The organism is Streptomyces sp. NPDC046379 (genome assembly GCF_055587785.1).
Genome location: NZ_JBVJFP010000016.1, coordinates 1 through 110,621 on the forward strand (window position 1 = coordinate 1; position 110,621 = coordinate 110,621).

Annotated in this window: 105 protein-coding genes, 2 pseudogenes and 1 riboswitch (1 of these 108 running past the window's edge); of the genes and pseudogenes, 63 read left to right on the plus strand and 44 right to left on the minus strand. The window is 74.3% G+C overall.

The features are described 5' to 3' along the window. The coding region (locus ACZ6KF_RS25720; protein WP_469240541.1) for a TIM barrel protein at window positions 1-607 on the minus strand (607 nt) is incomplete at its 3' end. A gap of 136 nt (window positions 608-743) precedes the next feature. Here ACZ6KF_RS25720 and xylB point away from each other — a divergent pair. The 3 genes from xylB to ACZ6KF_RS25735 all read left to right on the plus strand — a co-directional run bounded on the left by xylB (window position 744) and on the right by ACZ6KF_RS25735 (window position 4,241). Continuing rightward, the gene (gene xylB / locus ACZ6KF_RS25725) at window positions 744-2,189 is read left to right on the plus strand and encodes a xylulokinase (protein WP_469178156.1); all 1,446 of its coding nucleotides are present in this window, start codon (window positions 744-746) and stop codon (window positions 2,187-2,189) included. Window positions 2,190-2,199: 10 nt separating this feature from the next. Then, entirely contained in the window at window positions 2,200-3,426 is a 1,227-nt protein-coding gene (locus ACZ6KF_RS25730) for an ROK family protein (RefSeq protein WP_469159992.1), read from the plus strand. A gap of 203 nt (window positions 3,427-3,629) precedes the next feature. Next, a complete protein-coding gene (locus ACZ6KF_RS25735; RefSeq protein ID WP_356631026.1) occupies window positions 3,630-4,241 on the plus strand; it encodes an N-acetylmuramoyl-L-alanine amidase in 612 nt (203 codons plus the stop codon). 295 nt (window positions 4,242-4,536) lie between these two features. Here the strand turns inward: ACZ6KF_RS25735 and ACZ6KF_RS25740 are convergent, their stop codons facing one another. Together ACZ6KF_RS25740 and ACZ6KF_RS25745 are read right to left on the minus strand one after the other, a co-directional pair. After that, window positions 4,537-5,982, minus strand: a complete 1,446-nt coding sequence (locus tag ACZ6KF_RS25740; protein WP_469240543.1) for an FAD-dependent oxidoreductase — start codon at window positions 5,980-5,982, stop codon at window positions 4,537-4,539. Between the two features lie 87 nt (window positions 5,983-6,069). Beyond that, window positions 6,070-7,290, minus strand: a complete 1,221-nt coding sequence (locus tag ACZ6KF_RS25745; RefSeq protein ID WP_356630733.1) for a polysaccharide pyruvyl transferase family protein — start codon at window positions 7,288-7,290, stop codon at window positions 6,070-6,072. A 500-nt stretch (window positions 7,291-7,790) separates the two neighbouring features. Between ACZ6KF_RS25745 and ACZ6KF_RS25750 the strand changes: the two genes are divergently transcribed. The 10 genes from ACZ6KF_RS25750 to ACZ6KF_RS25795 all read left to right on the plus strand — a co-directional run bounded on the left by ACZ6KF_RS25750 (window position 7,791) and on the right by ACZ6KF_RS25795 (window position 19,018). Continuing rightward, window positions 7,791-8,795, plus strand: a complete 1,005-nt coding sequence (locus tag ACZ6KF_RS25750; RefSeq protein WP_356630735.1) for a UDP-glucuronic acid decarboxylase family protein — start codon at window positions 7,791-7,793, stop codon at window positions 8,793-8,795. A gap of 63 nt (window positions 8,796-8,858) precedes the next feature. Further along, window positions 8,859-10,520 (plus strand): carbamoyltransferase family protein, encoded by a 1,662-nt coding sequence (locus ACZ6KF_RS25755; RefSeq protein ID WP_469240545.1) that lies wholly within the window; start codon window positions 8,859-8,861, stop codon window positions 10,518-10,520. Continuing rightward, window positions 10,520-11,590, plus strand: coding sequence for a glycosyltransferase family 2 protein (locus tag ACZ6KF_RS25760; protein WP_469240547.1), 1,071 nt, complete (start codon window positions 10,520-10,522; stop codon window positions 11,588-11,590). The genes ACZ6KF_RS25755 and ACZ6KF_RS25760 overlap by 1 nt, the downstream gene beginning before the upstream one ends. Continuing rightward, a complete protein-coding gene (locus tag ACZ6KF_RS25765; protein ID WP_469159987.1) occupies window positions 11,587-12,360 on the plus strand; it encodes a D-glycero-alpha-D-manno-heptose-1,7-bisphosphate 7-phosphatase in 774 nt (257 codons plus the stop codon). Before ACZ6KF_RS25760 ends, ACZ6KF_RS25765 begins: the two co-directional genes overlap by 4 nt. Beyond that, window positions 12,357-13,490, plus strand: coding sequence for a glycosyltransferase family 9 protein (locus ACZ6KF_RS25770; RefSeq protein WP_356630743.1), 1,134 nt, complete (start codon window positions 12,357-12,359; stop codon window positions 13,488-13,490). Before ACZ6KF_RS25765 ends, ACZ6KF_RS25770 begins: the two co-directional genes overlap by 4 nt. Further along, a complete protein-coding gene (locus tag ACZ6KF_RS25775; protein ID WP_356630745.1) occupies window positions 13,487-14,452 on the plus strand; it encodes a glycosyltransferase in 966 nt (321 codons plus the stop codon). Before ACZ6KF_RS25770 ends, ACZ6KF_RS25775 begins: the two co-directional genes overlap by 4 nt. Then, window positions 14,449-15,717, plus strand: coding sequence for a glycosyltransferase (locus ACZ6KF_RS25780; protein WP_469159986.1), 1,269 nt, complete (start codon window positions 14,449-14,451; stop codon window positions 15,715-15,717). Before ACZ6KF_RS25775 ends, ACZ6KF_RS25780 begins: the two co-directional genes overlap by 4 nt. Before the next feature lie 222 nt (window positions 15,718-15,939). Continuing rightward, window positions 15,940-16,608: a D-sedoheptulose-7-phosphate isomerase gene (locus ACZ6KF_RS25785; protein ID WP_469159985.1), complete on the plus strand. Its 669-nt coding sequence runs from the start codon at window positions 15,940-15,942 to the stop codon at window positions 16,606-16,608. Next, window positions 16,605-17,999, plus strand: a complete 1,395-nt coding sequence (rfaE2, locus tag ACZ6KF_RS25790; protein ID WP_469159984.1) for a D-glycero-beta-D-manno-heptose 1-phosphate adenylyltransferase — start codon at window positions 16,605-16,607, stop codon at window positions 17,997-17,999. The genes ACZ6KF_RS25785 and rfaE2 overlap by 4 nt, the downstream gene beginning before the upstream one ends. Then, window positions 17,996-19,018, plus strand: a complete 1,023-nt coding sequence (locus tag ACZ6KF_RS25795) for a glycosyltransferase family 9 protein (RefSeq protein ID WP_356630753.1) — start codon at window positions 17,996-17,998, stop codon at window positions 19,016-19,018. The genes rfaE2 and ACZ6KF_RS25795 overlap by 4 nt, the downstream gene beginning before the upstream one ends. A gap of 4 nt (window positions 19,019-19,022) precedes the next feature. On the opposite strand, the gene ACZ6KF_RS25800 is transcribed toward ACZ6KF_RS25795, so the two are convergent. Continuing rightward, window positions 19,023-20,468: an MFS transporter gene (locus ACZ6KF_RS25800; protein WP_469240625.1), complete on the minus strand. Its 1,446-nt coding sequence runs from the start codon at window positions 20,466-20,468 to the stop codon at window positions 19,023-19,025. Between the two features lie 495 nt (window positions 20,469-20,963). Here ACZ6KF_RS25800 and ACZ6KF_RS25805 point away from each other — a divergent pair, with 495 nt between their 5' ends. Further along, window positions 20,964-21,158 carry a DUF2795 domain-containing protein gene (locus ACZ6KF_RS25805; RefSeq protein ID WP_356630755.1) on the plus strand — a complete coding sequence of 65 codons (195 nt, stop codon included), beginning with the start codon at window positions 20,964-20,966 and terminating at the stop codon, window positions 21,156-21,158. Between the two features lie 102 nt (window positions 21,159-21,260). Here ACZ6KF_RS25805 and ACZ6KF_RS25810 read toward each other — a convergent pair whose 3' ends face one another. The 10 genes from ACZ6KF_RS25810 to ACZ6KF_RS25855 form a co-directional block, all read right to left on the minus strand. After that, window positions 21,261-22,223, minus strand: a complete 963-nt coding sequence (locus ACZ6KF_RS25810) for a glycosyltransferase family 2 protein (protein ID WP_356630757.1) — start codon at window positions 22,221-22,223, stop codon at window positions 21,261-21,263. Continuing rightward, window positions 22,220-23,134, minus strand: a complete 915-nt coding sequence (locus ACZ6KF_RS25815; RefSeq protein ID WP_469159982.1) for a glycosyltransferase family 2 protein — start codon at window positions 23,132-23,134, stop codon at window positions 22,220-22,222. Before ACZ6KF_RS25815 ends, ACZ6KF_RS25810 begins: the two co-directional genes overlap by 4 nt. 54 nt (window positions 23,135-23,188) lie before the next feature. Beyond that, window positions 23,189-24,145 carry a glycosyltransferase family 9 protein gene (locus ACZ6KF_RS25820; protein ID WP_469240549.1) on the minus strand — a complete coding sequence of 319 codons (957 nt, stop codon included), beginning with the start codon at window positions 24,143-24,145 and terminating at the stop codon, window positions 23,189-23,191. Next, a complete protein-coding gene (locus ACZ6KF_RS25825; RefSeq protein ID WP_469159980.1) occupies window positions 24,142-25,155 on the minus strand; it encodes an NAD-dependent epimerase/dehydratase family protein in 1,014 nt (337 codons plus the stop codon). The genes ACZ6KF_RS25820 and ACZ6KF_RS25825 overlap by 4 nt, the downstream gene beginning before the upstream one ends. Before the next feature lie 876 nt (window positions 25,156-26,031). Then, on the minus strand, window positions 26,032-26,226 hold the full coding sequence (locus ACZ6KF_RS25830; protein ID WP_356630765.1) for a hypothetical protein: 195 nt from the start codon (window positions 26,224-26,226) through the stop codon (window positions 26,032-26,034). Between the two features lie 110 nt (window positions 26,227-26,336). Continuing rightward, on the minus strand, window positions 26,337-27,203 hold the full coding sequence (locus ACZ6KF_RS25835; protein ID WP_469240551.1) for a phosphatidylinositol-specific phospholipase C/glycerophosphodiester phosphodiesterase family protein: 867 nt from the start codon (window positions 27,201-27,203) through the stop codon (window positions 26,337-26,339). A 185-nt stretch (window positions 27,204-27,388) separates the two neighbouring features. Next, on the minus strand, window positions 27,389-28,480 hold the full coding sequence (locus ACZ6KF_RS25840; protein ID WP_356630769.1) for an acyl-CoA dehydrogenase family protein: 1,092 nt from the start codon (window positions 28,478-28,480) through the stop codon (window positions 27,389-27,391). Beyond that, window positions 28,477-29,658 (minus strand): acyl-CoA dehydrogenase family protein, encoded by a 1,182-nt coding sequence (locus tag ACZ6KF_RS25845; protein WP_469240553.1) that lies wholly within the window; start codon window positions 29,656-29,658, stop codon window positions 28,477-28,479. Before ACZ6KF_RS25845 ends, ACZ6KF_RS25840 begins: the two co-directional genes overlap by 4 nt. Then, the gene (locus ACZ6KF_RS25850; protein ID WP_469240555.1) at window positions 29,655-30,665 is read right to left on the minus strand and encodes an NADPH:quinone oxidoreductase family protein; all 1,011 of its coding nucleotides are present in this window, start codon (window positions 30,663-30,665) and stop codon (window positions 29,655-29,657) included. Before ACZ6KF_RS25850 ends, ACZ6KF_RS25845 begins: the two co-directional genes overlap by 4 nt. 180 nt (window positions 30,666-30,845) lie before the next feature. Next, a complete protein-coding gene (locus ACZ6KF_RS25855) occupies window positions 30,846-31,418 on the minus strand; it encodes a helix-turn-helix domain-containing protein (RefSeq protein WP_469240557.1) in 573 nt (190 codons plus the stop codon). A gap of 78 nt (window positions 31,419-31,496) precedes the next feature. Between ACZ6KF_RS25855 and ACZ6KF_RS25860 the strand changes: the two genes are divergently transcribed. The 8 genes from ACZ6KF_RS25860 (at window position 31,497) to ACZ6KF_RS25895 (ending at window position 39,121) form a co-directional block, all read left to right on the plus strand. Continuing rightward, entirely contained in the window at window positions 31,497-32,435 is a 939-nt protein-coding gene (locus ACZ6KF_RS25860) for an NAD(P)/FAD-dependent oxidoreductase (RefSeq protein WP_469240559.1), read from the plus strand. A 29-nt stretch (window positions 32,436-32,464) separates the two neighbouring features. Further along, a complete protein-coding gene (locus ACZ6KF_RS25865; RefSeq protein WP_469159974.1) occupies window positions 32,465-34,003 on the plus strand; it encodes an ATP-dependent DNA ligase in 1,539 nt (512 codons plus the stop codon). Continuing rightward, a complete protein-coding gene (locus ACZ6KF_RS25870) occupies window positions 34,000-34,467 on the plus strand; it encodes an NUDIX hydrolase (protein WP_469240561.1) in 468 nt (155 codons plus the stop codon). Before ACZ6KF_RS25865 ends, ACZ6KF_RS25870 begins: the two co-directional genes overlap by 4 nt. A gap of 70 nt (window positions 34,468-34,537) precedes the next feature. Beyond that, a complete protein-coding gene (locus ACZ6KF_RS25875; RefSeq protein ID WP_469159973.1) occupies window positions 34,538-35,923 on the plus strand; it encodes an NADP-dependent succinic semialdehyde dehydrogenase in 1,386 nt (461 codons plus the stop codon). Window positions 35,924-35,948: 25 nt separating this feature from the next. After that, a complete protein-coding gene (locus tag ACZ6KF_RS25880) occupies window positions 35,949-36,185 on the plus strand; it encodes a DUF6213 family protein (RefSeq protein WP_356630784.1) in 237 nt (78 codons plus the stop codon). Window positions 36,186-36,283: 98 nt separating this feature from the next. Further along, window positions 36,284-37,372 (plus strand): type III polyketide synthase, encoded by a 1,089-nt coding sequence (locus tag ACZ6KF_RS25885; RefSeq protein WP_356630786.1) that lies wholly within the window; start codon window positions 36,284-36,286, stop codon window positions 37,370-37,372. Window position 37,373: 1 nt separating this feature from the next. Then, window positions 37,374-38,591 carry a cytochrome P450 gene (locus tag ACZ6KF_RS25890; RefSeq protein WP_356630788.1) on the plus strand — a complete coding sequence of 406 codons (1,218 nt, stop codon included), beginning with the start codon at window positions 37,374-37,376 and terminating at the stop codon, window positions 38,589-38,591. An 8-nt stretch (window positions 38,592-38,599) separates the two neighbouring features. After that, on the plus strand, window positions 38,600-39,121 hold the full coding sequence (locus ACZ6KF_RS25895; RefSeq protein WP_469240563.1) for a cupin domain-containing protein: 522 nt from the start codon (window positions 38,600-38,602) through the stop codon (window positions 39,119-39,121). Between the two features lie 22 nt (window positions 39,122-39,143). On the opposite strand, the gene ACZ6KF_RS25900 is transcribed toward ACZ6KF_RS25895, so the two are convergent. Continuing rightward, window positions 39,144-40,370 (minus strand): acyl-CoA dehydrogenase family protein, encoded by a 1,227-nt coding sequence (locus ACZ6KF_RS25900; RefSeq protein WP_469159971.1) that lies wholly within the window; start codon window positions 40,368-40,370, stop codon window positions 39,144-39,146. A 167-nt stretch (window positions 40,371-40,537) separates the two neighbouring features. Here ACZ6KF_RS25900 and ACZ6KF_RS25905 point away from each other — a divergent pair, with 167 nt between their 5' ends. Next, complete coding sequence (locus ACZ6KF_RS25905) at window positions 40,538-41,179, plus strand: TetR/AcrR family transcriptional regulator (protein ID WP_356630794.1); 642 nt, start codon at window positions 40,538-40,540, stop codon at window positions 41,177-41,179. A gap of 14 nt (window positions 41,180-41,193) precedes the next feature. On the opposite strand, the gene def is transcribed toward ACZ6KF_RS25905, so the two are convergent. Continuing rightward, window positions 41,194-41,733, minus strand: coding sequence for a peptide deformylase (gene def / locus ACZ6KF_RS25910; protein ID WP_356630796.1), 540 nt, complete (start codon window positions 41,731-41,733; stop codon window positions 41,194-41,196). Window positions 41,734-41,886: 153 nt separating this feature from the next. On the opposite strand from def, the gene ACZ6KF_RS25915 reads away from it, so the two are divergent. The 5 genes from ACZ6KF_RS25915 to ACZ6KF_RS25935 all read left to right on the plus strand — a co-directional run bounded on the left by ACZ6KF_RS25915 (window position 41,887) and on the right by ACZ6KF_RS25935 (window position 46,408). Further along, complete coding sequence (locus tag ACZ6KF_RS25915) at window positions 41,887-43,125, plus strand: MurT ligase domain-containing protein (protein ID WP_356630798.1); 1,239 nt, start codon at window positions 41,887-41,889, stop codon at window positions 43,123-43,125. 20 nt (window positions 43,126-43,145) lie between these two features. Further along, on the plus strand, window positions 43,146-43,874 hold the full coding sequence (locus ACZ6KF_RS25920; protein WP_469159970.1) for a type 1 glutamine amidotransferase: 729 nt from the start codon (window positions 43,146-43,148) through the stop codon (window positions 43,872-43,874). Between the two features lie 165 nt (window positions 43,875-44,039). Continuing rightward, entirely contained in the window at window positions 44,040-45,065 is a 1,026-nt protein-coding gene (locus ACZ6KF_RS25925) for a 6-phosphofructokinase (RefSeq protein ID WP_356630802.1), read from the plus strand. Between the two features lie 117 nt (window positions 45,066-45,182). After that, the gene (locus ACZ6KF_RS25930) at window positions 45,183-46,133 is read left to right on the plus strand and encodes a cytochrome c oxidase assembly protein (protein WP_356630804.1); all 951 of its coding nucleotides are present in this window, start codon (window positions 45,183-45,185) and stop codon (window positions 46,131-46,133) included. Between the two features lie 101 nt (window positions 46,134-46,234). Then, on the plus strand, window positions 46,235-46,408 hold the full coding sequence (locus ACZ6KF_RS25935) for a hypothetical protein (RefSeq protein WP_356630806.1): 174 nt from the start codon (window positions 46,235-46,237) through the stop codon (window positions 46,406-46,408). Between the two features lie 18 nt (window positions 46,409-46,426). Here ACZ6KF_RS25935 and ACZ6KF_RS25940 read toward each other — a convergent pair whose 3' ends face one another. Genes ACZ6KF_RS25940 through ACZ6KF_RS25955 form a run of 4 tightly spaced genes read right to left on the minus strand, consistent with a single transcriptional unit; the run spans window position 46,427 to window position 50,496 of the window. Further along, window positions 46,427-47,635, minus strand: a complete 1,209-nt coding sequence (locus ACZ6KF_RS25940; protein WP_356630808.1) for a sensor histidine kinase — start codon at window positions 47,633-47,635, stop codon at window positions 46,427-46,429. Beyond that, the gene (locus ACZ6KF_RS25945) at window positions 47,632-49,341 is read right to left on the minus strand and encodes a sodium/solute symporter (protein ID WP_356630810.1); all 1,710 of its coding nucleotides are present in this window, start codon (window positions 49,339-49,341) and stop codon (window positions 47,632-47,634) included. Before ACZ6KF_RS25945 ends, ACZ6KF_RS25940 begins: the two co-directional genes overlap by 4 nt. Window positions 49,342-49,369: 28 nt before the next feature. After that, a complete protein-coding gene (locus tag ACZ6KF_RS25950; protein WP_356630812.1) occupies window positions 49,370-49,729 on the minus strand; it encodes a hypothetical protein in 360 nt (119 codons plus the stop codon). A gap of 11 nt (window positions 49,730-49,740) precedes the next feature. Continuing rightward, window positions 49,741-50,496: a LytR/AlgR family response regulator transcription factor gene (locus tag ACZ6KF_RS25955; RefSeq protein WP_356630814.1), complete on the minus strand. Its 756-nt coding sequence runs from the start codon at window positions 50,494-50,496 to the stop codon at window positions 49,741-49,743. A gap of 77 nt (window positions 50,497-50,573) precedes the next feature. Here ACZ6KF_RS25955 and ACZ6KF_RS25960 point away from each other — a divergent pair, with 77 nt between their 5' ends. The 5 genes from ACZ6KF_RS25960 to ACZ6KF_RS25980 all read left to right on the plus strand — a co-directional run bounded on the left by ACZ6KF_RS25960 (window position 50,574) and on the right by ACZ6KF_RS25980 (window position 56,991). After that, window positions 50,574-51,089: an Lrp/AsnC family transcriptional regulator gene (locus ACZ6KF_RS25960; protein ID WP_356630816.1), complete on the plus strand. Its 516-nt coding sequence runs from the start codon at window positions 50,574-50,576 to the stop codon at window positions 51,087-51,089. A gap of 124 nt (window positions 51,090-51,213) precedes the next feature. Continuing rightward, window positions 51,214-52,035, plus strand: coding sequence for a dimethylargininase (ddaH, locus tag ACZ6KF_RS25965; RefSeq protein WP_356630818.1), 822 nt, complete (start codon window positions 51,214-51,216; stop codon window positions 52,033-52,035). Continuing rightward, the gene (gene rocD / locus ACZ6KF_RS25970; RefSeq protein ID WP_469240565.1) at window positions 52,032-53,258 is read left to right on the plus strand and encodes an ornithine--oxo-acid transaminase; all 1,227 of its coding nucleotides are present in this window, start codon (window positions 52,032-52,034) and stop codon (window positions 53,256-53,258) included. Before ddaH ends, rocD begins: the two co-directional genes overlap by 4 nt. Before the next feature lie 440 nt (window positions 53,259-53,698). Then, a complete protein-coding gene (locus ACZ6KF_RS25975; RefSeq protein WP_469240567.1) occupies window positions 53,699-56,173 on the plus strand; it encodes a SpoIIE family protein phosphatase in 2,475 nt (824 codons plus the stop codon). Between the two features lie 92 nt (window positions 56,174-56,265). Further along, entirely contained in the window at window positions 56,266-56,991 is a 726-nt protein-coding gene (locus ACZ6KF_RS25980; RefSeq protein WP_356630824.1) for a lysophospholipid acyltransferase family protein, read from the plus strand. Window positions 56,992-57,085: 94 nt separating this feature from the next. Here the strand turns inward: ACZ6KF_RS25980 and ACZ6KF_RS25985 are convergent, their stop codons facing one another. The 6 genes from ACZ6KF_RS25985 to ACZ6KF_RS26010 are packed head-to-tail and all read right to left on the minus strand — an operon-like array spanning window position 57,086 to window position 61,626. After that, on the minus strand, window positions 57,086-57,868 hold the full coding sequence (locus tag ACZ6KF_RS25985; RefSeq protein ID WP_469240627.1) for an urease accessory protein UreD: 783 nt from the start codon (window positions 57,866-57,868) through the stop codon (window positions 57,086-57,088). 17 nt (window positions 57,869-57,885) lie between these two features. Then, a complete protein-coding gene (gene ureG / locus ACZ6KF_RS25990) occupies window positions 57,886-58,563 on the minus strand; it encodes an urease accessory protein UreG (protein ID WP_469159968.1) in 678 nt (225 codons plus the stop codon). Window positions 58,564-58,598: 35 nt separating this feature from the next. Next, window positions 58,599-59,273 (minus strand): urease accessory protein UreF, encoded by a 675-nt coding sequence (locus ACZ6KF_RS25995; RefSeq protein ID WP_469159967.1) that lies wholly within the window; start codon window positions 59,271-59,273, stop codon window positions 58,599-58,601. An 11-nt stretch (window positions 59,274-59,284) separates the two neighbouring features. After that, complete coding sequence (locus ACZ6KF_RS26000; RefSeq protein WP_356630830.1) at window positions 59,285-61,006, minus strand: urease subunit alpha; 1,722 nt, start codon at window positions 61,004-61,006, stop codon at window positions 59,285-59,287. After that, on the minus strand, window positions 60,999-61,310 hold the full coding sequence (locus tag ACZ6KF_RS26005; RefSeq protein WP_356630832.1) for an urease subunit beta: 312 nt from the start codon (window positions 61,308-61,310) through the stop codon (window positions 60,999-61,001). Before ACZ6KF_RS26005 ends, ACZ6KF_RS26000 begins: the two co-directional genes overlap by 8 nt. 13 nt (window positions 61,311-61,323) lie before the next feature. Continuing rightward, window positions 61,324-61,626, minus strand: coding sequence for an urease subunit gamma (locus tag ACZ6KF_RS26010; RefSeq protein WP_356630834.1), 303 nt, complete (start codon window positions 61,624-61,626; stop codon window positions 61,324-61,326). Window positions 61,627-62,266: 640 nt separating this feature from the next. After that, a riboswitch (cyclic di-AMP (ydaO/yuaA leader) is annotated at window positions 62,267-62,351 on the plus strand. 29 nt (window positions 62,352-62,380) lie between these two features. Here ACZ6KF_RS26010 and ACZ6KF_RS26015 point away from each other — a divergent pair. Next, window positions 62,381-62,854, plus strand: a complete 474-nt coding sequence (locus ACZ6KF_RS26015) for a C40 family peptidase (RefSeq protein ID WP_356630836.1) — start codon at window positions 62,381-62,383, stop codon at window positions 62,852-62,854. A gap of 554 nt (window positions 62,855-63,408) precedes the next feature. Here ACZ6KF_RS26015 and ACZ6KF_RS26020 read toward each other — a convergent pair. After that, window positions 63,409-63,870, minus strand: coding sequence for an ATP-binding protein (locus tag ACZ6KF_RS26020; protein ID WP_356630838.1), 462 nt, complete (start codon window positions 63,868-63,870; stop codon window positions 63,409-63,411). Between the two features lie 212 nt (window positions 63,871-64,082). Here ACZ6KF_RS26020 and ACZ6KF_RS26025 point away from each other — a divergent pair, with 212 nt between their 5' ends. Both ACZ6KF_RS26025 and ACZ6KF_RS26030 read left to right on the plus strand, forming a co-directional pair. Then, complete coding sequence (locus tag ACZ6KF_RS26025; RefSeq protein ID WP_469178109.1) at window positions 64,083-64,955, plus strand: helix-turn-helix domain-containing protein; 873 nt, start codon at window positions 64,083-64,085, stop codon at window positions 64,953-64,955. After that, window positions 64,952-65,173: a DUF397 domain-containing protein gene (locus ACZ6KF_RS26030; protein ID WP_469159965.1), complete on the plus strand. Its 222-nt coding sequence runs from the start codon at window positions 64,952-64,954 to the stop codon at window positions 65,171-65,173. Before ACZ6KF_RS26025 ends, ACZ6KF_RS26030 begins: the two co-directional genes overlap by 4 nt. A 48-nt stretch (window positions 65,174-65,221) precedes the next feature. On the opposite strand, the gene ACZ6KF_RS26035 is transcribed toward ACZ6KF_RS26030, so the two are convergent. Further along, a complete protein-coding gene (locus ACZ6KF_RS26035; protein ID WP_469240569.1) occupies window positions 65,222-66,349 on the minus strand; it encodes an 8-amino-7-oxononanoate synthase in 1,128 nt (375 codons plus the stop codon). A gap of 146 nt (window positions 66,350-66,495) precedes the next feature. Between ACZ6KF_RS26035 and bioB the strand changes: the two genes are divergently transcribed. The 4 genes from bioB to ACZ6KF_RS26055 all read left to right on the plus strand — a co-directional run bounded on the left by bioB (window position 66,496) and on the right by ACZ6KF_RS26055 (window position 70,689). Then, a complete protein-coding gene (gene bioB / locus ACZ6KF_RS26040; protein ID WP_469159963.1) occupies window positions 66,496-67,692 on the plus strand; it encodes a biotin synthase BioB in 1,197 nt (398 codons plus the stop codon). After that, window positions 67,685-68,965: an adenosylmethionine--8-amino-7-oxononanoate transaminase gene (locus tag ACZ6KF_RS26045; RefSeq protein WP_469240571.1), complete on the plus strand. Its 1,281-nt coding sequence runs from the start codon at window positions 67,685-67,687 to the stop codon at window positions 68,963-68,965. Before bioB ends, ACZ6KF_RS26045 begins: the two co-directional genes overlap by 8 nt. A 1-nt stretch (window position 68,966) precedes the next feature. After that, complete coding sequence (gene bioD / locus ACZ6KF_RS26050; protein WP_356630850.1) at window positions 68,967-69,686, plus strand: dethiobiotin synthase; 720 nt, start codon at window positions 68,967-68,969, stop codon at window positions 69,684-69,686. A 322-nt stretch (window positions 69,687-70,008) separates the two neighbouring features. Further along, on the plus strand, window positions 70,009-70,689 hold the full coding sequence (locus ACZ6KF_RS26055) for a class I SAM-dependent methyltransferase (RefSeq protein ID WP_469240573.1): 681 nt from the start codon (window positions 70,009-70,011) through the stop codon (window positions 70,687-70,689). On the opposite strand, the gene ACZ6KF_RS26060 is transcribed toward ACZ6KF_RS26055, so the two are convergent. Beyond that, window positions 70,686-71,075 (minus strand): fic family toxin-antitoxin system, toxin component, encoded by a 390-nt coding sequence (locus tag ACZ6KF_RS26060; RefSeq protein WP_469159960.1) that lies wholly within the window; start codon window positions 71,073-71,075, stop codon window positions 70,686-70,688. The two genes, ACZ6KF_RS26055 and ACZ6KF_RS26060, sit on opposite strands and share 4 nt — an antisense overlap. A gap of 3 nt (window positions 71,076-71,078) precedes the next feature. Further along, the gene (locus tag ACZ6KF_RS26065; protein ID WP_356630856.1) at window positions 71,079-71,297 is read right to left on the minus strand and encodes a toxin-antitoxin system HicB family antitoxin; all 219 of its coding nucleotides are present in this window, start codon (window positions 71,295-71,297) and stop codon (window positions 71,079-71,081) included. Window positions 71,298-71,526: 229 nt separating this feature from the next. On the opposite strand from ACZ6KF_RS26065, the gene ACZ6KF_RS26070 reads away from it, so the two are divergent. The 8 genes from ACZ6KF_RS26070 (at window position 71,527) to mug (ending at window position 81,242) form a co-directional block, all read left to right on the plus strand. After that, window positions 71,527-72,414: an ABC transporter ATP-binding protein gene (locus ACZ6KF_RS26070; RefSeq protein ID WP_356630858.1), complete on the plus strand. Its 888-nt coding sequence runs from the start codon at window positions 71,527-71,529 to the stop codon at window positions 72,412-72,414. A 5-nt stretch (window positions 72,415-72,419) separates the two neighbouring features. Beyond that, window positions 72,420-74,990: an ABC transporter permease gene (locus ACZ6KF_RS26075; RefSeq protein WP_469178098.1), complete on the plus strand. Its 2,571-nt coding sequence runs from the start codon at window positions 72,420-72,422 to the stop codon at window positions 74,988-74,990. A 278-nt stretch (window positions 74,991-75,268) separates the two neighbouring features. Beyond that, window positions 75,269-75,706 (plus strand): GNAT family N-acetyltransferase, encoded by a 438-nt coding sequence (locus tag ACZ6KF_RS26080; RefSeq protein ID WP_356630862.1) that lies wholly within the window; start codon window positions 75,269-75,271, stop codon window positions 75,704-75,706. A 154-nt stretch (window positions 75,707-75,860) separates the two neighbouring features. After that, window positions 75,861-77,189, plus strand: a complete 1,329-nt coding sequence (locus ACZ6KF_RS26085) for a hemolysin family protein (RefSeq protein ID WP_356630864.1) — start codon at window positions 75,861-75,863, stop codon at window positions 77,187-77,189. Then, window positions 77,186-78,199 carry a hemolysin family protein gene (locus ACZ6KF_RS26090; protein WP_356630866.1) on the plus strand — a complete coding sequence of 338 codons (1,014 nt, stop codon included), beginning with the start codon at window positions 77,186-77,188 and terminating at the stop codon, window positions 78,197-78,199. Before ACZ6KF_RS26085 ends, ACZ6KF_RS26090 begins: the two co-directional genes overlap by 4 nt. Before the next feature lie 69 nt (window positions 78,200-78,268). Then, entirely contained in the window at window positions 78,269-79,075 is an 807-nt protein-coding gene (locus ACZ6KF_RS26095; RefSeq protein ID WP_469178094.1) for an SGNH/GDSL hydrolase family protein, read from the plus strand. 158 nt (window positions 79,076-79,233) lie between these two features. After that, entirely contained in the window at window positions 79,234-80,676 is a 1,443-nt protein-coding gene (purB, locus tag ACZ6KF_RS26100) for an adenylosuccinate lyase (RefSeq protein ID WP_356630870.1), read from the plus strand. Next, entirely contained in the window at window positions 80,673-81,242 is a 570-nt protein-coding gene (gene mug, locus ACZ6KF_RS26105) for a G/U mismatch-specific DNA glycosylase (RefSeq protein WP_469178162.1), read from the plus strand. Before purB ends, mug begins: the two co-directional genes overlap by 4 nt. A gap of 4 nt (window positions 81,243-81,246) precedes the next feature. Here mug and ACZ6KF_RS26110 read toward each other — a convergent pair whose 3' ends face one another. Further along, window positions 81,247-81,663 carry a hypothetical protein gene (locus tag ACZ6KF_RS26110; protein ID WP_356630872.1) on the minus strand — a complete coding sequence of 139 codons (417 nt, stop codon included), beginning with the start codon at window positions 81,661-81,663 and terminating at the stop codon, window positions 81,247-81,249. A gap of 194 nt (window positions 81,664-81,857) precedes the next feature. Next, window positions 81,858-82,094: a hypothetical protein gene (locus ACZ6KF_RS26115; protein WP_469240576.1), complete on the minus strand. Its 237-nt coding sequence runs from the start codon at window positions 82,092-82,094 to the stop codon at window positions 81,858-81,860. Between ACZ6KF_RS26115 and ACZ6KF_RS26120 the strand changes: the two are divergent. Further along, window positions 82,093-82,519: pseudogene (locus ACZ6KF_RS26120) on the plus strand (response regulator transcription factor); the annotation flags it as partial. The gene ACZ6KF_RS26115 and the pseudogene ACZ6KF_RS26120 overlap by 2 nt on opposite strands. A gap of 82 nt (window positions 82,520-82,601) precedes the next feature. After that, a complete protein-coding gene (locus ACZ6KF_RS26125; RefSeq protein WP_356630876.1) occupies window positions 82,602-83,756 on the plus strand; it encodes an ROK family transcriptional regulator in 1,155 nt (384 codons plus the stop codon). Window positions 83,757-83,810: 54 nt separating this feature from the next. On the opposite strand, the gene ACZ6KF_RS26130 is transcribed toward ACZ6KF_RS26125, so the two are convergent. Continuing rightward, window positions 83,811-84,572: a GntR family transcriptional regulator gene (locus ACZ6KF_RS26130; RefSeq protein ID WP_469159954.1), complete on the minus strand. Its 762-nt coding sequence runs from the start codon at window positions 84,570-84,572 to the stop codon at window positions 83,811-83,813. A 702-nt stretch (window positions 84,573-85,274) separates the two neighbouring features. On the opposite strand from ACZ6KF_RS26130, the gene ACZ6KF_RS26135 reads away from it, so the two are divergent. The 4 genes from ACZ6KF_RS26135 (at window position 85,275) to ACZ6KF_RS26150 (ending at window position 92,629) form a co-directional block, all read left to right on the plus strand. Next, complete coding sequence (locus ACZ6KF_RS26135) at window positions 85,275-86,861, plus strand: alkaline phosphatase D family protein (RefSeq protein WP_469240578.1); 1,587 nt, start codon at window positions 85,275-85,277, stop codon at window positions 86,859-86,861. A 141-nt stretch (window positions 86,862-87,002) separates the two neighbouring features. Beyond that, on the plus strand, window positions 87,003-88,409 hold the full coding sequence (locus tag ACZ6KF_RS26140) for an SWIM zinc finger family protein (RefSeq protein WP_469240580.1): 1,407 nt from the start codon (window positions 87,003-87,005) through the stop codon (window positions 88,407-88,409). Beyond that, window positions 88,406-91,060: a DUF7824 domain-containing protein gene (locus tag ACZ6KF_RS26145; protein WP_469240582.1), complete on the plus strand. Its 2,655-nt coding sequence runs from the start codon at window positions 88,406-88,408 to the stop codon at window positions 91,058-91,060. The genes ACZ6KF_RS26140 and ACZ6KF_RS26145 overlap by 4 nt, the downstream gene beginning before the upstream one ends. A gap of 189 nt (window positions 91,061-91,249) precedes the next feature. Beyond that, complete coding sequence (locus tag ACZ6KF_RS26150; RefSeq protein WP_469240584.1) at window positions 91,250-92,629, plus strand: GNAT family N-acetyltransferase; 1,380 nt, start codon at window positions 91,250-91,252, stop codon at window positions 92,627-92,629. Window positions 92,630-92,994: 365 nt separating this feature from the next. Here ACZ6KF_RS26150 and ACZ6KF_RS26155 read toward each other — a convergent pair whose 3' ends face one another. Beyond that, entirely contained in the window at window positions 92,995-94,200 is a 1,206-nt protein-coding gene (locus ACZ6KF_RS26155; protein ID WP_469240586.1) for a trans-sulfuration enzyme family protein, read from the minus strand. Between the two features lie 60 nt (window positions 94,201-94,260). Here ACZ6KF_RS26155 and ACZ6KF_RS26160 point away from each other — a divergent pair, with 60 nt between their 5' ends. Together ACZ6KF_RS26160 and ACZ6KF_RS26165 are read left to right on the plus strand one after the other, a co-directional pair. Next, entirely contained in the window at window positions 94,261-94,764 is a 504-nt protein-coding gene (locus ACZ6KF_RS26160) for an Lrp/AsnC family transcriptional regulator (protein ID WP_356630890.1), read from the plus strand. 33 nt (window positions 94,765-94,797) lie between these two features. Further along, complete coding sequence (locus ACZ6KF_RS26165) at window positions 94,798-96,489, plus strand: DUF885 domain-containing protein (RefSeq protein ID WP_469240588.1); 1,692 nt, start codon at window positions 94,798-94,800, stop codon at window positions 96,487-96,489. Window positions 96,490-96,543: 54 nt separating this feature from the next. Here ACZ6KF_RS26165 and ACZ6KF_RS26170 read toward each other — a convergent pair whose 3' ends face one another. Continuing rightward, window positions 96,544-97,020: a rhodanese-like domain-containing protein gene (locus tag ACZ6KF_RS26170; RefSeq protein WP_356630894.1), complete on the minus strand. Its 477-nt coding sequence runs from the start codon at window positions 97,018-97,020 to the stop codon at window positions 96,544-96,546. A gap of 93 nt (window positions 97,021-97,113) precedes the next feature. Here ACZ6KF_RS26170 and ACZ6KF_RS26175 point away from each other — a divergent pair, with 93 nt between their 5' ends. Next, window positions 97,114-97,560 (plus strand): Lrp/AsnC family transcriptional regulator, encoded by a 447-nt coding sequence (locus ACZ6KF_RS26175; protein ID WP_356630896.1) that lies wholly within the window; start codon window positions 97,114-97,116, stop codon window positions 97,558-97,560. Here ACZ6KF_RS26175 and ACZ6KF_RS26180 read toward each other — a convergent pair. From ACZ6KF_RS26180 to ACZ6KF_RS26200, 5 genes are all read right to left on the minus strand, one after another. Continuing rightward, window positions 97,521-100,550, minus strand: a complete 3,030-nt coding sequence (locus tag ACZ6KF_RS26180; RefSeq protein WP_469240590.1) for an AAA family ATPase — start codon at window positions 100,548-100,550, stop codon at window positions 97,521-97,523. The two genes, ACZ6KF_RS26175 and ACZ6KF_RS26180, sit on opposite strands and share 40 nt — an antisense overlap. Beyond that, window positions 100,547-101,710 (minus strand): exonuclease SbcCD subunit D, encoded by a 1,164-nt coding sequence (locus ACZ6KF_RS26185; RefSeq protein ID WP_469159947.1) that lies wholly within the window; start codon window positions 101,708-101,710, stop codon window positions 100,547-100,549. Before ACZ6KF_RS26185 ends, ACZ6KF_RS26180 begins: the two co-directional genes overlap by 4 nt. Window positions 101,711-101,858: 148 nt before the next feature. Next, window positions 101,859-102,485, minus strand: coding sequence for a YigZ family protein (locus tag ACZ6KF_RS26190; RefSeq protein WP_356630902.1), 627 nt, complete (start codon window positions 102,483-102,485; stop codon window positions 101,859-101,861). Window positions 102,486-102,667: 182 nt separating this feature from the next. Then, complete coding sequence (locus ACZ6KF_RS26195) at window positions 102,668-103,213, minus strand: SixA phosphatase family protein (protein WP_356630904.1); 546 nt, start codon at window positions 103,211-103,213, stop codon at window positions 102,668-102,670. Next, window positions 103,210-103,929, minus strand: coding sequence for a hypothetical protein (locus ACZ6KF_RS26200; protein ID WP_356630906.1), 720 nt, complete (start codon window positions 103,927-103,929; stop codon window positions 103,210-103,212). The genes ACZ6KF_RS26195 and ACZ6KF_RS26200 overlap by 4 nt, the downstream gene beginning before the upstream one ends. 238 nt (window positions 103,930-104,167) lie before the next feature. Between ACZ6KF_RS26200 and ACZ6KF_RS26205 the strand changes: the two genes are divergently transcribed. From ACZ6KF_RS26205 to ACZ6KF_RS26215, 3 genes and pseudogenes are all read left to right on the plus strand, one after another. After that, window positions 104,168-104,575 (plus strand): CoA-binding protein, encoded by a 408-nt coding sequence (locus ACZ6KF_RS26205; protein WP_356631034.1) that lies wholly within the window; start codon window positions 104,168-104,170, stop codon window positions 104,573-104,575. A gap of 107 nt (window positions 104,576-104,682) precedes the next feature. Further along, entirely contained in the window at window positions 104,683-105,249 is a 567-nt protein-coding gene (locus tag ACZ6KF_RS26210) for a DinB family protein (protein ID WP_356630908.1), read from the plus strand. Between the two features lie 250 nt (window positions 105,250-105,499). Then, window positions 105,500-105,694 (plus strand): annotated as a pseudogene (locus tag ACZ6KF_RS26215) (4-hydroxybenzoate 3-monooxygenase); the annotation flags it as partial. A gap of 7 nt (window positions 105,695-105,701) precedes the next feature. On the opposite strand, the gene ACZ6KF_RS26220 reads toward ACZ6KF_RS26215, so the two are convergent. Next, window positions 105,702-106,064, minus strand: coding sequence for an ArsR/SmtB family transcription factor (locus ACZ6KF_RS26220; RefSeq protein WP_469178074.1), 363 nt, complete (start codon window positions 106,062-106,064; stop codon window positions 105,702-105,704). Between the two features lie 65 nt (window positions 106,065-106,129). On the opposite strand from ACZ6KF_RS26220, the gene ACZ6KF_RS26225 reads away from it, so the two are divergent. Further along, entirely contained in the window at window positions 106,130-107,203 is a 1,074-nt protein-coding gene (locus ACZ6KF_RS26225) for a cation diffusion facilitator family transporter (RefSeq protein WP_469240592.1), read from the plus strand. Window positions 107,204-107,207: 4 nt separating this feature from the next. On the opposite strand, the gene ACZ6KF_RS26230 is transcribed toward ACZ6KF_RS26225, so the two are convergent. Continuing rightward, window positions 107,208-107,765, minus strand: a complete 558-nt coding sequence (locus ACZ6KF_RS26230) for a YbaK/EbsC family protein (RefSeq protein WP_469159943.1) — start codon at window positions 107,763-107,765, stop codon at window positions 107,208-107,210. A 170-nt stretch (window positions 107,766-107,935) separates the two neighbouring features. Further along, on the minus strand, window positions 107,936-108,706 hold the full coding sequence (locus tag ACZ6KF_RS26235) for an acyltransferase (RefSeq protein WP_469240594.1): 771 nt from the start codon (window positions 108,704-108,706) through the stop codon (window positions 107,936-107,938). Between the two features lie 107 nt (window positions 108,707-108,813). Between ACZ6KF_RS26235 and ACZ6KF_RS26240 the strand changes: the two genes are divergently transcribed. Continuing rightward, window positions 108,814-109,344, plus strand: a complete 531-nt coding sequence (locus ACZ6KF_RS26240) for a gamma carbonic anhydrase family protein (RefSeq protein WP_356630918.1) — start codon at window positions 108,814-108,816, stop codon at window positions 109,342-109,344. 181 nt (window positions 109,345-109,525) lie between these two features. On the opposite strand, the gene ACZ6KF_RS26245 is transcribed toward ACZ6KF_RS26240, so the two are convergent. After that, window positions 109,526-109,963 (minus strand): DUF4442 domain-containing protein, encoded by a 438-nt coding sequence (locus tag ACZ6KF_RS26245; RefSeq protein ID WP_356631036.1) that lies wholly within the window; start codon window positions 109,961-109,963, stop codon window positions 109,526-109,528. Between the two features lie 153 nt (window positions 109,964-110,116). Between ACZ6KF_RS26245 and ACZ6KF_RS26250 the strand changes: the two genes are divergently transcribed. After that, a protein-coding gene (locus tag ACZ6KF_RS26250) for a DUF8017 domain-containing protein (RefSeq protein WP_469240597.1) crosses the window boundary here: on the plus strand, window positions 110,117-110,621 show its 5' portion. The gene runs 542 nt beyond the window's last position; 505 of the gene's 1,047 nt are visible here — the first part of the coding sequence; it begins with the start codon at window positions 110,117-110,119; its stop codon lies off the right edge, out of view.

Genomic DNA, 110,621 nt, shown 5'->3' on the forward strand with positions numbered 1-110,621 from the left:
TGAACGCCAGCGCGTGGCCGACCGTCGGCAGCAGGATGTCGCCGCGCGGCTCGTTGGGCTTGGGCTCGATGGCGAAGCGGATGTCGTAGCCCTGCCCGGTGACGTACTCGCCCAGCAGGTCGAACGCCTCCTTCATCCGGTCCAGGGCGGCCCGCACGTCCTTGGCGCCCCCCGACTCCGCGCCCTCGCGCCCGCCCCAGGCGACGTAGGTCTTCGCGCCCAGCTCGACCGCGAGGTCGATGTTGCGGATCGTCTTGCGCAGCGCGTAACGGCGCACGTCACGGTCGTTCGCCGTGAACCCGCCGTCCTTGAAGACGGGGTGCGTGAACAGGTTGGTGGTGGCCATCGGCACGGTCATGCCGGCGGCGTCCAGGGCCTGCCGGAAACGCTTGACGTGCGACTCGCGCTCGGTGTCCGAGGACCCGAACGGGATCAGGTCGTCGTCGTGGAAGGTCACGCCGTGGGCGCCGAGAGCGGCCAGGCGCTGCACCGTCTCGACCGGGTCCAGGGCGCCGCGCGTCGCGTCGCCGAACGGGTCCCGTCCCTGCCAGCCGACGGTCCACAGACCGAAGGTGAACTTGTCATCGGGGGTGGGCTGGTACGTCATGCCACGGCTCCTTGCTCGCTGACTATTTCGTCATGGCGGTTTACAAATTAGTATGCCAACGCAGCTCTGGGAAGAGACATCGTGTCTCCGACCGCCATCACATCCCCGCCGAGCAGCGGAAAAGGGAGAAAATCCGATGTCAGCAGCCGAGGGTCCGCTCGTCGTCGGTGTGGACTCGTCCACCCAGTCCACGAAGGCGCTGGTCGTCGACGCCGCCACCGGGCGGGTGGTGGCGAGCGGCCAGGCACGGCACACCGTGTCCTCCGGAGCCGGCCGCGAGAGCGACCCGCGCCAGTGGTGGGACGCCCTGTGCCAGGCCCTGGAGCAGTGCGGCGACGCCGCCCGCGAGGCCGCCGCGGTGTCCATCGGCGGCCAGCAGCACGGCCTCGTCACGCTGGACGAGCACGGAGAACCGGTGCGCCCCGCCCTGCTGTGGAACGACGTGCGCTCCGCCCCGCAGGCCCGTCGGCTGATCGAGGAGCTGGGCGGCGCGAAGGTCTGGGCGGAGCGCGCGGGCAGCGTGCCGGCCGCGTCCTTCACCGTCACCAAGTGGGCCTGGCTCGCCGAGCACGAGCCGGAGGCGGTACGCGCGACGAAGGCGGTGCGCCTGCCGCACGACTACCTCACCGAACGTCTCACCGGCCAGGGCACGACCGACCGCGGCGACGCCTCGGGCACCGGCTGGTGGGCGTCCGGGACCGAGTCGTACGACGCGGAGATCCTCGCGCACGTGGGTCTCGACCCGGCGCTGCTGCCGCGTGTGGTGCGTCCCGGCGAGGTCGCGGGCACCGTGCGCGACGGCCACGACCTGCCGTTCTCCAAGGGAACCCTGGTCGCGCCGGGAACCGGCGACAACGCCGCCGCCGCGCTCGGCCTCGGTCTGCGGCCCGGTACTCCGGTGCTGAGCCTCGGCACCTCGGGCACGGTGTACGCCGTCACGCGGCAGCGGCCGGCCGACCCGACCGGCACCGTGGCGGGCTTCGCCGACGCACGCGGCGACTGGCTGCCGCTGGCGTGCACCCTGAACTGCACGCTCGCCGTCGACCGCGTCGCCGCCCTGCTGGGCCTGGAGCGGGAGGCCGTCGAGCCCGGCACGAGCGTCACCCTGCTGCCGTACCTGGACGGCGAGCGAACCCCCGCCCTGCCCAACGCCTCGGGACTGCTGCACGGCCTGCGCCACGACACCACGCCCGGTCAGCTTCTGCAGGCCGCCTACGACGGCGCCGTCCACTCGCTGCTGGGCGCGCTGGACCTGGTCCTCGACGAGGACGCGGACCGCTCGACGCCGCTGCTGCTGATCGGCGGCGGCGCCCGGGGCACGGCCTGGCAGCAGACGGTACGACGGCTCTCCGGACGGCCCGTGCAGGTGCCCGAGGCCAAGGAACTGGTCGCCCTCGGCGCGGCGGCGCAGGCGGCCGGGCTGCTCACCGGTGAGGACCCGGCGGCGGTCGCCCGGCGCTGGGACACCGCCCGGGGACCGGTGCTGGAGGCCGTGGAGCGGGACGACGAGACGCTGGCGAGGATCTCCGGGGTACTCTCCGACGCGGCCCCGCTGCTGGAGCGCGGGACGGAGAGCCACTGAGGACGGGGGCATGACCGCACCGCTGCACAAGGACCACCCGGCCGGCCCGGGGCGTGCCCTGCCGGACACCCAGCAGGGCATGCGCCGCCGCAACCTGGCCCGGGTGATGCACACGGTCAGCGCCGAGGGTCCGTTGTCGCGGGCCGCGGTCGCCTCGCGCATAGGTCTGACCCGTGCCGCGGTCTCGACCCTGGTCGACGAGCTGATCCGGGCCGGCCTGATCGAGGAACTGGGCCCCGAGCGGCCCGGCCGCGTCGGCCGGGGCCGTCCCGGATCGGCCCTCGCCGTCAGCGGCAGCGGCCCTGCGGGGATCGGCGCGGAGATCGGCGTCGACCACCTGGCGGCGTGCGCGGTCGACCTGCGCGGACAGGTACGGGTGCGAGTGGTACGGCCCGGCACCAACCGCGGTCGTGCCCCCGAGCCGGTCGTCGGCGACCTCACCGCGCTGATCCGCCAGGTCGTCGCCGAGGCGGAGCGCGAAGGGCTGTGGCCCGCGGGTCTCGCCGTGGCCGTGCCCGGTCTGGTGGCCGGCGACGCCCGCACCGTCGTCCGCGCCCCGAACCTCGACTGGCACGACACGGACCTCGGCGCCCTGCTGCCCCCGGAGCTGCCGCCCACCGTGGACAACGAGGCCAACTTCGGCGCCCTTGCCGAACTGTGGCTCGGTGAAGGCACGCCGCGGGACTTCCTGCACGTGTCGGCGGAGATCGGTATCGGTGCGGGTGTCGTCGTGGACGGGCGACTGCTGCGCGGAACCCGCGGTTTCGCGGGCGAGCTGGGCCATGTCCCGGTCCGGCCGGACGGTCCGGAGTGCGGCTGCGGCGGGCGCGGGTGCCTGGAGCAGTACGCGGGTGAGGAGGCGGTGCTGCGGGCGGCCGGTCTGGAACCCGGCGAGGACCGGGTCGGCTTGCTGGCAGGCCGCGCCACCGATGGCGACGAGGAGGTACGACGGGCCCTGCGCGTGGCGGGCGAGGCGCTCGGCATCGCGCTGACCGGCGCGGTCAATCTGCTGGACCCAGAGAGCGTGGTGCTGGGCGGCGCGCTTTCCGGGCTGGCGCCCTGGCTGCTGCCGTCGCTGCGGACCGAGCTGGCCCGGCGGACCGCGGGTCCGGCCTGTCCCGTGACCGTGTCCGGGCTGGGCCCCGAGGGGCCGCTGCTCGGGGCCGCGCACTCGGTGGTGCGGGCGGTGCTCGACGATCCGGCGGGGGTGGCGGGACGGGACCGGCCCGCCGTGTGAAGTAGTCCCCACTCGTGTGGGGGAGCGAGTTCTCCACAACCGGATGGCTGTCCACCACGCCTCTCGGCCCGGTCGGCGAGCCCCGTACCGTGATTTCACACGTGACGCCCCAGGCTCACGTCCCAGGGAAATCACTGTCGAACGGGGGACGGCTCATGCCGAAGGAGACGCGCAGCGGAACGGCGATTCCCGCACCGCTGCAGATGCAGCGGCAGGCGGGACGGGCCGTGGCGCTCCCCGGGCGCCGCCGGATTCTGCGGGGAGTCGCGCTCGCCGCAGTGCCCTACGCGCTGCTGCCGAGGCCGACGGCGGACGCACGCACGCCGGCCCCCGACCACCCGTCCGCCCAGTGGCAACCCGCGAACAGCGCCAACTACACGGTGGCGGACAGCTCCGTCGTCCGCCCGATCGACCTCGTGGTCGTCCATGTCACCCAGACCTCGTACGCCAACGCGCTGGCCGTCTTCCACAATCCGAAGAAGGCGGTGTCCTCCCACTACCTGGTGCGATCGGCCGACGGTCATGTGGCGCAGTGCGTCCGCGAGTCCGACATCGCCTGGCACGCGGGGAACTGGGACCGCAACGTCCGCAGCATCGGCATCGAGCACGAGGGCTGGGTGGACCGGCCCGGTCACTTCACCGACGTGCTCTACGAGCGGTCGGCGCGGCTGACCGCGGCTATCTGCACGCGGCACGGCATCCCGAAGGACCGCGCGCACATCATCGGGCACTACGAGATACCGGGCACGGACCACACCGATCCCGGGCCGCACTGGGACTGGCGGCGCTACCTGCGGCTCGTCGACTCCTTCTGAGCCGCCCGACCGGTCACCGGTACGCGGGGCCGCCTGGGGCGCAGCCGGCCACTCCGGGTCCTCCCGGCGACAGGGCCCGGGGGCCGTCGGCGTCGTCGCCCCGGACGCATGGCAAGGCGTCACGACCGAGGGACGGTGGACCGGGGAACGCGTTGCCCACAACGAGTCCGCCCGCAACGCGACAACCACCACCCACCGAGTCAGCACAGCGCCCGGCGGCGGCAGGCGGCAGGCGACAAGGGCGCGACGCGCGGAACGACACGCGAAACGGCCGCACAGGCGGCACCCGAACGCTCTATGGCGCGGTGGAGCCCGCCTCCAGGCGCAGGCGGGCTCCCTGGCGCAGGAGTTCGCGCTGGACGAGTGCGTGGGGCACCTCGCGCGGTGCCCGGCCCTGCTGGGTCGCCAGCGCTGCACAGACGCCCGCCGCCTGACCGGTCGCCATGGCGATGGGCATGACCCGATAGGAGGAATGGGCCACATGGGAGCCCGAGATGCAACGGCCCGCGACGAGCAGACGGTCAATGTCGCGCGGCAGCAGACAGCGCAGGGGGATGTCGTAGAAACGTCCCGGCGGGACGCGCATGAGGATGGTGCCGGAGCCCTTCGGATTGTGGATGTCGACGGGGTACGCGCCGTGCGCGACGACGTCGGGGAAGGACCGGGCCTCCATGACGTCGTGCCCGGTGAGGTGGTAGTCGCCGAGGATGCGGCGCGTCTCGCGCACCCCGATCTGGGTGCCGCTCTGCACCACGTAGGACTCCTCGAAGCCGGGTACGTGCAGGCGCAGGAAGCGCTCGATCTGTTCCAGTTGGCGGCGGGCGGTGTACTCCGCGCGGCTGAGATCCCACACGTCGATGCCCAGGGCACCGGTGACCCGGGTGCTGTTGACGCTCACCTCGCCGGCGTGCGGAGTGCCGAAGAACAGCATGTCCTCGCGGGGCAGGGTGAGTTCACCCGCCTTGGTGGCCTCTTCCACGAGGTCCCACAGGCCGTGCACGCCGCGCCACTGGTCGGGGTGGTCGTGCACGTACGCGGAGAACTTCGGCCGCATGAAGTCGACCATGCGGAACATCAGCGTCATCGGCTGCACCAGCCCGTCCTGGGGCCGGCCGACCTCACAGGCGGCTCCGCAGGCCGCGGCGACGTCGCCGTCACCGGTCCCGTCGACCACGACGTCGGCGTCGATCGCCACCGGACCGGACTTGGTCTCGAACACCACCCGCCAGCCGTCGTCCAGGGGAAGCGCTGCGGAGGCGAAGGAGTGGAACAGCATCCGCACGCCCACCTCGTCCAGCAGGTCCAGGAGGACGAGTTTGAAGATCTCCGGGTCGAAGGGCACGGTGTAGCCGGTGCCGAGCGAGGGCGGGATGCAGCCGCCGCGCTCGTTCAGCCGGTCCAGCAGCCGCCACAGGAAGCCGGCGACGACCGCCTCGCCCTCGCCGTGGTCGGTCGGCAGCAACCGGTCCCCCTGTTGGCCGGGTTCGGTGAACACGGCCTGTTTGCGCTCGTTGTGGAAGGACATCAACGGCATGACGAGGGCGACCGTGGCATTGCCGCCGAGGAAGCCGTACCGCTCCACCAGCACCACGTCGGCGCCGGCATCGGCCGCCGCGTAGGCCGCGGCGGTGCCGGCCGGGCCGCCGCCGACGACCAGGACCTGCGTACGGCCCCCGTACTGGGCGTCGCGCGGGGGCAGGGTGATCGTCCGGGGTTGTTGCGGTCGTTCCAGGATCGGCATCGCTTCTTCCCGTCGGCTGATGGGTCCGGCTGCGGCCCGCCCGGCGTCGGCGGGCGGGGCCGCCGGGAGTTCCGCGTCCGGGGGCGGTCAGTTCGCGGTTCCGGTACCCGGCCTGAGCAGATGCAGCCCGGGCTGCTCCGCCTCGGGGGCGCCGACGGCCTCGTCCAGCGTGTCGAGCACCGCCTGGCAGCGCACGCAGGTCTCCTCGGACAGGGCTCGCAGCCTCGCGATGCGTTCCTCGAGGTCGGGGCGGCGCTGAGGGAACTCGTCCCAGAGCCGGTCCACCTCGGCCAGCAGCAGCCCGGCCTGTTCGCGGGCCACGCCGACGAGCGCGGGCGCTCCCATCCGGCGGGCGAAGTCGAAGACCTTGCCCGAGTAGGGCAGGGGCAGCACGGGCAGGCCGGAGAGAGCGGCGAAGATCACGAAGTGCAGGCGCATGCCGACGACGAGGTCCAGATGGCTCATGAAGCCGAGGACCTGCCCCGGGCTGTAGACGCTGTGCAGGATCCGCCCCCGGTCGGGAGCGGTCATCCGGGAGAGCACACCGTGGGCGTGGTGGACGTCCTGGCGTTCCATGGGCACGAAGACCACATGGGCGTCCAAACGGCGCACCAGGAAGTCCGCGACGTCGGCCAGCAGGGCGTGGTAGTCGCTCTCGTCGAGCTTCTCCGCGGCCCGGCCCGGCTCGCGGACCGACATTCCCACCAACCGGTTGTGCTCGGGAATGCCTTCCTGTCGCATCATCTGCTCGGTGAAGGGTTCCGGCGGCAGCAGCAGCGCCGGATCCGCGGTGACGACCAGATCGCGTTCGAGTCCGGCCTCCTCGAGCACCAGCCGGGACTCCTCGTCGCGGACGACGACCTCGTCCATGGCCGTCAGCACGGTGCGCACGGCCTCGCGGTCCTCCGCCTCGCGCAGCGGACCGGCTCCGACCGCGTAGGCGAAGGTGCGCACGCCGTGGGCCTGGGCGGCTGCGACGAGCCGCAGGTAGCGGCGCGCCTCGCCGTCGTAGAGGATGCCGCCGCCGCCGAGGACCAGCAGGTCGAGGCCCGACAGGACGTCGAGGATCTGCTTCTGCGGGACGCCCTCCCAGTCGACGACCTCGTCGGCGGACGGGTGGTGGGCGCGGGTGTGTTCGGCGTTGCGGCTGAAGACGACGAGCCGGGCCTGCGGGCGGTGGGTGCGCAGACAGCTCAGGACGCAGGTCAGGATCGCCTCGTCGCCGAGGTTGTAGCCGCCGTAGGAGCCGAGGAGGCCGATGCGCGGGGCCAGACGTTCGGACGGCGGAAGCTGTGTGGTCATGGTCATCCGGAACTCCTGTTCCGTGGCGCTGAGCAGGGTGTTCGTCCGGGGCGCACGGGCGGGGCGACGGGCCTGAGCCCGGTGGGCCGCCGCCGCGCGTTCGGGCACGGGTTGCCTCCGCGACTCGGGGGAAACACCCGACGTGGTTTTTCGGGCGGGAAGAGGGCCGGTGCCGGGTCGCGGCCAGGTTGTCCCGCCCGGCCGGGACCGGCCCGGCGGACGACGGGTACGCCCATGGTTCCACGGGTCTCGGACGCGCACCATCGCAGTGCGTCTCCACGCCCCGGCGGTCACGACGGCAGGCGGGGACCGCCGGGGCGGACCGCCGGGATCAGGCTGGGGCCGGTAGGAAAACCGGCGTCCCGAGCCCGCGGATCGGGCGGTCCGGCCCCCGTTCCCCGCGCGGTCACGCTCCGTGGATCACTCCGATGCAGTACACCACCGAGCCGCGGCCGTTTCGGCGGCGGAGGCTGGCAGGGGTACTCGCCCATGCAGAGGAGACCTGAATGACCAGTACTTCTTCACGCGACTGGGAGCACGCCGTCGTCACCGGCGGCGCCGGCTTCGTGGGTTCGCACCTGTGCGCGGCCCTGCTGGACGCGGGCACCGCGGTCACCTGTGTGGACGACTTCAGCACCGGCCGCCCGGAGAACGTCTCGCCGCTGCTGGACCGCCCCGGGTTCATGCTCGTGCACGCCGACGTCTCCGAGCGGCTCCCGGTAGAGCGGCCGCCCGACCTTGTTCTGCACTTCGCCTCCCCGGCCTCGCCGGCGGACTATCTGCGGCTGCCGCTGCACACCATGGAGACCGGCAGCGCCGGCACCCGCAACGCGCTGGAGCTGGCGCACCGGTCGGGGGCGCGGTTCGTGCTGGCGTCGACGTCCGAGGTGTACGGAGATCCGCAGCAGCACCCGCAGGACGAGCGGTACTGGGGGCATGTGAACCCGGTCGGTCCGCGCAGCGTGTACGACGAGGCCAAGCGGTTCGGCGAGGCCCTGACCACGGCGCACGCCGAGGCGGAGGGCACGGACGCCTGCATCGTGCGGCTGTTCAACACCTACGGCCCCCGGATGCGCGGCCACGACGGCCGTGCCGTGCCGACCTTCGTCCGCCAGGCGCTGAGCGGCGAGCCCCTCACGGTCACGGGGGACGGCCGCCAGACCCGGTCGCTGTGCTATGTCGACGACACCGTCCGCGGCATCCTCGCGGCGGCGGCGCACGGCATGCGCGGACCCGTGAACATCGGGAACCCCACCGAGATCACCATGCTCGACCTGGCCCGCCTGGTGATCGAGCTGACCGGGTCCGCCTCGGAGATCCGGTTCATCGAACGGCCGACCGACGACCCGGCGGTCCGCTGCCCGGACATCACGCTGGCCCGCGACAAGCTCGGCTGGGAACCGCGCGTGCGCGCGGAGGACGGACTGCGACGCACGATCGACTGGTTCCGGGCGACCGCGGAGTGCGAACCGCGTGCCGCGGACCTCGCACCGGCCGCAGACGACCACTGAGCCGGCCCCGCCCACCACCGGCACACGCCCGGCTCACCACGACGCGAGAGACCTGGGAACCCCATGCGCATCCTCGGAATCAACGCCCTCTTCCACGACCCCGCCGCCGCCCTGGTGATCGACGGCCGAACCGTCGCGGCCGCCGAGGAGGAGCGGTTCTCCCGCCGCAAGCACGGCAAGCGGCCGGTGCCGTTCTCCGCCTGGGAACTGCCGGAGAAGGCGGCCGCATGGTGCCTGCGGCGGGCCGGCCTGCGCCCGCAGGACCTCGACGCCGTCGCCTACTCCTACGACCCCGGTCTCGCACGGTCGGCCGACGCCATGGGACTGGACGACCCCTGGGACCATCTGCGGCAGACGTACGCCCGGGAGGCGCCGAACTTCCTCGCGACCGCGCTGCCCGGCCTGGACGCCGCGAAGGTGCGCTTCGTGCCGCACCACATGGCGCACGCCGCGTCCAGCGCGTTCGCCGCTCCCGACGCCGGCGACTCCTCCGTCCTGGTCCTGGACGGGCGCGGGGAACGGGCCTCCCACCTGGCGGCCCGCCGCGTCGGCGACCGGCTGGAGGCGCTGCACGCCCAGGAGCTGCCGCACTCCCTGGGCCTGGTCTACGAGGAACTCACCGAGCATCTGGGATTTCTGCGTTCGTCCGACGAGTTCAAGGTGATGGCGCTCGCCTCGCACGGCACCCCGCGGATGCTTGCGGAGCTGCGCCGGTATGTGCATCCGACCGGGGACGGCGGGTTCCGCGCCACCGGGGTGCCCTGGCACGAGCTGTGCCCGCCGCGCGGCGCCGAGGAGCCGTGGACGCAGGAGCACGCGGACGTGGCCGCGAGCGCGCAGGCCGTGCTGGAGGAGACGCTGCTCGACCTGGTGCGCTGGTTGCACGGGCGGACCCGCCACAGCGTGCTCACGCTGGCCGGCGGAGTCGCGCTGAACTGCGTCGCCAACTCCCGTATCGCACGGGAGGGCCCCTTCTCCCGGGTGTGGGTGCAGCCGGCGGCCGGTGACGCCGGCACCGCGCTGGGCGGGGCGCTCCTGCTGACCGCGGAGAGGGGGGAGGCGCCGGAGCCGATGCCGGGCGCCGACCTCGGGCGGGACTGGTCCGACGCCGAGCTGGGGGCGTGGCTGAAGACGGCCGCCGTGCCGTTCGAGCGGCCCGCGGACATCGCCGAGACGGTGGCGGAGGCGCTGGCGGGCAACGCGATCGTGGCGTGGTTCCAGGGGCGTTCGGAGTACGGACCCCGGGCGCTCGGCCATCGCTCGCTGCTGGCCCATCCTGGTCACGCGGGCAATCTGGAACGCCTCAACGACGTCAAGGGGCGGGAGCAGTTCCGGCCGGTGGCGCCGATGGTGCTGGCCGACCGGGCGGGCGAGATCTTCGACGGGCCGCTGCCCAGCCCGTACATGCTGTTCGTGCACGATGTGGCCGCCGAGTGGCGGGAGCGCATCCCGGCGGTCGTGCACGTCGACGGCACGGCCCGGATCCAGACCGTGGATCCGGAACGGGAGCCGCTGGTGGCGCGCATGCTGAGCGCGTTCGAGCGGCGCACGGGGCTGCCGGTGGTGGTCAACACCAGCCTGAACACGGCGGGCCGGCCCATGGTGGACGATCCGCGCGACGCGCTCGAGTGCTTCGGCTCCTCCCCGGTGGACCTGCTGGCGATCGGTCCCTACGCGATCCGGCGCGGCGACCTCTTCCGCACGGCCGACGACGGGAGGGCCTGATGACGGAGCGAACGGCGCCGGGCACGGCCGACCACGCGGTGGTGATCCCGACGCTGGGCCGCCCCAGCCTGACCGTGTGCCTGCGTGCGCTCGGCCGGGCGGGCGGTCCCCGGCCCGACCGGATCGTCCTCGTCGACGACCGCCCCGAGGCATCGCAGGCGCCCTTGGACGTGCCCGAGTCCCTGCGGTCCCTCACCACCGTCGTGCGGGGTGGCGCCCGCGGACCCGCCGCAGCGCGCAACATCGGCTGGCGGGCGGCCGGGCGGGCGCCCTGGATCGTGTTCCTCGACGACGACGTCGTGCCCGGTCCGTCCTGGGGCGAGGATCTGACCCTCGACCTGGCCGCAGCGAACCCCCGCACGGGCGCGGTCACCGCGCGGATCGACGTCCCACTGCCGCCGGACCGGCGGCCCACCGACTGGGAGCGCAACACCGCGGGGCTCGCCACCGCACGCTGGATCACCGCGGACATGGCGTACCGGCGGGCGGCGCTGGAGGCGGTCGGCGGTTTCGACGAACGCTTCCGCCGGGCGTTCCGGGAGGACGCGGATCTGGCGCTGCGGGTGCTCGCCGCCGGATGGGAGATCGCCCCCGGGGAACGCTGCACGACCCATCCGGTGCGTCCGGCCGACCGGTGGGTCTCCGTGCGCGCCCAGGCGGGCAACGCCGACGACGTGCTGATGACCCGGCTGCACGGCCCGACGTGGTGGCGGCGGGCGGGCGCGCCACGCGGGCGGCTGCCCCGCCACCTCGCGGTGACCGGGGCGGCGGCGGCATCGCTGGCCTGTGCAGCCCTGCGCCGGCGGCGGGCGGCCTCGGTCTGCGCCGCGGTGTGGCTGGCGGGGACGGCCGAGTTCGCGCTGGCCCGGATCGTCCCGGGGCCGCGCACCCGTGACGAGGTCGCCACCATGGCGTTGACCAGCGTGGCCATCCCACCCGTCGCCGTCTGGCACTGGCTGCGCGGGCAGGTGGTCCATCACGGCACCCCGCCGGTCACCGCGCACGGCCCGGACGAGCCGCCGCTCGTGCCGCTGCGGCCGGACGAGGACCGGGAACGGGTGCGCTCATGACGCCTCGTCGCCCGACCGCCACGACCGGGCCCTGGCTCTACGCCGGGCCGCCCGCCGCCGCCTCCCGCCCCCACGGTGTCGGCGGGCGGCTTCCGGCGGCGGTCCTGTTCGACCGCGACGGCACCCTCGTGGCCGACGTGCCCTACAACGGCGATCCCGCGCGGGTCGAGCCGATGCCGACGGCGCGCGCGGCCGTCGACGAGGTCCGGGCGCGGGGTGTCCCCGTCGGGGTGGTGAGCAATCAGTCCGGCGTGGCCCGCGGGCTGCTGACGCGGCGTCAGGTGGAGGCGGTGCAGCGGCGGGTGGAGGAGGTGCTGGGCCCGTTCGAGGTGTGGGCCGTGTGCCCGCACGGTCCGGACGAGGGCTGCGGCTGCCGCAAACCCGCGCCGGGTCTGGTGCTGGCGGCCTGCGCACGGCTCGGGGCGCCGGTGGAACGGACGGTCGTCATCGGCGACATCGGTGCGGACATGGGCGCCGCGGAGGCCGCCGGTGCGCGCGGCGTCCTGGTGCCGACGCCGACGACCCGCCCCGAGGAGACGGCAGCCGCCGCGTGCACCGCGCCGGACCTGCTGACGGCGGTGCGGCTCGCCCTGGCTCCCGGAAGTGCCGCAGACTCCGCCGCGCACCCCCTCGCCCCGGACCTCTCCGCCCCGGACCTCTTGGCCCCGGCGGACGAAGTCCGCGCGGACACGGCCCGCGCGAGCGGCGCCCTCGCCGATGGCGTCAGCGTCCCCGCCGACGCCGTCCTCCGGACCCCGGAGGTGTCATGACGGTCCCCTCCTCCACGCTCCCCCGTTCCCTGGTCGTCCGTCTCGACAGCGCGGGCGACGTGCTGCTCGCCGGCCCCGCCGTACGGGCCGTGGCAGCGGGTTCGTCGTACACCGCGCTGCTCTGCGGACCACAGGGCGCACGCGCCGGGCAGTTGCTGCCGGGCGTGGACGAGGTGCTGGTGCACGACGCCCCCTGGGTGGGCCTGGAACCGGCGCCGGTGTCCCGCGCGGACACCCGGGAGCTGCTCCAGACCCTGGCCGCCCGGCGCTTCGACCGCGCCCTGATCCTGGTGTCGTACCACCAGAGCCCTTTGCCGACGGCCCTGTTGCTGAAGCTGGCGGAGGTCGGCTGGACGGCGGCCGACAGCGAGGACTACCCGGGCGCGCTGCTCGACCTGCGGCACCACCGGCAGCCGCACCGGCACGAGGCCGAGGCGGCCCTGGACCTGGCGCGGGACGCCGGTTTCGCCTTGCCGCCGGGCGACGACGGGGCGCTGCGCGTGACGCCGCCCCCGGACACCACCCATCTCACGGGATCCGAACCGTATGTGGTCCTGCATCCGGGGGCGGCGGTGCCCGCTCGGGCCTGGAGCGCCGAGCGGGCGGCACGGGCCGGGGCGGCGCTGTCCGCCGCGGGATACCGGGTCGTCGTCACCGGCGGGCCCGGGGAGCGGGAGCTGACCGCGCGCGTCGCGGGCGCCCACGCCCTGGACCTCGGCGGCCTCACGGATCTGCGGCAGTTGGCGGGCGTCCTCGCCGGGGCGCGGGTGGCGGTGTCCGGCAACACCGGTCCGGCGCATCTGGCCGCCGCGGTGGGGACGCCGGTGGTGTCGCTGTTCGCCCCGGTGGTGCCGGCCGAGCGGTGGCGGCCGTACGGCGTGCCGCATGTGCTGCTCGGGGACCAGGACGCGGTGTGCGCCGGCAGCAGGGCCCGTCGCTGCCCGGTGCCCGGACATCCCTGTCTCGACGGGGTCGCCGACGCGGAAGTGCTCGCCGCGGTGGCGACACTTTGGGAGAAAAGATCACAAAATCACCCATTGGTGACGAATAACTTCCATCACTCGAGGAAGTCGAAGCACTCGGGCCGGGACAGCGAACACGACGGCACGGAGCGAGGAGCGACCCGATGAACATTCTGCTGTGGCATGTGCACGGCTCCTGGACCACCGCTTTCGTGCAGGGCCCGCACACCTACCTCGTTCCGGTCACCCCCGCCCGCGACGCCGACGGACTCGGCCGGGCCGTGACGTTCTCCTGGCCTGCCTCGGTGCGGGAGGCGACACCCGAGGATCTGCCGGACACCGACGTCGACCTCGTCGTCCTCCAGCGTCCGCACGAACTGGAGCTCGCCGAGCGCTGGCTGGGGGGCCGCCGGCCCGGACGCGACGTGCCCGCCGTATATCTGGAGCACAACGCGCCGGACGGCGACGTGCCCGCGACGCGGCATCCCTTCGCCGACCGCGACGATCTGACGCTGGTTCACGTCACGCACTTCAACCGGCTGTTCTGGGACTGCGGCACCACCCGCACCGAGGTGATCGAGCACGGCATCGTCGACCCCGGCCACCAGTACACGGGGCGGCTGGCCCGCGCGGCCGTCGTCGTCAACGAACCGGTTCGGCGCGGCCGTCACACCGGCACCGATCTGCTGCCCGCGCTCGCCGAGGCGGCGCCGCTGGACGTCTTCGGCATGCGCACCGAGGGCCTGGCGGAGCATCTCGGCCTGCCCGAGGAGCGCTGCCGCAGCGCCGACCTCCCGCAGAGCGAGCTGCACGCGGCCATGGCCGAACGCCGGTTCTATCTGCACCCGGTGCGCTGGACCTCCCTCGGCCTCTCGCTGCTGGAGGCCATGCACCTGGGCATGCCGGTGGTGGTGCTGGCCGCCACGGAGGCGGTCGAGGCGGTGCCGCCCGGCGCGGGCGTCCTGTCCACCCGCCCCGAAGTCCTCGCCCGCGCCGCCCGGCACTACCTCAACGAGCCGGAGGCCGCGGCCGAGGACGGCGAGCGGGCGCGCCAGGCGGCGCTCGGACGGTACGGGCTCAAGCGCTTCCTGAACGACTGGGAGCGTGTGATGACGGAGGCGTGCTCATGACCTCATCTGTCGGTTCCCTGCTGCACACCCTCGACGGCGATGGACCGGGTTCCCTGTCCATCGCGCTCGTCTCCGAGCACGCGAGTCCACTCGCCGCGCTCGGCGGCGTGGACGCGGGCGGGCAGAACGTCCACGTCGCCGCGCTCGCGGGCGCCCTCGCCGACCGCGGTCACCGGGTGACGGTGCACACCCGCCGCGACGACCCGGACCTGCCCGAGCGGGTCCGGCTGCGCGAGGGCGTCGAGGTGCACCATGTGCAGGCGGGGCCGGCAGAGCCGATACCCAAGGACGAACTCCTGCCGTACATGGAGGACTTCGCCCGTCACCTGACCCGGGTGTGGCGGGCCCGTCCGCCCGACGTGGTGCACTCGCACTTCTGGATGTCGGGACTGGCCTCGCTGTGGGCCGCGCGCCCGCTGGGCCTGCCCCTGCTGCACACCTATCACGCGCTCGGCACCGTCAAGCGGCGCCACCAGCAGCTCGCGGACACCAGTCCCCCGCAGCGGATCGCGCACGAGGCCGAGGTGGGCCTGGACTGCGACCGGGTCGTCGCCACCTGCCGCGACGAGGTGGCCGAGCTGGGCCGGATGGGCATCCCGGAGGACAAGGTCGCGATCGTGCCGTGCGGGGTCGACACCGAGTTGTTCACCCCGCGCGGTCCGGCCGCCCGGCACCGCACGCAGCGCCACCGGCTGATCCAGCTGGGCCGGCTGGTCCCGCGCAAGGGGACGGCGGTCTCCGTCGCCGCGCTGGCCCTGCTGCCCGACACCGAACTCCTCGTGGTGGGCGGCCCGCCACGGGGTCGGCTGGGCGACGATCCGGAAGTGCGCCGACTGCGCGGCATCGCGCGGCGGATCGGCGTCGCCGACCGGGTCCACTTCACCGGCGGGGTGTCCAGCCGACAGGTTCCCGCGCTGCTGCGGGGCTCGGACGTGGTGCTGTGCCCGGCGGACTACGAGCCGTTCGGCATCGTGCCGCTGGAGGCGATGGCCTGCGGCAGGCCGGTCGTCGCGAGCGCGGTCGGCGGCCACCTCGACACCGTCGCGGACCCGGCGACCGGCCGCCTGGTCCCGCCCCGCGACCCGCAGTCCCTCGCCCGCGCGGTCGCCGATCTCCTCTCGCGCCCCGAGGCACGGGAGGCGTGCGGCGCGGCCGGGCGGCGACGGGTGCTGCGCAGGTACGGCTGGGGGCGCGTCGCGGCCGAGACGGAGGCCGTGTACTGCGCCGTCCTGGACGCCCGGTCGGCCGTTACGGAGGTGGTGTGACGCCGGCCCCGAGCCGCCCGGGCACCCCTTCGGCCGCCCCGTCCGCTCCCGAAAGCCACCCGGTCCCATCCCCGACCCCCCTGACGACTGATCCCTCCACCCACCGGGCCACGGCCCCGGCCCCGACCCCCGACAAGCGTTCCGACGACCCCCGGAGCACCGACGTCCGAAGGAGGTGTGGGCCCGGCCGCCGTCCCGAGCGACGCGGCACGCCCGACCAGCATGACCGAATCCTCACCTTCCCCGGCGGTCCCCGCCCTCGAAGCCGCGCAACTGCACTGCCGGTCGCTGGAGCAGGCGCTCCTCCGGCTGCGCCGGGACGGCGGCCTGGCCCGCATCGCCGACTGGGGCGGGCGGCTCGCCGCCGTCCTGCCCGCCGGCGGCCGGCTGCTCGCGGCCGGCAACGGCGGCAGCGCCGCCCAGGCCCAGCATCTGACCGCCGAGCTGGTGGGCCGCTATCGCAAGGAGCGCCCGGCGTACTCGGCGATCTCCCTGCACGCGGAAACCTCCAGTCTGACCGCCCTCGGCAACGACTACGGATTCGACCAGGTGTACGCCCGCCAGGTGGCCGCCCATGGCCGGCCCGGCGACGTCCTGGTGCTGCTGTCCACGTCCGGCCGCAGCGCCAACCTGATCAGCGCGGCCGTGGCCGGCCGGTCGGCCGGTCTGCGCGTGTGGGCGATGACCGGGCCCGGCCCCAACCCCCTGGCCGAGGCGGCGGACGAGACGCTGAGCATCGTCGGCGACACCACGGCCACCGTGCAGGAGGCCCATCTGGTCGCCGTGCATCTGCTCTGCGAGGCCTTCGACGCGGCCGTCGCCCCGCGCGGCGGTTCCGCGGCGGGCGCCCTCGCGGCCCGGCCGGTCGCCGCCCGCCGGAGGGCGTCGTGAAGGGCCCGCGACCGCTCGTCGTGGTCGGGGACGTGCTGCTCGACGAGGACATCGAGGGCGTCGCCTCCCGGCTGGCGCCGGACGCCCCCGCGCCGGTCGTCGATGTGACGCGCGACCGGCGGCACCCGGGCGGGGCGGGCCTCGCGGCGGCGCTGGCTGCCCGTGGCGGCCGTGAGGTGACCCTGGTGACCGCGCTCGGCGACGACGCCGCCAGCGAGGCGGTGCGCCGGGAGCTGCGCGGCCGGGTCCGGCTGGTGGAGATCCCGCTGACGGGCAGTCTGCCGGTCAAGACCCGGGTGATGGCCAGTGGCCGTCCCCTGGTGCGGATAGACCGGGGCGGCGGCACGCCCGGCGAGCCCGACGACGCGGTGCGCGAGGCGCTGCGGCAGGCCCATGCGGTGCTGGTCGCGGACTACGGGCGGCACACGGTGAGCGCCGTGCGTGAGCATCTGGCCGCCGTCACTCCGCGCACACCCCTGGTGTGGGACCCCCATCCGAAGGGGGACACGCCGGTTCGGGGCGCCCGGCTGGTGACGCCGAACGCGTCGGAGGCGCGCGGGCTGTGCCCCGGTGAGGGCGACTCGCTGCGCGCGCACGCCGAGCGCGGGACCGAGTTGGCCGAGCGCTGGCAGGCGGCGGGCGTGGCGGTGACGCTCGGGGAGCGCGGGGTGCTGCTGGCCCGTCCCGGGGCCGGAACGCCGATGCTCATCCCGCCGCCCTTCCGGGCCGTCGGCGATCCGTGCGGCGCGGGCGACTGCTTCGCCGCCGCGACCGCGACGGCCCTGGCCGACGGCGCGCTGCCGGAGGAGGCCGTGCAGCGGGGCGTCGCCGAGGCCGCCGCGTTCGTGTCGGAGGGCGGCGCCGGAAATCCGGCGCTGTGGCGAACCGCGACCGCCCCGGCCACTGCCGAGACGCCGGTCCGGGACGCCTTCGCCCTCGCCGAACAGGTCCGCTCCCGGGGCGGCACGGTCGTGGCGACCGGCGGCTGCTTCGACCTGCTGCACGCCGGGCACGTGGGTCTGCTGGAGAGCGCCCGGGGCGTCGGCGACTGCCTCATCGTCTGTCTCAACTCCGACGCCTCCGTGGCCCGGTTGAAGGGCCCTGGGCGCCCGCTGAACCATGTGGCGGACCGGGTGCGGGTGTTGGAGGCGCTGGGCAGCGTCGACGCGGTCGCCGTGTTCGACGAGGACACGCCCGAGGAACTGCTCGGCCGGCTGCGGCCCGACGTGTGGGTGAAGGGCGGCGACTACTCGGTGCAGGAGCTGCCTGAGGCTCGGGTGCTGCGCGCCTGGGGCGGGCAGGCGGTCGTCCTGCCCTACCTGGACGGGCGTTCCACCACGTTGCTGGCCCGCCGGGCGGCGGAGGCGGCCGTGCGGCCGGGGCCGTCGTGACCGGCGTACGGCCGCGGGCGCTGGTGCTGCGGGCGCTCGGGCTCGGGGACCTGCTGACCGCGGTGCCCGCGCTGCGGGCGCTGCGCCGGCGGCTGCCGGACCACGAACTGGTGCTCGCCGCGCCCGAGCGGCTGGCCGGCGCGGTGGCCGCCACCGGCCTGGTGGACCGGCTGCTGCCCACGCACGCCCCCGGCCGGTCCGTCCCCGACGACCTGCCGTGGGACGGCCCGCCGCCCGACCTCGCCGTCGACCTGCACGGCAACGGACCGCCCAGTCACCTCCTGCTGGCCCGTCTGCGCCCGGCGCGTCTCCACGCCTTCGCCCACCCGGACACCCCCGGCATCCCTGGCCCCGAATGGCGCGAGGACGAGCACGAGCGGGAGCGGTGGTGCCGTCTGCTGCGCTGGTACGGCGTCCCGGCCGACCCGGCGGACCTGGCCGTCCCGGCTCCCGACGCGCCCTCCCCGGCGCCGGGCGCCGTGGTCGTCCACCCCGGCGCCGACGCGCCCGCGCGCTGCTGGCCGGCGGAGCGGTTCGCTGCGGTGGCGCGGGAGCTGTGTCGGGAGGGGCACGAGGTGGTGGTGACCGCGGGGGCGGGCGAGGCCGCGCTCGCCGAGGCCGTCGCCACGGGGGCGGGCCTGCCCCGGTCCGCCGTTCTCGGCGGCAGCGGCGACGTGCCGTTCGCGGAGCTGGCCGCGCTGGTCGCGCGGGCCCGTTGCGTGGTGGTCGGCGACACCGGGCTGGCCCATCTGGCGACGGCGCTCGGCACCTGTTCGGTGGTCCTGTTCGGACCGGTCGCGCCCCGGCTGTGGGGACCGCCGCCGGACGGGCGCCACCGCGTGCTGTGGCACCCCGACGACGACTCGCCGCGCCCCGGCGACGCGCACGGCCGGCGTCCGGACGAGCGCCTGCTGAGGATCACGGTCGACGAGGTGCTGACGGCGGTGCGCACACTGCCGCGACCCGAGCCGCAGCCGCACCCCCGCCCTCACCCGGTACCGACGGCCACGAGCGGCTGAGGCGTCAGGCCGCCGTGCTGAGCTCGGGCTGCGCCGCTCCGCCGCGCTCCTCGGTGCGCACGGTGACCGGCACGGGCGTCCTGCGCTCCCGCAGCAGGTACCCCGCCGCGATCGAACCGGCGATGACCAGGCCGCCGGCGGTCAGGGCGCCGCGCGCTCCCGCCCACTCCATGAGCAGGCCCAGCGCGGGCGGCCCGGCCAGCCCCCACCCGGTGCTGATGCTGCCCCACACCCCGAGCACCCGGCCGCGCAGCTGCGCCGGCGGATCGGTCTGCAGCACGGTCGTGCCGGCGGTGTCGGACACGGACTCCACGACGGCCATGGGCAGGACCAGCACCAGCAGCACGGCGAGCGAGGGCGACAGCCCCGCCACGGCCTGGAGCAGACCGCCGGTGGCGGCGAGGGCGCCCACCAGCCGCACCGATGGCCGGCGCAGCCTGGCGCCGAGCACCGCGCCGACGATGCCGCCGACGGCGAGGACCGTGGACACCGTGCCGAACTCCCCGGCGCCGCCCGCGAGCGGGCCGGTGACGAGCACGGCGAGGGTGAGCCCGTAGTTCCGCCCGAAGACGGCGCTGACGCCGGTGATGCCGGCGAGCGCGACCAGCCGGGGACGACGCAGGAAGAAGACCAGGCCCTGCCGCACGGTGAGGTCCTCACGGGCCGGCTCGGAGCCGCGCTGCAGGTCCTCGCGGGCCGGCTCGGAGCCGCGCTGCAGGTCCTCGCGGGCCGGCTCGGAGCCGCGCTGCAGGTCCTCGCGGGCCGGCTCGGAGCCGCGCTGCGCGGGGATGAAGGGGACGGTGTCCGGAAGGCCCTTCGCCTTCTTCCCGATCCTGACCCTCTTCCCGGTCCTCGCCTTCTGCCCGCTCGTCGGGCCCTTGCTCCCCGCCACCGTCACCGCCCCCGCCGCCGGTCGCAGGAACGGCACCACCGAGGCGACGAAGAGGAACGACAGCCCGTTGGCGGCATAGGCGGCGGCCGTGCCCAGGAAGCCGACCGCCACCCCGGCGAAGGCCGTGCCCGCGAGCCGGCCGGCGCTGTGCACCAGGGACCCCACGCCGATGGCGGAGGGCACGTCCTCGGCGGGGACCAGGTCGTTGCCGAGCAGGGCGCAGGCGGGCCCGTCGACGGTGGCGATGGTGCCGGTGACCGCCGCCAGCACGAGCAGCACGGTCAGGTCGAGCCGGCCTGTCGCCACCAGCGCGGCCGTCACCAGGGCGACGAGGCCGAGCAGCGCCTGGCTGACCAGGGCCGTCGGCTTGCGGGGCCAGCGGTCGACGGCCGCGCCGCCCACGAGGCTCACCAGCAGCGCGGGGGCGGCCTGCACGGACACGGACAGACCGGTCGCGGCGGCCGAACCGGTGATCTGCAGCACGAGCAGGTTCTGCACCGTGAGCTGCATCCACGTACCGGCGTTCGAGACGAAGTTCGCCAGGGACCACCAGCGCATGCTGCGGTACCGCAGGGACCGCCAGGGCGACCGGTCGGCGGCCCGCGGCGCGGAGGCGGACACGGCGGGGGCGGGAAGAGAAGGCACAGGTGTACTCGGATGGAGCGGGGTCCCGGGGGACACGGTCGGGGTGGACGGCCGTCCGCGGGAGCTGTGAGGGACCGGCTGCGCTGCGCGGTCGCTCCACCCGGGTCCGGCGGGCCTGCCGCGACGCCCGAAGAGGCGGTCGTGGAGGCTTCCGTACCCGGACCCCGGAGTACGGCGGCGCCCATCGTGGCAGACGGGACTTCACCCTGGTCGCCCGCGCCTTCGCCCCCGAGGGCGGCGAACCCCCAAGTCACGCCAGGGACAAGCAACTTGGAGAAGCTTGTGCACTTGCTCACAAGGGCGGCGGACAATGCCCGGCAGGGGCGTGTTACCCGGACGGGCGGGACGGGCACCCGGTGCCCTGAAGGACTGCCCCCCAGGAAACCGATCCTTCACCATGGAGGAACCATGGCCGGTATCAGCCCCCCTGACCTGCAGAAAGCCCTGTCCGGAGCGGAGTACCCGGCCGACCGCGATCAGCTCGCGGAGGTCGCCCGGAGCAACAAGGCGCCCAAGGAGGTCACCGAGCGGATCGAGCACCTCGGGCAGAAGAGGTTCGAGAATCCCGCCGAGGTGAGCAAGGCCGTCTTCAACGAGAAGTGATCCGCACCGCACGTGAAGGCGGCCGGGCTCCGTGCCCGGCCGCCTTCACGTGCGGGCAGCCGTGCGCGGCGTTCAGCCGAAGCCCCCGCCCCCTCCCGTCGTTCAGCCGACGTACCGCCGCGCCGGAGAAGACCGCCGCGCCTCCTCCAGCGCCACCAGCCGGGCCTCCAGGTCGGCCGGCACGGGATCGCGCTGTCGGAGCACCCAGGGCAGCCCGGCGACCGCCCGCCCGAAGGCCCGCACGGACGCCCGGTCGCGCGGCACCGTGCGCATCAGGTACCAGGTCCGCCGCAGCGCCGACGGCCAGGGGCGCCGCAGCCAGGTGAACCAGAGGGTGTTGCGGATGCCCAGCACACGCCGCTCGGTGCTGTCCCGCACCGGTGAGGCGGCGTGGTGGATGGTCAGCTCGGGCACATAGCTCAGCCAGTGCCCGCGGCGCAGCAGGTCGGTGGCCAGGAGTTCCTCCTCACCGCCGATCCACAGGCCCGGGTGGAAGCCTCCGACGGACCGGAAGGCCTCGGTGCGCATCACCGTGGCCGCGGCGAGGAACGAGCCGAGGGCGGGGCCGGGCAGCCAGTCGGGGCCGGTGAGGGGCGAGTCGCGCAGTTCGGCGACGACCGGGTCCTCCTCCCCCGACGGCTCGACGACGATGCGCGCCGTGACGGCGGCGAGCCGCGGGTGCGCGTCGAGGAGGTCCGCCGCGTGCCGGAGGCAACCCGGGTCCCACCAGGTGTCGTCGTCGCAGAAGGCGACGTACGGGGTGCGTGTGTGCCGTACGGCGAGGTTGCGGCCGACGGCCCCGAGGTTGCGTCCGGGTCGCAGCAGGGTCGTCTCCGGGAACTCCCGGGCGACGGCCTGCGCGGTGCCGTCCTCGGACCCGTTGTCGGTGACGATCACCCGGGGCCGCTCCGGGAGGGCCCGCAGGGTGCGCAGGGTGCGCAGCAGTTCGGCGCGGCGGTTGCGGGTGATGATGACGACGGTCGTCCGGGGATCGGGGCCGTGGGCGTCGGCGGCCGGGGCGAGGCCGGGGCGCGCCGGCCGGGACCGGGGGGTGTCGTGCGTCATGTCCTGTCCTTGTCGTCCAGCAGCCGGGCCGCCTGTTCGACCGGGCCGGGCAGGGGCCTGCGATACCGGAGGGCCCGGGGGAGGCGGGCGAGTGTGCCGCCCAGCGCGCGCCGGGCTTCCCCCTCGCCGCGGGCGGCGTCGGCGACGAGGCGGCCGGTGTGCCGCAGGGCGATCGATGGGGGGCGGCGCAGCCAGTCGGTGAGCAGGGCGTTGCGGCGCTGCACTGCGGAGCGGCCGGGCCGTTCGCCGGGGTCGGGGTGGTGCACGGCGGTGACCGTGGGCACGTGGACGACGCCCCAGCCGCGGGCGGCGAGGTCGTAGGCGAGCAGGCTCTCCTCGCCGCCGAAGAACAGCACCCGGTGGAAGCCGCCCGCGTCGAGGAAGGCCTGCCGCCGGACGACGGCCGCGCAGGCGAGGAAGCCGAGGACCGGGCGGCCCGGGAGGTCGTCGGCGGGCGGCAGGGGCGAGGTCGCCAGCACGGAGTTCAGCGGGTCCTCGGTGGCGAGGGGCCCGACCAGGGTGCGGGCGGCCAGCAGGCCGAGGCGCGGGTGCGCGTCGAAGAGGTCGGCCGCGTGGTCCAGCGCGCCCGGCGCCCACCAGGAGTCGTCGTCGCTGAAGGCCACGTACGGGGTGGCCGCGTGCCGGACGGCGAGGTTGCGGCCGAGCGCGCCGGTGTTGCGCCCGGCGGCGACCACGCGCGCCCGCACCGGGTGGGCCCGGGCCGCGGTCACCGTCCCGTCCGTGGAGCCGTTGTCCACGATGACGACCGGGGGCCGTTCGGGCAGCGCGGCGAGCCGGTCCAGGGTGCGCAGCAGGCCGTCCCGGCGGTCGCGGGTGATCACGGCGACCGTGACGCGGGCCGGGCGGCCTGCGCAGCGGGCGGAGTTCGGGGCGGCGAAGGGGTCGGGCATGGGCCACCTCCTGGAGGCGCGCGGTAGTGGTTCGCGGAGCGGCGGCGCCGGCCGTCACGCTCCCTGCGCGAGGATGTTCCGTACGGCGTCCCGCACGTCCCGGGCGGTGGTGCCGCCGGGGTCGAGCCGGACGCCGGGGGCCTTGGGCGGCAGCGGCCGGTCGGTGAGCGCGACGACCGGTGTCCCGGTGGCCGCCGTCAGCAGGGCGGCTCCGGCGCTGCCGGTGACGGCGGCGTCGGCGGCGCGCAGCACGCCGGCGAAGCGCCGGGGGTCGGTACGGCCGCCGAGGTCGACCGCCGTCCCGTCGGCGACGAACCGGGTCGTGGCGCGGTCCCCGGGACCGCCGGTGACGACGACGCGGTGTCCGGCGTCGGCGAGCAGCGCGACCGTCTCGCGGCAGCGGTCCGGGTCGCAGGAGGAACCGGGGTGGACCACTACGTACGGGCCGTTTCCGGTGAGGCCGGTGGTGTCCGGGGCGGGGACCACGCGCAGCCGTCCGTCGTCGCCGGGCCGGGGCGCGAAGCCCATGGCCGCCGCCGTGTCGAGGGCGGCCTCGGCGTCCGGCCGGTCCGGCGGGAGACGGTGGCCGACGTCGATGGGGCCGGCCTGTCCGTCGGCGCGCGCCGGGCCGGGGCCGACGTGACCGGATCCGCCCGCCCCTTCCGCTCGCTGCCCGCCCGTGAGCCGCGCGCCGATCCTCGCGACCCGCGCCCGTCGCAGCAGGCGTGCCGTGGGCAGCGGGTCGTGCGCCTCCGGCGGGAGGACGAGCGCCACGTCGTACCCCGCCTCGCGCAGGCGCCGCAGACGGCCCTCGCCGTCGCGCCCGGGCGGTTCCCAGGGCGCGTCCCAGACGAGGACGTCGTCGACGTGCGGCAGCAGCCGGGCGGCGGGCGCGCCGTCGGGGCCGCACATCACCGTCACCCGGGAGGCCAGGGTGGCCACGGCGCGCACGGCGGGCCCGGCCAGCAGCACGCCCGCGAAGCCGTCGGGGCGCACGACGAGCGCCTTCACCGCAGCGGCTCCGTCCGGCCGGGCGGCGGGGGCTGTTCCGCGAAGTGGGCGATGGTCCGCTTGAGCCCGTCGTCGAGGCCGACTCCGGGACTCCAGCCGAAGATCTCCCGGGCGTAGTGGGTGACGGGCCGCCTACGCGCGGGGTCGTGCGGGCGGGCGGGGCCGAACCGCACGGTCGAACGGGCTCCGGTCAGCGCGAGGACCCTGCGGGCCAGGTCCAGCACGGTCGTCTCCTCGTCGCCGCCTATGTTCACGGGCCGTACGGACCGGCCGGCGGCGACCCTGAGCACGCCGTCGACGACATCGTCGACGTAGCAGAACGACCGGGTCTGGCGGCCGTCGCCCTCGATGGTGAGCGGTTGCCCGGCGAGTGCCTGCCGGACGAAGGTGGGCACGGCCCGGCCGCCGTCCGCCCGCATCCGGGGACCGTAGGTGTTGAACACGCGCACGATTCCGGCGTCGGCGCAGTGGGCGGTGGCGTACGCGGTGGTGAGGGCCTCGGCATAGCGGGTGGCCTCGTCGTGGGCGCTGCGCGGGCCGACGGGGTCGAGGTGGCCGCAGTACTCCTCGCTCTGCGGATGCTCCTCGGGGTCGCCGTAGACCTGGCAGGCGGAGCCGAGGAGGAACCGTGCTCCGGACCGCTCTGCGAGGGTCAGCGCGTTGCGGGTGCCGAGGCGGGCGGTGTCGAGCGCGATGAGGGGCCGGTACCCGGGGTCCGACGGCGCGGCCGGTCCGGCGAAGTGCAGCACCAGGTGGTACGGGCCCGCGAGGGCGTCGAGGCCGGGGCCCGTGACGTCGAGTTCGAGGACCCGGAAGCCGGGGCGTCCGGTCAGGTGGCGGACGTTGTCGCGGGACCCCGTCGACAGGTCGTCCACGCAGTCGACGTCGATCCCGCCGTCGAGGAGCCGCTCGCACAGGTGCGAGCCCAGGAATCCCGCGCCGCCGGTCACCAGGGCCCGTTCCCAGCGGGGCCGGGGCAGAGGCAGCGCGGAGAACGTCATCGGCGACATGACCACGACCTTCCTTCCGCCGGTCAGCGCCGGCCGAGTGCCCTTCGCGGCCCGTTTTCATACTCCGCCGTCCGGTGCGCGTGTGCCACCTGGTGGGGGGCGGCCACGGCCCGGCGTCCGCCGCCCGCCACCCGTGTCGCGCGTCACCGCCGCCCATCACCCGCCGCGGCTCGGGGCGTCCCACGAACAGGCCGAACCCGCCGTCAGACGGTCCCGCTCCCGGCGCCTCGCCCGTCCGCTCCCGGCCTGCCCGTCCGCTCCCGGCCTGCCCGTCCGTCGCCCTGCCGGACCATGCCGTCCGGGACGCCTGCGCCCGTGACGAAGCCTCGGGAAGATGGCTGAAGCCTCGTCAGACGGCGGGACGGCTCGGCACCGCAGGGGGTTACCGGCGGCTGCCTCGGCGCTCGCCACACAGGCCGCCGTGTCCCCGGTCTGCACTGTCCCGGGGCGTTGCGGCGCGGGCCGCCGGTCGGCGGGGAACCACGCCCGAGGCGTGCCTGCCGCTCGCGGACTGCACCAGTACGCCTACCGGCCGACTCCGTCGGCGCGCTCGCCCTGGCCAGGAGGCGGCGGCGCCCTACGGCTGCCGCCGTGCAGCCCGCACGGCGTCGGTGCCGCACGCCACGCCGCACCCGCACCCGGGCGGCCTGCGGGCGGCCGCCGCCCGGGCTCGACGGCCGGCGTGGCCGACGGCACGTGACGCGTGCTGCTCAGTGCGCCGGAGCGCATCACGGCACCACCGCAGCACCCCGGCACCCCGACACCGCGGCACCGCGGCACCGCGGCACCGCACCGTCCCGAGCCCGCCGAACTCCCGGAACCGGTGCGACGCCGGAGGCGACCGTCGCCCTCGGCCTCGCCCCCTCCCGCCGCCGATCAGGGGCTGAGGCTCCCCACCAGTTCGGCCGTGGCCGTGATGCCGCTGTGAATGGTGGGGGCCACGCTCGAACCGGCGAGGTAGAAGCCCAGCAGCAGGCAGACCAACGCGTGGGAGAACTTCAGCCCGCCGCTGCGCACGAAGATCACCGCGAGGATCAGGAGCAGCAGCACCACAGAGATGGAAACGGCCATCGTCAACCTCCTCCGCCACGCCGCCACGTCTGATTCACGGCGTTCGGCCGCAAGTGTGGCGTAGCGGAGGGTTCGTCCGGGCGGCTGACCTGTCCACCGAACGTGTGGTGTCACACCAAGGCGTGGGCGTCCAGGAACGCCTCCAGTCCGCTCAGGTCGTCGGTGTTGAGGAAGTCGACGTCGGCGGCGACCAGTTCGCCCCACAGCGCGTCGCGGGCGGGGCCGGGCATGTCGGGGGTGGCCCAGAAGCGCACCTTCTGCCCTCGGGAGTGGGCCGCCTGCACGATGGTGCGCAGCTTCTGCCGCTCGGTCTCGGGGAAGGCGCCCTCGCCCCGCCAGGTGAAGTTCAGCGTCCAGTTGTCGCTGATCAGCGGGACGAAGGAGGCGGGCGCCGAGGTGCCGAGGTCGGCGAGGCGGCCGTCGTAGAACGCGTGACGCAGGGTCTGCGCCTCCATGGGCGCGCGGGCGGCGCGGTGGCCGGAGACGACGGCGGTGACGGGACCGGGGAAGACCCGGCCGTGCGCGTACGTGGTGAACAGGTGCTTGTAGCGGCGCAGACGACGGTCGAGTTCGAGGTACGTGGAGGCGCCCTCGGTCTTGAGGTCGATGAGCAGCTGGAGGGAGCCGCGGTGGCCGCGGTGGACCCGGCCGTGGTGGGCCCTGACGCGGGCGGCGAGCGGGTCGAGGTAGAGCGACTCCAGGGTGCGGGCGGGGTCGAGATCCTCGGGGTCGTGGGCGACGAGGAGCTGGTCGCCCACGAGGTGGATGTCGGCCTCGACGCTGCCGAAGCGGTGGTCGAGGGCGTCCAGGAGGGGGCGCGGGTGCTCGTAGTCGTTGTGGGCGTGAGCGCGCCACAGCGGACGGGGGTGGCGCCCCCGGTCACTGGCCAGCGCGGTCGCGCCGGGCAGGGCGACGGCGCCCGCGAGGGCGGCGCCGAGGGTGGTGAGGGCTCTGCGGCGGGTGGTGGTGAGGGCCATGCTCTGCCTCCCTGACAGGCCGGACGGATCTCCAGGGAGTATGCGATTCCGTTCGGCTCAACAGGCAGGTGCGGGACCGGTGTTGGCCTGACCGCCGCCATGAGTTCACTTCGCCGGCCGTGAGCGCACCGAAAAGCCCGCCCCTGGTGGGACGGGCTTTCCCCGTGGTCGGCGCGGCCGTCGGTTCAGGGGGCCCGGAGGTCCACCAGGTCGGCCAGGGCGGCGCGATGGGCGCCGGCCGTGCCGTAGGCGAGGGAGTCGGCCTTGGCCCGCTTGAGGTAGAGGTGCACCGGGTGTTCCCAGGTCATCCCGATTCCGCCGTGGAGTTGGAGCGCCTCCTCGGCGGCCCGTACGGCCACGGACGCGGCGTAGGCCTGGGCGACGGCCACCGCGATCGCCGTCTCGGAGTCGTCGTCGCCGCGCGCGAGGGCGTCGGCGGCGGCGCGGGCGGTGGCGCGGAGGGTGACGGTCTCCAGCCACAGTTGGGCGAGCCGGTGCTTGAGCGCCTGGAAGCCGCCGACGGGCCGGTTGAACTGCTTGCGCTCCTTCAGGTAGCGCACCGTCTCGGTCAGCGACCAGTCGGCGAGCCCGAGTTGTTCGGAGGCGAGCAGTCCGGCGGCGGCGCGCAGGGCACGGCGCACCGCGGGTCCGGAGTCGCCCAGGCGGCGGGCCGGTGCGCCGTCGAGCCGCACGGTGGCCACCGGGCGGGTCAGGTCGAGGGACGTGCGCGGGGTGACGGCGGCGTCGGAGGCGGCGACCGCGTGGAGCGCGCCGTCGTCGGCCGGGACCAGCAGGATGTCGGCGACGGCGGCGTCGGCGATGCCGGTCAGCTCGCCGCGGAGGGTGCCGTTCTCGGCGTGGACGGTCGGGAACGCGGCGTCCGGGGCGGTGTGCAGCCCGACGGCCAGCGCGCCGACCGACGCGCCGGACGCCAGTTCGGTGAGCAGGTCGTCGGCGCCGCAGGCCAGCAGCGCCTCGGTGGCGACGACGGCGCTGGTCAGAAACGGCACCGGCGCGACCGCCCGGCCCAGTTCCTCCAGCACGACGGCGACTTCGCGGTGCGTGGCGCCCTGGCCGTCCAGCGCCTCCGGCACCAGGAGGCCCGCGAGGCCCATGCCCTCGGTGAGCGCCTTCCACAGCGACAGGTCGTGGGGCGCGTCCGACTCCGCGCGGGCGAGGACGCGCGCCGCGTCGCAGTGGTCCGCGAGCAGGTCCCGGACGGCGGCGCGCAGTGCCTCTTCCTCCGGCGAGTACAGCAGGTCCGGCTGTGCGCTCATCGGGCCAGGTCCTTCCATGCGACGTCCTTGTCGGTGCGCGGCTCGGCGGGCAGCCCGAGGACGCGCTCGGCGACGATGTTCAGCAGGACCTCGCTGGTCCCGCCCTCGATGCTGTTGCCCTTGGCGCGCAGATAGCGGTAACCGGCGTCGCGGCCGGTGAAGTCGACGTGCTCGGGGCGGCGCATGGTCCAGTCGTCGTACAACAGGCCCTCTTCGCCCCGGAGTTCCACCTCCAGGCCGCTGATCTCCTGGTTGAGGCGGGCGAAGGAGAGTTTCATGCCGGCGCCCTCGGGGCCGGGCTGGCCGGCGACGAGCTGCTGGCGCAGGCGTTCGCCGGTGAGGCGGGCCGCCTCGGCCTCGACCCACAGCGTCAGCAGGCGCTGGTGCAGTTCGTGGGTGCGCAGTTCGGGGCGTTCGCGCCAGGTCCTCGCGACCGGGCCGATCATGCCGCCCTCGCGGGGCAGGCGCATGCCGCCGATGGCGACGCGCTCGTTGTTGAGGGTGGTCTGCGCGACGCGCCAGCCGTCGCCGACGTCGCCGAGGCGGTGGGCGTCGGGGATGCGCACGCCGGTGAGGAACACCTCGTTGAACTCGGCCTCGCCGGTGATCTGGCGCAGCGGGCGGACCTCGACGCCGGGGTCGGTCATGTCGCAGACGAAGTACGTGATGCCCCGGTGCTTGGGCACGGCAGGGTCGGTGCGGGCGATGAGGATGGCCCAGCGGGCGAGATGCGCGCTGGACGTCCACACCTTCTGCCCGTCGACGACCCACTCGTCGCCCTCCCGCACGGCCCTGGTGCCGAGGGCGGCCAGGTCGGAACCGGCGCCCGGCTCGCTGAACAGCTGGCACCAGACCTCCTCCCCCAGCCACAGGGGCCGCAGGAACCGGCGCTTCTGCTCCTCGGTGCCGTACTCCAGGATGGTCGGCGCGGCCATCCCGAGGCCGATGCCGATGCGGCGCGGGTCGTTGTCGGGTGCGCCGGCGGCCTCCAGTTCCGCGTCCACGACCGCCTGGAGCGAGCGCGGCGCGCCGAGTCCGCCGAGGCCCTCGGGGAAGTGCACCCAGGCCAGTCCGGCGTCGAAGCGGGCCCGCAGGAACTCCGCGCGCCCGGTGGTCGCGGGCGGGTGCGCGGCCAGCAGGTCCCGGGTGCGGCGGCGCAGGTCTTCGGCGTCGGTCATGCGACGGCTCCGTTCTCGGGTGCGGCGCCCGCGGGTGCGCCCCCGGACGCGTGTTCGGGGACGACGACGACCCGGCCGGTCGTCACCCCGTCGGCGACCCGCTGGACGGCCGCTGCGGCGTCGCCCAGGGGGGCCCGCTCGCTCACCAGGGGCCTGATCGCGCCGCGGGCGGCGAGTTCGGTGAGCTGCTCGTGGCAGTGCGCGACCAGCTTGGGGTTCTTGGTGTTGTACAGGCCCCAGTGCAGGCCGAGGATGGAGTAGTTCTTCACGAGGGCGTGGTTGAGGGCCGGGCTCGGGATGGTGCCGCTGGCGAAGCCGACGATCACGATCCGCCCCTCGAAGGCGACCGTCTTGGCGGACTGGGCGTAGGCCGCGCCGCCGACCGGCTCGTAGACGACGTCGGCGCCGCGTCCGCCGGTGGCTTGCTTCACCGCCGCCACGACGTCCTCGGCGCGCCGGTCGATCACCACGTCGCAGCCGAGTTCGCGGGCGACGGCCGCCTTGCCGGAGCCGCCGACGACACCGATGACGGTGGCGCCGGCGGCCTTGCCGAGCTGCACGGCCGCGCTGCCGACCCCGCCGGCGGCGGCGTGCACGAGCAACGTCTCGCCGGCCTCCAGGCGGGCCCGGCGGTGCAGGCCGAACCAGCCCGTCTGGTAGCCGATGTGGAGGGCGGCGGCCTCCGCGTCGTCCAGCGCCTCGGGCGCCGGCAGCAGGGCGGCGGCGTCCGCGACGGCGTACTCGGCGAAGCCGCCGTACGGCAGCAGCGGGGTGGCGATGACCCGGCGCCCGTCCTCGGTCTCGCCGCACACCTCGACGCCCGGCGTGAAGGGCAGCGGGGGCTTCACCTGGTAGTGGCCCCGGCACATCAGCGCGTCCGGGAAGTTGATGTTCGCCGCGCGTACCCGCAGCAGGACCTGGCCGTCGCCGGGCGTCGGCGGCGCCACGTCCGCAAGGCGCATCACCTCGCTCGGCTCGCCGTTCTCGTGCACCTGCCATGCCTGCATGAAGGGCCTCCACGCGACTTCGTCGTCCGACCGGGTCGATCGCATACTAAGCGGTCGCTTGACGATCGGGGAACAGTCGCGTCCGTCACGGCTGGACGGGGTGGGCGCGCACCCCGGAACGGCTTCCTCGGGGACGCAGGGGACGAATGCGTCCGCGACGCTCCGCGGCGGTGGCCTCCCTCACGGCCGGGCCGGCTTGGCGCGCACGTGCATCCGCTCCCCCTGCGGCCCGAAGAGGCTGAGGAACTCCGCCGGCCCCTCCCCCGTCGACCCGAACCAGTGCGGCACCCGGGTGTCGAACTCGGCCGCCTCCCCGGCCCCCATCACGATGTCGTGCTCGCCCAGCACGAACCGCAGCCGGCCGGAGAGGACGTACAGCCACTCGTAGCCCTCGTGGGTGCGCGGCTCCGGCTCCTCCGTGCGCCGGGGCACGAGCACCTTGAAGGCCTGGAGCCCGCCGGGCTGCCGGGTGAGCGGCCAGTACGTGCGACCGTGCCGCACGATCGGCTTGCTGCGCACCCGCGGGTCGCCGACCGGCGGTGCGCCCACCAGCTCGTCCAGCGGCACCTGGTGGGCCCGCGCGATCGGCAGCAGCAGCTCCAGGCTGGGCTTGCGCAGGCCCGACTCCAGCCGCGAGAGCGTGCTCACCGAGATGCCGGTCGCCTCCGAGAGCGTGGCCAGGGTCACCTCGCGCTCCTTGCGGATCCGCCGCAGCCGCGGCCCCACTTCCGAGAGAACCTCGTCCGTCGTCATGCCCGCCATTGCAGTTTCGGCAAAGCGGTTTGTCAATCCCGTGGCTCATGGACGACGTTGTGGGTGGAGGTGGTCACGATGACCGAAGAGACCGATTACGAAGTGATCGTCGTCGGCGGCGGGGCGGCCGGTCTGTCCGCGGCGCTCGTCCTGGGCCGCGCCCGGCGCCGCACCCTGGTGGTCGACGCGGGCGAGCCGCGCAACGCGCCGGCCGCGCACATGCAGGGCTTCCTGTCACGGGACGGCATGCCGCCGGCCGAACTGCTCGCCGTCGGCCGCGAGGAGATCGCCCGGTACGGCGTGGAGCCGGTCCGGGACCGGGCGGTGGCCGCCGCCCGGGTCGACGGGGGATTCGCGGTGACCCTGGCGGGCGGGCGCACGGTGCGCGGCCGGCGGCTGGTGATCACCACCGGCCTCAAGGACGAGCTGCCCGACGTCCCCGGGGTTGCCGAGCGGTTCGGCCGGGACGTGCTGCACTGCCCGTACTGCCACGGCTGGGAGGTCCGCGACCAGGCCTTCGGAGTACTGGCCACCAGCCACCTGAGCGCGCACCAGGCGCTGATGGTGACCCAGTGGTCCAAGGACGTGACGTTCTTCCTGCACCGGGTCGCCGAGAGCGAGCTGTCCGACGACGACCTGCGCAGGCTGGCCGCCGCCGGGGTCGAGGTGGTCTCCGGCGAGGTGGCGGAGGTGGTGGTCGAGGACGACCGGATCACCGGCGTGCGGCTCGCGGACGGGAGCGCCCACGCCCGTTCGGTGGTGTTCGTCGCGCCGCGCCCGGTCCCGCAGACCTCCCTGCTGCGGCAGCTCGGCGCCGCGTTCCACGAGACCCCGTTCGGCGCCTACCCGGTGGTCGACGCGACCGGTCTGACGAGCGTGCCGGGCGTGTGGGCCGCGGGCAACGCGACGGGCTTCGGCGAGCAGGTGGTGAACGCCGCGAGCGGCGGCTACCGGGCGGGCGCCACCATCAACGGCGACCTGCTGATGACCGACCTGGACGCGGCGGTGCGGGTGTAGACCCCGCCGTCGCGGTGCACCATGACTGCATGCTGCTGGCCCGGCTCGCCGACGTGTCCCGGGAGGTCGCCGCCACCTCGGCGCGGTCCCGCAAGATCGCGCTGCTCGCGGAGCTGTTCCGGGAGGCGGAGGCCGACGACGTGCCCGTGGTCATCCCCTACCTCGCCGGCCGGCTGCCGCAGGGGCGGCTCGGCATCGGCTGGCAGGCGCTCGGGCGCCGGGTGCCCCCGGCGGACGCGCCGAGCCTGACGGTGCGCGAGGTGGACGCCCGGCTGACCGGGATCGGCGCGGTGAGCGGGCCCGGCTCCCGGGCCGAGCGCTCCCGGCTGGTCGGCGAGCTGATGGGCGCGGCCACCGAGGCGGAGCAGCGCTTCCTGGTCGGGCTGATCACCGGTGAGGTCCGGCAGGGCGCCCTGGACGCGCTGGCGGTGGAAGGGCTCGCCGAGGCGACCGGGGCGCCGCCCGCGGACGTGCGCCGCGCGGTGATGCTCGCCGGGTCCCTCCAGGACGTGGCGCGGGCCCTGCTCGCGGACGGGCCCGGGTCGCTGGACCGGTTCCGGCTCACCGTCGGCCGCCCGGTGCACCCCATGCTCGCGCACACCGCCGGCTCGGTCGCCGAGGCGGTCGGCAAGCTGGGCGTCTGCGCGGTGGAGGAGAAGCTCGACGGCATCCGCGTCCAGGTGCACCGCGACGGCGACGCCGTCCGCCTCTACACCCGCACCCTGGACGACATCACCGACCGGCTGCCGGAGGTCACGTCGGCCGCGCTGGAGCTGCGCGGGGAGCGCTTCGTCCTGGACGGCGAGGTCATCGCCCTGGACGCGAGCGGCCGGCCGCGCTCGTTCCAGGAGACGGCGGGCCGCGTGGGCTCCCGGGTGGACGTGGCCACGGCCGCGGCGGCGGTGCCCGTCTCCCCCGTCTTCTTCGACGTGCTGTCCGTGAACGGCCGCGACCTGCTCGACCTGCCGTTCGCCGAACGCCACGCCGAGCTGGCCCGGCTGGTCCCCGAGCCGATGCGGGTACGGCGCACCGTGGCCGCCGGCCCCGACGACGTGCCCGCGGCCGAGGAATTCCTCGCCGAAACGCTCCGGCGCGGCCACGAGGGCGTCGTCGTCAAGGCCCTGGACGCGCCCTACAGCGCGGGCCGTCGCGGCGCCTCCTGGCTGAAGGTCAAGCCGGTCCACACCCTCGACCTGGTGGTGCTGGCCGCCGAGTGGGGCCACGGCCGGCGCACCGGCCGGCTCTCCAACCTGCACCTGGGCGCCCGCACCGCGGACGGCGGCTTCGCCATGCTCGGCAAGACCTTCAAGGGCATGACCGACGCGATGCTGGCCTGGCAGACCGAGCGGCTGCGGGAGCTGGCCGTCGAGGACACCGGCCAGGTGGTGACCGTACGCCCGGAACTCGTCGTCGAGATCGCCTACGACGGCCTGCAGCGCTCCACCCGCTACCCGGCCGGCGTCACCCTCCGCTTCGCCCGTGTCGTCCGCTACCGCGAGGACAAGCGCCCCGAGGACGCGGACACCGTCGAGACCCTGCTGGCCGCGCACCCGGAGGTGGCCCCGTGACCCCGCGGCGCAGCGCCGGACTGCTGCTCTTCCGCCGCACCGGCCAGGGCGTCGAGGTGCTGCTGGGCCATATGGGCGGCCCCTTCTTCGCCCGCCGGGACGCCGGGGCGTGGACCGTGCCGAAGGGCGAGTACGAACCGGACGAACCGGCCTGGGAGGCGGCCCGGCGCGAGTTCCGGGAGGAACTGGGCCTGGCGCCGCCCGACGGGGAGGCCGTCCCGCTCGGGGAGGTGCGGCAGGCGAACGGCAAGACCGTCACGGCCTGGGCGGTGGAGGCCGACCTTGACCCGGCGGCCGTCGTGCCCGGCACGTTCACCATGGAGTGGCCGCCGAGGTCGGGCCGCATCCAGGAGTTCCCCGAACTGGACCGCGTCGCGTGGCTCGCCCTCGACCGGGCGCGCGAGCTGATCGTCGGGGCGCAGGCCGCGTTTCTCGACCGGCTGGCGGAGCACTCGGCCCGGTAGCCCCCTCACGCGTTGCGGCCCGCCGCGGCGCGCGGGAAGGTCGAAGCACAGCCGCCCCAGGAGGTCAGCCATGCCCATCGCGACGGTGAACCCGGCAACCGGCGAGACGGTCAAGACGTACGAGGCCATGGGCGCCGAGGAGGTCGAGCGCCGGCTCCAGCTGGCCGAGGCCACCTTCCGCACCTATCGGACGAGCGCCTTCGCCGAGCGCGCCCGGCTGCTGAACCGGGCCGCCGACCTGCTCGACGAGGATGGGCGGGACATCGCCCGGGTCGTGACCACCGAGATGGGCAAGCCGGTCAAGCAGGCCCGCGCGGAGGCCGCCAAGTGCGCCAAGGCGTTGCGCTGGTACGCCGAGCACGCCGAGGAACTGCTCGCCGACGAGGAGCCCGCCGCCGACGACGTGCGCGACTCCGGCGCCTCCCGGGCCCTGGTCCGCTACCGGCCGCTGGGCCCGGTGCTGGCGGTGATGCCGTGGAACTTCCCGCTCTGGCAGGTGATCCGGTTCGCCGCGCCCGCGCTGATGGCGGGCAACGTGGGCCTGCTCAAGCACGCCTCCAACGTCCCGCAGACGGCCCTGTACCTGGAGGACCTCTTCCACCGGGCGGGCTTCCCCGAGGGCTGCTTCCAGACCCTGCTCGTCGGCTCCGCCGCGATCGACGACATCCTGCGCGACGAGCGTGTGCGGGCGGCCACCCTCACCGGCAGCGAGCCCGCCGGGCGTGCGGTCGCCTCCACCGCCGGGGAGATGATCAAGAAGACGGTGCTGGAGCTGGGCGGCAGCGACCCGTTCGTCGTCATGCCGTCCGCCGACATCGACCGGGCGGCCGAGGTCGCGGTGACCGCGCGGGTGCAGAACACCGGGCAGTCCTGCATCGCCGCCAAGCGCTTCATCGTGCACACCGACGTCTACGACGCCTTCGCCGAGCGGTTCACCGAGGGCATGCGGGCGCTGCGCGTCGGCGACCCGATGGACGAGGAGACGGAGGTCGGGCCGCTCTCCAGCGAGCGGGGACGCGCGGACCTCGAGGAACTGGTGGACGACGCCAGGCGGTCCGGCGCCACGGTGCTGTGCGGCGGCGAGCGCCCCGACGGCGACGGCTGGTTCTACCCGCCGACCGTCCTCGCGGGCATCACCCGCGAGATGCGCATCCACCGCGAGGAGGCCTTCGGCCCGGTCGCCACCCTCTACCGCGCCGGCGACCTGGACGAGGCCGTCCTCATCGCCAACGACTCGCCCTTCGGCCTCAGTTCCAACGTGTGGACCCGCGACGAGGCCGACGTCGACCGCTTTGTGCGCGACCTGGAGGCGGGCGGCGTGTACGTCAACGGGATGACCGCGTCCCATCCGGCGTTCCCGTTCGGCGGGGTGAAGCGGTCCGGGTACGGGCGTGAGCTGTCCGGGCACGGAATCCGCGAGTTCTGCAACATCACCACCGTATGGCACGGAGCGTGAGCCTTGCGCGGCTACGATCCCCTTTGTGAACCGCGAAGTGACTCTGCCTCTGATCGTCGACGACCGCGGTACCTTGCAGGTGGCGGCGGCCGATGTGAGCAAACTGCTGCGCACGGTGGGCGGCCGGTGGCTGCACCTGGTGGAGGCCGGGCAGGACGGGCTCGACGAGGACACCGTGGCCGCGCTGACCATCGAACTGGCGAAGCTGGCCGACCGCATCGACGTGGCCTGCATCGCGCACAGCAGCGGCGCGCGCGGCTGACGCCCTCCCCCGCCGCCGCACGTCTCCTCCCCTGTACGGAGTAGTCCCGCGCGAGATCGGCGTGCCGCCGGGCGATCGTGGATTCAGCACCCTCTGAGGTGAACCACCTACGAAAGCAGGCACGGTTCATGGCGACTCTGTGCAGACCCTCGGTGTCGGTCCCGGAACACGTGATCACGATGGAGGAGACGCTCGAGCTGGCGCGCTCCCGTCACGCCGATCATCCCCAACTGCCGCTGGCCCTCCGCCTGATCGAGAACACCGGCGTGCGCACCCGGCACATCGTGCAACCCATCGAGGAAACCCTCCAGCACCCCGGGTTCGAGGACCGCAACAAGATCTACGAGGCCGAGGCCAAGGCCCGTGTCCCGGCCGTCGTGCAACGGGCGCTCGACGACGCGGAACTGCTCACCACGGACATCGACGTGATCATCTACGTGTCGTGCACCGGCTTCATGATGCCGTCGCTCACGGCCTGGCTGATCAACGCGATGGACTTCGGCTCCACCACCCGGCAGATCCCCATAGCCCAGCTCGGCTGCGCGGCCGGCGGCGCGGCGATCAACCGGGCCCACGACTTCTGCACGGCCTACCCCGAGGGCAACGCGCTGATCGTGGCCTGCGAGTTCTGCTCGCTGTGCTATCAGCCCACCGACCTGGGCGTGGGGTCGCTGCTGTCCAACGGCCTGTTCGGGGACGGCATCGCCGCCGCAGTGGTCCGCGGCCGGGGCGGCACCGGCGTCCGGCTGGAGCGCAACGGCTCCTACCTGATCCCCAAGACGGAGGACTGGATCTCCTACGACGTCCGGGCCACCGGCTTCCACTTCCTGCTGGACAAGCGGGTGCCCGGCACCATGGAACCGCTCGCCCCCGCCCTCCAGGAACTGGCCCGTCGGCATGGCTGGGACGCCTCCGACCTGGACTTCTACATCATCCACGCCGGCGGGCCGCGCATCCTGGACGACCTCAGCAAGTTCCTGGGGGTCGAACCGCACGCCTTCCGCTTCAGCCGGGCCACGCTCACCGAGTACGGCAACATCGCCAGCGCCGTCGTCCTGGACGCGCTGCGCCGGCTGTTCGACGAGGGCGGAGCGCAGGACCGGGCGCGCGGACTGCTGGCCGGGTTCGGGCCCGGCATCACCGCGGAGATGGCCGTGGGCAGCTGGCGGATCGACGAGGCGACCTGAGATGACGACCGAAGAGACGATGCCCCGCCCCGCGCCGCCCGTGCGCGAGTGGCCCGCGCTCGACCTGCCCGGCACCGACTTCGACCCGGTGCTGCGGGAGCTGATGACCGAGGGTCCGGTCACCCGGATCCGGCTGCCCAACGGCGAGGGCTGGGCATGGCTGGTCACCCGCTACGACGACGTGCGGATGGTCACCAATGACCCGCGCTTCAGCCGCGAGGCGGTCATGGACCGGCCGGTCACCCGGCTCGCCCCGCACTTCATCCCCGCCCGCGGCGCGGTCGGCTTCCTGGACCCGCCGGACCACACCCGGCTGCGCCGCTCGGTGGCCTCGGCGTTCACCGCGCGGGGCGTGGAGCGGGTGCGGGACAAGGCCCGGCTGATCCTGGACGAGCTGGTGGACGAGCTGCTGGAGGCCGGTCCGCCCGCCGACCTGATCGAGGCCGTGCTCGGGCCGTTCCCCATCGCGGTGATCTGCGAGCTGATGGGCGTGCCGGCCACCGACCGGCACGACATGCACACCTGGACCCAGCTGATCCTGTCCTCCTCGCAGGGGGCGGAGGTCAGCGAGCGGGCCAAGGACGAGATGGGCGCCTATTTCGCGAACCTCGTCGGCCTGCGCGAGGGGGCCACCGGCGAGGACGTGACCTCGCTGCTCGGGGCGGCGGTGGGCCGGGGCGAGGTGACGCTGGAGGAGGCCGTCGGGCTGGCGGTGCTGATCCAGATCGGCGGCGAGGCGGTCACCAACAACAGCGGGCAGATGTTCCACGTCCTGCTCAGCCGGCCCGAGCTGGCGGAGCGGCTGCGCTCGGAGCCCTCCCTGCGGTCGCGGGCGATCGACGAGCTGCTGCGCTGGATCCCGCACCGCAACGCCGTGGGCCTGTCCCGGATCGCCCTGGAGGACGTGGAGATCAGGGGCCACACCATCCGTGCGGGCGACGCGGTCTACGTGTCGTACCTCGCGGCCAACCGCGACCCGGACGTCTTCCCCGACCCCGACGCCATCGACCTGGACCGCAGTCCCAACCCGCACGTCGCCTTCGGCTTCGGGCCGCACTACTGCGTGGGCGGCATGCTGGCCAAGCTGGAGTCGGAGCTGCTGGTCGACGCGCTGCTCGACCGGGTGCCGGGCCTGAAGCCGGCCGTGCCGCCGCAGGAGGTGCCCTTCAAGAAGGGCGCGCTGATCCGCGGGCCCGAGGCCCTGCCGGTCACCTGGTGAGGGGGACGATGACCGCGACGGAAGGCCTTCTGGTTCCCCCGGGGCACGGGCGGGTCGTCGAGACGCCCGCCCAGCAGGTGACGTTCAAGGTGACGGGCACCCACGCGCGGGCGGCGTCCACCTTCGAGGTGGTGGTGCCGCCGGGCTTCGACGTCGGCGCCCATGTGCACGCCCGCAGCGAGGAACTGTTCTACGTGCTGGAGGGCGAACTGGACGTGCTCGCCTTCGAGCCGCGCGTCCGCACCGCCGACGACTGGCAGCAGTGGCGGTCCCGTTCGGGCGAGGGCGTGGTGCGGGCGACCCCGGGCACGGTCATCGTCGTGCCGCCGGGGTGCCCGCACGCCTTCGCCAACCCGACGGACGAGCCGGCGAAGATGTTCTTCCAGTCGTCGCCGCCCCCGGACCACGAGCGCTACTTCGAGGAGTTGCTGGAGATCCTGGACGCCGGCGGTCCCCCGGACCACGAGGCGATCGCCGCCCTGCGCTCCCGCTACGACATCCAGCAGCTGACGCCGCTCAAGCACCGGTGACGCCGCCGGGCGCGCGGCGCGCCTAGCGGATGGGCATCCCGGACACCGTCCGGGCGATGACCAGCCGCTGGATCTCGCTCGTGCCCTCGAAGATGGTGTAAATGGCGGCGTCCCGGTGCATGCGCTCCACCGGGTACTCCCGCGTGTAGCCGTTGCCGCCCAGGATCTGGATCGCCTGGGCGGTGACCTTCTTCGCGGTCTCGCTGGCGAACAGCTTGGACATCGATCCCTCGGCGCCGGTGAACGGCTTGCCGTTGACCGCCATCCACGACGCCCGCCACACCAGCAGCCGCGCGGCGTCGATGGACGTGCGCATGTCGGCGAGCTGGAAGGCGACGCCCTGGTTGTCGATGATGGGCCGGCCGAACTGCTCGCGCGTCATGGCGTAGTCGAGGGCGACCTCGTACGCCGCCCGCGCGGTGCCCACGGCCATCGCGCCGACCGCCGGACGGGACGCCTCGAACGTGGCCATCGCGGCGTTCTTGACGCGCTCGCCGCCCTTCTTCGCCCTCTCCCGGGCACGGGCGAGCCGCTCGTCGAGCTTTTCCTTGCCGCCGAGCAGGCAGGACCCGGGAACCCGGACGTTGTCGAGGACGACCTCGGCGGTGTGCGAGGCGCGGATGCCGTGCTTCTTGAACTTCTGGCCCTGGGACAGGCCGGGCGTGTTCGGCGGGATGATGAAGGAGGCGTGGCCCTTGGAGCCGAGGTCGGGGTCGACCACGGCCACGACGACATGGACGTTGGCGATGCCGCCGTTGGTCGCCCAGGTCTTGGTGCCGTTGATCACCCACTCGTCCTTGGCCTCGTCGTAGACGGCGCGGGTGCGCATCGAGGCGACGTCGGAGCCGGCGTCCGGCTCGGAGGAGCAGAAGGCGGCCACCTTCACGTCGCTCGGGTCGCCGTACATCTGGGGGATCCAGGTGCCGATCTGCTCCTCGGTGCCGTTGGCGAGGACGCCGACGGCGGCCAGTCCGGTGCCGACGATGGACAGGGCGATGCCGGCGTCGCCCCAGAACAGCTCCTCCATGGCCATGGGGATGCCGATGCCGGTGGCGTCGAAGTACTGCTGGGCGTAGAAGTCGAGGGAGTAGATGCCGACCTTCGCGGCCTCCTGGATGACCGGCCAGGGAGTCTCCTCACGCTCGTCCCATTCGGCGGCCGCGGGGCGGATGACCTCGGCGGCGAAGCCGTGCAGCCAGTCCCGGACCTCCTTCTGTTCGTCGTTGAGCTCCATGGTGAACCCGGCCATGTCCCCTCCAGCGGCGCACATGTGTTACTTGCGGTAACATCAGTCTGTTACCCGTGGGTAGGAAAAGTCAACTCACCAGCGGGCCCCGGCAGCCCGTTCGATGCCGGGCGTGTGCCGGGTGTTAGTTTGCGCAGGCGTCACCGAATCAGCACGGGTGGGGAGAGCTCATGGACACCACGCAGCGGACCGAGCAGCAGCGGTCCGCCGACCGCCGACGGCGCGAGCTGCTGGAGGCCGCCGACCGAGTGGTGCTGCGCGACGGTCCGCAGGCCTCGATGAACGCCATCGCCTCCGAGGCGGGCATCACCAAGCCGATCCTGTACCGCCACTTCGGCGACAAGGGCGGACTCTACGCCGCTCTGGCCCAGCGGCACACCGACGCCCTGCTCGACTCCCTGCGGGCGGCGCTGGACGCCCCGGCCGACCGGCGCGAACGCGTCGAGGCGACGCTGGAGACGTATCTGGCGGCGATCGAGGCCCGGCCGCAGGTGTACCGCTTTCTGATGCATCCGTCGGAGGCCTCCCAGAGCGACCAGGAGTTCGACGTCGGCAAGCACTCCGCGCCGCTGCTGCGCAGGATGGGCGAGGAGCTGGCGCAGGTCATCGAGGAGCGGCTGGACCTCGGGCCGGAGAGCCACCGGCTGGCGCGCGTGTGGGGGCACGGCATCGTCGGCATGATGCACGCCGCCGGCGACTGGTGGCTGGGAGAACGGCCTTGCAGCCGGGCCGAGTTGGTGCGCAGCCTGGCCGACCTGCTGTGGGGGCGGCTGGCCGCCGCCGGGGACCGGGCGGGCGGCCCCGGCTTCTGACCGCGCGGCCCGGCTCACCCGCTCCACGAGGCCCGCGTCACCCGCCGCATCAGCCGGCGCCGGCGCCATCCCTCCACGCGGTCGGCGTAGACCGTGCCCTCCAGGTGGTCGCACTCGTGCTGCAAACACCTGGCAAAGAAACCGGTGCCGTGGACCGTGACGGGCTCACCGGTCACGGTGAAGCCCTCGACCACCGCGTGGTCGTACCGTTTCGTCCCCGCCTCCAGCCCCGGCAGGGACAGACATCCCTCCGGGCCGCGCAGCACCAGTCCGTCGGTCTCGACCAGGCGCGGGTTCACCACATGGCCCAGATGCCGGACCTCCTCGTCGTCCGGGCAGTCGTAGACGAAGACGCGCAGCGACTCGCCGATCTGGTTGGCGGCCAGGCCGACGCCCCGAGCCGCGTACATCGTGGCGAACAAGTCCTCGACGAGGCCGGAGAGTTCGGGGCCGAAGTCGGTGACCTCGGCGCAGGGGGCGTGCAGGACGGGGTCGCCGAACAGGGTGAGGGGCCGCACCCGCCCCCGGGCGCCCGGGATGGAGCCGTGTCGCATGGCGGCAAGGGTACGGGCCTCGCCGGCGCGCACACCGCGCGCAATCGTGACGGTGCCGGGATTCGGGCAGGTGAATGAAGCTCGATAGGCTGGGGCGACACCACGCTGCCGATTGCTGTGGCGCGGCGCGTACGCAAGGAGGATCGAGAACTGATGGCAGGCAACTCGGACCCGCTCACGCCGCGGGCCAAGCTGGCCGTGACCGCGGGCAAGGCGGTCGCTGCGGCATCGCGTGCCGCGGGACGCGGCAGCGGTTCGGTGATCGGTGGCCGGGTGGCCCTCAAACTCGACCCCGACCTTCTCGCCCGGCTCGCCCAGAACCTGGACGTCGTCCTGGTCTCGGCGACCAACGGCAAGACCACCACGACCCGGCTCATCGCCGAGGCCCTGCGCGCCGCCGGGCCGGTGGTCTCCAACGCGCTCGGCGCCAACATGCCGGCCGGCATCACCTCGGCGCTCGCGGGCGGCTCGGACGCGAAGTTCGGGGTCATCGAGGTCGACGAGAAGTACCTCGCGGGGGTCGCCCGGGACACCGATCCCAAGTGCATCGCCCTGCTCAACCTCTCCCGCGACCAGCTCGACCGGGCCGCCGAGACGCGGATGCTCGCGGAGAACTGGCGCGAGGGCCTGGCCGGCTCCAAGGCGGTGATCGTCGCCAACGCGGACGACCCGCTGGTGGTGTGGGCCGCCTCGTCCTCCCCCAACGTCATCTGGGTCGCCGCCGGGCAGATGTGGAAGGACGACGCCTGGTCCTGCCCGTCCTGCGGCGGCGTGATGCAGCGCCCCGGCGACGACTGGTTCTGCGGCCAGTGCGGCTTCCGCCGGCCGACGCCGAGCTGGGCGCTGTCCGGCGACCACGTCCTGGACCCGCACGGCTCCGCCTGGCCGATCCACCTCCAGCTGCCGGGCCGCGCCAACAAGGCCAACGCCGCCTCCTCCGCCGCCGTCGCGGCCGTCTTCGGCGTGCCGCCGCAGGTCGCCCTGGAGCGGATGTACCAGGTGCAGGCGGTCGCCGGACGCTACGACGTGGTGCAGTTCATGCAGCGCGACCTGCGGCTGCTGCTCGCCAAGAACCCCGCGGGCTGGCTGGAGACGTTCTCGCTCATCGACCCGCCGCCGACCCCGGTGATCCTCTCCGTCAACGCGCGCAGCGCCGACGGCACGGACACCTCGTGGCTGTGGGACGTCGACTACACCCGTCTGACCGGCCACCCGATCTTCGTCGTCGGCGACCGCAAGCTGGACCTCGCGGTGCGCCTGGAGGTCGCCGACCAGCACTTCCAGGTGTGCGAGAACCTCGACCAGGCCGTGCAGCTGGCCCCGCCGGGCCGGATCGAGGTCATCGCGAACTACACCGCGTTCCAGGACCTGCGCCGCCGCGTCGGCAACTGACCACGAAGGACGAGCACTTCATGAGCGACAACAGCCTGCGGGTCGTCTGGATCTACCCCGACCTGCTGAGCACCTACGGCGACCAGGGCAACGTCCTCGTCGTGGAGCGGCGGGCCCGGCAGCGCGGCCTGGACGTGGCCCGCATCGACGTGCGCAGCGACCAGCCGATCCCCACCTCCGGCGACATCTACCTGATCGGCGGCGGCGAGGACCGTCCGCAGCGGCTCGCGGCCGAGCGGCTGCGCCGCGACGGCGGCCTGTATAGGGCCGTGGAGAACGGCGCGATCGTCTTCTCGGTCTGCGCCGGCTACCAGATCCTCGGCCACGAGTTCATCAACGACCTCGGCCAGCGCGAGCCCGGCCTCGGCCTGCTGGACGTGGTCTCGGTGCGCGGCGAGGGCGACCGGTGCGTCGGCGACGTGCTGGGCGACATCGACCCGCGGCTCGGCCTGCCCCCGCTGACCGGCTTCGAGAACCACCAGGGCGTCACGCATCTGGGCCCCACCGCCCGCCCGCTCGCCCGGGTGCGGTTCGGCAACGGCAACGGCACCGGGGACGGCACGGAGGGCGCGTACAACGACACCGTGTTCGGCACCTACATGCACGGCCCGGTGCTCGCCCGCAACCCGCTCATCGCCGACCTGCTGCTGAAGCTGGCGCTCGACGTGAACGCGCTGCCGCCCACCGACGACCGCTGGTACGAGGCGCTGCGCGACGAGCGCATCGCGGCGGCGCAGCAGCCCGCGTAGCCCTTTGCGCAGGGCCCGTCTGATGGGGCATCCGCACAGGTGAGCGGGGTCGTCCAGCAGGCGGACGCATGGTTCGGCGGCGACCCCCGCTGCCGCTAGGGTGGCGGGGATCGAGCCGGACAGGGCGGTCCGGCCCCGGCCCTTTTCGAGAAGGTATTTCGGGCTATGCGCATTGGTGTCCTCACGTCCGGCGGCGACTGCCCCGGCCTGAACGCCGTCATCCGGTCCGTCGTGCACCGCGCCGTCGCCGACCGGGGCGACGAGGTCATCGGTTTCCGGGACGGCTGGAAGGGCCTCCTGGAGTGCGACTACCTCAAGCTCGACCTGGACGCGGTGGGCGGCATCCTCGCCCGCGGGGGCACGATCCTCGGCTCCTCCCGGGTCCGCCCGGAGCATCTGCGCGACGGTGTCGAACGGGCCAAGGGGCATGTGCGGGAACTGGGGCTCGACGCGATCATCCCGATCGGCGGCGAGGGGACGCTGAAGGCGGCCCGGCTGCTGTCGGACGGCGGTCTGCCGATCGTGGGCGTGCCGAAGACCATCGACAACGACATCGCCGTCACCGACGTGACGTTCGGCTTCGACACCGCGGTGACCGTCGCCACGGAGGCGCTGGACCGGCTGAAGACCACCGCCGAGTCGCACCAGCGGGTGCTGATCGTGGAGGTCATGGGCCGGCACACCGGCTGGATCGCCCTCCAGTCCGGCATGGCCGCCGGCGCCCACGCCATCGTGGTGCCCGAGCGGCCCTTCGACATCGAGGAGCTGACCGCCCGGGTCGGCGAGCGGTTCGAGGCCGGCAAGCGGTTCGCGATCGTCGTCGCGGCCGAGGGCGCCAAGCCGAAGCCCGGCACCATGTCGTTCGACGAGGGCGGCAAGGACGTCTACGGCCACGAGCGGTTCGCCGGCATCGCGCGGCAGCTGTCGATCGAGCTGGAGCAGCGGCTCGGCAAGGAGGCCCGGCCGGTCATCCTCGGGCACGTCCAGCGCGGCGGCACGCCGACGGCGTACGACAGGGTGCTGGCGACGCGGTTCGGGTGGCACGCGGTGGAGGCGGTGCACCGGGGCGAGTTCGGGCAGATGACCGCGCTGCGGGGGACGGACATCGTGATGGTCCCGCTGGCGGAGGCGGTCGAGACGCTGAAGACCGTGCCGGCGGAGCGCTACGCCGAAGCGGAGTGCGTGCTGTAGTCGTCCGGCGCGTGCCGGTGCACGGGCCGTGGCCGCCCCCGGTGACGTACGTCGCCGGGGGCGGTTCTAGTCTGGTACGGACTTAACGCCCAACCCCCACGAAACAGGAGCCGGCCGATGGAGCACAGCGGGCATGGCATGTCGGTGGATCTTCCGCCGTTCACGCTGGGGCGAGGGCTCGCATGGTCGCCGGACCTGTTCTTCCTCGTCGCCTGCCTGGCGGGGCTCGCCCTGTACGGCTGGGGTGTGGTCCGGCTGGCGCGGCGCGGGGACAAGTGGCCGGTGGGGCGGACCGTGGCGTTCGGCGCCGGCGTGGTGAGCATCGGGCTGATGATGTGCACCGCGCTGAACGACTACGGCATGGTCATGTTCAGCGTGCACATGGTGCAGCACATGGTGATCAGCATGCTGTCGCCGATCCTGATCCTGCTCGGCGCCCCCATCACCCTGGCGCTGCGCGCGCTGCCCCCGGCGGCGCGGGGCCGCAAGGGTCCCAGGGAACTGCTGCTGGCCCTCCTGCACAGCCGCTACATGCGGGTCGTCACCCATCCGGCGTTCACGATCCCCATGTTCATCGCCAGCCTCTACGGGCTCTACTTCACGCCGCTGTTCGACTTCCTGATGGGGTCCCGGCCGGGGCACGCCGCGATGATGGTCCACTTCCTCATGGTGGGAGTGGTGTTCTTCTGGCCGATCATGGGCGTGGACCCGGGCCCGCACCGGCCGGGGTATCTGATGCGGATGCTGGAGCTGTTCGCGGGGATGCCGTTCCACGCGTTCTTCGGGATCGCGCTGATGATGGGCTCGACGCCCATGGTCGACACGTACGCCGACCCGCCCGCCTCCCTCGGCATCGACGCGCTCTCCGACCAGAACGCCGCCGGCGGCATCGCCTGGGCGTTCAGCGAGATCCCGTCCGTCCTGGTGCTGATCGCCCTGCTGTTCCAGTGGTACGCCTCCGAGCAGCGGCAGGCCCGCCGCAAGGACCGGGCCGCCGACCGCGACGGCGACAAGGAGCTGCAGGCCTACAACGCCTACCTGGCCTCCCTCGACGCCCGCGGCCGGTAGGCGCGGCCGTTCCGGAAATCGGTGCGGATTTCGCCGTGCGCGTGGTGTGAAGGCGCAACGGGGGCACCATGGAGGGAACGGACCACGAGGAGGGTGTCGCGATGCCCGGATCCACGGACGGCTCGACGAAGACGATGGGGGTGCTCACCGTCGGCGGACTCGTCGTGGTGACCGCCTACACGGTGGCGCTCGGCAGCAACGGCTGGCTGTGGTTCGGCTGGATCGTGCTGGGGCTGATCACGCTCGGCATGGTCGCCACGCACACCACCCCCTGACCCTCTGCCGCGCGCGCCTCACTCCCGGGTGAGGCGCGCCCCCGAGTGGACGCCGGGCTGGTACTTCGGCAGCCGGGCGGTGACCTTCATGCCCGCGCCGACGGCCGTCTCGATGACCAGCCCGTAGTCGTCGCCGTAGACCTGGCGGAGCCGGTCGTCGACGTTGGACAGGCCGATGCCGCCGGACGGGCCGACCTCCCCGGCGAGGATGCGGCGCAGCAGCTCGGGGTCCATGCCGACGCCGTCGTCCTCGATCACGACGAGCGCCTCGGCGCCCGCGTCCTGCGCGGTGATGCTGATGCGGCAGGTGTCGGTCCGCCCTTCTATGCCGTGCTTCACGGCGTTCTCGACGAGCGGCTGCAGGCACAGGAAGGGCAGGGCGACCGGCAGCACCTCGGGGGCGATCTGCAGGGTGACCGAGAGCCGCTCCCCGAAGCGTGCCCGCACCAGCGCCAGGTAGTGGTCGATGGCGTGCAGTTCGTCGGCGAGGGTGGTGAAGTCGCCGTGCCGACGGAACGAGTAGCGGGTGAAGTCGGCGAACTCCAGCAGCAGCTCGCGGGCGCGCTCGGGGTCGGTGCGCACGAACGAGGCGATCACCGCGAGCGAGTTGAAGATGAAGTGCGGGGAGATCTGGGCCCGCAGGGCCTTGATCTCGGCCTCGATGAGACGGGTGCGGGACTGGTCGAGGTCGGCGAGCTCCAGTTGGACGGAGACCCAGCGGGCGACCTCGCCGGCGGCCCGGACGAGGACGGCCGACTCGCGGGGCGCGCAGGCGACGAGCGCCCCGTGCACGCGGTCGTCGACGGTGAGCGGGGCGACGACGGCCCAGCGCAGCGCGCAGTCGGCGGCGTCGCAGGTGAGCCGGAACGCCTCGCCGCGGCCGGTCTCCAGCGGGCCGGCCAGCCGTTGCATGATCTCCTCGCGGTGGTGGGCGCCGACGCCGTCCCAGGCCAGCACATGGGTGTCGTCGGTCAGGCACAGGGCGTCGGTGCCGAGCAGCGTGCGCAGTCTGCGGGCCGACTTGCGGGCGGTCTCCTCGGTGAGGCCGGCGCGCAGCGGGGGCGCGGCGAGGGAGGCGGTGTGCAGGGTCTGGAAGGTGGCGTGCTCGACGGGAGTGCCCAGCTCGCCGATGGTCTCCGGGGGCCGGGCGGTGCGCCGTCCCAGCCAGAAGCCGGCGGCCAGCAGCGGCAGTGCGGCGACGCACAGGCCGGCCAGGAAACCGCTCAAGGCTTCACCTCCGTGCGCAGTTCCTCGGGCAGGTGGAAACGGGCCAGGATCGCCGCCGTGCCGGCCGGCACCCGCCCCGGGGTGGCGAGCGAGACCAGGATCATGGTGAGGAAGCCGAGCGGCACCGACCACAGCGCGGGCCAGGCCAGCAGGGCGTGCGACGGGCCCTCGCCGGGGAAGCCCGCCATGGTCGCGGCGACCGCCAGGAAGGCCGAGCCGCCGCCGATCACCATGCCCGCGGCGGCGCCCGGCGGGGTCAGCCGGCGCCACCAGATCCCGAGCACCAGCAGCGGGCAGAAGGACGACGCGGACACGGAGAAGGCGAGCCCGACCGCGTCGGCGATGGGCAGTCCGCCGACCAGGGTGCTCACCGCGAGCGGGGCCGCCATGGCCAGCGCGGTGCCGAGCCGGAAGTGCCGTACGCCGCGGGAGGGCAGCACGTCCTGGGTGAGCACGCCCGCCACCGCCATGGTCAGCCCCGACGCCGTGGACAGGAACGCGGCGAACGCGCCGCCCGCCACCAGCGCCCCGAGCAGGTCGCCGCCGACGCCGCCGATCATGCGGCCCGGCAGCAGCAGCACGGCGGCGTCGGCGTCCCCGGTGAGGGTGAGTTCGGGGGCGTAGAGCCGGCCGAGGGCGCCGTAGACCGGCGGCAGCAGGTAGAAGCCGCCGATCAGGGCGAGCACGGCGACGGTCGTGCGGCGGGCGGCGACGCCGTGCGGGCTGGTGTAGAAGCGGACGACGACGTGGGGCAGTCCCATGGTGCCGAGGAACGTGGCGAGGATCAGCCCGTACGTGGCGTACAGCGGGCGTTCGGTGGTGCTCTCGGCCCGTGAGGGCGACAGGGCGTCGGTGCGCGACTCGGCCGCCGGGACGGGGGTGCCCCGGTCGAAGGTCAGCCGTGTGTTCCGCTCGATGCGGTGGGTGCCGGCGGGCAGTCGGAGGCGTTCGTCGGTGTGGGGGCGGCCGTCGACCGTGCCGTGCACCGTCACCGTCAGGGGGCTGTCGAGTTTCAGGTCGACGGTGTCGTCGATGCGCACGACGCGCTGCTCGCGGAAGGCGGCCGGCTCGTCGAAGGCGTCGCGGGGAGCGCCGTCGCCCTGCCAGGAGACGATCAGGAAGAGGGCGGGGACCAGGAGGGCGGTGAGTTTGAGCCAGTACTGGAAGGCCTGCACGAACGTGATGCTGCGCATGCCGCCGGCGGCGACGATCGCGGCGACGACGACGGCGACGATGATCCCGCCGAGCGGGTCGGGCGCGCCGGTCAGCACCGCCAGTGTCAGTCCCGCGCCCTGGAGCTGGGGCAGCAGGTACAGCCAGCCGACGCCCAGCACGAAGGCGCCCGCGAGCCGCCGCACCGCCGGGGAGGCGAGCCGGGCCTCGGCGAAGTCGGGCAGGGTGTAGGCGCCGGAGCGGCGCAGCGGTGCGGCGACGAACACCAGCAGGACCAGGTAGCCGGCCGTGTAGCCGACCGGGTACCAGAGCATGTCGGGGCCTTGGACGAGGACCAGTCCGGCGATGCCGAGGAAGGAGGCGGCGGAGAGGTACTCGCCGCTGATCGCGGCGGCGTTCAGCCGGGGGCCGACGGTGCGGGAGGCGACGTAGAAGTCGGAGGTCGTGCGGGAGATGCGCAGGCCGAAGGCGCCGACGAGGACGGTGGCGACGACGACGAGGGCGACGGCGGGGACGGCGTATGCGGAGTTCACGGCTGGTCCTCGGTCCCGGGCGGCGCGGTCAGCGGTCTTCCACGAGGCGGACGAAGTCGCGTTCGTTGCGCTCGGCCCGGCCGACGTACCAGCGGGCGAGCAGCACGAGGGGCGCGTACAGGCCGAAGCCGAGCACCGTCCACTCCAGGCGGCGGGCGTCCGGGGTGACCGCGAAGAGCAGGGGCAGCGGGCCGACCAGCAGCACCAGCACGCCGACCACGGTGAACGCGGCGCGCAGCTGGGTGCGCATCAGGGAGCGGACGTAGGCGTGACCGAGGGTGGTCTGCTCGTCGATCTCGGTGCGCGGGCGGTAGTAGCCGAAGGCTCCGCGGGGGCGGCGGCGCGGTCCGGTGACGACGACCCGGCGTTCGGTGGGTTCCTGGGGCATGCGCGGGTGTCCTAGCTCGTGGTGCGGCGCATCAGCAGGTCGCGCAGTTCGCGTGCGTGACGGCGGCTGACCTGGAGTTCCTCGGAACCGATCAGGACGCTGACGGTGCCGGCGTCGAGACGGAGCTCGCCGATGTGGCGCAGGGCGACCAGATGGCGGCGGTGGATGCGGACGAAGCCGCGGGCGCGCCAGCGGTCCTCCAGCGTGGACAGCGGGATGCGCACGAGGTGGCTGCCCTTGCCGGTGTGCAGCCGGGCGTAGTCGCCCTGGGCCTCGACGTGGGTGATGTCGTCGACGGCGACGAAGCGGGTGACGCCGCCGAGTTCGACGGGGATGTGGTCGGGGTCGGGCTCGTGCACGGGGATCCCGGGGGCGGCGCCGCGCCGTTCGGCGGCCCGGCGCACGGCCTCGGCGAGGCGTTCCTTGCGGACGGGCTTGAGCACGTAGTCGACGGCCTTCAGGTCGAAGGCCTGGACGGCGAAGTCCTCGTGGGCGGTGACGAAGACGACCAGCGGCGGGCGGGCGAACCCGGTCAGCAGCCGGGCCAGGTCCAGTCCGTCCAGGCCGGGCATCTGGATGTCGAGGAAGACGACGTCGATGGCCTCCGGCCCGTCCGGTCCGCTCTCCAGCGCGCGGTTGATCCGCCGCAGTGCCTCGGTCGCGTCTCCGGCCCCCTCGGCGCTGCCGATCCGCGGGTCCGCGTTCAGCAGGTACACCAGTTCCTCCAGCGAGGGGCGTTCGTCGTCGACAGCCAGGGCGCGCAACATGAACGTGGAGTCTAAGGGCCATCCTCGCGCCTGCACACGGGCGAACGGGGACGTATCCGGATGGATACAGTGCCCGCATGAACAGCAGGCCGGCGCCCTTCGACGAGCTCGACCGGAAGATCGTCACCGCGCTCATGGCGAACGCCAGGACCAGTTTCGCGGAGATCGGCGCGGCGGTCGGGCTGTCCGCGACGGCGGTGAAGCGGCGGGTGGACCGGCTGCGCGAGACGGGGGTGATCACCGGGTTCACGGCGACGGTGCGGCCGTCCGCGCTGGGCTGGCGCACGGAGGCGTACGTCGAGGTGTACTGCGAGGGCGCGGCGCCGCCCCGGCGGCTGGCGGAGGTGGTCCGCAACCATCCCGAGATCACCGCGGCGATGACGGTGACCGGGGGCGCGGACGCGCTGCTGCATGTGCGGGCGCGGGACGTGGAGCACTTCGAGGAGGTGCTGGAGCGGATCCGGACGGAGCCGTTCATCCGCAAGACGATCAGTGTGATGGTGCTGTCCCATCTGATACCGGAGAGCCCGGAGGCGGGCGCGAGCCAGCCGGCGCCCGAGGAGGGGCCCAGGGACGCACCGACCGTGCGCTGAGGGCCGAAGAAACGCAGCATCGCTGCGTGAACGCGCAGCTCTCGTTCCTTGTCGGCCGTGTGCGGCGCTTCCTACCGTGGTGTCAACCCCGAGTCGACACCGTTGGAAGCGGAGGAACCCCTCTGTGCCCGAAACACGTGTCCCGCGCCCACGGCGCTTCCTCGTCTGCGAACCCGGACACTTCGCCGTGCGGTACGCGATCAATCCCTGGATGCATCCCGACGTCCGGGTGGACGTCGATCTCGCGCAGGAGCAGTGGCGGTCGCTGGTCCGCGCCTACCGGGCCCACGGCCACACGGTCGAGACCGTGGAGCCGGTGGCCGGGCTGCCCGACATGGTCTTCGCCGCGAACGCGGCGGTCGTGGTGGGGGGCCGGGTCTTCGGCTCCCTGTTCCACGCACCGGAGCGGCGCCCGGAGTCCGTGCACTACGACAAGTGGTTCAAGGCGGCGGGCTTCGCCGTGCACCGTCCCGAGTCGGTGTGCGAGGGCGAGGGCGATCTGATCCCCGCGGGCTCGTTCGTGCTGGCGGGCACCGGCTTCCGGACGACGGTCGCGGCCCATCGCGAGGTGCAGGAGTTCTTCGGCGTGCCGGTGATCGGGCTGACCCTGGTGGACCCGTACTTCTACCACCTGGACACCGCGCTGTTCGTGCTGGACGACGGGCCCGGGGAGAACATCGCCTACTACCCGGACGCCTTCTCGCCCGGCAGCCGCGAGGTGCTGGCGCGGCTGTACCCGGACGCGGTGCTCGCCACCCGCGAGGAGGCGCTGGCCTTCGGGCTCAACTCGGTGTCCGACGGACGCCACGTGTTCCTCTCGGCTCAGGCCGGCTCGCTGGCCGAGAAGCTCGCGCGCCGCGGTTACGTCCCCGTCCCCGTCGACCTGTCGGAGTTCCGCAAGGCAGGCGGCGGCATCAAGTGCTGCACCCAGGAGATCCGCTCATGACCGCTCCCGCCCGTACGCGTTCGTCCGCCGATCTGATCCGCGCCGAGGAACCGGTCCTGGCGCACAACTACCACCCGCTGCCCGTGGTCGTCGCCCGCGCGGAGGGCGCGTGGGTCGAGGACGTCGAGGGCCGGCGCTACCTCGACATGCTGGCCGGCTACTCGGCCCTCAACTTCGGGCACCGGCACCCCGCGCTGGTCGAGGCCGCGCACCGTCAGCTGGACCGGCTGACCCTGACGTCCCGCGCGTTCCACAACGACCGGCTCGCCGGCTTCGCCGAGCGGCTCGCGCGGCTGACCGGGCAGGACATGGTGCTGCCGATGAACACCGGCGCGGAGGCGGTGGAGAGCGGCATCAAGGTGGCCCGCAAGTGGGCCTACGACGTGAAGGGCGTTCCCGCGGACCGGGCCACGATCGTGGTCGCTGCGGACAACTTCCACGGCCGCACGACGACGATCGTCGGCTTCTCCACCGACGAGACCGCCCGCGCGGGCTTCGGCCCGTTCACGCCGGGCTTCCGGGTCGTGCCGTACAACGACCTGGCCGCGCTGGAGGCGGCGGTAGACGGGACGACGGCGGCGGTGCTGATCGAGCCGATCCAGGGCGAGGCCGGGGTGATCGTCCCGGACGACGGCTATCTGGCGGGGGTGCGGGAGCTGACCCGCCGTGCGGGCTGCCTGTTCGTCGCCGACGAGATCCAGTCCGGGCTCGGCCGCACGGGCCGCACGCTCGCCGTCGAGCACGAGTCGGTCGTGCCGGACCTGGTGCTGCTCGGCAAGGCGCTCGGCGGCGGCATCGTGCCGGTGTCCGCGGTGGTCGGACGCCGGGAGGTGCTGGGCGTGCTGCGGCCCGGGGAGCACGGCTCCACCTTCGGCGGCAACCCGCTGGCGGCGGCGGTCGGCACGGCGGTGGTCGAGCTGCTGGAGACGGGCGAGTTCCAGCGCCGGGCGGGCGACCTCGGGGAGATTCTGCGGGACGGCCTGTCCGCCCTGGTCGGCAAGGGCGTCGTCGGCTTCCGCGCACGGGGGCTGTGGGCGGGCGTGGACATCGACCCCGCCCTCGGCACGGGCCGCGAGATCGGCGAGCGTCTGATGCGCGAGGGCGTCCTGGCCAAGGACACCCACGGCTCCACCATCCGGCTGGCGCCGCCCCTGACGATCACGGCGGAGGAACTGCGGTCGGCGCTCGGGGTGCTGGAGCGGGTGGTGACGGCCGGCGCGTGAGAGCGCCGGCCGGCGGCCAGGCCCGGTGCCGTGCCGATGCCGTGCCGGCCGGGTCCTCGGCAGGACGCGGCCGGCCGGTGCGGGCTCCACGGCCGAAGCCCACGTCGGTGCGGCCAGAATCGTGCCCGCGACGCACGGGGCGCATCCGGCGACCGGCCGCCGGAACCGCCGCCCCTGCGCCCCCGGGGCCGGGGCCACCCCGTGGCGCCCGCACACCGTCGCGCGCTTCCGGGCCCCGTGGCGGCCCGCACCGCGGCAGGCGCCGAGCCCGGCCCCCGGGTCGCGCCCCTCCCTCCCGTCGGCCGCCCCCGCCGCGGTCGCGCGGGCGTCTCGGCCCCGGTCGGGGCCCGGCACTTCGCGCCCGGTCCGGCGGGGCGGTGGGAGAAGGGTGAAGATGGGGGCAGATGGTCGTGGGCCACTCAGCGACAGAGAGGTCTGCCGTGGGCACTGACGAGGACCGTGACGGCGACCACCGCCGGATCGACGTGGCGGACGCCGCGCCCCTGCTGCTGGACGCGCGGGGCGTCGTGACCGGCTGGACCCGGGACGCGCGGCGGCTGCTCGGCCACGCGGCCTCCGACGCCGTGGGCCGCGACCTCGCCGACCTGCTCGGCGGCGAGGACGCCGCGCGCGCCCCCGCGCTGCTGGAACGGTGCCGGCGGGAGGGCGGCTGGTCGGGGCTGCTCATCGCGCGACGGCACGACGGCACGCAGGTCCGGGTGATGGTGCGGATCACCGCGGCGGATGAGGCCCGGGGCCCCTCACGGTGGCTGGTGCTGGCGTCCGAGTCGGCGGACACGCCCGGCTGGGACATGAGCCGCGGCGTCCTGGAGCAGATGATCGCCCACTCCCCCATCGGCATCGCGATCCTCGACACGGACCTGCGCTTCGTCTGGTCGAACGCGGCCCTCGCCCAGTTCGGCGGCGGCCCCCCGGACCGCCGCCTGGGCCTGCGGCTCGCCGACGTCCAGCCCGGCATGGACGCCGAGGCCATCGAGACGCTGATGCGGCGCGTGCTGGAGACGGGTGAGCCGGTGGTGGGCTACGAGCACGTCGGCCGGGTCCGCTCCGCGCCGCTGCGCCAGTCGGCGCACATGATGTCGTTCACCCGCCTGGACGACGGACACGGCCACCCCATGGGCGTGTACTGCACGGTCGTGGACATCACCGAGCGGCACCGCGCCCGGCAGCGGCTCGCCCTCCTCGACCGCGCCGGAGAGTCCATCGGCCGCACCCTCGACCTCACCCGGACCGCCCAGGAACTGGCCGACGTCGCCGTGCCGGGGCTCGCCGACCTCGTGACCGTGGACCTGCTGGAGTCGGTGCTGCGCGGGGCGGAGCCCTCCGAGGGGCCGCTCGGGGACGCCGACACGGTGCCGCTGCGCCGGGCCGGCCACCACTCCGCGGCCGACAGGGTGCCGGTGGCCGTCGTCGGCATCGGCGAGGTGGTCGCGTACCCGGCGGGCTCGCCCCCGGTGCGCTGCCTGCGCACGGGCCGTGCCTGGCGCGAGGAGCGGCTGGATCCGCTCGGCGAGGCGTGGGCCGGGCACGCGCGCGGCGGCCGGACGCCGATCTTCCTGGAGCTGGGCCTGCACAGCGTGATGATCGTGCCGGTGCGGGCCCGGGGCGTGACCCTCGGCGTCACCTCGTTCTTCCGGCGCCTCGGCCAGGAGCCGTTCGGCGAGGACGACCTGAGCCTGGCGGAGGACCTGGTGTCCCGGGCGGCGGTCTGCGTGGACAACGCCCGCCGCTACACGCGCGAGCGCAACGCCGCCCTGGTGCTCCAGCGCAGCCTGCTCCCGCACCGGCTGCCCGAGCAGGAGGCGGTGGAGGTGACGGCGTACTACCGGCCGGCCGACGAGCTGACCGGCCTGGGCGGCGACTGGTACGACCTGATCCCGCTGTCCGGCGCGCGGGTCGCCCTGGTGGTGGGCGAGGTGGCGGGCCACGGCATCGCCGCCGCCGCCGCGATGGGGCAGCTGCGGACGGCCGTACGGACGCTGGCGGCGTTGGATCTGCCGCCGGAGGAGGTGCTGGCCCATCTGGACGATCTGGTCGCGCGGTCCTCTCGCGAGGAGGTGTCCGGGGTGGACGGCCTGGCCTGCGAGGTGGGTGAGGCGGTGACGGCGCCCGCCGTCGGCACCGGTTGCGTGTACGCGGTGTACGACCCGGTCGACGGGCAGTGCACGCTGGCCTCGGCGGGGCATCCGGCCCCGGCCGTCGTCCTCCCGGACGGAACGGTCACGTTCGTGGATGTCCCGCCGGGTCCGCCGCTGGGCGTGGGCGGGCCGCCGTTCGAGTCGGTCGAGGTCGCCCTCGCCCCGGGCAGCACGCTCGCCCTGCACACCGACGGCCTGATGGCCCGCGACGAGGGCTCCTGGTCCCCGCGGGCCGGTCGGGAGCGCCTGCGCCGCGCGCTGGAGCGGCCCGAGCCCTCCCTGGACCGGCGCTGCCGTGCCGTGGTCGACGCGCTGGTCCCCGAGCGGCCGCACGACGACGTGGCCCTGCTGCTGGCGCGCACCGGCCTCCTCGGCGACGACCAGGTCGCGGACTGGGACCTGCCCGCCGACCCGGCCCTGGTCGCCGAGGCCCGCAAGACGGCCGTGCGGCAGCTGGAGGAGTGGGGGTTCGGGGAACTGGCGTTCACCACGGAGCTGGTCGTCAGCGAACTGGTCACCAACGCCATCCGGCACGCGGCCGGTCCGATCCGGCTGCGGCTGATCCGGGCGCACGCCCTGATCTGCGAGGTCTTCGACGGCGGGGCCACCGCCCCGCACCTGCGCCATCCGCGCACCACCGACGAGGGCGGTCGTGGGCTGCTGCTGGTCTCGCAGTTCACCCAGCGCTGGGGGACCCGTTTCGTCCCCGAGGGGAAGATCATCTGGGCGGAGCAGTCGCTCACGGACGCCGCGTGACAGGGGTGTTGGGCGACCCCCGCAGCCACGTCCGGTTCCTTCCGGACCCGCCCGCACATACACTCCGACCACCGGAGTTGAGGAGCCAGCCCTTGTTCTACCACCTGCTCAAGTACGTGCTTCTCGGACCGCTGCTGCGGCTGGTGTTCCGGCCCCGCATCGAGGGCCTGGAGCACGTGCCGACGACGGGCGCGGCGATCGTCGCCGGCAACCACCTGTCGTTCTCGGACCACTTCCTGATGCCCGCGATCCTCAAGCGGCGGATCACGTTCCTGGCGAAGGCCGAGTACTTCACCGGCCCGGGTCTCAAGGGCCGGCTGACGGCCGCGTTCTTCCGCAGCGCGGGGCAGATCCCGGTGGACCGCTCCGGCAAGGAGGCGGGACAGGCGGCGGTCCGCGAAGGGCTCGGTGTGCTGGGCAAGGGAGAACTGCTCGGCATCTATCCCGAGGGGACGCGCTCGCACGACGGCCGCCTCTACAAGGGCAAGGTCGGGGTCGCCGTGATGGCGCTGAAGGCGGGGGCGCCGGTGGTGCCGTGCGCGATGATCGGCACCTTCGAGGCCCAGCCGCCCGGCCGGAAGCTCCCCCGGATCCGCCCGGTGGCCATCCGCTTCGGCGAGCCCCTGGACTTCTCCCGCTACGCCGGGATGGAGAACGAGAAGGCGATCCTGCGCGCCGTCACCGACGAGATCATGTACGCCATCCTGTCGCTGTCCGGGCAGGAGTACGTCGACCAGTACGCGGCCGTCGTCAAGGCCGAGCAGGCCGCGGCGAAGGCGGAGGGCGAGCGCAGGTTCCCGCGGCTGCCGCGGCGCTGACCCGTCGCGGTCGCGTCGGCCGAGGCCGGCCGGCGCCTCGTCCAGCAGGCGGCGCAGGCGCAGGGGGCCACGCGCCCGCGGCAACGCCGACCCGTCACGGACGCGTCACGTCGATCCGGGCCAGCGCCTCGTCCAGCAGGCGGCGCAGGCGCAGGGCGTCCGGAGCGACGCCGGTGACGAGTGCGGCGGGGCCGGCGAGCGGGACCACGGCGGCCGTGTCGCCCAGCATCCGTGCTTTCGCCGGCCGGTCCGTGAACTCGGGGCGAGCGACGAGAAGTTGCCCCATCGCCCGGTGGCCGGCCAGTCCGGCGGGGCCGTCCCAGCCGCCCGGCGCTCCCGGCCCGCAGGCCAGTTCCTGGTCGAGGACGGTCCGTCCGCCGATGCGCAGGCGAAGGCGGCTGGTGAGCCAGCCGGGTTCCTCGCCGGCCCGCCCGAGCACCTGTTCCTCGCGCAGCACCAGCCGGGCGCCCGGGGCGAGGTCGGCGTGGGTGCGGACGTACAGCTCGCTGCCCCGCGCGGAGATCAACTGTTCGGGCAGCCACAGCAGTTCGCCCCCGTCGGCGACGGTGAGCCGGACGTCGTAGCGGGCGGGTCCCTTCGTCTGGCCGGGCAGGGCGATGGTGGCGGCGGCCGAGCCGACCCGCAGCCGGGCGCCCTCTCCGACTTCGACCTCGACGGTGAAACGGTCGCCGCCGAGGGGCCCGCTCATCGCACCGACCAGCGTCACCCGGGCCTCGCCCGCCCCGCCCCGGGTGCGGCGGGGCGCGAGCGGGCCCTCGCCCTGCAGCACGGGCAGGGCGGTGCCGCCGCGTCCGTCGCCGCGGGCGTGTATCCGCGCGGCGGCCCGGACCCCGCCGACCGGGGTCACGCCGTCCACCCCCACGCCGTCCACGCTCACGCCGTCCACGCGGCGAGTCGCTCCCGCACCCAGCCGGCGACCTCTTCGACCCCGGCCTCGCCGCGCAGGGACTGGAAGACGACCGGCAGTCCGGCCCGCTGCGCCTCGGCGTCGGCCGCCATCCGGGCGAGGTCGGAGCCGACGTACGGGGCGAGGTCGGTCTTGTTGACGACGAGCAGGTCGGCGGTGGTGACGCCGGGGCCGCCCTTGCGCGGGATGTCGTCGCCGCCCGCGACGTCGATCACGAAGACCTGCGCGTCGACCAGGCCCCTGGAGAAGGTGGCGGTGAGGTTGTCGCCGCCGGACTCGACCAGGATCAGGTCGAGCGGGCCCACCTCGTCCTCCAGGTCCTCGACGGCTTCGAGGTTGGCGGAGATGTCGTCGCGGATCGCGGTGTGCGGGCAGGCCCCGGTCTCGACGGCGGTGATCCGCTCGGGCGGCAGCACGGCCTCGCGCAGCAGGAACTCGGCGTCCTCGCGGGTGTAGATGTCGTTGGTGACGACGGCGAGGGACAGTTCGTCGCGCAGGGCTCGGCACAGGGCGGCGACGGTGGCGGTCTTGCCGGAGCCGACGGGGCCGCCGAGGCCGATGCGCAGGGCGCGGCGGCTGCCGTCGGGGCGGCGGGCGTCGGCGCCGACGGCGGCGGGGCCGTGGTGGGTGTGGTCGAGGTGCATGGCGGCGGCTCCTTGCCGTGAAGGTGGGGTGCGGGTCAGGAGGCGAACAGGCGTACGGGCCAGGCGGCGTGCGCTTCGGCGGCGATCTCCAGGAGCGGGGCGGAGGCGGCGGGCAGGGCGTCGGTCCCGTGGGCGGGCACCTGGCGGGCCGCCTCCACGGCCCGGTCGGCGATCCGGTCCAGCTCGGGCGCCAGCCGGGCCAGCACCGCCGTCGCGTCGAACGGGTCGAGGCTCAGCAGCCGCACGGTCGCGGTCGCCGGGCCGCCGACGCTCTCGTACGCCGCGCAGTGGGCCGCGTCCAGAGGGCCGAGCCCCGCCGCGCGCGCGGTGAGGCCGAGCACCACCGGCTGGTGGGCTCCCTTGGGGAACTCCCGTGCGAGGAGATTCAGTTCGGGCGACGGCCAGGTGGCCCGGGCGGCCCGCAGCAGCTGCCGGCCCAGCCTGCGCGCGGCGGTCCGCAGCGCCGGTGACGGCGTCCGCGCGTCCGCCGCCGCGTCGAGGCGCACGGGGTCGGCGCCGAGCGCGGCGGAGGCGGCGAGGGCGGCTGCCACCAATCCGGCGGTGTGGAGCCGTCCCCGGCAGAACTCCTCCAGGCTCGCGGCGTCCGTGATCCGCCCCGCCCGCACCGCGGCCTCGGCCCCGCCGGAGTGCGCGTGTCCTCCGGCGGGGAAACGGCCGTCGGCCAGGACGAGCAGTGCTGCGCGTGACATCGGCCGGCCTCTCAGAAGAGGAAGTAGCGCTGGGCCATGGGCAGTTCGGCCGCCGGGGTGGCCTCGACCAGTTCGCCGTCGATGTGCACGGCGAAGCTGTCGGGGTCGACGCGCACCTCGGGCCGGGCGTCGTTCTCGCGCATGTCGGCCTTGGTCACGCCGCGGGTCGACTCGATGGCGACGAACCGCTTGCCGAGCGCGAGCCGCTCCGGCAGCCCGTCCTCCAGGGCCGGCGGCGCGACGAAGTTGAACGAGTTCGCGGCCGGGGCCCGCCCGATCGCCCCGTACATCGGCCGGGGCAGGATCGGCTGGGGCGTCGGGATGGAGGCGTTGGCGTCGCCCATCTGCGCGTACGCGATCTGCCCGCCCTTGACGACCAGGAGCGGCTTGACGCCGAAGAACGCCGGCTCCCACAGCACCAGGTCGGCGAGCTTGCCGCTCTCCACCGAGCCGATCTCGTGGGCGAGGCCCTGGGCGAGCGCCGGGTTGATCGTGTACTTGGCGACATAGCGACGTACGCGGTGGTTGTCGGCGCGGCCGTCGCCGGGCAGCGCACCGCGCCGGCGCTTCATCACATGGGCGGTCTGCCAGGTCCGCAAAATCACCTCGCCGACCCGGCCCATGGCCTGGGAGTCGGAGGAGATGATCGAGATCGCGCCCAGGTCGTGCAGGATGTCCTCGGCGCCGATGGTGGAGGGCCGGATGCGCGACTCGGCGAACGCGAGGTCCTCGGGGACGGCCGGGTTGAGGTGGTGACAGACCATCAGCATGTCGAGGTGTTCCTCGGCGGTGTTGACGGTGAAGGGCCGCGTCGGGTTCGTGGAGCTCGGCAGGACGTGCGGTTCGGAGACGACGGTCATGATGTCGGGCGCGTGACCGCCGCCCGCGCCCTCGGTGTGGTACGCGTGGATGCCGCGTCCGGCGATGGCGGCGAGCGTGTCGCCGACGAAACCGGCCTCGTTCAGGGTGTCCGTGTGGATGGCGACCTGGATGCCGGTCCGCTCGGCGACGGTGAGGGCGGCGTCGATGACGGCCGGGGTGGAGCCCCAGTCCTCGTGCAGCTTCAGGCCCAGCGCGCCGCCGCGGATCTGGGAGAGCATCGCCTCGTGGGAGACGGTGTTGCCCTTGCCGAGGAGGCCGATGTTGAGCGGGTACGCCTCCATCGCCTCCAGCATCCGGGCGAGGTGCCAGGGGCCGGGGGTGACGGTGGTCGCCTTCGAGCCCTCGGCGGGGCCGGTGCCGCCGCCGACGAGGGTCGTGACGCCGGAGGCGAGGGCCTCGTCGGCGATCTGCGGGCAGATGAAGTGCACGTGCGCGTCGACGGCTCCCGCGGTGAGGATGCGTCCGTTGCCCGCGACGACCTCCGTCTCGGGGCCGATGACCAGTTCGGGGTGGACCCCGTCCATGGTGTCGGGGTTGCCCGCCTTGCCGATGCCGGTGATCCGCCCGTCGCGGATGCCGACGTCGGCCTTGACGACGCCCCAGTGGTCGACGATCACGGCCCCGGTGATCACGGTGTCCGGGGCGCCGTCCGCGCGTGTGGCCCGCGACTGGCCCATGGACTCGCGGATGACCTTGCCGCCGCCGAACACCGCCTCGTCGCCGGCCCGGCCGGGACCGCCGCAGCGGTCCTCCTCGATCTCGATCAGCAGGTCGGTGTCGGCGAGCCGGAGGCGGTCGCCGGTGGTCGGGCCGAACAGGTCGGCGTACGCGGCACGCGAGATCTCAGGCATCGAGGGCCCCTCCGGTCTCCCCGCGCAGTCCGGGCACGATCCGGGCGCCGGCCAGCGGGACGAGTTCCACCTCGACGGGGATGCCGGGCTCGAAGCGGACGGCGGTGCCGGCGGCGACGTTCAGCCGCTTGCCGCGCGCGGCGGCGCGGTCGAACTCCAGACCGGGGTTGGCCTCGGCGAAGTGGTAATGGGAGCCGACCTGGACGGGCCGGTCGGCGGCGTTGAGGACGGTCGTCCGGGTGACCTCGCGGCCCTCGTTGTACGCAATCGGCCCGTCGGCGAAAAGGATCTCTCCGGGAATCATCGGGCGCTCCCCCTCAGACGATCGGGTCGTGGACGGTGACGAGCTTGGTGCCGTCGGGGAACGTCGCCTCGACCTGGACGTCGTGGATCATCTCGGGCACGCCCTCCATGACGTCGTCACGGGTGAGCAGCCGGCGTCCGGACGCCATGAGTTCGGCGACGGTGCGGCCGTCGCGCGCGCCCTCGAGGATGTGCGAGGTGATGAGGGCGACGGCCTCGGGGTGGTTGAGCCGAAGTCCGCGCGCCCGGCGCTTGGCGGCCACGTCGGCCGCGACGTGGATCAGCAGCCTCTCCTGCTCGTGCGGGGTCAGTTGCAACGTCCCACCTCACATCCTCGCTCCGGGCGCCGTGCGGGTCCCGGTTGCCGCGGCCATCGGGCAAGTTGCCTGGTGGCGTGAGGGGGCAGGCTAATCGGCACGGGTTTCCGGCGCGTTAACCGAGCGCGGGCGCGACCGGCGCCGCCCCGGCTCGCCCGGCGTGCCCCGGCCTGCCCGGGCTGACCGGACTTCACGCTCCGACAGGTGACGCACCGCCGGACCGGACCGCGTCGTCCGGGCCGTCATGAGCGCCCGTGCGGGCGGGAGTTGAAACGGACCGAAAGGGTTACCCCCGACCGGAGTATTCGCGGGCCCTTTTTCGGAACGTCTCCGGTTGCGCAACGGACGTGCTTTCGGGGCGGAATCGAGTGTTCCACCGCTGGTCCGGGGGTGCGTGGCGGTCTTGACAGACGTTCGCACACCAGACTGTCCACCCGAACGGGTGAGTGAGAGTAAGACCACAAAGTCCCGGTTCCACTGGGTTTTTCGGACATCCGTGAGTCAAGATCCGTGACTGACGACAAGCCCCCGCCACCGCGGCGGGGCGATCCGGGCGGACGCCGAGTCCTGCCGCCGCCCGGATGACCGGTCGACAGGAGTGGATCGGCAGGAGTGGAGGACCCGAGCAAGACGGGCCGCCGGGACCCAGGTTCCGAGCAGCCCTTGGGGTGAAGCCGCGCCAGCGCGGCCGGGCAACTTCGCCAGCCCGAATCCGACAGGTCATCCTTCACAGGCGGCTGACGAAGGGTTGCGCATGACCGCGCTCAATCGTGTCCCGTCGCTCATGGCACGCGCCGGAACGGCCTCGGCGCTCACACTGGCCGCGATGGGCGGCTCCGTGGTGGTCCCGGGGGTCGCCTCGGAGGCCGCCGCCGCCACGCCGGCGACGAAGGCCCTCCAGGTGGCGGCCTCGAAGAAGGGCGCCCCGTACCGGTACGGGGCCACCGGGCCGCGCCGGTTCGACTGCTCGGGGCTGACGCTGTACTCGTACAAGAAGGCGGGCAAGAAGCTGCCGCGCACCGCGGCGCAGCAGTACAACAAGACCCGCCACATCCCGGCCCGCAGCCGCAAGGCCGGCGACCTGGTGTTCTTCCACTCGGGCTCGTACGTCTACCACGTGGGCATCTACGCCGGTAAGGGCAAGATCTGGCACGCCCCGAAGACGGGGGACGTGGTGCGTCTGCAGAAGATCTGGACGAAGAGCGTGTGGTACGGCCGAGTGGCCTGACCCGCCGGGCGGTGGCGGGCCCCGACCGGGCCGCCACCGCCCGGCCCCGCCCCGGAGCCCGGGCAAGGGCCCCGGGGCGCCGGGGCCGTGCCCACGGGCTCGCCTGCCCACGGGCTCGCCTCGGACGGAACGATGCCCGCTCCGCGGCCACGCGGGCGGGCCTGCGGCACATGGAGAGAGCCGACCACCACGGGTGACCCGCGCGGATTCGTCCGTCCGGTGCGCGCAGTACGCGCCCGCCTCCGCCGCGCGGCTCCTGCGACGCCCGTCTGCCCGCACCTCTCGTGAGGCGATGCCCACCAAGACCGCTCGGCGCCCGAGACGGCACGGCTCCCCCGCGCGGGTGCGGTCGGCACGGCCCGGCAGCCCCGGGCCGCCGCCGGACGCGTCCGCCCGCCCCGCTCGCAGGCAGACCCGTCGCCGCGCCCCCACGGGCCCTGGCTTGGAGTTCCCCTCCGCCGGACGCACCCGCCCCCGGTGACGGGCGAGGCCCGTTCCCCAGGGACACACCCTCCCCACCACGCCCCGCCGGGCGCTCGCGGCCCAAGGCCCCGCTACGACCCCTGCTGCCCCGCCGTCGGCAACGCACGGGGCGGTGTCGTCGTCCACGGGATCTCGATCGCCACCGTCTTGCCGCCCTCCCGCGTCGGGCGCACCCGCAGGCGGCCGCCGTGCTCGGCGGTCAGGCAGCGGATGATGGCCAGGCCGCGTCCGTTGTCCTGCTGCACCGCCGCCGGCAGCCGTTTCGGGAATCTCGGGTGGCTGTCGGTCACCCCGATGCGCAGGTGTTCGTCACGGGCCAGTTCGATGTCCACCCGGAAGGTGGGTGACAGCCCGAAGGTGTGCTGTACGGCGTTGGTGGCGAGTTCGGAGACGATGAGCCGCACGGTGTCGGCCGCGTCCGTGTCCGGCGACAGACCCCATTCCGCCAGCGTGCCGACCACGTAGGCGCGGGCGGCCGAGACCGAGGCGGGCTCGCTCGGCAGAGTGACGGATGCTTCCAGACGGTCTGCCATGGCGACGTCGCCCCTTTCCCGCGGGACCGGAGTCCGGCACGGAGCGGATGGTTCGAGTACGGTCCCGGACTGGTGCTTGTCCGCCAGACTGCCATCACCGCGCCGGTCACGGTGGCGATCCACCGAGTAATGCATATATCTGTCGCTCGAAGCGGTGAACTCTGCGACGGCAGAGCGTTTTTGGGCGACTCGGAAGGAGTAAGGAGTTGCCCATGCAACACGGTCCCGCGGTACGCCGCCGGAAACTGGGCGCAGAATTACGCGAACTGCGCGCCCGCGCGGGGCTCACGAGCGGTGAGGCGGCCCACCTGGTGGGCTGGCACCAGTCGAAGGTGAGCCGGATCGAGACCGGCCAGAGCGGGGTGAAACCGGCCGATCTGAGACTGCTGCTGGACGCCTACGGCGTGACGGATCCGCAGTTGCGCGAGGTGCTGCTGATGCTGGCGGGCTCCGGCCGGGCGCACGGCAGGGATCACTGGTGGCACGCCTACCGCGGGGTGCTGCCGCCCACGTACCGCGACTTCATCAGCCTGGAGTCCCAGGCCACGGCCATGCGCACGCTGGAGACCTCGGTGGTGCCGGGCCTCCTGCAGACCCCGGAGTACGCCCGCGCGGTGACGCGGGCCGCCGTCGAAGGGCTGTCGGAGGACCGTCTCGACGCCCTCGTGGAGGTACGGCTGGCCCGGCAGGACGTGCTGCGCTGCGAGCCGCCGCTGGAGCTGAGCGCCGTACTGGACGAGGCGGTGCTGCGGCGCGAGGTCGGCGGTCCGCAGGTCATGGCCCGTCAGCTGGAACGGCTCCTGGAGGCGGCCCGACTTCCCCAAGTCCGTCTACAAGTACTGCCGTTTGCGGCCGGTGCGCACATCGGGATCACCGGACCTTTTGTTATCTTCTCGTTTGCGAGCACTTCTGATCTGGACGTGGTTGTTCTTGACCACTTGACGAGTAGCCTCTATCTCGAACGGAAAGAAGACCTGGAGGCCTACACGGAGGCCTTCAGCACGCTGCAGATCCACGCCCTTTCGCCCGAGGACTCGTTGGATTACATCGCCGGGATATTGCCGGCGCGTAAGGAGGCACCATGACCGCACTGCCTCGGACCCTTCCTTCCAGCACCCGACTCCATCCCGTGCGGTGGCTGCGCAGCAGCTACAGCACCGGGGCGAACAACTGCGTCGAGACGGCGCGCCCGTCGAGCGGCCCCTGGTCCGGGCTGCTCGCCGTGCGCGACTCCAAGGACCCGGAAGGACCCGCGCTGCTCTTCTCCCCCGAGAGCTGGGCGGGTTTCACGGCCACCCTCTGATCCCCCGCACGTTCCCCCCGGCGCGGTGCGCGACCGTGGTACGCCGACTCATGGTCGCGTCGCGCCGATGACCCGTACAGCGCGTTCGATCCGATCCCCGGAGAGGTCCGCGCGGGCCGTCAGCCGGATCCGCGAGATGCCGTCGGGCACGGAAGGAGGCCTGAAGCAGCCCACGGCCAGTCCCGCCTCCCGGCAGTCGGCGGCCCACCGCACGGCGCTCTCCGGGGACGGTGCGCGCACGGACACCACGGCGGCGTCCGGCCGCACCGCCTCGAGTCCCAGCTCCGTCAGCCGGGCGTGCAGGTGCGCCGCCACCGCGCGGGCACGTGCCGCCCGCTCCGGCTCGCCCCGCAGCAGACGCAGCGCCGCCAGCGCCGCGCCCGCCGCCGCCGGGGCGAGACCCGTGTCGAAGATGAAGGTCCGGGCCGTGTTGACCAGGTGGTCGATCACCCGGCCCGGGCCGAGCACCGCCCCGCCCTGGCTGCCGAGCGACTTGGACAGGGTGACCGTCACGACGACGTCGTCCGCGCCCGCGAGCCCCGCCGCGTACGGGGCGCCCCGACCGCCGTCGCCGAGCACGCCGAGGCCGTGGGCGTCGTCGACGACCAGCCCGGCCCCGTGCGCCCGGCACGCCTCGGCGAGGCCGGCGAGCGGGGCCGCGTCGCCGTCGACCGAGAACACCGTGTCGGACACCACGACGGCGGGCCCGTCGTGCGTGCCGAGCGCCTTGCGCACCGCCTCCGGGTCGGCGTGCGCGACGACCTGCGTGGCGCCGCGGGCCAGCCGGCAGCCGTCGATCAGCGAGGCGTGGTTGCCCGCGTCGGAGACGATCAGCGACCCGTGCGGGGCGAGCGCGGTGACCGCGGCGAGGTTGGCCGCGTAGCCGGAGGAGAAGACGAGGGCGGCCTCGAAACCGCAGAAGGCGGCCAGTTCGCGCTCGAGTTCGGTGTGCAGTTCGGTGGTGCCGGTGACCAGCCGGGAGCCGGTCGACCCGCCGCCCCAGGTCCGGGCGGCCCGCGCGGCGCCCTCGACCACCTCGGGATGGTGGGCGAGGCCCAGGTAGTCGTTGCTCGCCAGGTCCAGCAGCGGCGAGCCGGCGGGCCGGGGACGCAGGGTCCGGACGAGTCCGGCGCGGCGGCGCGCGGCCGCCTGGTCGTCGATCCAGCCGAACGCCATGGCTCCTCCGGGAATTTGTAGGCAATGAACAGACACTAACGGGACTGTCCACAGGTCAGTGTGTGGCAAGGCACACACACCGAATGGCCCGCGTTGTGCGAACTCTCCTTGGCCCGGGGGGCACTCTTAGGACAGGATCGCCTCTCATGGACCTGCTGAACACGCTGGTGGACAAGGGGCTTCGGCGCGAGCTGCCGACCCGCGAGGAAGCACTCGCCGTCCTCGCCACTTCCGATGACGACGTGCTCGACGTGGTGGCCGCGGCCGGCAAGGTGCGCCGCCACTGGTTCGGCCGCCGGGTGAAGCTGAACTACCTGGTGAACCTGAAGTCGGGCCTGTGTCCCGAGGACTGCTCGTACTGCTCCCAGCGGCTCGGTTCCACGGCCGGCATCCTCAAGTACACCTGGCTCAAGCCCGGCGAGGCCTCCGAGGCCGCCGCCGCGGGGCTCGCCGGGGGCGCCAAGCGGGTCTGCCTGGTCGCCAGCGGGCGCGGCCCGACCGACCGGGACGTGGACCGGGTCTCCGAGACGATCAGGACGATCAAGGAGCAGAACGAGGGCGTCGAGGTGTGCGCCTGCCTCGGCCTGCTCTCCGAGGGTCAGGCCGAGCGGCTGCGTGAGGCGGGCGCGGACGCGTACAACCACAACCTCAACACCTCCGAGGCCACGTACGCGGACATCACGACCACCCACACCTACGCCGACCGGGTGGACACCGTGCGCAAGGCGCACCAGGCCGGGCTGTCCGCCTGCTCGGGCCTGATCGCCGGCATGGGCGAGAGCGACGAGGACCTGGTCGACGTGGTGTTCGCGCTGCGGGAGCTGGACCCGGACTCGGTGCCGGTGAACTTCCTGATCCCCTTCGAGGGCACCCCGCTCGCCAAGGAGTGGCACCTCACCCCGCAGCGCTGTCTGCGGATCCTCGCGATGGTGCGGTTCGTGTGCCCGGACATCGAGGTGCGGATCGCGGGCGGCCGGGAGGTTCATCTGCGCACGATGCAGCCGCTCGCGCTGCACCTGGCCAACTCCATCTTCCTCGGCGACTACCTCACCAGCGAGGGGCAGGCCGGCAAGGCCGACCTGGAGATGATCGCGGACGCCGGGTTCGAGGTGGAGGGCGCCGACCAGGTGACGCTGCCGGAACACCGGGCGCGGGCCGCCGGGGCGGGCTGTGGGTCCGGCGCGGGCGCAGAGGGCGGCGGCTGCGGCTCGCACGACGGCGGCTGCGGCTCGCACGAGAGCGTCTGCGGTACGGCTGCCGCGCCGCGGGCCGCCGAGCCGCGCACCGACCTCGTCGCCGTGCGCCGCCGGGGCGCGGGAACGGACCTCGCGCCCAATGCCTGACCTGTCCGTGCCCGAGCTGCTGGAACTGGACCGGCGGCACGTCTGGCATCCGTACGGTCCCATGCCCGGCCGGGTCGACCCGCTCGTCGTGGAGTCGGCGAGCGGGGTGCGGCTCCGGCTGGCCGACGATGGCGGCGAGCTGGTGGACGGCATGTCGTCCTGGTGGTCGGCGATCCACGGCTACAACCACCCGGTGCTCAACGCCGCGGCGCGCGAGCAGTTGGACCGGATGAGCCATGTGATGTTCGGCGGGCTCACCCACGAGCCCGCCGTGCGGCTCGCACAGCTGCTCGTCGACCTGTCGCCCGAGGGTCTGGAACACGTCTTCCTCGCCGACTCCGGATCGGTGTCGGTCGAGGTCGCGGTCAAGATGTGCCTCCAGTACTGGCGTTCGCTCGGGCGGGGCGAGAAGCACCGGCTGCTGACCTGGCGCGGCGGCTACCACGGGGACACCTGGCAGCCGATGTCGGTGTGCGACCCCGAGGGCGGCATGCACGGGCTGTGGGCCGGGGTGCTGCCGCGCCAGGTGTTCACGGACGCGCCGCCGGCCGAGTACGACGAGGCGTACGCCGAGCGGCTGCGCACGGCGATCGCGCGGCACGCCGCCGAGCTGGCCGCGGTGGTCGTGGAGCCGGTGGTGCAGGGTGCGGGCGGGATGCGGTTCCACTCCCCCGCGTATCTGCGGGTGCTGCGCGAGACGTGCGACGCGCACGACGTGCTGCTGGTGTTCGACGAGATCGCGACCGGCTTCGGCCGCACCGGCGCGCTGTTCGCGGCGGAGCACGCGGCGGTCTCGCCGGACGTGATGTGCGTGGGCAAGGCGCTGACCGGCGGTTACCTGACGATGGCGGCGACGTTGTGCACCGCGCGGGTGGCCGACGGGATCTCGCGCGGCGAGGTGCCGGTACTCGCGCACGGGCCGACCTTCATGGGCAATCCGCTGGCGGCCGCGGTGGCGTGCGCGTCCATCGGCCTGCTGCTGGGCCAGGACTGGCAGGCGGAGGTCAAGCGCCTGGAGGCCGGCCTGCGGGAAGGGCTCGCCCCGGCCGCGGAACTGGCGGGCGTGCGGGACGTACGGGTGCTGGGCGGAATCGGCGTCGTCCAGCTCGACCACCCGGTGGACATGGCGGCGGCCACACGGGCGGCGGTGCGGGAGGGCGTGTGGCTGCGACCGTTCCGCGACCTCGTGTACACGATGCCGCCGTATGTCACGGACGACGCCGACCTGGCACGGATCGGGCGCGCGGTGTGCGCCGCGGCGCGGGAGGGATGACATGCCGGTACTGGTGATCACGGGGACGGGCACGGAGGTCGGCAAGACGGTCGCCACCGCCGCCGTCGCCGCCGCGGCGCTGGCGGCGGGGCGCTCGGTGGCCGTGCTCAAGGCCGCGCAGACGGGCGTACGGCAGGATGAGCGCGGGGACGCCGAGGAGGTCGCGCGGCTCGCCGGCGCCGTCACCGCGCGGGAGCTGGCGCGCTATCCCGACCCGTTGGCGCCGGGCACCGCGGCGCGGCGGGCGGGCCGGGCGCCGGTGCATCCGCAGGACGTGGCCGAGGCGGCGGCCAAGCTGGCCACCGAGCACGACCTGGTGCTGGTCGAGGGCGCGGGCGGGCTGCTGGTCCGCCTCGACCCGGCGGGCGGCACGCTGGCCGACGCGGCCGAGCTGCTGTCGGCGCCCGTCCTGCTGGTGGCGTCCGCAGGCCTCGGCACCCTGAACACCACGGAGCTGACGGCCCGCGAACTGCGCGCCCGGCGCCTGGACCTGCTCGGCGTCGTCATCGGCAGCTGGCCGTCCGACCCGGACCTGGCCTCCCGCTGCAACGTGACGGACCTCCCCCAGGTGGCCGCGGCCCCTCTGCTCGGCGCCCTCCCGGCGAACGCCGCGGCCCTGCCCCCGGCCGCCTTCAGGAGGACGGCGCCGAACTGGCTCGCGCCCCGGCTGGACGGGACGTGGGACGCGGAGGCGTTCCAGGTGCGGGCCGCTCCGCGATAGGACGTGCGAAGAGGCCGGCCGGAGCGAGCACCGTCCGGGGACCGGCCCCTTCGCGGCGGCCGCAACGCCCTGGACGGGGCGCGTCCATGGCGCGTGCGAACCATGGGCCGGGCCCGTCACGGCCCCGGCTCATGCCACGGGCACGCCGGGTCGGCGTGTCGCCCCCGAAGGGACGACGGCCGCGTCTCGCACACCGACGTGAACAACCACCGCGGCGTCTGCGAGGAGGTGCGCGACTTCCCGGCGTGAGCCGCGCGCGGGGGTGCACGAAGCGTCCGCGGGGAACAATCGCGGTACGGCCCGTCCTGTCGGGGAGGTCTCCATGCCGCTACGGTCCACCGGCGCCCGCAAGGTCGCGCGGGACCCCGTGCACCACCCGCTGTTCGCCCGCTACTACGCCCGGGTCAGCGTCGCGGCCGAGACCCGGCTGGGCCTGGCCCGCGTGCGCGGCCGGCTGCTCTCCGGGCTGTCCGGGCGGGTCCTGGAGGTCGGCGCGGGCAACGGGCTGAACTTCGCGCACTATCCGCGCGCGGTGGCGGAGGTCGTCGCGATCGAGCCGGAGCGGCGGCTACGGCAGTCGGCGCGGGAGTCGGCGCTGCGGTCCGGGGTGCCGGTGGACGTGGTGCCGGGCGCGGCGGAGCGGCTGCCGGTCAAGAGCGAGGGCTTCGACGCGGTGGTGCTGTCGCTGGTGCTGTGCAGCGTGCGGGACGTGCCGTGCGCGCTGGCCGAGGCGCGGCGGGTGCTGCGGCCGGGCGGTCAGGTGCGGTTCTTCGAGCACGGCCGGGGCGGCGGGCCGGTGGCGGTCTTCACCCAGCGGGCGCTGGACCGCACGGTGTGGCCGTTGCTGAACGGCGGCTGCCACCTGTCCCGCGACCCGGTCGCCGCGCTCCGGGCCGCCGGCTTCGTCCTGGGCCCCTACCGCCGGCTGCTCCTGCCGGAGAACGGTCCGGTACTGCCCGCCTCGTACTGCGTTCTGGGCACCGCCTGGCGGCCGGAGGACTAGGGGGTGTCCGGTTCGCCGGTCCAGCGGCGCAGTTCCGCGGCGATCTCGTGCACCGTGGCCTCCCCGCTCTTGACCAGGCGCGCCAGGTCGCGCACCCGTTCGGGCGAGGTGGTCACGCTGAAGCCGCTGGCGACCAGGTAGGCGTACGCGACGGCGGAGGCGTACAGGGCGTTGGAGCGCTCCAGCGCGGGGACGTGGACCAGGAGCTGGAGGAGCGCCGCCGCGCGGGCGTGCGGGGTGTCGTAGACGGGGACGTCGAATATCTCGGCCCGGTGGCGCGCCACGGCTGCGACGAGGGCGCCCCAGTCGGTGACCCGGGGGTCTCCCGGCGTGCGCTGCTCGGCGAGCATGAGCAGCCAGGCGAGGTCGATGCGCAGGTCGCTCACGGATCAGCGGCGGCTCTCGCCGGCCTCCTCGGCGAACACCTTCTCGTACTGCCGCATGAAGTCCGCCGCCGCCTCCACGAAGGTGTGGCCCGCCTCGCCGGCGTCCTGCCGGACCAGTTCCTCGATGTAGCGGTTGACGCTCATGCCGCGGGCCAGGGCGCGCTCGCGGGCCGCGCGTGCGGTGCCCTCGTCGACGCGGACGTTCAGCTGGGTTCTCGCCATACCTCGAAGCTAGCGCCGGGGTGCTAGCGGGACAAGGCGTCCGGTGGCGCAACCGGGAGGGAAACCGCGCGTGCGGGGGTCGCGCGGCAGGGATGGGCGCGTGCGGGGGTGCACGCATGCGGCGATGGGATTCCGTGTGTGCCGCGGATCACATTACGCTCGGCCACGGCGAGGAACTCGGACGTCCGCGAGCCGTACGGCTCCCGTCCCGGTGACCAAGGAGGCAGTCTTGTCCACTTCCGCTGCGGAGCACGCCCCCGGTCTCGCCCCCTCCGACGGGGTGGCGGCCGCCGCGCGCGGGCTGACGAAGGCGTACGGCTCGGGCGAGACCGCCGTGCTCGCCCTGGACGCGGTGGACGTGGACATCGCGCGCGGGCGCTTCACCGCCGTCATGGGGCCGTCGGGCTCCGGGAAGTCCACGCTGATGCACTGCCTGGCCGGGCTCGACACCGTCTCGTCGGGTCGGGTGTGGCTCGGCGGGACGGAGATCACGGGGCTGAAGGAGCGCGAGCTGACGCGGCTGCGGCGGGACCGGATCGGGTTCATGTTCCAGTCGTTCAATCTGATCCCGACGCTGAACGCGCTGGAGAACATCACACTGCCGATGGACATCGCCGGCCGCGCACCGGACCGGGAGTGGCTGGACCGGGTCGTCGACACCCTCGGCCTGCGCGACCGGCTGCGGCACCGGCCGTCGCAGCTGTCGGGCGGTCAGCAGCAGCGCGTCGCCTGCGCCCGTGCGCTCGCCTCCCGGCCGGAGCTGATCTTCGCCGACGAGCCGACCGGCAACCTGGACTCGCGCGCCGGCCTGGAGGTGCTCGGCTTTCTGCGGGAGGCCGTGGACGACCTGGGACAGACCGTCGTCATGGTCACCCACGACCCGGGCGCCGCCGCCCACTCCGACGTGGTGCTCTTCCTCGGAGACGGGCGGATCGTGGACGAGATGGAGCGGCCGACGGCGGAGGCGGTGCTGGAGCGGATGAAGCGGTTCGACGTGATCCGCCTCCGGCCGGACGGCCTCGCCGGGGCGCCCGGCGCGGCGGCCGGCGAGGCGCGCGGCGGGGGCGGCGGGGCAGCCGGTCAAACGCCCGGCGAGGCCGTCGGCCGGGAAGGCTGAGACCCGTGCTCAGGGCGACCCTGCGCAGTTTCCTCGCCCACAAGGGGCGGCTGCTGCTGTCGGCGCTGGCCGTGATCCTCTCGGTGGCGTTCGTCGCGGGCAGCCTGATCTTCTCCGACACCGTCGGCCGCACCTTCGACCGGCTCTTCGCCTCGACGGCCGCCGACGTCACCGTCAGCCCCGAGCAGACCCTCGGCGAGCAGGTGCCCTCGGGGGCGACGGCCACCCTGCCCGCCGCGCTCGCCGAGCGGATCGCCCGTGTGGACGGGGTGGCCGCCGCCCGCGCGGAGGCCGAGGTCGACACCCTCACCGTCGTGGACGACGAGAACGAGGCCGTCAGCCCGACGACCGGCGCACCCACCATCGGCACCGCCTGGCAGCCGACCGACCGCAGCCCCGTCGAGCTGACCTCCGGCCGGGCCCCGCGCGGCACGGGCGAGGCGCTGCTCGACTCCCAGACCGCCGACCGCGCGGACGTGCGGATCGGCGACACCCTGACGGTGATCGCCGCGCCCGGCTCGTTCCCGGTCGAGGTCGTCGGCATCGTCACGTTCACCACCACCAACCCCGGCAGCGCGCTGCTCTTCCTCGACCCGCCGGCCGCCCGGACCGGGCTGCTGGGCGATCCGGACGCGGCCACCGCCATCACCGTCGACGCGGCCGAGGGCGTGGACGACGCCACCCTGAAGCGGCGCGTCGCGGCGGCCCTCGGCGACGCCGGCCGCTACGACCTGCGCACGGCCGACGAGCAGGCCCAGTCGGACGTGGAGCAGCTCGGCGGATTCCTCGACGTCATCAAGTACGTCATGCTCGGCTTCGCCGGCGTCGCCGTGCTGGTGGGGATCTTCCTGATCGTCAACACCTTCTCCATGCTGATCGCGCAGCGCACCCGCGAACTCGGGCTGCTGCGGGCCCTCGGCGCGGACCGGCGTCAGGTGCGCCGCTCGGTGCTCACCGAGGCGCTGCTGCTCGGCCTGGTCGGCTCCACGCTGGGGCTGGCCGCCGGCATCGGGCTCGCGGCCGGGCTGATCGAGTTGATGGGCCTGCTCGGCATGAACATCCGGACCGACGAGATGGTCATCGGCTGGATCACCCCCGTCACGGCCTACGTCGTCGGAGTCGGCGTCACCTTCGTCGCCGCGTACCTGCCCGCCCGGCGCGCGGCCGGGGTCTCGCCGATGGCGGCGCTGTCGGACGCGGAGGTCGCCGGGACCGGCCGGCCGCTGCGGGTGCGCGCCGTGGTCGGCGCGGTCGTCGGGGCGGCCGGCGCGGCGGCGCTGGCGGGCTGCGCGGTGTCGTCGCGGACCGCGTCGGCGGCGTCGCTGCTGGGCCTCGGCGTGGTGCTGACGCTGATCGCGACGGTGATCGCCGGGCCGCTGCTGGTCCGCCCGGTGATCCAGGTGCTGGGCGGGGCGTTCCCGACGCTGTACGGCCCCGTGGGGCGGATGAGCCAGCGCAACGCCCTGCGCAATCCCCGCCGTACCGGCGCGACCGCGGCGGCGCTGATGGTGGGCTTGGCTCTGGTCGGCGGGATGTCCGTGGCGAGCGCCTCGATGACCGAGTCGTTCGACCGGCAGATCGACCGGACGCTGGGTGCCGACTTCGTGATCCAGAACACCAACTTCGTGCCGTTCCCGCGCGAGGTCACCGACCGGGTCCGGGACACCGAGGGCGTGGGTCTGGTCGTGCGCGGCCGGTTCGCGCCCGTCGCGGTGCGGCTCCCGGACGGCGACCGGGTCGAGACGACGGCCGCCGCGTACGACCGGCGCCTGGACGAGGTCGCCAACATCACCTATGCGCGGGGCGACAGCGCCGCCGCTCTGGCCACCGGCCGTCTGGCCATGGACCGGGACTTCGCCGAGGACCACGGGGTGCGCGTCGGCAGCGTGGTCCCGGCCGAGTTCCAGGGCGGCCGGACGGCCCGGCTGACGGTGGCCGCGCTGACCGACCAGGAGACCGCCGAGGGGTTCGGCATACAGGGCGGCCTCTACTTCGGGCTGGGCACGCTGGACCGGTACGCGCCGGGCGGGCAGGAGTCCGCGCTGTACGTCAACGCCGCCCCGGGCACGTCCGACGACGCCCTGCGCGCGGGCCTGGAGGCGACACTGGACGCCTATCCGCAGCTCCAGGTGCGCGACCTGGCCGACTACAAGCAGCTCGTGCACGACCAGATCGCGGTGCTGCTGTACCTCGTGTACGCGCTGCTCGGGCTGGCGATCGTCATCGCGGTCCTCGGCGTGGTCAACACCCTCGCCCTGTCCGTCGTGGAGCGCACCCGCGAGATCGGCCTGCTGCGGGCCATCGGACTCGCCCGGCGCCAACTGCGGCGGATGATCCGTCTCGAGTCGGTCGTCATCGCGGTGTTCGGCGCCGTCCTGGGGCTGGCACTGGGCCTGGTGTGGGGCGTGTGCACCCAGCAGGTGCTGGCCCTTCAGGGCATGACGGCCTTCGCGGTCCCGTGGGGCACGATCGTCGCGGTGGTGATCGGCTCGGCGGTGGTCGGCGTGGTGGCGGCTCTGCTTCCCGCGCTGCGGGCGTCGCGGATGAACGTGCTGGCGGCGATCGCCCACGAGTGAGTGTCCACGCGGCACGCAGAGCCGACACGGCGGGCGCGGCGCGCGTCAGGCCGCCACGGGCGAGGGGCGGCGCCCCGTCCCGGCGCCGGCGCTCCGCACCGCGGGCTCGCCACCGGGACCTGCCGGGCGCCCGCGAGCTCCGGACAGCCGTCGGCGCCCCGCCGCGTGCCGCTGCCGCGCCCCGCGCCGCAACGGCCGTCCTCGGACGAGGCGGCCCGCCCGGCGTCCGCATGACGGAATGTCCCGCCCCCGTCGGCCCGCCGTGGTGGGATCGCCGCATGAACGACCTGCGGATACGGGCCGCGGAGCCCGACGACCTCGATGCCGTGCTGGCCTTCTGGAAGACCTCCGCCGAGGGGAGGAGCATCAGCGACGACCGCGACGGCGTCGAGCGGCTGATCGCCCGCGACCCGGGCGCGTTGCTGCTGGCGGAGTCGCAGGGCGAGCTGGTCGGCACGGTGATCGCGGGCTACGACGGCTGGCGCTGCCATCTTTACCGGCTCGCGGTGGCCCCCGGGCGCCGGCGGCAGGGCGTCGGTACGGCGCTGCTGCGGGCGGCCGAGGAGAGGTTCACGGCGTTGGGCGGACGCCGCTCGGACGCGATGGTGCTCACCCGCAACGAGACCGCCCATCATGCCTGGCGCGCGGCGGGGTATACGGCACAGGAGCAGTGGCGGCGCTGGGTGAAGCCGCTGACCGGATCCGGCGGCGGGTGAACCCGGTTTCATCCGTCTTTGCCGGTCCTTTACTCTTGTCGGACCACTCGGTCCTCCATGAAAGGTGTGAGCGTCCGCCCATGGGCGAGCCTCCCAGTAGCAGACATCGTGCGATCCTCCCCACCCTGCCGGACGATGGGACGGGGGTGAACCGATGACCGAAGTGCTCCTCCTGCTGGTGGCGATCCTGCTCTCCCTCGCCTGCGGCGCCTTCGTCGCCGCGGAGTTCTCCCTGACCACGGTCGAGCGCCGGGAGCTGGAGCGCGCCGCCGAGCGCGGCGAGCGCGGCGCCGCCGGCGCGCTGAAGGCCGTCCGGAACCTCACCTTCCAGCTGTCCGGCGCGCAGCTCGGCATCACCGTGACCAACCTGGTCGTCGGCATGCTCGCCGAGCCGTCCATCGCGCGGTTGATCGCGAGCCCGCTGCGGGCCGTCGGCGTCGGCAGCTCCACGGCCTCCTCGGTCGCCCTGGTGCTGGGCACGGCCCTTTCCACGGTGTTCCTGATGGTCGTCGGCGAGCTGGTGCCGAAGAACTGGGCGATCTCCTCGCCGCTGGCGGTGGCCAAGCGGGTCGGCAACGCCCAGCGCTGGTTCAGCACGGCGTTCCGGCCGTTCATCACGCATCTGAACAACACGGCCAACCGCCTGGTGCGCCGCTTCGGCATCGAGCCCGCCGAGGAACTGGCGTCCGCGCGCGGGCCGCAGGAACTGGCCGCGCTGGCCCGGCACTCCGCCCGCGAGGGCGCCCTGGAGCCCGACACGGCCGAGCTGTTCGTGCGGACGCTCAACCTCGCGGACCTGACCGCCGAGAACGTGATGACGCCGCGGGTGCAGGTCGTGGCCCTGGACGCGCAGGCCACCTGCGAGGACGTGGCGAACGCCACCCGCGCGACCGGGCTGTCCCGGTTCCCGGTCTACCGCGGCAGCCTCGACTCCGTGGTCGGCACCGCGCACGTCAAGGACGTGCTGGCGGTGCCCGCGGAGCGCCGGATGCGCGTGCCCGTCTCCGAGCTGATGCGCGAGCCCCTGCTGGTGCCCGAGTCGCTCACCGTCGACCGGCTGCTGGACCGGCTGTCCGGCAAGCGGACGATGGCCGTGGTCATCGACGAGTACGGCGGCACGGCCGGCGTCGCGACCCTGGAGGACATCGTCGAGGAGGTCGTCGGCGAGGTCCGCGACGAGCACGACCCGCACGAGACGCCCGACCTCGCCCCGGCCGGCACCGACGAGAACGGCCACGCCCTGTACTCCGCCGACGGCGCCGCCCGCATCGACCAGCTCGCGCGCGTCGGCCTGCGTCCGCCCGAGGGACCGTACGAGACGCTCGCCGGCCTCGTCGCCACCGAACTCGGCCGCATCCCGGCCGTCGGCGACACCGTCCAGGTCGGCGGCTGGCGGCTGGAAGTGCTGGACGCCGCCGGGCGACGGGCCGCGCGCGTGCTGCTGCACGCGCCCCTCGACGACGCGCAGGAGGCGCAGGCATGACCGCCGTACAGCTGCTGATCGGCCTGGCAACGCTCGTCGTCAACGCCTTCTTCGTCGGCGCCGAGTTCGCGCTGATCTCGGTCAGGCGCTCACAGATCGAGCCGTACGCCGAGCAGGGCGACCGGCGCGCCAAGAGCGTGCTGTGGGGGCTGGAGCACGTGTCCGCGCTGATGGCCGCGGCCCAGCTCGGCATCACCCTGTGCACCCTGGTGCTCGGCGTGGTCGCGGAGCCGGCGATCGCGCATCTGCTGGAGCCGGCGTTCCACGCCATGGGCGTGCCGAGCGGCGCCGGGCACGCGGTGTCGTTCGTGATCGCGCTCTCGCTGGCCACCTATCTGCACATGCTGCTCGGCGAGATGGTGCCGAAGAACATCGCGCTCGCCGAGCCGGTGCGCAGCGCGCTGCTGCTCGGCCCGCCGCTGGTGGCGCTTTCGCGGGCGCTGCGGCCGGTGATCTTCACCATCAACGCCTTCGCCAACGGTCTGCTGAAGCTGCTGCGCATCGAGACCAAGGACGAGGTCACGGCGACCTTCTCGGACGCGGAGCTGGCCGAGATCGTCAAGGACGCGGGCGAGGCCGGGCTGATCGACGAGCGGGCGCGGGAGCGGCTGCACGACGCCCTGGAGCTGGGGCGCCGTCCCGTGCGCGACGTGGTGCTGCCGCTGGAACGCGTCGTTTACGCGCGCGTGGGCGTCACTCCCGAGCAGTTGGAGGGGCTGTCGGCCGCGTCCGGGTTCTCCCGGTTCCCGGTCGTGGACGAGGGGCGCCGGATCGTCGGCTATCTGCACGTGAAGGACGCCCTGGACGCCTCGCCGCGCGACGTGCCGTTCCGGCTGCGCGACATGCGGCCCATCGCGCGCGTGCGGGAGTCCACGCCGCTGGACGACGTGCTCACCGCCATGCGCGGCAGCCGGACCCATCTGGCGGCCGTGCTCGGCGCCGACGGGCGGCTGGCGGGGCTGGTGACGATGGAGGACGTGCTGCGGGAGCTGTTCGGCCAGCGGGCCTGAGCCGGCGGCCGTGGCCGGGAGAGGGCGACCGACCGCCGGGTATGGGCGCGCGTTACCATCGCTGACGCCATGCAGACGAACCCCTCTCCCACCACCCCCTCGTACGGCAGCCTGGTCGCCCTCGGCGACTCGTTCACCGAGGGCATGTCGGACCTGCTGCCGGACGGCACCTACCGGGGGTGGGCCGACCTCCTCGCGGCCCGGATGGCCGCGCACAGTCCCGGCTTCCGGTACGCCAACCTCGCCGTACGGGGAAAGCTGATCGGACAGATCGTCGACGAACAGGTGGACGTGGCCGCCGCGATGGGCGCCGACGTGATCACCCTGGTCGGCGGCCTGAACGACACCCTGCGGCCCAAGTGCGACATGGTGCGGGTGCGGGACCTGCTGACCGAGGCCGTCGAGAAGCTCGCCCCCCATTGCGAGCGGCTCGTCCTGATGCGCAGCCCCGGCCGGCAGGGGCCGGTGCTGGAGCGGTTCCGGCCGCGCATGGAGGAGCTGTTCGCCTGCGTCGACGACCTGGCGGCACGCCACGGCGCGCTGGTCGTGGACCTCTACGGCGCCCCGTCGCTGGCCGACCCGCGAATGTGGGACGTGGACCGGCTGCACCTGACGTCCGAGGGCCACCGCCGGGTGGCGGAGGCCGTGTGGCAGGCGCTCGGCTACGACCCCGCGGACACCGACTGGCGCACGCCGCTGCCGGCGACGGTGCCGCCGCGGTGGGTCGCCCGGCGCATCGCCGACGCGCGGTTCGCCAGGCAGCACCTGCTGCCGTGGATCGGCCGCCGCCTGACCGGCCGCTCCTCGGGCGACGGGCGCCCGGCGAAGCGGCCCGAGCTGCTGCCGTACGTGCCGTACGAGGGGCCGCGGGCGTAGGAAGACGGTCCGGCGGGGACGCCGGGAGGGCGATCCCGGCGGAGCGCCGGGGTGCGCGGGGACGACGGTCCCGCCGGAGCGCCGGCAGCGCTCTCGTAGCTTCCCACGAAGACCCCGGTGGCGCTGGCCTGCACGAACCGCCAGTACACTCCGTACACGTGACTTCCGCTCCCGCCAAGCCCCGCATCCCGAACGTCCTCGCCGGACGCTACGCCTCCGCCGAGCTCGCCGTGCTCTGGTCCCCCGAGGAGAAGGTGAGGCTGGAGCGCCGGCTCTGGCTCGCCGTGCTGCGGGCCCAGAAGGACCTCGGCATCGAGGTGCCGGACGCGGCGATCGCCGACTACGAGCGCGTCCTCGACCAGGTCGACCTGGCCTCGATCGCGGAGCGCGAGAAGGTCACGCGGCACGACGTCAAGGCCCGCATCGAGGAGTTCAACGACCTCGCCGGGCACGAGCAGGTCCACAAGGGCATGACGTCCCGCGACCTCACCGAGAACGTCGAGCAGCTCCAGATCAGGCTCTCGCTGGAGCTGATGCGGGACCGCACCGTGGCCGTGCTGGCCCGGCTGGGCAAGCTGGCCGGCGAGTACGGCGAGCTGGTCGTGGCCGGCCGTTCGCACAACGTGGCCGCGCAGGCCACCACCCTCGGCAAGCGGTTCGCGACCGCCGCCGACGAGTTGCTCGTCGCCCACGGCCGGATCGAGGAACTGCTCGGCCGTTACCCGCTGCGCGGCATCAAGGGCCCGGTCGGCACCGCCCAGGACATGCTGGACCTGCTCGGCGGCGACGCCGCGAAGCTCGCGGAGCTGGAGGACCGGATCGCCGGGCACCTCGGCTTCTCCCAGGCCTTCACCTCGGTCGGCCAGGTGTACCCGCGCTCCCTCGACTACGAGGTCGTCACCGCGCTGGTGCAGCTGGCGGCGGCGCCCTCCTCGCTGGCGAGGACGATCCGGCTGATGGCCGGGCACGAGCTGGTCACCGAGGGTTTCAAGCCCGGTCAGGTCGGCTCCTCGGCCATGCCGCACAAGATGAACACCCGCTCCTGCGAGCGCGTCAACGGCCTGATGGTCATCCTGCGCGGCTACGCCTCGATGACCGGCGAGCTGGCGGGCGACCAGTGGAACGAGGGCGACGTCTCCTGCTCGGTGGTGCGCCGGGTGGCGCTGCCGGACGCGTTCTTCGCGCTGGACGGACTGCTGGAGACCTTCCTGACGGTGCTGGACGAGTTCGGTGCCTTCCCGGCGGTCGTGGCCCGCGAGCTGGACCGCTATCTGCCGTTCCTGGCGACGACCAAGGTGCTGATGGCGTCGGTGCGGGCGGGCGTCGGCCGCGAGGTCGCCCACGAGGCGATCAAGGAGAACGCCGTCGCCTGCGCCCTCGCCATGCGCGAGCAGGGCGCCGAGCGCAACGAGCTCCTCGACAGGCTGGCCGCCGACGAGCGCATCCCGCTCGACCGCGCGCAGCTCGACGAGCTGATGGCCGACAAGCTCTCCTTCACCGGCGCCGCGGCCGGCCAGGTCGGCGTCGTCGTCGGCCGCATCGAGGAGATCGTCAAGCAGCACCCCCGGGCCGCCGGCTACACCCCGGGGGCGATCCTCTGACCCGCTTCACCCGCGAGGAACTCGAGGCCGCCCGCGACCGGCTCGTCCCGGATGTGACCGCGGACGGCCTCAAGGTCCTCTTCTGCGGCATCAACCCCGGCCTGATGACCGCGGCCACGGGCCACCACTTCGCCCGGCCCGGCAACCGCTTCTGGCCGGTGCTGCACCTGTCGGGCTTCACGCCGCGGCAGCTGAAACCGTCCGAGCAGCAAGAGCTGCTGTCGTACGGGCTCGGCATCACCAACGTGGTGGCGCGGGCGTCCGCCCGGGCCGACGAGCTGACGGCCGAGGAGTACCGCGAGGGCGGGCGGCTGCTGGCCCTGAAGGTGGCACGGCTGCGCCCCCGCTGGCTCGCGGTGGTCGGGGTGACCGCCTACCGGGCGGCCTTCGACGATCCCAAGGCCCGGGTGGGACCGCAGGCGCGCAGGATCGGTGACACCCGGGTGTGGGTCCTGCCGAACCCGAGCGGGCTCAACGCGCACTGGACCGCGCAGACGATGGCGGAGGAGTTCGCCCGGCTGCGGGAGGCGGCACGGAGCGCGGGGGACAGCGGCGGAACGGACTGAGAGATCACGGCGGGTCCGTCTCCGTGACCACCGCGAGCAGACTGCCGGCCTCCGTCCCGGCGCGGGCGACGACGCCGACGGCCACCCAGCGGCCGGTGCCGGCCGCCTGCCACAGGTACGCCTCGTCCACCTGCGCGCCGAGCGTCGCCCACGGCTCCGGTATGTCGTCGCCGCGTTCGCCGCGCACCCGGAGGGTCAGCGTGGCCCAGGAAGGGGCCCCGCCCCAGCGCTCGTTCAGCCGCTCGGCCATCGCCTCCCGGCACGCCTCGACGTCGTCCGCCGTCAAGTCCGCGGCGTCCGGCCCTAACTCCGTGATGAAGTAGCCCGGCCCTCCTCGGCCGACGTCCGACCAGCCGTGCTCCGCGGGAAAGGGACGGGAGCACAGCCGGTCGATCGTGTCCAGGCACCGCACGATGTTCATGCGTCCAGTAAAGCGGGCCCCACTGACAATTGGCGTTGCGTCAGGCGTCACCGCGGTGCAGCCGCCACGCACCGGCGGCCGGCGCGACCGCCGCCCACAGGGCACTCACGCCGGGAACCGGTCCCGCGGGCCCGGGGAGCCGTCCCAGGACCGGTGCAGGGCCATCTGTCCGGCCCCGTCCGGGAGATGGTCGGTCAGGCCGCCGCGAGGTCGCCCACGGTGAACGACACGATCAGGACGAACGGCACCAGGACGCCGAGCGCCGCGATCCCGCTGCGCAGCGGCGCCGTGAGCCCGGCCGCGAAGAGTGCCGGCGTGAAGTAGAGGGCGCAGCCCACCACGCCGTGTGCCCGCTCCCCCGCCCTGGGCCCGGCCGGCGCCTCGCCCGGCCCCGTGCTCGCCAGCGCCGGCGAGGCTTCGGCGGCGAGCACGGTGGCCGAGCCGCCGAGGATCCTCGTGGTGACGACGTCCGAGAACGACGAGTACGCGTACGAGGCGCTGCGGGCGGGAGCGAGCGGGTTCCCGTCGAAGCGGGCCCGGCCCGCCGAGATCGTGCACGCGGTGCGGCTGGTGGCCGGGGGTCGAGTCGCTGCTGTTCCCGGCCGCGGAGTACGGCGACGGCGGCGGGAAGCGGGGGGCACGGGTGAGGCCGGCGGAGGCCGCGCTGACGGAGCGGGAGGCGCAGACGCTGCGGCCGATGGCGCGGGGTAGGTCGAACGCGGAGATCGCCGGGGAGCTGGTCGTCGGCGCCGAGACGGTGAAGTCGCACGTCAGCGCGGTGCCGGCGAAGCCGGGTGCGCGTGATCGGACGCAGGCGGTCGTCGTGGCGTACGAGTCGGGGCCCGTGGCGCCGGGCTCAGCCGCGGTGGGGCGTTCGCCGGGCTCCGCCGTGGCGAGTACGATCCGCCCAACACGCGCACGAGCTGGGAGGACGGACGTTGGGGCGGCTGACCGGCGGGGATCCCTCGCTGCTGCGAAGGATCAACTCCGCGGTGGTGCTGCACGCGCTGCGTGCCACGGACTGCGCGACGCTGACCGAGATCACCCGGGTGACGGGACTGTCCCGGCCGACCGTCGAGGGCGTGGTCGAGGGGCTGATAGAGGCGGGCCTCGTCGTGGAGAAGGCGGCCGAGGAGGGCGCCGCACGGCGGCAGGGGCGCCCGGCCCGGCGGTTCCGGTTCCGGGCGGAGGCCGGTCATCTGCTCGGGCTGGAGATCGGGGTGCACCGCGTCGCAGCGCTCCTGTCCGACCTCGACGGACGGGTCGTGGGCGCGCAGGCCAAGGACGTGGACGAGACCGTGCACGCCGACGAGCGGCTGGAGCGGCTGCGCACCGCGGTGGCCGAGCTGCTGCGCCGGGCCGGTGTCTCCCGCGGCAGCCTGCGGGCGGTGGGCGTCGGCACGCCGGGGATCGTCGAGGCGGACGGCACCGTGCGGCTGAGCACGGCGTTGCCGGGGTGGACGGGGCTGCGGCTGGGCGAACGGCTGAGCCGCTCCTTCAAGTGCCCGGTGCTGGTGGAGAACGACGCCAACGCGGCGGCGGTGGCCGAGCACTGGAAGGGGGCCGCTACCGAGTCGGACGACGTGGTGTTCGTGCTGGCGGGGCTGAGCCCGGGCGCCGGTTCGCTGATCGGCGGACGGCTGCACCGGGGCTACGGCGGAGCGGCCGGGGAGATCGGCGCGCTGCACCTGCTGGGCCGCGAGGCCACGCCGGAGACGCTGCTGTCGACCACGGACGAGCCGCTGCATCCGCTGGACGAGCAGGCGGTCGCCGACGTGTTCGCGCAGGCCCGTCAGGGCGATCAGCGGGCCCGCGCGGCCGTGGACCGGTTCATTCAGCGACTGGTGCACGACGTGGCCGCGCTGGCGCTGGCGCTGGACCCCGAGCTGGTCGTCATAGGAGGCTGGGCCGCGGGACTGGACGGCGTACTGGACCCGCTGCGTCGCGAGCTCGCGCGCTACTGTCTGCGTCCGCCGAAGGTGACGCTGTCCCTGCTCGGCGAGGCGGCCGTCGCGACGGGAGCGCTTCGGCTGGCGCTGGACCACGTGGAGGAACAGCTGTTCGCGGTGGAGGGCCCGACCGCGCGCCGGTAGCGGGCGGCGCGTGCCCCGGCGGATCGTCCGGGAGCGCGTGCCGGGGCGCCGGGATCAGGAGGCGCGGGGCTGCGGATCCTGGTGGATCTCCACGCCGCCAAAGTCGCCGAAGGTGAGCCGGCAGGTGTCGGCGCGGTAGGTGGCGACGGAGAGCGCCGCGGTGCGGCCCTCGGCGAGGAAGCGGGTGGTGACGACGAGGACGGGAGCGCCGGGGAGCCGGTCGAGTTCCTTGGCGTCGTCGGCGCGGGCCGAGCCCAGCTCCACCGCGCTGTCCCGGCCCTCCAGCTCCAGCCGCTGCAGTTCGCGCAGGACGGCACGCGCGCGTGCCGGTCCGGAGGGGGCGTCGATGGCGGAGAGGGCGGGCACCGAGGACTCGGGCACGTAGAGCAGCTCGGCGGCGACGGGCTGGCCGTGGGTCGTGCGGGTGCGGCGCACCGTGTGCACCGGCCGGTCCCGGCCGGTCTCCAGGGCCGCGGCGACGGGCGCGGGCGGCGCCGCGACCGTGCAGTCGACGGGCTGCCAGGCGTCCCCGGGCCCGCCGGGCCAGGCGTGCTGCTCGGAGCCGACGGCAACGCCCACGCGCGGCGGGGCGACGGTCGTGCCGACGCCGCGGCGGCGCTGCAGCCTGCCCTCCAGTTCCAGCTGCTCCAGGGCCTGGCGCAGCGTCGCTCGGGCGACGCCGAAGCGGGCCGCGAGGTCGCGTTCGTTGGGCAGGATCTCGCCGACGGAGAACTCGGAGTCCAGTGCCTCCGTGAGCACGGTCTTGAGATGCCAGTACTTGGGCTCCGGCACCGATTCGAGCTGCGTGGTCCCCACCCTGTCCTCCGCAATCGCCGTGTTCCGCCGGCGTTTCAGCGCCCTTGTTTATTAAAGGTTGTTGCACTTATCTGCGACCATAGGGCGACCCTCACCCTTGGTCAAGACCAATCCCTTATGCCGGACACGCACGGACACACGTGGACTCACGCCACCGGACGCGGCCGGGCATCCCCACCGCGGGGAGCTACCCGCCGGTAGCGAGTGTCGACAAGGTCCGTGCCGCGTCCGGCCAGCCGAGCCCCGGCGAGGGGCTCCATTCGACGGGAGCAGGTGACGGGTACGGAGGTGGGCGGGTGCGCGGCGGCCCCTTGCGCGTGGCGCGCACTCTGATCGGGGGCGGCGTGCGCGCCGGGGTACCGCCGGCCGCCGTGAATCCGTGTTGCGGACGCCCCTCGGTGGTCCGGCCCGGGATCGCGCGCCCGCGCGGACGGGTGGCCGTGCCGCCTCTGCGACAGGGACGCGGACGAGCCGGGCCGGACACGGCGGCAGGGCAGCAGGGCAGCAGGGCAGCAGGGCAGCAGGGCAGGCGATGATGCCGCACCGGGACGGCAGCAGGGCCGGGGCGAACGGGGCCGGACCGCGACCGGGGCCCACCGCCCTGGGGCCGTTGTTCACTTCCGGTTTGCGCGGGCGCTGCGGCGTCCCAGTAGTCATGGCATCGCAATTGGCCGGATCCTTCCCCGTCCTGGAGGCGCGCCCATGTCACACCGTCCCTTCCCTGGTCGCCGCAGTGTGCTGCGGGGCTCCCTCGCCGCGTCCGCCGCGCTCACCCTGCCCGTCGGTCTCGGGGGCGCCCCGGCCCTCGCCCTGTCGGGGCGACCCAACGCCGGGTGGGGGGTGCAGACGGGCGACGTCACCGCGAACTCCGGGCTGGTGTGGGTGCGGTCGGACCGGCCCGCGCGGATGATCGTGGAGACGTCCGCGACGGAGTCGTTCCGCAACCCCCGCCGCCTGCACGGCCCGCTGCTCGGGGCGGACACCGACTTCACCGGCACCACCCGGCTGCGCGGACTGCCGCCCGGCGAGCAGATCCACTACCGCGTGCTGCTCGCCGATCCGGACGACCCGCGCCGCACCGGCGAACCCGTGACCGGCACCTTCCGCACCGTGCCGGTGAACCGCCGCGACGGCGTGCGCTTCGTCTGGTCCGGCGACCTCGCGGGCCAGGGCTGGGGCATCAACCCGGACATCGGCGGCTACCGCATCTTCGACGCCATGGCCGGCCTCGACCCCGACTTCTTCCTGTTCAGCGGCGACACCGTCTACGCCGACGGCCCGCTGGCCGCCACCGCCGCCCTGCCCGACGGCGGCGTCTACCGCAACGTCACCACGCAGGAGAAGGCAAAGGTCGCCGAGACGCTGGCGGAGTTCCGCGGCAACTTCCGCTACAACCTGCTGGACGAGAACCTGCGCCGGTTCAACGCCCAGGTGCCCTCCATCGTCCAGTGGGACGACCACGAGGTCCGCAACAACTGGTACCCGGGCCAGACGATCTCCCAGTCCGACGCCCGCTACACCGTCAAGAGCGTGGACACGCTGGTGGAGCGCGCCCGGCGGGCGTTCGCCGAGTACTACCCGATCTCCACGCTGCGGCCCGGCGCCGAGGAGGGCCGCGTCCACCGCGTGCTGCGCCAGGGCCCGCTGCTCGACGTGTTCGTCCTGGACATGCGCACCTACCGCAACGCCAACTCCACCGACGACCAGACGGCCGACCCGCAGGGCATCCTCGGCCGTGAGCAGCTCGAATGGCTGAAGAAGGAGCTGTCCCGGTCCCGGGCGGTGTGGAAGGTGCTCGCCTCCGACATGCCGCTCGGCCTCGTGGTGCCGGACTCGGGCGAGGGCCGGCCGCACTTCGAGGCGGTGGCGCAGGGCGACCCGGGCGCGCCGCTGGGCCGTGAGCTGCAGATCGCCGAGCTGCTGCGGTTCATCAAACACCGGCGGATCACGGGCACCGTCTGGCTGACGGCCGACGTCCATTACACGTCGGCGCAGCACTACCAGCCGTCGAGGGCCGCGTTCACGGACTTCGAGCCGTTCTGGGAGTTCGTCTCCGGCCCGCTGAACGCCGGCTCCTTCCCGGCGAACGCCCTGGACGGCACCTTCGGCCCGGAGCGCGTCTTCGTGAAGGCGCCGCCGCGGGCGAACGTCTCCCCGGCCGAGGGTTACCAGTTCTTCGGCGAGGTCGACATCGACGGCGACACCGCCGAGCTGACGGTGCGTCTGCGCGAGCAGGACGGCACGGTGCTGTTCACGAAGGTGCTGCAGCCGGGTCTGGTCGGGCAGTAGGTCCCGTACTCTCGAAGACCGTGCCGCGCACCGTCGTCATCCCGCGGTGCGCGGCGCGGCCCTGCGCCTGCCAACTCGCCCGCGCAGGCCAAGTTTTCGCAGGCCAGACTGATTGTCAGTGGTCGCCTCTACGGTTTTCCCATGACGCGATCCGTACAGGCCGTGGCCTATCGACGACCCTCCGTGCTGGAGTCCGCGGCCGACGGACGCCGCCTCGGACTGGAGACCTCCCGGGGCGCCACCCCGTCCGGCGTGCGGGACCACCCGCAGTTCTTCGCGGGCTTTCTGACGTCCCCGCAGGTCGCTTCGGCGGCGCTGCTCGCGGTGGCGGACGTCGCCGCAGCGCGCTACTACCAGCGCCAGTTGCGCGCTTCGCTCGACCCGGTCGTCACGGGCAACGGCGATCGGCTGCGCTTCGAGTCCTTCTCCGGCTGCGGCGGGGTGTACGCGCGCCTGGACGTGCTCGAGGCGGGTCTCGACGGCGGCGAGGTGGGGCACGGCACGACCAACGTCGACGTCAACAACCCGCTGCGGGAGGCGCTTTCGCGGACCGGCCCCGCCGATCCGCTGCACATGCGGGTGGGCCCGGACGAGCTGGCGGTGACCACGGTGGACGGGCCGGTGGTGGAGAAGAGGGTGCCGCTGCCCGACCGCTGGCTGCGCGGCTTCGCCGAGGCCCAGGTGATCGCGGCCGGCTTCGACCTGCGGGCCGAGCTGCCGGCCGCCGAGGCGGTGCGGTTCCTGCGGGCGCTGCCCCGCGGCGGGGCGCGCGGGGCGTCGGGCGGCGCGCAGTGGGTCGTACCGGTGCGCGGCGGGCTGCGGCCGACGACGCGGGCGGTGCCGGGCGCGGTGTGCCTGCCCGGCCCGGAGCGGCTGGCCGCGCTCCAGCGGGTGCTGCGCCATGCGACCGCCCTGCGGGTCTACGGGCCGGCGGTGACGGGCGGCGCCCCGGCCACGGCCGCCGCGTGGGAGGCCGTGCTGCCCGGGATGCGGCTCACGCTGACGCTGTCCCCGGACGCCTCCCGCGGGTTCTCCGGCGAGGGCGGGGTGCTGGACTCGCTCACCGCCGGCGAGGCCGCCGACGACGCGGAGCTGGTCTCGGTGCTGCTGGCGTGGGAGCCGCGCGTGGACGCCGCCGACCTGGCCGCGGCGTCGGGCCTGAGCGCGGAGCGGGTGCGGGCGGCGCTGGTGCGGCTGGGCACGTCGGGGCGTGTCGGGTACGACGTGGCGGAGGCGGCCTACTTCCACCGGGAGCTGCCCTACGACGCCGAACGGGTGGAGCGGCACAATCCGCGGCTGCGTTCCGCGCGTGCGCTGGTGGCGGCCGGGGCGGTGGCCCTGGACGGCGCGGTGGCGACGGTGACGGCGGAGGACGGGCACGTCCACCGGGTGCGCGACGCCTCGGGGGCGCTGTCGTGCAGTTGCCCGTGGTGGGCGAGATACCGGGGTGGGCGCGGGCCGTGCAAGCACGCGCTGGCGGTGCGCATGGTGCGGCGGGGATCCGCCGTGGAGCAGGCCGGGGTTCGGGTCGACGGGGGTGTGCGATGAGTGCTGAGCTGATGGCGGCGGTCCGGGCGGGCCGTACGGCCGAGGCGGTGGGGCTGCTCGACGGGATGACGGACGCCGAACGGCGCGCCTGTTTCCCGGGATTGCGGGCGCTGCGCAAGGAGCTGCGGGCGGCGCCCTGGGACGCGGCGTCCCGGCGCGCCCATCCCGCGCTGCACGCGGCGGGGGCGGCCTGCCAGACCGGCGCGGCGGGCGTGGCGACCTGGATCGCCGCCGCCGACATGCGCTGGTCGCGGGTCTCCCCCGGCGTGCTGCTGCACGTGCTCGGGGACCGCGAGCCCGGCTGGCTCGGGGAGGTGACGCACCGGCTAGCGCAGCGTCCCGCTGCCTCGGGTGTGCCGTACGAGCTGATGGCGGGGCTGGTCCGGCTCTCCGGCTGCCCGGTGCCGACGACGGACGCCTATGTCCGGGGCTGGGTGGACCACCACATCGGCACCTGGCAGCACGGCGGTTCGCTGCACGAACGGCTGCGGCGGGACCCGCACCTGCGCACCATGGTCGCGGCGCTCTTCGAGACGGACGACATCGGCGGGCGGTTGCAGTGGGCGGACGGCTCCGGTCCGAACAGCTGGACCGGAGCTCTGGCGCTGCTCACGGCGGACGGGGCGCTGGACCGCGCCGCCACGGTCGACGCGTGCGTGGCGAAGCTGCTGCGCGGCGGGACGACGGCGGACCAGCGGGTGTTCCTGCGGCTGCTGAAGTCTCTGGCACCGACCCGGGCCGAGGAGCGGGAGCGGACGGCCGACTGGCTGGCGCTGGCCGCCGCGGCGGCGTCCCCGGTGGCCGCGCACGCCCAGTCCGTCCTCGCGGCCCTGGCCCTGGACGGCGAGCTGCCCGCCGCCCGGCTCGCGGAGTTGTCCGGCGCGGTGCTGTTCCGCACGGAGAAGAAGCTCGTCCGGGCGCAGCTGGTGCTGCTCGGCAAGGTGCTGGCGCGCGACGCGTCCTCGGCCGACGAACTGCTGCCCGCGGTGGCGCAGGCCTTCGGGCACGAGGACTCCGACGTGCAGGAGCGGGCGCTCAAGCTGGTGGAGCGGCACGCGGGCACGCTCCGCTCGCCGGACGCGCGCGAGGAACTGGCGGTGTCGGGGCAGTTGATTCCCGCCCTGCGCTCGCGTGCGGCCGGGGCGCTGGGCATCGCGGCTCCGGGCGCCGACGTGGCGGCGTACGAGGAGATCCTGCCGCCGGTGCCGGAGCCGATGCGTTTGGCGCCCGCGCCGGAGACGGCCGTCGAGGTCGCCGAGGAGGTGGGCGCGGCCCTGGCGTCCGAGCCGGGCGTCGCGGGTTTCGAGCGGGCGCTGGACGGTCTGGTGCGGCACGCCCACCGGGACCGGGAGGCGCTGCTCGAGGCCCTGGAGCCGGTCCTCGCCCGCCGCTGGTGGCACAGCACCGACCCGGTGTACGCCCAGGCCCGGTTCGGCTCCGACCGGCATGCCGTGCTCGGCGCGGACGACGCCCTGGACATGCTGCTGGCCACCCTGTGCGGCCAGGTCCCCACCGCCGCCCTGCACGCACGCGTCCGGACCGGCACGTCCGGCCGCGACTGCGTGCACGGCGCCCTCGCCCGGGCCTTCGAGCACCGTCTGTGGGAGGTGGCGTACCGGATACGCACCGATCCGCTGCCCTTCCTGCTCTCCACCCCGACCTGGAGCACGGGGCTGCTGGAGCCGGACGAGCTGGTGGACCGGCTCGACGCCTACCGGCGCCTGGGCGCCCGGGTGTCGGCCGCGGACTTCGCGCAGGCGCTGCTGCGGGTGCGACGGGAGGACCGGGACGCGGCCGGTGCGGCGGCCCGGCGCGCGGCCGGCCTCGGCACTGCGGAGGGGGCGCGTCTCGCCGCGTGGCTCGCTTCCGGGCCGCCCGCCGCGCCCGCGTCCGGCCGGCGGACGTTCGGCTCGCGTGTGCTGGTCGAGCTGGGTGAAGTGCCGGAGCTGCGGGAGGGGTTCCCGGAGGAGTTCCGGTCGCTGGGCGGGCCTCTCGGCTCCTTCGGGGACGGGCGGTACTGCCCCCACTGGAACAACCTGGTGCATGGTCACTGGCTGGCACTGCTCCCGGAGCGGCGCGAGTGGGTGGCGGCCCGGCTGCTGCGCGACCTGTCGTCCGTCGCCGTGGACGACGGCCGGGGCGCGGCCGCCGTACTGCCCCTGCTCGCCGAGTCCGGCGGCGGGGCGGGCGACGCCGTCCACCTCGGGGTGGCGTACGGGCTCGGAGCCCGGCATCCGGAGGACCGGCTCGCCGCCGTGGACGCGCTGCTGGTGCTCGCCGCGCGCGGGCAGTTGGACGCCAACCTGCTGGGCGCGGACCTCGGTCAACTGGTCCGCCGCGGAGCGGTGAAGCCGCTGCGGCTCGCGGAGTCGGTGCGCACGGCCGCGGCCACCGGAGCGAATGCCACGGTATGGACGGTTCTCCGGCAGGCGCTGCCCGTGCTCCTCGCGGACCTCGCCACCGGAGAGCCGGCCGCGCCGGCCCGCGGGCTGGGCGATCTGCTGGCGGTGGCGGCGGAGTGCGCCGAGCGGTCCGGGGCCCGCGGTGAACTGCCGCATCTCGCCCGGGCGGCGGCCCGGCGCGGCTCGTCACGCCTGGTGACGCAGGCCCGTCGGCTGCATGTCGCGCTGGTCGAGGAGGTCGCGGCCTGACGCGCTGATCAACGACGCCGTGTGCCCGGGCGGTCCGCACCACAGTTGTAGAAAGAGCAATAAATGGTGCGGAAAGTATGCTTTACCCATCGGTCACAGAGCGTTCGTGATCGCGCAACACCCTTCCTTCACAGTGGCTGCATGAGTCGAGAACTGTCTGATGTGAGGCGCGCCAGGAACGGGCGCCCAGTGCACCACTGGCGACGGGACGTGGTGGAACTCGCCGCGCTGTTCACCGCCGTGGCGGTGGCCGACGCCGTGGCCAACATGATCGGGCACGGGCCCGACGGTCCGGCGCTGCTGATCGTCTCCGCGGCCGTCCTGCTGGCCACGGCCGCCTTCCACGTGTGGTGGGCACGCCGCCACGGCCACGCACCGCCGACGAGTGATACCGACGCCCGGCCGCCCTCCGCCGAGGAGCAGGCCGGGCGGTCCGCGCAGCCCGAGCGGTCCGGGGACGGCGCGCTGTGGCGGATGCGGACGACGGTGAAGGACGAACCGGGCTCGCTGGCGGCGCTGTGCACGGCCCTGGCCGGGCGCCGGGTCGACATTCTCAGCCTGCAGACGCACCCGCTGGGCCGGGGCACGGTGGACGAGTTCCTGCTGCGGGCGCCCGGTGACCTCGCCGCCTCCGACATCACCCGGGCGGTCGCGCAGGCGGGCGGCACGGGGACCTGGATCGAGCGGGCCGACGCCCACGATCTGGTCGACGCCCCCACCCGCATCCTGGGCCTCGCCACCCGCACCGCGCTGGACGCCGCGGAACTGCCGCTGGCGTTGCGCCAGTTGCTGGGCCGGTGCACCATCCGCTCGCTGCCCGCCGCACCGGGCCACAGCGGCGAGCCCACGGAGGGCGTACCGGTGGAGGGCGCCCTGGAGGACACCGTGATCCGGCTGCGGGCGCCGGAGGGCGGCGTCATCACGGTCGAGCGCCCCTATCTCCCGTTCACGCCGACCGAGTTCGCGCGGGCCCGGGCCCTGGTCGAGCTGGACGCCCGCCTCGGGCCGCGCATTCCGCGCAGCCAGGACGTGCTGACGCTGCCGCAGGGCAACGCCATCACCGTGCGGCGGGCCGACACCGGCGACCTGGAGGCGGCGAAGGAGATGCACGAGCGCTGCTCGGAGCGGACCCTGTCGATGCGCTACCACGGACCCGTCGGCGACGCGGACCGCTACCTCGACCACCTGCTCAGCCCGCGCCACGGCCGGACGCTCGCGGTGCAGACCGCCTCGGGTCGCATCGTCGGGCTCGGTCATCTGCTGTGGGACGGCGACGAGACGGAGGTCGCGCTGCTCGTCGAGGACGAGTGGCAGCGGCGCGGCATCGGCAGCGAACTGCTGCGCCGGCTGGTCGCGATGGCCGTCGAGGCGAACTGCGCCGGTGTGTACGCGGTGACGCAGGCGTCCAACACCGGCATGGTCGCGGCCATGCGGGGGCTGGGGCTGCCCCTCGACTACCAGATCGAGGAGGGCACCCTGGTGATCACGGCCCGGCTGGACACGACGGCGGTCGGCTCGGGTCTGCCGTACGACCAGCAGCGGTTCGGCCTGCCGGTCAGCCGGGACTGAGGCGACGCGACCGCGTCCGGGCGGCCGGCGTGAGGCCGTTCCGCCCGGACACAGGGCCTCCGCCTTCGGGAACCGGCCCGGCCGGCCATGGCGCCGGCCCCGCACGCCTCCCACGGCTGCCGCCGCGCAGGTGCCGACGCGGCCCTCGCCCTCACCGCCGTCGGCGCCGTCGTGGCGCTCCGGTCGCCGCCCCGGCCGATCGAAGAGGCGCGCGTCCTGCTCCCGCCGATGCGGAGCAGGGCCACCGAGCGGCCGGGAACGGAGCCGCGGTCCGTTCCCGGCCGCGCTGCCGAGACCGGGAGCGGACCGCGACCGACGACGTCCGGACCACGGCTGTCGCGCCCGTTCCTGCGCCGAGCCGTCGCTCACACGGCTGCCGTCTCCCCGTCGTACCGGCCCGTCGACCCGGTCGGCCGTCCGCCGAGCGCCCCGTCCAGGTCGGCCCACAGGTCCTCGACGTCCTCCAGGCCCACCGACAGCCGCAGCAGCCGGTCGCTCACGCCCGCGCCCCGCCGGTCGTCGGCGTCGACGATGCGGTGGCTGATGGACGCCGGGTGCTGGATGAGGGTGTCGACGCTGCCGAGGCTGACGGCGGGCGTGACGAGGCGGACGCCGCCGATGACGGCGTGCGGGTCGCCGTGCACCTCGAAGGCGATCATCGCACCGCCGATGCGCGGATAGTGGACGCGGGCGACGCGCGGGTCGGCGGCGAGGCGGCGGGCCAGTTCGACGGCGGTCGCCGACGCGGCCCGCACCCGCACCGGCAGGGTCGCCAGGCCCCGCAGCAGCAGATACCCGGCAAGCGGATGCAGCACCCCGCCGGTGGCGAACCGCACCTGCCGCAGCCGGCCCGCGAACTCCTCGTCGCAGGCGACGACTCCGCCCATCACGTCCCCGTGCCCGCCGAGGTACTTGGTGGCGCTGTGCAGCACCAGCCGCGCCCCCATCCCCACCGGCCGCTGCAGGACGGGTGTGGCGAAGGTGTTGTCCACCAGCAGCGGGACGGAGCCGCAGGAGTGGGCGACGGCGGGCAGATCGATCTCGGCGAGCGTCGGGTTGGCCGGGGTCTCGACCATGACCAGCCCGGTGTCGGGGCGCAGGGCGTCCGCGACGCCCGCCGGGTCGGTCCAGGTCACCTCCGAGCCGAGGAGGCCGGCGGTGAGCAGATGGTCGCTGCAGCCGTACAGCGGCCGTACCGCCACGACGTGGCGCAGCCCGAGCGAGGAGCGGACGAGGAGGACCGCGCTCAGGGCGGCCATGCCGCTGGCGAAGGCGACGGCCGCCTCGGTGCCCTCCAGCCGGGCGAGGGCCGTCTCGAAGCGGGCGACGGTGGGGTTGCCGAGCCGGCTGTAGATGGGCGGTCCGTCCGGTTCGGCGCCGGTGGCGGCGAAGGCGTCGATCCGGGCGGCCTCCTCGCGGCTGTCGCGGCTGGGATAGGTGGTGGACAGGTCGATGGGCGGGGCGTGCAGTCCGAGGGCGGCGAGGTCGTCGCGGCCCGCGTGCACGGCCTCGGTGGCCAGCGCTCTCGGTACGAGGGGTGTGTCGTCGTCGGCGTGCCTGCGTGAGTCCATGCGGCGAAGCGTGAACACCGCGCGGGTGATGGGGGTCCCATCCCGTGCTACGTTCGGCCGATGGCGGAATCTGTCGTACTGGATCCGGTGGACCTGCATCTGCTGCGCCTGTTGCAGAACGACTCCCGGACGACCTACCGGGAGCTCGCGGCGCACGTCGGCGTCGCGCCGTCGACGTGTCTGGACCGGGTGACGCGGTTGCGGCGGGCGGGCGTGATCCTGGGGCATCAGTTGCGCCTGGATCCGGCCAAACTCGGCCGCGGGCTGGAGGCGTTGCTGTCGGTGCAGGTCAGGCCGCACCGGCGGGAGCTGGTGGGGCCGTTCGTGGAGCGGATCCGGGCGCTGCCGGAGTCGCGGACCGTCTTCCATCTGACCGGGCCGGACGACTATCTCGTCCATGTCGCGGTCGCCGACATGACGGACTTGCAGCGACTGGTCCTGGACGAGTTCACGGCACGGCGGGAGGTGGCCCGGGTGGAGACCCGGCTGATCTTCCAGCAGTGGGACTGCGGCCCGCTGCTGCCGCCGGGGAGCGGCCCGTCGGTCCCGGCTCAATCCGGATGACGCCCGGCGGGCCCTCGTACGAGGATGGTCCGCATGTCAGAGACCGAGAACCCGCTGCCCCGTGAGATCGCCGACGCCTACGTCGACGACCTCGTCGCCCTCGACCCGATCACCGGAACGTACCTGGGTGTGAAGGAGAGTTCGAGCCGCCTGCCCGACCTCTCGCCCGAGGGGCAGGAGGCGGTGGCGGAGCTGGCGCGCCGCACCCTCGCTCGGCTGGCCGAGGCTGAGCGGCGGCCCGGCGCGGACAGTGACGCCGAGCGCCGGTGCGCGCGCCTGCTGCGCGAGCGGCTCACCGCCGAACTCGCCGTGCACGACGCCGGCGAAGGGCTGCGCGCGGTCGGCAACCTCGGTATGCCCGTGCACCATGTGCGTGAGGTGTTCACCGTGACGCCGACGGCGACGGACGAGGACTGGGCCGCCGTGGCGACCCGGCTGCGGGCGGTGCCGGCGGCGCTGGCCGGCTACCGCGCGTCCCTGGCGCTGGGGCTGGAGCGCGAGCTGTACGGGGCGCCCCGGCCGACGGCCGCGCTCATCGGGCAGCTCGGCGAGTGGACGGAGTCCGACGGCGCGGGTCGCGGCTGGTTCGAGGAGTTCGCGTCCGCCGGCCCCGGGGCGCTGCGGCCGGAGCTGGACGACGCCGCCCGTGCGGCCACCGCGGCCGTGGCGGAGCTGCGCGACTGGCTGCGCGGCACGTACGCCCCGGCGATCGAGGGCGCCCCGGACACGGTGGGCCGCGAGCGGTACGCCCGCTGGGCGCGGTATTACAACGGCACCGACCTCGGCATGGACGAGGCCTACGCGTACGGCTGGTCGGAGTTCCACCGGCTGCACGCCGAGATGCGGCAGGAGGCCGAGAAGATCCTGCCCGGCGCCGGGACGCCGTGGGAGGCGCTCGCCCACCTCGACGGGCACGGCCGGCACATCGAGGGCGTCGACGAGGTCCGGCAGTGGCTGCAGGACCTGATGGACCGGGCGGTGGAGGCGCTGGACGGCACGCACTTCGAACTCGCCGAGCGGGTGCGGCGGGTGGAGTCGTGCATCGCCCCGGCCGGCAGCGCGGCGGCGCCGTACTACACCGGTCCCTCGGAGGACTTCTCGCGTCCCGGCCGCACCTGGCTGCCGACGATGGGCGCGACCCGGTTCCCGGTCTACGACCTGGTGTCGACGTGGTACCACGAGGGCGTGCCGGGCCACCACCTCCAGCTCGCCCAGTGGGTGCACGTCGCCGAGAGCCTCTCCCGGTACCAGGCCACCGTCGGCATGGTCAGCGCCAACGCCGAGGGCTGGGCGCTGTACGCGGAGCGTCTGATGGACGAGCTGGGCTTCCTCGCCGACGCGGAGGAGCGGCTGGGCTATCTCGACGCGCAGATGATGCGCGCGCTGCGGGTCATCGTGGACATCGGCATGCACCTGGAGCTGGAGATCCCCGCGGACTCGCCGTTCCGGCCGGGCGAGCGCTGGACCCCGAAGCTGGCACAGGAGTTCTTCGGCGCGCACACCAGCCGGCCCGCGGACTTCGTCGAGAGCGAGATGACCCGCTATCTGACGATTCCCGGTCAGGCGATCGGCTACAAGCTGGGCGAGCGGGCGTGGCTGCTGGGCCGGGAGAACGCGCGCAGGCGGCACGGCGACGCCTTCGACCTCAAGGCCTGGCACATGGCGGCCCTGTCGCAGGGTTCCCTCGGCCTGGACGACCTGGTGGACGAGCTGTCGGCGCTGTGAGCCGCTCCCCGGCGACCCGTCGAGCCGCTCCCGACGGCCCTCCCAACGGCCCGTTCAGCAGCCGCAGTCGGCCCCGGCGGGCGCGGTGAGCGGATCGGCGGGACGGCGCTCCGTGCCCTGCCACGTCTCGTACGCGAAGCCCTCGCGCACCCAGTACTCGAAACCGCCGAGCATCTCCTTGACGCGGTAGCCGAGTTCGGCGAGCGCGAGGGCGGCGCGGGTCGCGCCGTTGCAGCCGGGGCCCCAGCAGTAGGTGACGACGGGCACGGACCGGTCGAGGAGCCGCTCCGCCCGCTCCGGGACGAGCGCGGTCGGCAGATGGACGGCGCCGGGGACGTGGCCCTGGTCCCAGGCCTCGGTGGAGCGGGAGTCGAGGAGGACGAACCCGGGGTCGCCGCCGGCCGAGAGGGCGGCGGCGACATCGGAGACGTCGGCGTGGAAGGCGAGGCTCGCCCGGAAGTGGGCGGCGGCGTCGGCGGGGAGGGCGGGGGCGACGCGCAGGACGGGGTTCACGCTGGTGGTGGAGGTCATGCCAGAAAGGTACGGCGGCCGTCCCGGCCCCTGAAGCCGCGATCCCCGGCGTTCTGCTTGCTCGGCCGGGGATTTCGCTGTTATCTCTCGGGGATGACCGCGTATTCCCCGGACGCCACCGACTGGCGCATTCTCGACGTCCTGCAGCGGGAGGGACGGGCCAGTTTCGCCGAACTGGCCCGGGCCGTCTCGATGTCCGCGAGCGCGGTCACCGAGCGGGTGCGCCGCCTGGAGGAGGCGGGGATCATCAAGGGCTACGCGGCGGTGGTCGACCCGGAGCGCCTCGGCCTGCCGGTCCTGGCCTTCGTGCGGCTGCGCTATCCGACCGGCAACTACAAGCCGTTCCACGACCTCGTCGCGGTGACGCCCGAGATCCTGGAGGCGCATCACGTCACGGGCGACGACTGTTTCGTCATCAAGGTCGCCACCCGCTCGATGCGCCATCTGGAGGAGGTCTCGGGGAAGATCGCCGCGCTGGGCTCGGTGACCACCAGCGTCGTCTACTCCTCGCCGCTGCCGGGGCGTCCGCTCGGCCGCTGACCGGTGCCGCGCTGCCGCAGTGTCGACCCCGATCTGCCCTTGACGACCTCGAGTTGGGCGTGGATGCGGCGGCGCAGATCGCCGACGTGGCTGACGATGCCGACGCTGCGGTCACGCTCGCGCAGGGAGTCGAGCACGTCCAGGACCTCGTCCAGCGTCTGGTCGTCCAGGCTGCCGAAGCCCTCGTCGATGAAGAGGGTGTCGAGGCGGACGCCGCCCGCCTCGTCGGTGACGACGTCGGCGAGGCCGAGGGCGAGGGCGAGGGAGGCGAAGAAGGTCTCGCCGCCCGACAGGGTCGCCGTGTCCCGCTCGCGTCCGGTCCACGCGTCGACGACGTGCAGGCCGAGGCCGCTGCGCCCGCGTCCGGACCGGTCGTCGGAGTGAACGAGGGTGTAGCGGCCGGACGACATCCGCAGCAGCCGCGCGGTCGCGGCGGCGGCGACCTGTTCCAGGCGGGCGGCGAGGACGTACGCCTCCAGGCGCATCCGGCGCTCGTTGTCGGCGGAGGTGCCGACCGCGAGCCCGGCCATCCGGGACACCCGGTCGTACTCCTCGCGCAGTGGCCCGAGCCGGCGCACGGCGGCGGCCGCGCGGGCGGAGAGCCGGTCGAGTTCGGCGCAGCGCCGGGCGGCGGCGTCGCACGCGGAGGCGGCGGCGCGCACCCGCCGGTCCGCCTCGGCAGCGGCGCACTCCGCCGCGTCCGGGTCGGCGGCGGGCCGGCGGGCGGCGGCAGCGGCGTCCTCTTCGGCGAGCACGGCGCGTACGGCGGCCTCGTCGGCCTGCCAGGCGTCCAGCCGTCGTTGCAGCTCGCGGTGGGCGGCGTCGTCCAGCAGCGCGGCGGCGGCGCTCGCGGGGGTGTCGAAGCCGGCGCGGTAGGCGGCGTCGGCGAGCCGGGCGTCGGCGTCCTTGAGCCGCTGCGCGGTGTCCTCGGCGGCGCGGGCGGCCTCGGCGGCCTCGGTGAGCCGTGCGGCCCGCGACTCCAGTTCGGCGGCGCGCTCGGCCACACTGGCCGCGGCGCCGCGTGCAAGCGTCAACTCTGCCTCCAGGGAGGTGTGTTCACGCTCCAGGGCCTCCCGGCGTGCCAGCCGGGAGGCGGTGCCGACGGCGGCCCGCTGCCGGTCGGCGATCCGCCGCTCGTACTCCTGCTCGGCCCGGCGCAGTTCCTCGTGGGCGGCGTGCAGCCCGGAGGCGTCCCGGCGGGCGCGCGCGTACAGCCGCTCCAGTTCCTCGGTCTCCTGGGCGAGCCGGTCGGTGGGCGTGTCGCCCGACTCGGCGGCAGCGGCGGCCAGCGCCTCGCGTACGAGGCCCAGTCGCCGTTCGTCCTCGGCGCGTGCCTCGTCGGCGCGCTGGTAGGCGGCCAGGGCCTCTTCCTCGGCGGCGCGGTCGACGTGTCCGGCGACCTTCCGCGCGGGGGCGGGGTGTGCGGTGGCCCCGCAGACGGCGCAGGGCTCGCCGTCCCGGAGGTTCGCGGCGAGTTCGGCGGCGATGCCGCTCAGGCGCTGTTCCTTGAGGTCCAGCCAGTGGGTGCGGGCGCGCAGGGCGGTCTCGGCGGAGGCGAGTGCGGTGCGCTGGGCGGCCTCGGTGTCGCGGGCCAGCCGGTCGCGCAGCCGCGCGGCGTCGAGCCGCCGCTGGACGGGTTCGCGGCGCACGGCGAGCTGCTCGGCCTGCGAGGCGGCCTCCTGGGCGGCGTCGACGCGCTCCTGGAGGGCGCCGCGTACGGCCTCCCAACCGTCGAGCCATGCCTCGGCCTCCTCCAGCAGCTCCGCGTCGGCGCGTTCCTGGCGGTCCAGGTCGGCGCGTTCGGCGCGGAGTTCGGCGAGGCGCCGCTCGGCGCGGCGGGCGGATGCGAGGCCGCCCAGTTCCTCGGCGGTGCGGCGCGCGGCGGCAGTGAGCCCCGCCGCCTCGGCCTCGGCGAGGGCGTCGGGCAGCGCGGCACGCGCGCGTGCGTCGGCCGCGACCGCCCGCCGGTGTTCGGTTTCGGCGGCCTCGCGCAACTCCAGCGCGGGCGCCACGGCCTCGGCCTTGCGGGCGTGTTCCATGCGCTGCCGGTCCGCGTGGTGGGCGTCGGACCGTGCCTGCAGCAGCCGGGCCCGCTCGGTGGCGTCGGCGAACCTGCGCTGGAGGCGGGCGACTTCACGGACGTCGTCCAGGGTGTGGCCGGCGGCGGCGCGGGCGGCCTCTGCGGCGGCGAGGCGGCAGCGGGCGATGTCGAGCTGCTCGCGTGCGGTGCTGCGGGCGACGGCGGCGGCGCCGAGGACGGCGTCGGCCAGGCCCGGGTCGCCGGGCGCCAGCTCGGGCAGCTGCATGGCGTCGCCGGCGGCCTGCTGCATGCGGTGCGCCTCGGCGAGCAGCGCCGCGTCGGCGTCGCGCACCCCGGCTTCGGCGGCGCGGCGGCGTTCGACGAGGCGCTTCTCGACGTCGGCGAAGCGCTGGGTGTCGAACAGCCGGCCGAGCAGTCTGCCCCGGGCCTCGGCGTCGGCGCGCAGGAAGCGGGCGAAGTCGCCCTGGGGCAGCAGGACGACCTGGCAGAACTGCTCGCGGCTCATGCCGAGCAGCTGGGTGATCTCCTCGCCGATCTCCTGGTGGGAGCGGCTGAGGTCCTTCCAGGCGCCGGTGACGGGGTCGTGCTCGCGCAGCCAGGTCTCGGCCTTGTCGAGCGTCGTGCCCTTGCCGCGCTTCTTGGCGCGCTCCCAGGGGGGCCGGCGGGTGATCTCCAGCCGGCGGCCAGCGACGGTGAGGTCGAGGGTGACGGAGGTGCGGGTGCCGGGTGGGGCGTGGTCGCTGCGCAGGGTGATGCCCTGCCCGCTCTGGCGGGCGCCCGGTACGGCGCCGTACAGCGCGTAGCAGACGGCGTCCAGGACGGACGTCTTGCCGGCGCCGGTCGGTCCGTGCAGCAGGAAGAGGCCGGCCGCGGACAGGGCGTCGAAGTCGACGCCCTGAGTGCCGCCGAAGGGTCCGAAGGCGGTGATGTCGAGCCGGTGCAGCCTCACCGCGCCACCTCCGTGAGGGTCCGCTCGGCGCGCACGGCGTCGAAGGCGTCGCGCAGCACGGTCCGTTCGTGCTCGTCGGGGCCGGCGCCGCGCACATGGGCGACGAAGTCCTCGGCGATCTGCTGGTCGCTGCGGCCGGCGAGGCGGCGGGCGTAGGACACGCCGGGCTCGTCGGGGGCCCGGTCGGGGTCGAAGACGAGGCTGAGGGCGTGCGGGAAGCGCACGGTGAGGCGGGCCATGGGCTCGGCCGGGCGCACCGGGTCGGTGAGGGTGGCCTCGACCCACGACTGCTCGTGCCGGGTGAGGCCCGGGTCGGCGAGGAGCTGTTCCAGGGTGCCGCGGATGCGGGCCAGCGGGCGCGGTACCGGGCAGTCGACGCGCTCGGCGGTGACGGTTCCGTCGGCGTCGAGGTCGACGAGCCACATGCTCTTGCGGTGGCCGGCCTCCGAGAAGGAGTAGGCGAGCGGGGAGCCGGAGTAGCGCACGCGGTCGGTGATGGTCTGGCAGCCGTGCAGATGCCCGAGGGCGGCGTAGTCCACCCCGTCGAACACGGCGGCCGGGACGGCGGCCACTCCGCCGACGGTGATGTCCCGCTCGCTGTCGCTGGCCTGGCCGCCCGTGACGAAGGCGTGGGCGAGGACGACGGACCGCGTGCCCCCGGGACGGGTGGCGAGGTCGGCGCGGACCCGGTCCATGGCGGCGGCGAGCACTGCCTCGTGCCCCGCCTTCTCCACCCCCAGTTCGTCCCTCACCAGGGCGGGTTCGAGATACGGCAGCCCATAGAAGGCCACGTCGCCGTGCTCGTCGGAGAGGACGACGGGCGTACCGCAGTGGGAGGGGTCGGTGCGCAGGTGGATGCCCGCGCGGCGGATCAGCCCGGCGCCGACGCCGAGGCGGCGGGCCGAGTCGTGGTTCCCGGAGATCATCACCGTCGGCACGCCGAGGTCGGCGAGCCGGTGCAGGGCGTCGTCGAACAGCTCGACCGCGGCCAGCGGCGGCACCGCCCGGTCGTACACGTCTCCGGACACGACCACGGCGTCCACGTCGCGCTCCCGCACGGTGGCGACGAGGTGGCCGATGAACTCGGCCTGGGCGCCGAGCATGCTCACCCGGTGGAAGGCCCGGCCGAGGTGCCAGTCGGACGTGTGCAGCAATCTCATGATTCCCGAAACTAACAGCCGGGTCCGACAACCCGGGCGATTACTCCCGCGTCACCCCGCGACGCCCGCCAACCGGCCGCCTATTACGGACATATGGCTCCAGCTACGACAAGTACCCTTTTGTCGCCGTGTTTTGATGCGGTGCAGGTCACACGTCCCCGTACGCCTCGCCGCCCAGCTCGAAGCCGGCCGTGCCCGCGGTGGCGTCGGCGAGCCAGCCGCGGAAGGCGTCCACGTCGGCGTCCGGCAGCCCGATCTCGATCGTGACCGCCTCCCCGTAGCGCACGTCCCGCACCGCGCGGCCGGTCGCCCGGAGGTCGTTCTGGATCTTGCCGGCGCGCTGGTGGTCGACGGTCACCGTGGCCAGCCGGAACCGGCGGCGGGTGAGGGTGCCGACGCTGTCCAGTGCCTCCCCGACCGCTCCGCCGTACGCCCGGATCAGGCCGCCGGCGCCGAGCTTGACCCCGCCGTAGTACCGGGTGACGACGGCGACGACGTACCGCATGTCGCGGCGCAGCAGCATCTGGAGCATGGGGAGGCCCGCGGTGCCGCCCGGTTCCCCGTCGTCGTTCGCCTTCTGGATGCCGGCGTCGGCGCCGATGACGTACGCCCAGCAGTTGTGGGTGGCGTCGGCGTGCTCCTTGCGCACGGCCGCGATGAACTCCTGGGCCTCCCGTTCGGTGGCCGCGGGGGCGAGGGCGCACAGAAAGCGCGAGCGATTGATCTCGGTCTCGTGCACGCCCGCGCGGGCGACGGTGCGGTACTCGTCCTGCATCGGGACAGCCTATGCCGCACGCGCGCGTGCCCTCCCGCCCGGCGGCCGGGCCCTGCTCCCGACGACCGGCCGCCGCTTCGCACGCGCGCGTGCCCTGCGGCCGTCACGACCACGCCGCCTCACCGTCGGCCGCCCGTACCGCACGCGTGCGCCGCGACCGGCCACGGCCGCCCCAGGGCGCGCTACCGCCGCTTCTCGCCGCGCGCCGCGGTCATCGCCGTCAGCAGTGCCGTGCCGGGCGTGAGGTCCCGCCAGGTCGTGCCGTGCCAGGCGAGCACGGCGACGGCCGCGGTCGGGAACTTCACCCGGACCCGTTCCAGCGCGTCGTCCAGACCGTCTCCGGCGAGCGTGAGCACCAGGTCCTCAAGGCCCGGGTTGTGCCCGACCAGGAGCAGCGTCCCCGCCTCCGGGGGCGCCTCGTGCACGGCCTCGAGCAGGGCGTCCGCGTCGGCCCCGTACAGCCGCCGGTCGTGCCGTACGGGCGGCGGGGCGCCCCACTGCGCGGACGCCAGCTCCCAGGTCCGCCGGGCGCGTACGGCGGTGGAGCACAGGGCGAGGTCGGGCAGGCAGTCGGCGTCGGCGAGCGCGCGCCCGGCGGCCGGGGCGTCGCGCAGGCCGCGGGGCGCGAGCGGGCGCTCGTGGTCGGGGACGCCCGGCGGCCAGGCGGACTTGGCGTGCCGCAGCACCACCAGCCGGCGCAGCGGACCCGCTCCCGCGCGCGGCGTCACCCCGACGCTCCCACGTCGCGCACGAGTTCGAGACCGAGCAGCCGGTCGGCGTAGGCGTACGTCTCGAACCGCGCGCCGTCCGGCAGGTCCGCGCGGCTCTCCACTTCGCGCAGGACGTCCAGGACCGCGGGGACGTCCAGGTCGTCCTCCCAGGCGTCCGCGAGCCGCGCGCGGACGTCTTCGGGGACCGGCCTCGACGGCTGCCGCGCCCACGCGGCGACCGCACTCCGCCAGCGGGCGAGGGTGTCGCCGGCCTCGGCGACGGCGGTCCCGTCGAGCCGCAGCGGCACGGTTCTCGACCCGGACAGCAAGGCCAGCCGCAGGGCGGCCGGGTCCGGCCCCGGCACGATCCCGGGCGGCTCCACGGCCGCCACCGCCAGCCTCACCCCGTCCGGCGTGCCGTGCCCCTCCGCCGCCACATGCACGACCTGCCGCTCCACCGGCCCTGCGTCCGCGCCGCGGCGGTCCTCGAAGGGGCGGATGCCGAGGGACGCGGCGGCGGCGCGCAGCTCCTGCGCACGGTCCGCACCGGAGAGCACGCACCACACCGGAGTGCCGCCGAGTTCGAGGGCGCGGACGAGGACGTCGGCGGCCAGCAGCACCCGCAGGCCCGTGAGATCGGCGCCCGGCACATGGGCTTCCACACGGGTGGGCGCCCGCCGGGCGGCGTAGGGGGCGACCGGTTCGCCGGTCCGGGCGTCGATGATGCGCAGCACAAGGCGAGCCTAGGCGGACCGGCGCCGGCGCGCAGGGCGGATGGGCACGGGCCCGGAAACCATGCGGGCTCCCCGTTGCAGGCAGGGCAGACGACGGGGACCGGTTATCCAGGCCCTGCCTCCCCTTGCACACAGGACAACCGGCACGGACGGGAATCCGTGCGGGCGTCCGCCCGTTGTACGGTCGACGGCCGGCGCCGACCGGCCGCAGGGCGACGAGGCGCGAGGAGTGCTCATGGTGTACGGCGACGACGCGGCGGTCCGCAGGATCCTCACGGAGCTGGGCGACACATGGGCCGTGGTGGGTCTGTCGGCCAACCAGGACCGCGCGGCGTACGGCGTCGCCCGCACGCTCCAGCGCTTCGGCAAGCGGATCGTGCCCGTCCACCCCAAGGCGGAGGCGGTGCACGGCGAACAGGGCTACGCCTCCCTCGCGGACATCCCCTTCGACGTGGACGTGGTCGACGTCTTCGTCAACAGCGACCTCGCCGGGGGCATCGCCGACGAGGCGGTGGCCAAGGGCGCCAGGGCGGTCTGGTTCCAGCTCGGCGTCGTCGACGAGGCGGCCTACGACCGGACCCGCACGGCCGGCCTGGACATGGTCATGGACCGCTGCCCCGCGATCGAGATCCCGCGCCTGGGCTGAGCGCGTTCCGACACCGCGCCCCGGCTCAGGACCGCCGGCGCCGTCCGGTCCGTATGCCGGCGAACAATTCGATTCCCCACGGCGTCGACGTGTGCGAAGGTCGGCCGGTGTCCGATCCCCGAAACGAACCTGTGCCGCCCTCCGCGCTCGGCCTGCTCCGCTGGCAGTTCGACCTGACCTGGTCGCTGTTCGAGTACCACCTGGACAGGCTCGAACCCGACGACTTCCTGTGGGAGCCCGTCGCGAACTGCTGGACCGTACGCCGGGCCGAGGACGGAACGTGGATTCCGGACTGGGCCGAGAGCGAGCCCGACCCCGTTCCCGTACCGACCATCGGCTGGCTGAGTTGGCACATCGGCTGGTGGTGGGGCGTGGCCATCGACCATGCCGGGGGCAGAGCGCCCCGCGAGCGGGGCGAGGTGGTCTGGCCGGGTGCGGGCGAGCCGGCCGTCGAGTGGCTGCGGGGCCTGCGCGCGGACTGGCTGGCGGCCCTGGACCGGCTGACCGATGCCGACCTGGACTCGACCGCCCCGTTCCCGTGGCAGAACGACCCCCGGCACACCCTCGCGCACATGATCGCCTGGGTTAACGCCGAACTGATGAAGAACGTCGCGGAGATCGGCCAGCTCCGCCTCCAGCGAGGCGCCGTCCATCCGCCGGCTGTCGCGGGCTGACCGCGAGAGGCGGCCCGCCCGGACGACGGGTCGGGACCCGGCTCCGGCACCGATCCGGCAGGTTCGGCGGAGGCAGGGGCGCCCGCGCCCCTGCCCCGCCACACCGCCCGCCGCCATGATCTCCGCGTGACCTCCCCCACCCCGCCGCACGCCGGCTCCTCCGCCCCGACCGCGTCGTCCCGGCCGTCGTCGTGGGCGTCGGACCCGCCGGGCTGGCGCTCGGCAACGTCCTGCGGGCGGCGTCCGTCGCTACCCGGCGGCCTGCCTGGCACACGTCCGGGACTACCAGGAGTTCTCGCACTGGCCGTCCGAGGTGTTCCACGGGGCCGCTTCGGGCGACCCGTTCCGGGCGGGCACGGCACGGGCGAAGCTGCGCCGCGTCTTCGACTCCCCCGCCGCCGCGGCGGCGTTCGCCGAGCTGTACCTCGGCACCCGCATGCCCTACCGCGCGGTCAGTCGTGCGGCGGGCCGTCACGGAGCCCGTGGTCGGCGATGCCCAGCGCCTCGTCCACGAGCCGGCGGACGGGGCCGTCGCGCAGGGAGTAGACCACCCGGCGGCCCTCCTTGCGGGTGTCCACGAGTCCCGCGAGCCGCAGCCGCGCCAGATGCTGGCTGACCGCCGGCCGGGCCGCGCCCCCGCAACTGCCGGTGAGCGTCGTGACATCGGCCTCCCCGGCGCTGAGGGCGTGCAGCAGCGTCAGCCGGGTCCGGTCGCCGAGCAGGGCGAGCAGGTCCGCGGCGAGCGCGAACCGCTCCTCGCCGGGCGGGTGCGGCTGCGCATCATGCGCAGGTGACAGGTGCATGCGTGCGCTCATACGCACATGATGATGCCGCTCCCCGGGTACGTCCACCGTGTGCGCGCGGCCGGAAGGAGACGGACATGAGCGACCCCCGCATGCACCAGGACCATCACGGCCATCACACCCATGACCACGGCCACCACGGCCAAGGCCACGACCCCGAGCCCCGCCTCCGCCACCGCCTCGCGCACCTGCTCACCCCCCACTCCCACGACGCCGCCAACCGGGTCGACTCCGCCCTGGAGTCCTCCGCGCGCGGCATGCGGGCGCTGTGGGTGTCCCTGGCCGTGCTCGGGGCGACGGCACTGGCACAGGCGGTCGTGGTGGCGTGGTCGGGTTCGGTGGCGCTGCTCGGCGACACGGTGCACAACACGGCGGACGCGCTCACCGCCGTACCGCTGGCGATCGCCTTCGTCCTCGGCCGCCGCGCGGCCGACCGCCGCTTCACCTACGGCTACGGGCGCGCCGAGGACCTCGCGGGTCTCGTGATCGTGCTGACGATCGCGGCGTCCGCCGTCTTCGCCGGATGGACGGCGTTCGCGCGGCTGCTCGACCCGCGTCCGGTGGAGCACGTCCCGGCCGTCTTCCTGGCCGCCCTGGTCGGATTCGCGGGCAACGAGTGGGTGGCCCGCTACCGCATCCGGGTCGGCCGTTCGATCGGCTCGGCGGCGCTGGTAGCGGACGGGCTGCACGCGCGGACGGACGGCTTCACCTCCCTCGCGGTGCTGCTCGGCGCCGGCGGCTCCGCGCTGGGCTGGCGGCTCGCCGACCCGGTCGTCGGCCTGGCGATCACGGCGGCGATCGTGCTGGTGCTGCGCGACGCGGCGCGCGAGGTGCTGCGGCGGGTGCTGGACGCCGTGGACCCGGCGCTGGTGGACCGGGCGGAGCGGGCCCTGCGCGAGGTGCCGGGGGTGCGCGGGGTGGGCGAGCTGAGGCTGCGCTGGATCGGGCACCGGCTGCGCGCGGAGGTGGCCCTCGTCGTGGACGGGGAGGCGACCGTACGCCGGGCGCACGCGATCGCGGTCGAGGCCGAGCACGCCCTGCTGCACGCCGTGCCCCGCCTCACCGCGGCCCTGGTGCACGCCGATCCCGCGCCGGTCCCGGGCGAGCCGGACCCCCATCTGGCGCTGGCCCACCACCGGGCGCCCGCCTGATCCGTCAGGCGACGCCCAGGCCGTCCAGCACCACCGCGCCGGGCAGCTCCGCGAACGCCTTGCCGGGCACCAGCAGCTTGCCCCGCCGCCGGCCGCTGCCCACCAGGACGTACGGCAGGTCCACGACGGCAGAGTCCACCAGCACCGGCCAGCCCTCGGGCAGGCCGATCGGAGTGATGCCGCCGTACTCCATGCCGGTCTCGCCGGTGGCCGTGTCCATCGAGGCGAACGACGCCTTGCGCGCGCCCAGTTGCCGGCGCACCACGCCGTTGACGTCGACGCGGGTGGTGGACGGCACGACGCACGCGGCCAGCGTGGTGTCGCCGCCGCGCCTGCCCGCGACGACCACGCAGTTGGCGGACTGCTCCAGCAGTTCCCGGCCGTAGTGCTCGACGAAGACGGCGGTGTCGGCCCACTGGGGGTCGGTGTCCACGTAGACGATCTGGTCGGCGGGGACGCTGCCGCGCCAGTGCCGTACGGCGTCGGCCACCGGGCGGGTCAGTTCGTCGAGGCGGTCCGGGGCGGGGGCGGCCTGGTCGAAGTGTCCGATGGGTGAGCGCATGGCCGCACGGTAACAGCCCTCCGTGCGCGTGCCGGTGGCAGGTGCATCGGCGTCGGCCTGCCGGGCGGTCTCCTTCGGCCCTGCGTACGCGGGCCGGTGGAAGCACGGGCAGGCCTGCTGCTCGCCCAGCGGCCTCCAGCGCTGCGCGGGCGGGCCGGCGGCAGGCCGGATCAGGACTCGGCGTCGGCCTCCAGCCGCGCGAGCGCCGCCGCCGTCTCCTCGTCGAGGCCGGCGAGCGCGGTGAGCTGCTCGGGCGTGACGCCGTCCGGTATCGGCACCGGGGCGGGGGTGCGCAGCGGCGGCTGCCAGCCATCGGCCGGGGTCCAGCGCCGTACGACGCGGGCGGGCGCCCCGGCGACCACGGCGTGGTCGGGCACCGTGCCGCGTACCACCGCGCCGGCGGCCACGACGACGTTCCGTCCGATCCGGGCGCCCGGCAGGATCACCGCGCCGGTGCCGATCCAGCAGCCGGGCCCGATCTCCACCGGCTCCATGCGGGGCCACTGCTTGCCGATGGGCTCGTGCGGATCGTCGTAGGAGTGGTTGGTGGAGGTGACGTAGACGTAGGGCCCGAAGTAGCAGTCGCTGCCGATGGTGACGGTGGTGTCGGCGATGACGTGGCTGCCGCGGCCGAGCACGACGCCGTCGCCGATGCGCAGGATCGGCTCGGGGCCGAGTTCGAGGCCGGGCATCAGGCCGGCCGTCAGGGTGACCTGTTCGCCGACGATGCAGTGGGCGCCGAGGCGGATCCAGGGCTCGCCGAAGACGGTGCCGAGGGGGAAGGCGAGTCTGGTACCGGTTCCCATCGCGCCGAAGCGGAACCGCCCCGGCCGGTCGGCGGTGACGGAGCCGGTGCGCTGCGCCCAGGCCCAGCCCGCGTGGACGGCGCGCTGGGTGAGGCGGCGTCGCCAGGATGAGAACGTGTTCTTGCGCTTCGGCACCCGCTCACGGTAATCGGCGCGGGGCCGCCCACGGGCCGGGAGGCCTGTGATCTTCGCCCCACCGGGTGGCGTACGGTGCCGGTGTCGACCATGGGAGGCGGAGGAACATGACGGACGGGGCGTTGATCACGGGCATCGGCGGCCGGGAGCCGGAGATCGCCGGGGACGCGTTCGTCGCGCCGACGGCCGCGGTGATCGGGGACGTGACCCTGGGAGCGGGCGCGAGCGTCTGGTACGGGGCTGTCCTGCGCGGCGACGTGGAGCGGATCTCCGTGGGGGCGCGGAGCAACGTCCAGGACAACTGCACGCTCCACGCCGACCCGGGTTTTCCGGTGACGGTCGGCGAGCGGGTGTCCATCGGGCACAACGCCGTGGTGCACGGCGCGACCGTCGAGGACGACTGCCTCATCGGCATGGGCGCCACGGTGCTCAACGGGGCGGTCGTCGGCGCGGGTTCGCTGGTCGCCGCGCAGGCGCTCGTACCGCAGGGGATGCGCGTGCCGCCGGGTTCGCTCGTCGCGGGGGTGCCGGCGAAGGTGCGGCGGGAGCTGAGCGCCGAGGAGCGCGAGGGGCTCACCCTCAACGGCACGATGTACGCGGCGCTGGCCGGGCAGCACCGGGACGTGCACGGGAAGTGACGGCTGCCCGGACGTCCTCCCCGCCCTGCGCGCGAAGGACGGGGACCGGGAACCCCGGCGTCCCTGCCCCGACCGATGAGGGCAGCCGCTTAACCCATCGGCGCGCGGGCGTGCGCCCGTAGGCCGGCGCACGCCCGGAAGCATCCGGCAGCACCGCCGGTCCCCGGCGGTGACCCGCCTCTCAGCTGTTGGGACGCAGCGTCCAGACCACCGTCATCTCGGTCGTGACCGCGCCGTCCTCGCGCCGGATGGCGACGGACACCGGGAACTCCGGGCGCTTGCCCTCGTCCAGTTCGGCGACGACCTCGGCGGCGGGCCGGCCGAGGGTCGCGGTGGCGGTCACGGGACCCAGGGCGATCTTCTTGAACGCGATCTCGGCGTGCACCGGCAGCGGCACGGCGCGCGAGAGCTGGTCGCCGAACGCGGCCAGGACTATCGCGCCGCTCGCGGACTCGCCGAGGGTGAACATCGCGCCGGCGTGCGGCCCGCCGACGTGGTTGCGGTACTCGCTCTGGTCCGGCAGGGCCAGCACGGCCTTCTCCGGAGTGGTCTCCAGGTACTCGAGGTTCAGGGTCCTCACCATCGGCACCGTGGCGGCGAGCAACTCGCCGATCGACATCTGGTCTGCGCTCATGCCGGAAGGTTACCCACGAGTAGCCACTGTGGCCAGGGCCGCACGGGTCCGCCCGCTCGGACCTCCGGCCGGATTGCTACGTCCCTGACAAGGGGCAGTGACCGAATCGTGTCCCTGGCGGCACTAGGGTTACTGCGCATGTGGCCAGGACAGCAGCCGCCCGGGGGCGAGCAGAACCCGCAAGCGCAGAACAACCCGCAAGGGCAGCCCAACCCGTACCAGCAGCCGGGTTACCAGCAGCCGAATCCGTACCAGCAGCCCGGCTATCAACAGCCCGGCTACCAGCAGCCGGGCCCCTACGCAGGGCAGTCCCAGTGGAACACCCCGGCCCCGGCGGGCCCGCCCCAGCCGGCGCCCGGCGGCGGTGACGGCAACCGGACGAAGGTCGTCGCCATCGTGGCGGCCTCGGCCGTGGTCCTGACCGCCGCCGTCACCGGCTTCCTGGTCCTCGGCGGCGAGGAGGAGGACACGGCGAGCCCGAAGAAGGAGACCAGCGCCTCTCCGTCGGCGCCCGCCGCCCCGTCCTCGCCCGCCGCGTCGGCGTCCGGTTCGGACGACAACCCGCGCGGGACCGAGACCGAGAAGCCGACCGTCGACGGCTGGAAGGTCGTCGTCAACCCCAAGCGCGGCGTCGCCTTCGACG

Excerpts from the sequence above, each read along its gene's own strand:
- ACZ6KF_RS26245 (WP_356631036.1), bottom strand. The coding sequence starts at position 109,963 with ATGTCGATCGGCGAGTTGCTCGCCGCCACGGTGCCGATGGTGAGGACC.
- ACZ6KF_RS26015 (WP_356630836.1), top strand. The coding sequence starts at position 62,381 with ATGACCGCGCTCAATCGTGTCCCGTCGCTCATGGCACGCGCCGGAACG.
- ACZ6KF_RS26035 (WP_469240569.1), bottom strand. The coding sequence starts at position 66,349 with ATGGCGTTCGGCTGGATCGACGACCAGGCGGCCGCGCGCCGCCGCGCC.
- ACZ6KF_RS26095 (WP_469178094.1), top strand. The coding sequence starts at position 78,269 with ATGCAGACGAACCCCTCTCCCACCACCCCCTCGTACGGCAGCCTGGTC.
- ACZ6KF_RS25850 (WP_469240555.1), bottom strand. The coding sequence starts at position 30,665 with ATGCAGGCATGGCAGGTGCACGAGAACGGCGAGCCGAGCGAGGTGATG.
- ACZ6KF_RS25875 (WP_469159973.1), top strand. The coding sequence starts at position 34,538 with ATGCCCATCGCGACGGTGAACCCGGCAACCGGCGAGACGGTCAAGACG.
- ACZ6KF_RS25805 (WP_356630755.1), top strand. The coding sequence starts at position 20,964 with ATGGCCGGTATCAGCCCCCCTGACCTGCAGAAAGCCCTGTCCGGAGCG.
- ACZ6KF_RS26045 (WP_469240571.1), top strand. The coding sequence starts at position 67,685 with ATGCCTGACCTGTCCGTGCCCGAGCTGCTGGAACTGGACCGGCGGCAC.
- ACZ6KF_RS25800 (WP_469240625.1), bottom strand. The coding sequence starts at position 20,468 with ATGCGCTGGTGGTCCCTGGCGAACTTCGTCTCGAACGCCGGTACGTGG.
- ACZ6KF_RS25750 (WP_356630735.1), top strand. The coding sequence starts at position 7,791 with ATGACCAGTACTTCTTCACGCGACTGGGAGCACGCCGTCGTCACCGGC.
- ACZ6KF_RS26110 (WP_356630872.1), bottom strand. The coding sequence starts at position 81,663 with ATGAACATCGTGCGGTGCCTGGACACGATCGACCGGCTGTGCTCCCGT.
- ACZ6KF_RS25895 (WP_469240563.1), top strand. The coding sequence starts at position 38,600 with ATGACCGCGACGGAAGGCCTTCTGGTTCCCCCGGGGCACGGGCGGGTC.
- ACZ6KF_RS25905 (WP_356630794.1), top strand. The coding sequence starts at position 40,538 with ATGGACACCACGCAGCGGACCGAGCAGCAGCGGTCCGCCGACCGCCGA.
- ACZ6KF_RS26140 (WP_469240580.1), top strand. The coding sequence starts at position 87,003 with ATGACGCGATCCGTACAGGCCGTGGCCTATCGACGACCCTCCGTGCTG.
- ACZ6KF_RS26055 (WP_469240573.1), top strand. The coding sequence starts at position 70,009 with ATGCCGCTACGGTCCACCGGCGCCCGCAAGGTCGCGCGGGACCCCGTG.
- ACZ6KF_RS26165 (WP_469240588.1), top strand. The coding sequence starts at position 94,798 with ATGTCAGAGACCGAGAACCCGCTGCCCCGTGAGATCGCCGACGCCTAC.
- ACZ6KF_RS25900 (WP_469159971.1), bottom strand. The coding sequence starts at position 40,370 with ATGGCCGGGTTCACCATGGAGCTCAACGACGAACAGAAGGAGGTCCGG.
- ACZ6KF_RS26240 (WP_356630918.1), top strand. The coding sequence starts at position 108,814 with ATGACGGACGGGGCGTTGATCACGGGCATCGGCGGCCGGGAGCCGGAG.
- xylB (WP_469178156.1), top strand. The coding sequence starts at position 744 with ATGTCAGCAGCCGAGGGTCCGCTCGTCGTCGGTGTGGACTCGTCCACC.
- ACZ6KF_RS25815 (WP_469159982.1), bottom strand. The coding sequence starts at position 23,134 with ATGCCCGACCCCTTCGCCGCCCCGAACTCCGCCCGCTGCGCAGGCCGC.
- ACZ6KF_RS25995 (WP_469159967.1), bottom strand. The coding sequence starts at position 59,273 with ATGTCACGCGCAGCACTGCTCGTCCTGGCCGACGGCCGTTTCCCCGCC.
- ACZ6KF_RS25865 (WP_469159974.1), top strand. The coding sequence starts at position 32,465 with ATGCTGCTGGCCCGGCTCGCCGACGTGTCCCGGGAGGTCGCCGCCACC.
- ACZ6KF_RS26190 (WP_356630902.1), bottom strand. The coding sequence starts at position 102,485 with ATGCAGGACGAGTACCGCACCGTCGCCCGCGCGGGCGTGCACGAGACC.
- ACZ6KF_RS25860 (WP_469240559.1), top strand. The coding sequence starts at position 31,497 with ATGACCGAAGAGACCGATTACGAAGTGATCGTCGTCGGCGGCGGGGCG.
- ACZ6KF_RS25780 (WP_469159986.1), top strand. The coding sequence starts at position 14,449 with ATGACCTCATCTGTCGGTTCCCTGCTGCACACCCTCGACGGCGATGGA.
- ACZ6KF_RS26065 (WP_356630856.1), bottom strand. The coding sequence starts at position 71,297 with ATGGCGAGAACCCAGCTGAACGTCCGCGTCGACGAGGGCACCGCACGC.
- ureG (WP_469159968.1), bottom strand. The coding sequence starts at position 58,563 with ATGCACCTCGACCACACCCACCACGGCCCCGCCGCCGTCGGCGCCGAC.
- ACZ6KF_RS25855 (WP_469240557.1), bottom strand. The coding sequence starts at position 31,418 with ATGACGACGGACGAGGTTCTCTCGGAAGTGGGGCCGCGGCTGCGGCGG.
- ACZ6KF_RS25745 (WP_356630733.1), bottom strand. The coding sequence starts at position 7,290 with ATGACCATGACCACACAGCTTCCGCCGTCCGAACGTCTGGCCCCGCGC.
- ACZ6KF_RS25825 (WP_469159980.1), bottom strand. The coding sequence starts at position 25,155 with ATGTCGCCGATGACGTTCTCCGCGCTGCCTCTGCCCCGGCCCCGCTGG.
- ACZ6KF_RS25835 (WP_469240551.1), bottom strand. The coding sequence starts at position 27,203 with ATGGCCCTCACCACCACCCGCCGCAGAGCCCTCACCACCCTCGGCGCC.
- ACZ6KF_RS25830 (WP_356630765.1), bottom strand. The coding sequence starts at position 26,226 with ATGGCCGTTTCCATCTCTGTGGTGCTGCTGCTCCTGATCCTCGCGGTG.
- rocD (WP_469240565.1), top strand. The coding sequence starts at position 52,032 with ATGACCGCTCCCGCCCGTACGCGTTCGTCCGCCGATCTGATCCGCGCC.
- ACZ6KF_RS25840 (WP_356630769.1), bottom strand. The coding sequence starts at position 28,480 with ATGAGCGCACAGCCGGACCTGCTGTACTCGCCGGAGGAAGAGGCACTG.
- ACZ6KF_RS25760 (WP_469240547.1), top strand. The coding sequence starts at position 10,520 with ATGACGGAGCGAACGGCGCCGGGCACGGCCGACCACGCGGTGGTGATC.
- ACZ6KF_RS26085 (WP_356630864.1), top strand. The coding sequence starts at position 75,861 with ATGACCGAAGTGCTCCTCCTGCTGGTGGCGATCCTGCTCTCCCTCGCC.
- def (WP_356630796.1), bottom strand. The coding sequence starts at position 41,733 with ATGCGACACGGCTCCATCCCGGGCGCCCGGGGGCGGGTGCGGCCCCTC.
- ACZ6KF_RS25925 (WP_356630802.1), top strand. The coding sequence starts at position 44,040 with ATGCGCATTGGTGTCCTCACGTCCGGCGGCGACTGCCCCGGCCTGAAC.
- ACZ6KF_RS25930 (WP_356630804.1), top strand. The coding sequence starts at position 45,183 with ATGGAGCACAGCGGGCATGGCATGTCGGTGGATCTTCCGCCGTTCACG.
- ACZ6KF_RS25730 (WP_469159992.1), top strand. The coding sequence starts at position 2,200 with ATGACCGCACCGCTGCACAAGGACCACCCGGCCGGCCCGGGGCGTGCC.
- ACZ6KF_RS25810 (WP_356630757.1), bottom strand. The coding sequence starts at position 22,223 with ATGACGCACGACACCCCCCGGTCCCGGCCGGCGCGCCCCGGCCTCGCC.
- ACZ6KF_RS26025 (WP_469178109.1), top strand. The coding sequence starts at position 64,083 with ATGCAACACGGTCCCGCGGTACGCCGCCGGAAACTGGGCGCAGAATTA.
- bioD (WP_356630850.1), top strand. The coding sequence starts at position 68,967 with ATGCCGGTACTGGTGATCACGGGGACGGGCACGGAGGTCGGCAAGACG.
- ACZ6KF_RS26170 (WP_356630894.1), bottom strand. The coding sequence starts at position 97,020 with ATGACCTCCACCACCAGCGTGAACCCCGTCCTGCGCGTCGCCCCCGCC.
- ACZ6KF_RS25955 (WP_356630814.1), bottom strand. The coding sequence starts at position 50,496 with ATGTTGCGCGCCCTGGCTGTCGACGACGAACGCCCCTCGCTGGAGGAA.
- ACZ6KF_RS25950 (WP_356630812.1), bottom strand. The coding sequence starts at position 49,729 with ATGCCCCAGGAACCCACCGAACGCCGGGTCGTCGTCACCGGACCGCGC.
- ACZ6KF_RS25755 (WP_469240545.1), top strand. The coding sequence starts at position 8,859 with ATGCGCATCCTCGGAATCAACGCCCTCTTCCACGACCCCGCCGCCGCC.
- ACZ6KF_RS26155 (WP_469240586.1), bottom strand. The coding sequence starts at position 94,200 with ATGGACTCACGCAGGCACGCCGACGACGACACACCCCTCGTACCGAGA.
- ACZ6KF_RS25775 (WP_356630745.1), top strand. The coding sequence starts at position 13,487 with ATGAACATTCTGCTGTGGCATGTGCACGGCTCCTGGACCACCGCTTTC.
- ACZ6KF_RS26135 (WP_469240578.1), top strand. The coding sequence starts at position 85,275 with ATGTCACACCGTCCCTTCCCTGGTCGCCGCAGTGTGCTGCGGGGCTCC.
- ACZ6KF_RS26020 (WP_356630838.1), bottom strand. The coding sequence starts at position 63,870 with ATGGCAGACCGTCTGGAAGCATCCGTCACTCTGCCGAGCGAGCCCGCC.
- ACZ6KF_RS25935 (WP_356630806.1), top strand. The coding sequence starts at position 46,235 with ATGCCCGGATCCACGGACGGCTCGACGAAGACGATGGGGGTGCTCACC.
- bioB (WP_469159963.1), top strand. The coding sequence starts at position 66,496 with ATGGACCTGCTGAACACGCTGGTGGACAAGGGGCTTCGGCGCGAGCTG.
- ACZ6KF_RS25915 (WP_356630798.1), top strand. The coding sequence starts at position 41,887 with ATGGCAGGCAACTCGGACCCGCTCACGCCGCGGGCCAAGCTGGCCGTG.
- ACZ6KF_RS25735 (WP_356631026.1), top strand. The coding sequence starts at position 3,630 with ATGCAGCGGCAGGCGGGACGGGCCGTGGCGCTCCCCGGGCGCCGCCGG.
- ACZ6KF_RS26160 (WP_356630890.1), top strand. The coding sequence starts at position 94,261 with ATGGCGGAATCTGTCGTACTGGATCCGGTGGACCTGCATCTGCTGCGC.
- ACZ6KF_RS25960 (WP_356630816.1), top strand. The coding sequence starts at position 50,574 with ATGAACAGCAGGCCGGCGCCCTTCGACGAGCTCGACCGGAAGATCGTC.
- ACZ6KF_RS26175 (WP_356630896.1), top strand. The coding sequence starts at position 97,114 with ATGACCGCGTATTCCCCGGACGCCACCGACTGGCGCATTCTCGACGTC.
- ACZ6KF_RS25740 (WP_469240543.1), bottom strand. The coding sequence starts at position 5,982 with ATGCCGATCCTGGAACGACCGCAACAACCCCGGACGATCACCCTGCCC.
- ACZ6KF_RS26145 (WP_469240582.1), top strand. The coding sequence starts at position 88,406 with ATGAGTGCTGAGCTGATGGCGGCGGTCCGGGCGGGCCGTACGGCCGAG.
- ACZ6KF_RS25770 (WP_356630743.1), top strand. The coding sequence starts at position 12,357 with ATGACGGTCCCCTCCTCCACGCTCCCCCGTTCCCTGGTCGTCCGTCTC.
- ACZ6KF_RS25785 (WP_469159985.1), top strand. The coding sequence starts at position 15,940 with ATGACCGAATCCTCACCTTCCCCGGCGGTCCCCGCCCTCGAAGCCGCG.
- ACZ6KF_RS26220 (WP_469178074.1), bottom strand. The coding sequence starts at position 106,064 with ATGAGCGCACGCATGCACCTGTCACCTGCGCATGATGCGCAGCCGCAC.
- ACZ6KF_RS25845 (WP_469240553.1), bottom strand. The coding sequence starts at position 29,658 with ATGACCGACGCCGAAGACCTGCGCCGCCGCACCCGGGACCTGCTGGCC.
- ACZ6KF_RS26030 (WP_469159965.1), top strand. The coding sequence starts at position 64,952 with ATGACCGCACTGCCTCGGACCCTTCCTTCCAGCACCCGACTCCATCCC.
- ACZ6KF_RS25920 (WP_469159970.1), top strand. The coding sequence starts at position 43,146 with ATGAGCGACAACAGCCTGCGGGTCGTCTGGATCTACCCCGACCTGCTG.
- ACZ6KF_RS26080 (WP_356630862.1), top strand. The coding sequence starts at position 75,269 with ATGAACGACCTGCGGATACGGGCCGCGGAGCCCGACGACCTCGATGCC.
- ACZ6KF_RS25765 (WP_469159987.1), top strand. The coding sequence starts at position 11,587 with ATGACGCCTCGTCGCCCGACCGCCACGACCGGGCCCTGGCTCTACGCC.
- ACZ6KF_RS26230 (WP_469159943.1), bottom strand. The coding sequence starts at position 107,765 with ATGCGCTCACCCATCGGACACTTCGACCAGGCCGCCCCCGCCCCGGAC.
- ACZ6KF_RS26005 (WP_356630832.1), bottom strand. The coding sequence starts at position 61,310 with ATGATTCCCGGAGAGATCCTTTTCGCCGACGGGCCGATTGCGTACAAC.
- ACZ6KF_RS26090 (WP_356630866.1), top strand. The coding sequence starts at position 77,186 with ATGACCGCCGTACAGCTGCTGATCGGCCTGGCAACGCTCGTCGTCAAC.
- ACZ6KF_RS26000 (WP_356630830.1), bottom strand. The coding sequence starts at position 61,006 with ATGCCTGAGATCTCGCGTGCCGCGTACGCCGACCTGTTCGGCCCGACC.
- ACZ6KF_RS26185 (WP_469159947.1), bottom strand. The coding sequence starts at position 101,710 with ATGAGATTGCTGCACACGTCCGACTGGCACCTCGGCCGGGCCTTCCAC.
- ACZ6KF_RS26225 (WP_469240592.1), top strand. The coding sequence starts at position 106,130 with ATGAGCGACCCCCGCATGCACCAGGACCATCACGGCCATCACACCCAT.
- ACZ6KF_RS25890 (WP_356630788.1), top strand. The coding sequence starts at position 37,374 with ATGACGACCGAAGAGACGATGCCCCGCCCCGCGCCGCCCGTGCGCGAG.